This is a genomic window from Nonomuraea cavernae (genome assembly GCF_040655715.1).
GTDB lineage: Bacteria > Actinomycetota > Actinomycetes > Streptosporangiales > Streptosporangiaceae > Nonomuraea > Nonomuraea cavernae_A.
Window position 1 is genome coordinate 228,379 of sequence record NZ_JBFAKL010000006.1, and the last position, 109,686, is coordinate 338,064.

Annotated in this window: 127 protein-coding genes (2 of these 127 cut by a window edge); 40 read left to right on the forward strand and 87 right to left on the reverse strand. The window is 69.0% G+C overall.

Features of this window, described 5'->3' with window-relative positions; translation table 11 throughout:
- A protein-coding gene (locus AB0I38_RS11375) for a pyridoxal phosphate-dependent decarboxylase family protein (protein WP_358465747.1) crosses the window boundary here: on the reverse strand, positions 1-1,493 show its 5' portion. 16 nt of this gene lie to the left of the window's left edge; the window shows 1,493 of its 1,509 coding nt (coding positions 1-1,493); its start codon is at positions 1,491-1,493; the stop codon falls past the left edge of the window.
- 259 nt (positions 1,494-1,752) lie between these two features.
- Between AB0I38_RS11375 and AB0I38_RS11380 the strand changes: the two genes are divergently transcribed.
- On the forward strand, positions 1,753-2,580 hold the full coding sequence (locus AB0I38_RS11380; protein ID WP_358465749.1) for a CPBP family intramembrane glutamic endopeptidase: 828 nt from the start codon (positions 1,753-1,755) through the stop codon (positions 2,578-2,580).
- 43 nt (positions 2,581-2,623) lie between these two features.
- On the opposite strand, the gene AB0I38_RS11385 is transcribed toward AB0I38_RS11380, so the two are convergent.
- From AB0I38_RS11385 to AB0I38_RS11395, 3 genes are all read right to left on the reverse strand, one after another.
- Positions 2,624-2,758, reverse strand: a complete 135-nt coding sequence (locus AB0I38_RS11385) for a hypothetical protein (RefSeq protein WP_358465751.1) — start codon at positions 2,756-2,758, stop codon at positions 2,624-2,626.
- Between the two features lie 22 nt (positions 2,759-2,780).
- Entirely contained in the window at positions 2,781-3,377 is a 597-nt protein-coding gene (locus AB0I38_RS11390) for a hypothetical protein (RefSeq protein WP_358465753.1), read from the reverse strand.
- Between the two features lie 80 nt (positions 3,378-3,457).
- Positions 3,458-3,796 (reverse strand): hypothetical protein, encoded by a 339-nt coding sequence (locus AB0I38_RS11395; protein WP_358465755.1) that lies wholly within the window; start codon positions 3,794-3,796, stop codon positions 3,458-3,460.
- Between the two features lie 80 nt (positions 3,797-3,876).
- On the opposite strand from AB0I38_RS11395, the gene AB0I38_RS11400 reads away from it, so the two are divergent.
- Positions 3,877-4,011 carry a hypothetical protein gene (locus AB0I38_RS11400; protein ID WP_358465757.1) on the forward strand — a complete coding sequence of 45 codons (135 nt, stop codon included), beginning with the start codon at positions 3,877-3,879 and terminating at the stop codon, positions 4,009-4,011.
- Between the two features lie 295 nt (positions 4,012-4,306).
- On the opposite strand, the gene AB0I38_RS11405 is transcribed toward AB0I38_RS11400, so the two are convergent.
- Together AB0I38_RS11405 and AB0I38_RS11410 are read right to left on the reverse strand one after the other, a co-directional pair.
- Positions 4,307-4,735, reverse strand: coding sequence for an ATP-binding protein (locus tag AB0I38_RS11405; RefSeq protein ID WP_358465759.1), 429 nt, complete (start codon positions 4,733-4,735; stop codon positions 4,307-4,309).
- Positions 4,732-4,854, reverse strand: coding sequence for a hypothetical protein (locus AB0I38_RS11410; protein ID WP_358465761.1), 123 nt, complete (start codon positions 4,852-4,854; stop codon positions 4,732-4,734). Before AB0I38_RS11410 ends, AB0I38_RS11405 begins: the two co-directional genes overlap by 4 nt.
- A gap of 387 nt (positions 4,855-5,241) precedes the next feature.
- Here AB0I38_RS11410 and AB0I38_RS11415 point away from each other — a divergent pair, with 387 nt between their 5' ends.
- Entirely contained in the window at positions 5,242-6,099 is an 858-nt protein-coding gene (locus AB0I38_RS11415; RefSeq protein WP_358465763.1) for a helix-turn-helix domain-containing protein, read from the forward strand.
- Positions 6,092-6,295 carry a DUF397 domain-containing protein gene (locus AB0I38_RS11420; RefSeq protein ID WP_358465765.1) on the forward strand — a complete coding sequence of 68 codons (204 nt, stop codon included), beginning with the start codon at positions 6,092-6,094 and terminating at the stop codon, positions 6,293-6,295. Before AB0I38_RS11415 ends, AB0I38_RS11420 begins: the two co-directional genes overlap by 8 nt.
- A gap of 68 nt (positions 6,296-6,363) precedes the next feature.
- Here AB0I38_RS11420 and AB0I38_RS11425 read toward each other — a convergent pair whose 3' ends face one another.
- Together AB0I38_RS11425 and AB0I38_RS11430 are read right to left on the reverse strand one after the other, a co-directional pair.
- The gene (locus AB0I38_RS11425; protein ID WP_358465767.1) at positions 6,364-6,720 is read right to left on the reverse strand and encodes an N-6 DNA methylase; all 357 of its coding nucleotides are present in this window, start codon (positions 6,718-6,720) and stop codon (positions 6,364-6,366) included.
- A complete protein-coding gene (locus tag AB0I38_RS11430) occupies positions 6,717-7,145 on the reverse strand; it encodes an ATP-binding protein (protein ID WP_358465769.1) in 429 nt (142 codons plus the stop codon). The genes AB0I38_RS11425 and AB0I38_RS11430 overlap by 4 nt, the downstream gene beginning before the upstream one ends.
- A gap of 560 nt (positions 7,146-7,705) precedes the next feature.
- On the opposite strand from AB0I38_RS11430, the gene AB0I38_RS11435 reads away from it, so the two are divergent.
- Both AB0I38_RS11435 and AB0I38_RS11440 read left to right on the forward strand, forming a co-directional pair.
- On the forward strand, positions 7,706-8,563 hold the full coding sequence (locus tag AB0I38_RS11435) for a helix-turn-helix domain-containing protein (protein WP_358465771.1): 858 nt from the start codon (positions 7,706-7,708) through the stop codon (positions 8,561-8,563).
- Entirely contained in the window at positions 8,560-8,841 is a 282-nt protein-coding gene (locus AB0I38_RS11440) for a DUF397 domain-containing protein (RefSeq protein ID WP_358465773.1), read from the forward strand. The genes AB0I38_RS11435 and AB0I38_RS11440 overlap by 4 nt, the downstream gene beginning before the upstream one ends.
- 75 nt (positions 8,842-8,916) lie before the next feature.
- Here the strand turns inward: AB0I38_RS11440 and AB0I38_RS11445 are convergent, their stop codons facing one another.
- The 3 genes from AB0I38_RS11445 to AB0I38_RS11455 all read right to left on the reverse strand — a co-directional run bounded on the left by AB0I38_RS11445 (position 8,917) and on the right by AB0I38_RS11455 (position 9,958).
- Positions 8,917-9,075 carry a hypothetical protein gene (locus tag AB0I38_RS11445; protein ID WP_358465775.1) on the reverse strand — a complete coding sequence of 53 codons (159 nt, stop codon included), beginning with the start codon at positions 9,073-9,075 and terminating at the stop codon, positions 8,917-8,919.
- A gap of 275 nt (positions 9,076-9,350) precedes the next feature.
- Positions 9,351-9,533, reverse strand: coding sequence for a zinc ribbon domain-containing protein (locus tag AB0I38_RS11450; protein WP_358465777.1), 183 nt, complete (start codon positions 9,531-9,533; stop codon positions 9,351-9,353).
- 41 nt (positions 9,534-9,574) lie between these two features.
- Positions 9,575-9,958: a hypothetical protein gene (locus AB0I38_RS11455; RefSeq protein WP_358465779.1), complete on the reverse strand. Its 384-nt coding sequence runs from the start codon at positions 9,956-9,958 to the stop codon at positions 9,575-9,577.
- Positions 9,959-10,350: 392 nt separating this feature from the next.
- Here AB0I38_RS11455 and AB0I38_RS11460 point away from each other — a divergent pair, with 392 nt between their 5' ends.
- Positions 10,351-11,532 (forward strand): DUF418 domain-containing protein, encoded by a 1,182-nt coding sequence (locus AB0I38_RS11460; protein ID WP_358465781.1) that lies wholly within the window; start codon positions 10,351-10,353, stop codon positions 11,530-11,532.
- 58 nt (positions 11,533-11,590) lie between these two features.
- A complete protein-coding gene (locus AB0I38_RS11465; protein WP_358465783.1) occupies positions 11,591-13,705 on the forward strand; it encodes a hypothetical protein in 2,115 nt (704 codons plus the stop codon).
- A 182-nt stretch (positions 13,706-13,887) separates the two neighbouring features.
- On the opposite strand, the gene AB0I38_RS11470 is transcribed toward AB0I38_RS11465, so the two are convergent.
- From AB0I38_RS11470 to AB0I38_RS11505, 8 genes are all read right to left on the reverse strand, one after another.
- Positions 13,888-14,652, reverse strand: a complete 765-nt coding sequence (locus AB0I38_RS11470) for a transposase (protein ID WP_358465959.1) — start codon at positions 14,650-14,652, stop codon at positions 13,888-13,890.
- The gene (locus AB0I38_RS11475) at positions 14,582-14,926 is read right to left on the reverse strand and encodes an IS110 family transposase (protein ID WP_358465785.1); all 345 of its coding nucleotides are present in this window, start codon (positions 14,924-14,926) and stop codon (positions 14,582-14,584) included. The genes AB0I38_RS11470 and AB0I38_RS11475 overlap by 71 nt, the downstream gene beginning before the upstream one ends.
- Positions 14,927-15,269: 343 nt before the next feature.
- Complete coding sequence (locus AB0I38_RS11480) at positions 15,270-15,722, reverse strand: DUF6941 family protein (protein ID WP_358465787.1); 453 nt, start codon at positions 15,720-15,722, stop codon at positions 15,270-15,272.
- The gene (locus tag AB0I38_RS11485) at positions 15,722-16,126 is read right to left on the reverse strand and encodes a hypothetical protein (RefSeq protein WP_358465789.1); all 405 of its coding nucleotides are present in this window, start codon (positions 16,124-16,126) and stop codon (positions 15,722-15,724) included. The genes AB0I38_RS11480 and AB0I38_RS11485 overlap by 1 nt, the downstream gene beginning before the upstream one ends.
- 33 nt (positions 16,127-16,159) lie before the next feature.
- Entirely contained in the window at positions 16,160-16,444 is a 285-nt protein-coding gene (locus tag AB0I38_RS11490; protein ID WP_358465791.1) for a hypothetical protein, read from the reverse strand.
- Between the two features lie 85 nt (positions 16,445-16,529).
- Entirely contained in the window at positions 16,530-18,077 is a 1,548-nt protein-coding gene (gene guaA / locus AB0I38_RS11495) for a glutamine-hydrolyzing GMP synthase (protein WP_358465793.1), read from the reverse strand.
- A gap of 73 nt (positions 18,078-18,150) precedes the next feature.
- Entirely contained in the window at positions 18,151-18,981 is an 831-nt protein-coding gene (locus AB0I38_RS11500) for an SDR family NAD(P)-dependent oxidoreductase (RefSeq protein WP_358465795.1), read from the reverse strand.
- Between the two features lie 77 nt (positions 18,982-19,058).
- Positions 19,059-20,417: a pyridoxal phosphate-dependent decarboxylase family protein gene (locus tag AB0I38_RS11505; protein ID WP_358465797.1), complete on the reverse strand. Its 1,359-nt coding sequence runs from the start codon at positions 20,415-20,417 to the stop codon at positions 19,059-19,061.
- A 61-nt stretch (positions 20,418-20,478) separates the two neighbouring features.
- On the opposite strand from AB0I38_RS11505, the gene AB0I38_RS11510 reads away from it, so the two are divergent.
- From AB0I38_RS11510 to AB0I38_RS11520, 3 genes are read left to right on the forward strand one after another with little or no spacing between them, the layout of a single operon-like run.
- Positions 20,479-20,955 carry an Lrp/AsnC family transcriptional regulator gene (locus AB0I38_RS11510; protein ID WP_358465799.1) on the forward strand — a complete coding sequence of 159 codons (477 nt, stop codon included), beginning with the start codon at positions 20,479-20,481 and terminating at the stop codon, positions 20,953-20,955.
- Positions 20,956-20,966: 11 nt separating this feature from the next.
- Positions 20,967-21,710, forward strand: coding sequence for an N-acetyltransferase (locus AB0I38_RS11515; RefSeq protein WP_358465801.1), 744 nt, complete (start codon positions 20,967-20,969; stop codon positions 21,708-21,710).
- A gap of 50 nt (positions 21,711-21,760) precedes the next feature.
- Positions 21,761-22,624 (forward strand): SDR family oxidoreductase, encoded by an 864-nt coding sequence (locus AB0I38_RS11520; protein ID WP_358465803.1) that lies wholly within the window; start codon positions 21,761-21,763, stop codon positions 22,622-22,624.
- 16 nt (positions 22,625-22,640) lie between these two features.
- On the opposite strand, the gene AB0I38_RS11525 is transcribed toward AB0I38_RS11520, so the two are convergent.
- Entirely contained in the window at positions 22,641-23,651 is a 1,011-nt protein-coding gene (locus AB0I38_RS11525) for a PLP-dependent cysteine synthase family protein (RefSeq protein ID WP_358465805.1), read from the reverse strand.
- 1,084 nt (positions 23,652-24,735) lie between these two features.
- Here AB0I38_RS11525 and tgmC (AB0I38_RS11530) point away from each other — a divergent pair.
- Positions 24,736-25,881 carry an ATP-grasp peptide maturase system methyltransferase gene (gene tgmC / locus AB0I38_RS11530; protein ID WP_358465807.1) on the forward strand — a complete coding sequence of 382 codons (1,146 nt, stop codon included), beginning with the start codon at positions 24,736-24,738 and terminating at the stop codon, positions 25,879-25,881.
- Positions 25,882-26,000: 119 nt separating this feature from the next.
- Here the strand turns inward: tgmC (AB0I38_RS11530) and AB0I38_RS11535 are convergent, their stop codons facing one another.
- Positions 26,001-27,680, reverse strand: coding sequence for a GMC family oxidoreductase (locus tag AB0I38_RS11535; RefSeq protein WP_358465809.1), 1,680 nt, complete (start codon positions 27,678-27,680; stop codon positions 26,001-26,003).
- Complete coding sequence (locus AB0I38_RS11540; RefSeq protein WP_358465811.1) at positions 27,677-29,182, reverse strand: succinic semialdehyde dehydrogenase; 1,506 nt, start codon at positions 29,180-29,182, stop codon at positions 27,677-27,679. The genes AB0I38_RS11535 and AB0I38_RS11540 overlap by 4 nt, the downstream gene beginning before the upstream one ends.
- 73 nt (positions 29,183-29,255) lie before the next feature.
- On the opposite strand from AB0I38_RS11540, the gene AB0I38_RS11545 reads away from it, so the two are divergent.
- From AB0I38_RS11545 to AB0I38_RS11560, 4 genes are all read left to right on the forward strand, one after another.
- Positions 29,256-31,439 carry a serine/threonine protein kinase gene (locus AB0I38_RS11545; RefSeq protein ID WP_358465813.1) on the forward strand — a complete coding sequence of 728 codons (2,184 nt, stop codon included), beginning with the start codon at positions 29,256-29,258 and terminating at the stop codon, positions 31,437-31,439.
- Between the two features lie 32 nt (positions 31,440-31,471).
- On the forward strand, positions 31,472-33,445 hold the full coding sequence (locus AB0I38_RS11550; RefSeq protein WP_358465815.1) for a beta-propeller domain-containing protein: 1,974 nt from the start codon (positions 31,472-31,474) through the stop codon (positions 33,443-33,445).
- A gap of 119 nt (positions 33,446-33,564) precedes the next feature.
- The gene (locus AB0I38_RS11555) at positions 33,565-34,746 is read left to right on the forward strand and encodes a helix-turn-helix transcriptional regulator (RefSeq protein ID WP_358465817.1); all 1,182 of its coding nucleotides are present in this window, start codon (positions 33,565-33,567) and stop codon (positions 34,744-34,746) included.
- 95 nt (positions 34,747-34,841) lie between these two features.
- On the forward strand, positions 34,842-36,644 hold the full coding sequence (locus AB0I38_RS11560) for a S8 family serine peptidase (protein WP_358465819.1): 1,803 nt from the start codon (positions 34,842-34,844) through the stop codon (positions 36,642-36,644).
- A 155-nt stretch (positions 36,645-36,799) separates the two neighbouring features.
- Here the strand turns inward: AB0I38_RS11560 and AB0I38_RS11565 are convergent, their stop codons facing one another.
- The 3 genes from AB0I38_RS11565 to AB0I38_RS11575 all read right to left on the reverse strand — a co-directional run bounded on the left by AB0I38_RS11565 (position 36,800) and on the right by AB0I38_RS11575 (position 40,253).
- Positions 36,800-37,513 carry a hypothetical protein gene (locus AB0I38_RS11565; RefSeq protein ID WP_358465821.1) on the reverse strand — a complete coding sequence of 238 codons (714 nt, stop codon included), beginning with the start codon at positions 37,511-37,513 and terminating at the stop codon, positions 36,800-36,802.
- A 125-nt stretch (positions 37,514-37,638) separates the two neighbouring features.
- Positions 37,639-39,375, reverse strand: a complete 1,737-nt coding sequence (locus tag AB0I38_RS11570; RefSeq protein ID WP_358465823.1) for a glycerol-3-phosphate dehydrogenase/oxidase — start codon at positions 39,373-39,375, stop codon at positions 37,639-37,641.
- Positions 39,376-39,482: 107 nt separating this feature from the next.
- Entirely contained in the window at positions 39,483-40,253 is a 771-nt protein-coding gene (locus AB0I38_RS11575) for a DeoR/GlpR family DNA-binding transcription regulator (RefSeq protein ID WP_358465825.1), read from the reverse strand.
- Positions 40,254-40,375: 122 nt separating this feature from the next.
- Here AB0I38_RS11575 and AB0I38_RS11580 point away from each other — a divergent pair, with 122 nt between their 5' ends.
- The 10 genes from AB0I38_RS11580 (at position 40,376) to tgmC (AB0I38_RS11625) (ending at position 48,462) form a co-directional block, all read left to right on the forward strand.
- Positions 40,376-41,251 carry an SIS domain-containing protein gene (locus AB0I38_RS11580; protein WP_436838735.1) on the forward strand — a complete coding sequence of 292 codons (876 nt, stop codon included), beginning with the start codon at positions 40,376-40,378 and terminating at the stop codon, positions 41,249-41,251.
- Complete coding sequence (gene nagA / locus AB0I38_RS11585) at positions 41,248-42,390, forward strand: N-acetylglucosamine-6-phosphate deacetylase (RefSeq protein WP_358465827.1); 1,143 nt, start codon at positions 41,248-41,250, stop codon at positions 42,388-42,390. Before AB0I38_RS11580 ends, nagA begins: the two co-directional genes overlap by 4 nt.
- The gene (locus AB0I38_RS11590) at positions 42,387-43,307 is read left to right on the forward strand and encodes a 1-phosphofructokinase family hexose kinase (RefSeq protein WP_358465829.1); all 921 of its coding nucleotides are present in this window, start codon (positions 42,387-42,389) and stop codon (positions 43,305-43,307) included. The genes nagA and AB0I38_RS11590 overlap by 4 nt, the downstream gene beginning before the upstream one ends.
- An 11-nt stretch (positions 43,308-43,318) precedes the next feature.
- A complete protein-coding gene (locus AB0I38_RS11595) occupies positions 43,319-44,143 on the forward strand; it encodes a class II fructose-bisphosphate aldolase (protein WP_358465831.1) in 825 nt (274 codons plus the stop codon).
- 127 nt (positions 44,144-44,270) lie between these two features.
- Complete coding sequence (locus tag AB0I38_RS11600) at positions 44,271-44,402, forward strand: hypothetical protein (RefSeq protein ID WP_358465833.1); 132 nt, start codon at positions 44,271-44,273, stop codon at positions 44,400-44,402.
- Positions 44,403-44,560: 158 nt separating this feature from the next.
- Positions 44,561-45,742 carry a helix-turn-helix transcriptional regulator gene (locus tag AB0I38_RS11605; protein ID WP_358465835.1) on the forward strand — a complete coding sequence of 394 codons (1,182 nt, stop codon included), beginning with the start codon at positions 44,561-44,563 and terminating at the stop codon, positions 45,740-45,742.
- 64 nt (positions 45,743-45,806) lie between these two features.
- A complete protein-coding gene (locus AB0I38_RS11610; RefSeq protein ID WP_358465837.1) occupies positions 45,807-46,121 on the forward strand; it encodes a hypothetical protein in 315 nt (104 codons plus the stop codon).
- The gene (gene tgmA / locus AB0I38_RS11615; protein WP_358465839.1) at positions 46,118-46,363 is read left to right on the forward strand and encodes a putative ATP-grasp-modified RiPP; all 246 of its coding nucleotides are present in this window, start codon (positions 46,118-46,120) and stop codon (positions 46,361-46,363) included. The genes AB0I38_RS11610 and tgmA overlap by 4 nt, the downstream gene beginning before the upstream one ends.
- A 27-nt stretch (positions 46,364-46,390) precedes the next feature.
- Complete coding sequence (tgmB, locus tag AB0I38_RS11620; RefSeq protein ID WP_358465841.1) at positions 46,391-47,332, forward strand: ATP-grasp ribosomal peptide maturase; 942 nt, start codon at positions 46,391-46,393, stop codon at positions 47,330-47,332.
- Between the two features lie 5 nt (positions 47,333-47,337).
- Positions 47,338-48,462: an ATP-grasp peptide maturase system methyltransferase gene (gene tgmC / locus AB0I38_RS11625; protein ID WP_358465843.1), complete on the forward strand. Its 1,125-nt coding sequence runs from the start codon at positions 47,338-47,340 to the stop codon at positions 48,460-48,462.
- A gap of 17 nt (positions 48,463-48,479) precedes the next feature.
- Here the strand turns inward: tgmC (AB0I38_RS11625) and AB0I38_RS11630 are convergent, their stop codons facing one another.
- The 4 genes from AB0I38_RS11630 to guaB form a co-directional block, all read right to left on the reverse strand.
- Positions 48,480-48,665, reverse strand: a complete 186-nt coding sequence (locus AB0I38_RS11630) for a GntR family transcriptional regulator (protein ID WP_358465845.1) — start codon at positions 48,663-48,665, stop codon at positions 48,480-48,482.
- 210 nt (positions 48,666-48,875) lie between these two features.
- Positions 48,876-49,310: a GNAT family N-acetyltransferase gene (locus tag AB0I38_RS11635; RefSeq protein ID WP_358465847.1), complete on the reverse strand. Its 435-nt coding sequence runs from the start codon at positions 49,308-49,310 to the stop codon at positions 48,876-48,878.
- A gap of 403 nt (positions 49,311-49,713) precedes the next feature.
- Positions 49,714-50,832: a GuaB3 family IMP dehydrogenase-related protein gene (locus AB0I38_RS11640; protein ID WP_358465850.1), complete on the reverse strand. Its 1,119-nt coding sequence runs from the start codon at positions 50,830-50,832 to the stop codon at positions 49,714-49,716.
- A 3-nt stretch (positions 50,833-50,835) separates the two neighbouring features.
- Positions 50,836-52,317 (reverse strand): IMP dehydrogenase, encoded by a 1,482-nt coding sequence (gene guaB / locus AB0I38_RS11645; RefSeq protein WP_358465852.1) that lies wholly within the window; start codon positions 52,315-52,317, stop codon positions 50,836-50,838.
- A 423-nt stretch (positions 52,318-52,740) separates the two neighbouring features.
- On the opposite strand from guaB, the gene AB0I38_RS11650 reads away from it, so the two are divergent.
- Together AB0I38_RS11650 and AB0I38_RS11655 are read left to right on the forward strand one after the other, a co-directional pair.
- Positions 52,741-53,754 (forward strand): helix-turn-helix transcriptional regulator, encoded by a 1,014-nt coding sequence (locus tag AB0I38_RS11650; protein WP_358465854.1) that lies wholly within the window; start codon positions 52,741-52,743, stop codon positions 53,752-53,754.
- Positions 53,755-53,790: 36 nt separating this feature from the next.
- Positions 53,791-54,168 (forward strand): DUF5319 domain-containing protein, encoded by a 378-nt coding sequence (locus tag AB0I38_RS11655; RefSeq protein WP_358465856.1) that lies wholly within the window; start codon positions 53,791-53,793, stop codon positions 54,166-54,168.
- Here AB0I38_RS11655 and AB0I38_RS11660 read toward each other — a convergent pair.
- The 4 genes from AB0I38_RS11660 to groES form a co-directional block, all read right to left on the reverse strand.
- Positions 54,129-54,308 carry a hypothetical protein gene (locus tag AB0I38_RS11660; RefSeq protein ID WP_358465858.1) on the reverse strand — a complete coding sequence of 60 codons (180 nt, stop codon included), beginning with the start codon at positions 54,306-54,308 and terminating at the stop codon, positions 54,129-54,131. The two genes, AB0I38_RS11655 and AB0I38_RS11660, sit on opposite strands and share 40 nt — an antisense overlap.
- Positions 54,305-54,940: a sigma-70 family RNA polymerase sigma factor gene (locus AB0I38_RS11665; protein ID WP_358465860.1), complete on the reverse strand. Its 636-nt coding sequence runs from the start codon at positions 54,938-54,940 to the stop codon at positions 54,305-54,307. Before AB0I38_RS11665 ends, AB0I38_RS11660 begins: the two co-directional genes overlap by 4 nt.
- Positions 54,941-55,314: 374 nt before the next feature.
- Positions 55,315-56,934 (reverse strand): chaperonin GroEL, encoded by a 1,620-nt coding sequence (gene groL / locus AB0I38_RS11670; protein ID WP_358465862.1) that lies wholly within the window; start codon positions 56,932-56,934, stop codon positions 55,315-55,317.
- A gap of 87 nt (positions 56,935-57,021) precedes the next feature.
- Complete coding sequence (groES, locus tag AB0I38_RS11675; protein WP_043623565.1) at positions 57,022-57,333, reverse strand: co-chaperone GroES; 312 nt, start codon at positions 57,331-57,333, stop codon at positions 57,022-57,024.
- A 280-nt stretch (positions 57,334-57,613) separates the two neighbouring features.
- Here groES and AB0I38_RS11680 point away from each other — a divergent pair, with 280 nt between their 5' ends.
- Positions 57,614-58,879, forward strand: a complete 1,266-nt coding sequence (locus AB0I38_RS11680; RefSeq protein WP_358465864.1) for a class I SAM-dependent methyltransferase — start codon at positions 57,614-57,616, stop codon at positions 58,877-58,879.
- A gap of 192 nt (positions 58,880-59,071) precedes the next feature.
- Positions 59,072-61,168 (forward strand): hypothetical protein, encoded by a 2,097-nt coding sequence (locus tag AB0I38_RS11685; RefSeq protein ID WP_358465866.1) that lies wholly within the window; start codon positions 59,072-59,074, stop codon positions 61,166-61,168.
- 52 nt (positions 61,169-61,220) lie between these two features.
- Here AB0I38_RS11685 and tsaD read toward each other — a convergent pair whose 3' ends face one another.
- The 12 genes from tsaD to AB0I38_RS11745 form a co-directional block, all read right to left on the reverse strand.
- Positions 61,221-62,252, reverse strand: a complete 1,032-nt coding sequence (tsaD, locus tag AB0I38_RS11690) for a tRNA (adenosine(37)-N6)-threonylcarbamoyltransferase complex transferase subunit TsaD (RefSeq protein WP_358465868.1) — start codon at positions 62,250-62,252, stop codon at positions 61,221-61,223.
- A complete protein-coding gene (rimI, locus tag AB0I38_RS11695; RefSeq protein WP_358465870.1) occupies positions 62,245-62,676 on the reverse strand; it encodes a ribosomal protein S18-alanine N-acetyltransferase in 432 nt (143 codons plus the stop codon). Before rimI ends, tsaD begins: the two co-directional genes overlap by 8 nt.
- An 11-nt stretch (positions 62,677-62,687) precedes the next feature.
- Positions 62,688-63,332: a tRNA (adenosine(37)-N6)-threonylcarbamoyltransferase complex dimerization subunit type 1 TsaB gene (gene tsaB, locus AB0I38_RS11700; protein WP_358465872.1), complete on the reverse strand. Its 645-nt coding sequence runs from the start codon at positions 63,330-63,332 to the stop codon at positions 62,688-62,690.
- Positions 63,333-63,359: 27 nt separating this feature from the next.
- Positions 63,360-64,289 carry an aminoglycoside phosphotransferase family protein gene (locus AB0I38_RS11705; protein WP_358465874.1) on the reverse strand — a complete coding sequence of 310 codons (930 nt, stop codon included), beginning with the start codon at positions 64,287-64,289 and terminating at the stop codon, positions 63,360-63,362.
- Between the two features lie 33 nt (positions 64,290-64,322).
- Complete coding sequence (locus AB0I38_RS11710; RefSeq protein WP_358465876.1) at positions 64,323-64,859, reverse strand: class F sortase; 537 nt, start codon at positions 64,857-64,859, stop codon at positions 64,323-64,325.
- 2 nt (positions 64,860-64,861) lie between these two features.
- Positions 64,862-65,506 carry a hypothetical protein gene (locus AB0I38_RS11715; RefSeq protein WP_358465878.1) on the reverse strand — a complete coding sequence of 215 codons (645 nt, stop codon included), beginning with the start codon at positions 65,504-65,506 and terminating at the stop codon, positions 64,862-64,864.
- A 166-nt stretch (positions 65,507-65,672) separates the two neighbouring features.
- On the reverse strand, positions 65,673-66,140 hold the full coding sequence (gene tsaE / locus AB0I38_RS11720; RefSeq protein ID WP_358465880.1) for a tRNA (adenosine(37)-N6)-threonylcarbamoyltransferase complex ATPase subunit type 1 TsaE: 468 nt from the start codon (positions 66,138-66,140) through the stop codon (positions 65,673-65,675).
- 85 nt (positions 66,141-66,225) lie between these two features.
- Positions 66,226-67,275: an alpha/beta fold hydrolase gene (locus AB0I38_RS11725; protein ID WP_358465882.1), complete on the reverse strand. Its 1,050-nt coding sequence runs from the start codon at positions 67,273-67,275 to the stop codon at positions 66,226-66,228.
- On the reverse strand, positions 67,272-68,402 hold the full coding sequence (gene alr, locus AB0I38_RS11730) for an alanine racemase (protein WP_358465963.1): 1,131 nt from the start codon (positions 68,400-68,402) through the stop codon (positions 67,272-67,274). The genes AB0I38_RS11725 and alr overlap by 4 nt, the downstream gene beginning before the upstream one ends.
- A 36-nt stretch (positions 68,403-68,438) precedes the next feature.
- Complete coding sequence (locus AB0I38_RS11735) at positions 68,439-69,908, reverse strand: NAD(P)H-hydrate dehydratase (RefSeq protein ID WP_358465884.1); 1,470 nt, start codon at positions 69,906-69,908, stop codon at positions 68,439-68,441.
- Between the two features lie 9 nt (positions 69,909-69,917).
- Positions 69,918-70,268, reverse strand: coding sequence for a holo-ACP synthase (locus AB0I38_RS11740; RefSeq protein ID WP_358465886.1), 351 nt, complete (start codon positions 70,266-70,268; stop codon positions 69,918-69,920).
- Between the two features lie 19 nt (positions 70,269-70,287).
- Positions 70,288-71,706: a PhoX family protein gene (locus AB0I38_RS11745; RefSeq protein ID WP_358465888.1), complete on the reverse strand. Its 1,419-nt coding sequence runs from the start codon at positions 71,704-71,706 to the stop codon at positions 70,288-70,290.
- Between the two features lie 184 nt (positions 71,707-71,890).
- On the opposite strand from AB0I38_RS11745, the gene coaA reads away from it, so the two are divergent.
- The 6 genes from coaA to AB0I38_RS11775 all read left to right on the forward strand — a co-directional run bounded on the left by coaA (position 71,891) and on the right by AB0I38_RS11775 (position 77,484).
- Positions 71,891-72,808, forward strand: a complete 918-nt coding sequence (gene coaA / locus AB0I38_RS11750; protein ID WP_358465890.1) for a type I pantothenate kinase — start codon at positions 71,891-71,893, stop codon at positions 72,806-72,808.
- 168 nt (positions 72,809-72,976) lie between these two features.
- On the forward strand, positions 72,977-73,933 hold the full coding sequence (locus AB0I38_RS11755) for a DUF389 domain-containing protein (RefSeq protein ID WP_358465892.1): 957 nt from the start codon (positions 72,977-72,979) through the stop codon (positions 73,931-73,933).
- A gap of 11 nt (positions 73,934-73,944) precedes the next feature.
- A complete protein-coding gene (locus AB0I38_RS11760; RefSeq protein WP_358465894.1) occupies positions 73,945-74,853 on the forward strand; it encodes an ABC transporter ATP-binding protein in 909 nt (302 codons plus the stop codon).
- Positions 74,846-75,700 (forward strand): ABC transporter permease, encoded by an 855-nt coding sequence (locus tag AB0I38_RS11765; RefSeq protein ID WP_358465896.1) that lies wholly within the window; start codon positions 74,846-74,848, stop codon positions 75,698-75,700. The genes AB0I38_RS11760 and AB0I38_RS11765 overlap by 8 nt, the downstream gene beginning before the upstream one ends.
- Positions 75,697-76,611 (forward strand): ABC transporter ATP-binding protein, encoded by a 915-nt coding sequence (locus tag AB0I38_RS11770; RefSeq protein WP_358465898.1) that lies wholly within the window; start codon positions 75,697-75,699, stop codon positions 76,609-76,611. The genes AB0I38_RS11765 and AB0I38_RS11770 overlap by 4 nt, the downstream gene beginning before the upstream one ends.
- A gap of 156 nt (positions 76,612-76,767) precedes the next feature.
- On the forward strand, positions 76,768-77,484 hold the full coding sequence (locus tag AB0I38_RS11775; RefSeq protein WP_358465900.1) for an ABC transporter permease: 717 nt from the start codon (positions 76,768-76,770) through the stop codon (positions 77,482-77,484).
- 17 nt (positions 77,485-77,501) lie between these two features.
- On the opposite strand, the gene AB0I38_RS11780 is transcribed toward AB0I38_RS11775, so the two are convergent.
- Together AB0I38_RS11780 and AB0I38_RS11785 are read right to left on the reverse strand one after the other, a co-directional pair.
- Complete coding sequence (locus AB0I38_RS11780; RefSeq protein ID WP_358465902.1) at positions 77,502-78,020, reverse strand: pyridoxamine 5'-phosphate oxidase family protein; 519 nt, start codon at positions 78,018-78,020, stop codon at positions 77,502-77,504.
- A gap of 33 nt (positions 78,021-78,053) precedes the next feature.
- Positions 78,054-78,701 (reverse strand): DUF899 domain-containing protein, encoded by a 648-nt coding sequence (locus AB0I38_RS11785; RefSeq protein WP_358465904.1) that lies wholly within the window; start codon positions 78,699-78,701, stop codon positions 78,054-78,056.
- Positions 78,702-78,793: 92 nt separating this feature from the next.
- Here AB0I38_RS11785 and AB0I38_RS11790 point away from each other — a divergent pair, with 92 nt between their 5' ends.
- Positions 78,794-79,255: a winged helix-turn-helix transcriptional regulator gene (locus AB0I38_RS11790; RefSeq protein WP_358465906.1), complete on the forward strand. Its 462-nt coding sequence runs from the start codon at positions 78,794-78,796 to the stop codon at positions 79,253-79,255.
- A 105-nt stretch (positions 79,256-79,360) separates the two neighbouring features.
- On the opposite strand, the gene glmM is transcribed toward AB0I38_RS11790, so the two are convergent.
- From glmM to rplM, 3 genes are read right to left on the reverse strand one after another with little or no spacing between them, the layout of a single operon-like run.
- Positions 79,361-80,707: a phosphoglucosamine mutase gene (glmM, locus tag AB0I38_RS11795; RefSeq protein ID WP_358465908.1), complete on the reverse strand. Its 1,347-nt coding sequence runs from the start codon at positions 80,705-80,707 to the stop codon at positions 79,361-79,363.
- A 1-nt stretch (position 80,708) separates the two neighbouring features.
- The gene (gene rpsI, locus AB0I38_RS11800) at positions 80,709-81,230 is read right to left on the reverse strand and encodes a 30S ribosomal protein S9 (protein WP_358465910.1); all 522 of its coding nucleotides are present in this window, start codon (positions 81,228-81,230) and stop codon (positions 80,709-80,711) included.
- Positions 81,231-81,256: 26 nt separating this feature from the next.
- Positions 81,257-81,700 carry a 50S ribosomal protein L13 gene (gene rplM, locus AB0I38_RS11805; RefSeq protein WP_358465912.1) on the reverse strand — a complete coding sequence of 148 codons (444 nt, stop codon included), beginning with the start codon at positions 81,698-81,700 and terminating at the stop codon, positions 81,257-81,259.
- A gap of 372 nt (positions 81,701-82,072) precedes the next feature.
- Between rplM and AB0I38_RS11810 the strand changes: the two genes are divergently transcribed.
- The 3 genes from AB0I38_RS11810 (at position 82,073) to AB0I38_RS11820 (ending at position 86,855) form a co-directional block, all read left to right on the forward strand.
- A complete protein-coding gene (locus AB0I38_RS11810; protein ID WP_358465914.1) occupies positions 82,073-82,753 on the forward strand; it encodes a CAP domain-containing protein in 681 nt (226 codons plus the stop codon).
- A gap of 24 nt (positions 82,754-82,777) precedes the next feature.
- Positions 82,778-83,698: a hypothetical protein gene (locus AB0I38_RS11815; protein WP_358465916.1), complete on the forward strand. Its 921-nt coding sequence runs from the start codon at positions 82,778-82,780 to the stop codon at positions 83,696-83,698.
- 733 nt (positions 83,699-84,431) lie between these two features.
- Positions 84,432-86,855, forward strand: coding sequence for a hypothetical protein (locus AB0I38_RS11820; RefSeq protein WP_358465918.1), 2,424 nt, complete (start codon positions 84,432-84,434; stop codon positions 86,853-86,855).
- Here the strand turns inward: AB0I38_RS11820 and truA are convergent.
- The 37 genes from truA to rpsG form a co-directional block, all read right to left on the reverse strand.
- On the reverse strand, positions 86,820-87,698 hold the full coding sequence (truA, locus tag AB0I38_RS11825; protein WP_358465920.1) for a tRNA pseudouridine(38-40) synthase TruA: 879 nt from the start codon (positions 87,696-87,698) through the stop codon (positions 86,820-86,822). The two genes, AB0I38_RS11820 and truA, sit on opposite strands and share 36 nt — an antisense overlap.
- A gap of 93 nt (positions 87,699-87,791) precedes the next feature.
- Positions 87,792-88,331, reverse strand: coding sequence for a 50S ribosomal protein L17 (gene rplQ, locus AB0I38_RS11830; protein WP_358465922.1), 540 nt, complete (start codon positions 88,329-88,331; stop codon positions 87,792-87,794).
- A gap of 150 nt (positions 88,332-88,481) precedes the next feature.
- The gene (locus AB0I38_RS11835) at positions 88,482-89,498 is read right to left on the reverse strand and encodes a DNA-directed RNA polymerase subunit alpha (protein ID WP_189126373.1); all 1,017 of its coding nucleotides are present in this window, start codon (positions 89,496-89,498) and stop codon (positions 88,482-88,484) included.
- A gap of 105 nt (positions 89,499-89,603) precedes the next feature.
- Positions 89,604-90,230, reverse strand: a complete 627-nt coding sequence (gene rpsD, locus AB0I38_RS11840) for a 30S ribosomal protein S4 (protein WP_189126374.1) — start codon at positions 90,228-90,230, stop codon at positions 89,604-89,606.
- A 19-nt stretch (positions 90,231-90,249) separates the two neighbouring features.
- Entirely contained in the window at positions 90,250-90,654 is a 405-nt protein-coding gene (gene rpsK, locus AB0I38_RS11845) for a 30S ribosomal protein S11 (RefSeq protein ID WP_020542285.1), read from the reverse strand.
- 48 nt (positions 90,655-90,702) lie between these two features.
- Complete coding sequence (gene rpsM, locus AB0I38_RS11850) at positions 90,703-91,083, reverse strand: 30S ribosomal protein S13 (protein ID WP_125644650.1); 381 nt, start codon at positions 91,081-91,083, stop codon at positions 90,703-90,705.
- Positions 91,084-91,294: 211 nt separating this feature from the next.
- Complete coding sequence (gene rpmJ, locus AB0I38_RS11855) at positions 91,295-91,408, reverse strand: 50S ribosomal protein L36 (RefSeq protein WP_003956441.1); 114 nt, start codon at positions 91,406-91,408, stop codon at positions 91,295-91,297.
- Positions 91,409-91,433: 25 nt separating this feature from the next.
- Positions 91,434-91,655, reverse strand: a complete 222-nt coding sequence (gene infA / locus AB0I38_RS11860) for a translation initiation factor IF-1 (RefSeq protein WP_012887858.1) — start codon at positions 91,653-91,655, stop codon at positions 91,434-91,436.
- Positions 91,656-91,986: 331 nt separating this feature from the next.
- The gene (locus AB0I38_RS11865) at positions 91,987-92,400 is read right to left on the reverse strand and encodes a hypothetical protein (RefSeq protein ID WP_358465924.1); all 414 of its coding nucleotides are present in this window, start codon (positions 92,398-92,400) and stop codon (positions 91,987-91,989) included.
- Positions 92,401-92,501: 101 nt separating this feature from the next.
- Complete coding sequence (locus AB0I38_RS11870; RefSeq protein WP_358465926.1) at positions 92,502-92,936, reverse strand: DUF1707 SHOCT-like domain-containing protein; 435 nt, start codon at positions 92,934-92,936, stop codon at positions 92,502-92,504.
- A gap of 14 nt (positions 92,937-92,950) precedes the next feature.
- The gene (map, locus tag AB0I38_RS11875) at positions 92,951-93,760 is read right to left on the reverse strand and encodes a type I methionyl aminopeptidase (protein WP_358465928.1); all 810 of its coding nucleotides are present in this window, start codon (positions 93,758-93,760) and stop codon (positions 92,951-92,953) included.
- Between the two features lie 110 nt (positions 93,761-93,870).
- Positions 93,871-94,521 (reverse strand): adenylate kinase, encoded by a 651-nt coding sequence (locus AB0I38_RS11880; RefSeq protein WP_358465930.1) that lies wholly within the window; start codon positions 94,519-94,521, stop codon positions 93,871-93,873.
- On the reverse strand, positions 94,521-95,831 hold the full coding sequence (gene secY / locus AB0I38_RS11885) for a preprotein translocase subunit SecY (RefSeq protein ID WP_358465932.1): 1,311 nt from the start codon (positions 95,829-95,831) through the stop codon (positions 94,521-94,523). Before secY ends, AB0I38_RS11880 begins: the two co-directional genes overlap by 1 nt.
- 165 nt (positions 95,832-95,996) lie before the next feature.
- Positions 95,997-96,452, reverse strand: a complete 456-nt coding sequence (rplO, locus tag AB0I38_RS11890; RefSeq protein ID WP_358465934.1) for a 50S ribosomal protein L15 — start codon at positions 96,450-96,452, stop codon at positions 95,997-95,999.
- Positions 96,453-96,454: 2 nt separating this feature from the next.
- Positions 96,455-96,637: a 50S ribosomal protein L30 gene (gene rpmD / locus AB0I38_RS11895; protein WP_080043226.1), complete on the reverse strand. Its 183-nt coding sequence runs from the start codon at positions 96,635-96,637 to the stop codon at positions 96,455-96,457.
- 2 nt (positions 96,638-96,639) lie between these two features.
- Positions 96,640-97,269 (reverse strand): 30S ribosomal protein S5, encoded by a 630-nt coding sequence (rpsE, locus tag AB0I38_RS11900; protein ID WP_189126381.1) that lies wholly within the window; start codon positions 97,267-97,269, stop codon positions 96,640-96,642.
- Positions 97,270-97,318: 49 nt separating this feature from the next.
- Positions 97,319-97,702 (reverse strand): 50S ribosomal protein L18, encoded by a 384-nt coding sequence (gene rplR, locus AB0I38_RS11905; protein ID WP_357681671.1) that lies wholly within the window; start codon positions 97,700-97,702, stop codon positions 97,319-97,321.
- Between the two features lie 2 nt (positions 97,703-97,704).
- Positions 97,705-98,247 (reverse strand): 50S ribosomal protein L6, encoded by a 543-nt coding sequence (rplF, locus tag AB0I38_RS11910; RefSeq protein ID WP_358465936.1) that lies wholly within the window; start codon positions 98,245-98,247, stop codon positions 97,705-97,707.
- Positions 98,248-98,263: 16 nt separating this feature from the next.
- On the reverse strand, positions 98,264-98,662 hold the full coding sequence (rpsH, locus tag AB0I38_RS11915) for a 30S ribosomal protein S8 (protein WP_106253393.1): 399 nt from the start codon (positions 98,660-98,662) through the stop codon (positions 98,264-98,266).
- A 180-nt stretch (positions 98,663-98,842) separates the two neighbouring features.
- Positions 98,843-99,028 carry a type Z 30S ribosomal protein S14 gene (locus AB0I38_RS11920; protein ID WP_189126384.1) on the reverse strand — a complete coding sequence of 62 codons (186 nt, stop codon included), beginning with the start codon at positions 99,026-99,028 and terminating at the stop codon, positions 98,843-98,845.
- Between the two features lie 2 nt (positions 99,029-99,030).
- A complete protein-coding gene (gene rplE / locus AB0I38_RS11925; RefSeq protein WP_189126385.1) occupies positions 99,031-99,606 on the reverse strand; it encodes a 50S ribosomal protein L5 in 576 nt (191 codons plus the stop codon).
- Positions 99,606-99,914 (reverse strand): 50S ribosomal protein L24, encoded by a 309-nt coding sequence (gene rplX, locus AB0I38_RS11930; protein ID WP_436838736.1) that lies wholly within the window; start codon positions 99,912-99,914, stop codon positions 99,606-99,608. Before rplX ends, rplE begins: the two co-directional genes overlap by 1 nt.
- Positions 99,914-100,285 carry a 50S ribosomal protein L14 gene (rplN, locus tag AB0I38_RS11935; RefSeq protein WP_106253399.1) on the reverse strand — a complete coding sequence of 124 codons (372 nt, stop codon included), beginning with the start codon at positions 100,283-100,285 and terminating at the stop codon, positions 99,914-99,916. The genes rplX and rplN overlap by 1 nt, the downstream gene beginning before the upstream one ends.
- Positions 100,286-100,475: 190 nt before the next feature.
- Positions 100,476-100,769, reverse strand: coding sequence for a 30S ribosomal protein S17 (rpsQ, locus tag AB0I38_RS11940; protein WP_358465939.1), 294 nt, complete (start codon positions 100,767-100,769; stop codon positions 100,476-100,478).
- Positions 100,762-100,998: a 50S ribosomal protein L29 gene (rpmC, locus tag AB0I38_RS11945; protein WP_189126388.1), complete on the reverse strand. Its 237-nt coding sequence runs from the start codon at positions 100,996-100,998 to the stop codon at positions 100,762-100,764. Before rpmC ends, rpsQ begins: the two co-directional genes overlap by 8 nt.
- 82 nt (positions 100,999-101,080) lie before the next feature.
- The gene (gene rplP / locus AB0I38_RS11950) at positions 101,081-101,500 is read right to left on the reverse strand and encodes a 50S ribosomal protein L16 (RefSeq protein WP_189126389.1); all 420 of its coding nucleotides are present in this window, start codon (positions 101,498-101,500) and stop codon (positions 101,081-101,083) included.
- A gap of 3 nt (positions 101,501-101,503) precedes the next feature.
- Positions 101,504-102,352, reverse strand: a complete 849-nt coding sequence (gene rpsC, locus AB0I38_RS11955) for a 30S ribosomal protein S3 (RefSeq protein WP_189126390.1) — start codon at positions 102,350-102,352, stop codon at positions 101,504-101,506.
- Positions 102,352-102,705, reverse strand: coding sequence for a 50S ribosomal protein L22 (gene rplV, locus AB0I38_RS11960; protein ID WP_189126391.1), 354 nt, complete (start codon positions 102,703-102,705; stop codon positions 102,352-102,354). The genes rpsC and rplV overlap by 1 nt, the downstream gene beginning before the upstream one ends.
- Positions 102,706-102,734: 29 nt before the next feature.
- Positions 102,735-103,013, reverse strand: coding sequence for a 30S ribosomal protein S19 (gene rpsS / locus AB0I38_RS11965; protein WP_189126392.1), 279 nt, complete (start codon positions 103,011-103,013; stop codon positions 102,735-102,737).
- An 11-nt stretch (positions 103,014-103,024) separates the two neighbouring features.
- Positions 103,025-103,861 (reverse strand): 50S ribosomal protein L2, encoded by an 837-nt coding sequence (gene rplB / locus AB0I38_RS11970; protein WP_189126393.1) that lies wholly within the window; start codon positions 103,859-103,861, stop codon positions 103,025-103,027.
- A gap of 104 nt (positions 103,862-103,965) precedes the next feature.
- Positions 103,966-104,268, reverse strand: coding sequence for a 50S ribosomal protein L23 (gene rplW, locus AB0I38_RS11975; RefSeq protein WP_358465943.1), 303 nt, complete (start codon positions 104,266-104,268; stop codon positions 103,966-103,968).
- Entirely contained in the window at positions 104,268-104,918 is a 651-nt protein-coding gene (gene rplD, locus AB0I38_RS11980) for a 50S ribosomal protein L4 (RefSeq protein ID WP_358465945.1), read from the reverse strand. Before rplD ends, rplW begins: the two co-directional genes overlap by 1 nt.
- Positions 104,915-105,568, reverse strand: a complete 654-nt coding sequence (rplC, locus tag AB0I38_RS11985; RefSeq protein ID WP_189126395.1) for a 50S ribosomal protein L3 — start codon at positions 105,566-105,568, stop codon at positions 104,915-104,917. Before rplC ends, rplD begins: the two co-directional genes overlap by 4 nt.
- Before the next feature lie 13 nt (positions 105,569-105,581).
- Entirely contained in the window at positions 105,582-105,890 is a 309-nt protein-coding gene (gene rpsJ / locus AB0I38_RS11990; protein ID WP_012887830.1) for a 30S ribosomal protein S10, read from the reverse strand.
- Between the two features lie 273 nt (positions 105,891-106,163).
- Positions 106,164-107,357 carry an elongation factor Tu gene (gene tuf / locus AB0I38_RS11995; protein ID WP_358465947.1) on the reverse strand — a complete coding sequence of 398 codons (1,194 nt, stop codon included), beginning with the start codon at positions 107,355-107,357 and terminating at the stop codon, positions 106,164-106,166.
- A 165-nt stretch (positions 107,358-107,522) separates the two neighbouring features.
- Positions 107,523-109,571: an elongation factor G gene (fusA, locus tag AB0I38_RS12000; RefSeq protein WP_436838738.1), complete on the reverse strand. Its 2,049-nt coding sequence runs from the start codon at positions 109,569-109,571 to the stop codon at positions 107,523-107,525.
- Positions 109,572-109,661: 90 nt separating this feature from the next.
- Positions 109,662-109,686, reverse strand: partial view of a 30S ribosomal protein S7 gene (gene rpsG, locus AB0I38_RS12005; RefSeq protein ID WP_189126398.1) — the end only. Its footprint extends 446 nt past the window's final position; only the last 25 of its 471 coding nucleotides appear in the window; its start codon lies beyond the right edge, outside the window; it ends in the stop codon at positions 109,662-109,664.

Consider the following 109,686-nt stretch of genomic DNA (forward strand, 5'->3'; position numbering starts at 1 on the left):
TCATTGGGAGAGGTCATGGCGGTCCGCGCCGTGTTGAGGGCGGCCACCACCAATTCGATGTCCCGGGCGGTCGTGCGATGGCTGGTCACGCAGAGCCGCACGGCGGCGCGGCCGTCGAGAAGTACCGGACTGACCCAAGCCAGCCCGCTTCGCACGACATGGTCGGCTACCGCGGTGTGCCACGCCCTGCTGGCTTCCTGTCCCGAGGCATCCGCTTCGCGGTCCACGACACAGACCACGGGTAGCGGGGTGTCGTTGATCCGATGCCAGCCGTTCTCGTCGAGTCGCCGCGCAAGCAGAACTCCCAGTGCGACATCGCGTTCCAGTTGCTCGGCGAACGCCGGTTGCCCCGCGGCGGCCAGGGCCAGGAAGACCTTCAAGCCGATGTGTCGGCGAGACCATTGCACGCTCGTGGTGTACGGGTCGGCAACTCCTTCCGCGCCGGCGGGCATGTACGCGGTGGCCACCCGGAAGCTGGCCACCAAGGCTTCCACGTGAGGGGTGAGGAACATGCCGGCCCCCATCGGCGCGGACAACCATTTGTGCGCGTCAACAGTGACACTGTCAGCGGCATGCACCCCGGCCAGTAGCGGGCGCAGCCGATCCGACAGCGCGATCGCACCGCCCCACGCCGCGTCCACATGGAAATGCAAGCCCCGCTCCGATGCCAAGTCGGCCAGTTCCGCCAGCGGATCCAGCGCGCCACCGCCCGTCGTGCCGGCCGTACCGACCACGAGGAAGGGCACCTTGCCCGCAGCCAGATCCGTGTCGTGTAACCGGCAGAACTGGTCGAGGTCCATCCGATGCGACGCATCGACCGGGACCAACCGGACCGCTTGCCGTCCGAGACCGGCCAGGTGCGCGATCTTCAGCCACGCCAGGTGGCTTTCCGCCGAGGCATAGAACACCGGTCGGCCAGGTAGCCCGACGAGGCCAGTGTCCGGATAGGACGTGAAGCGGCGGGTCAACGCGACGATCACCGCGGTCAGGTTCGCCTCCGCGCCACCTACGGTGAAGCTTCCCTCCGCGGTCACCGGCATCCCGAGCCGGGCACCAAGGAAGCGCAACACGTGCCGCTCCATCTCCACGGCGGCCGGAGCGTGGCTGTGCGCCGCGAGTTGCGGGTTGACGCCGGCGGCGAGGAGTTCACCGGCCACTCCCCACCAAGTGGGGGTTGGGTTGAACAGGCCGAAGTAGCGCGGATGCGTGGTGTGCACCGTCCAGTTCCGCAGCCCGGCCATCACCTCGGACAGCACTTCGGCAGCCGGCCGCGCAGTTCGGAAGTCGTACCCGGCCAACCAGTCGCGGATATGTCCATCGGCGGGCTCTCGCGGAGCCACCGGCCCGTCAACGACCTTCTCGGCGTGCTCGACAAGCAGACTGGACGCCGCGGCGAGCAGCCGGGCCCCCTCCTCGGCACCCACATCCAATGGGCCACGCCGATCCAACCTGGACAAGGCGGATCCATCCGCCTGAAACGCGACGTCGGGCATAGGGCATCTCATTCATCGTTCGACGGTCAACCGCGGGACGGAGCCAGCATCGACGCGTGGGTGACGCCCAGCCAGTGGCGGTAACGCCAAGATGCGCTAACTTTGCGCCACTCTCCATCTCCATCGTGATCACGGCCGACGACGCCCGTGATCACGGTGACAGCCAGAACGACAGCAGCCCCGTCCGAACCTGATCACTTATCGCTTATGGTACTTGGGATATCATGTCTCAAGCGGGCAAGGGCGTGAACCTGTGAAGATGTCGGCGGCCAACCCGGCAACACGCGGCCACACCGGCCACCCGGTGCAATTCTTGGTCCTCGTCACCGTGTTGTCGGTGCCGTTCTACGTTCTGGGGGCGGTGTCGCCCACCATCCGCATCGGCGCCATCGTTCTGCCCGCGAGCGCGACCATGTTCGTGCTGCCGGTGCTGGCCGCCGTGGTCCTGGCCTACCGCGACGGCGGCCGGGCCGCCGTCATGGCCCTGCTGGCTCGCGTCATCGATCGGCCCGCGGCACGGGCCCGCTGGTATGTCACTGCGGTGTTGCTGCCCGTCGTTGTCGGCGCTCTCGCGTGGACCTTCGGTTGGCTCGCCGGCGAAGTCGGCTCCGTGCTTCCGACACCGCCGGCGGTCTTGCCGTTACTGTTCGCCGCGGCGGTGGCGGGCGCCGCGTGCGAAGAGCTGGGCTGGACCGGCTACGCCACCGACCCGCTACAACGCCGTTTCGGCACGGTTCGGGCCGGACTGCTCCTCGGGACCTTCTGGGGCGTGTGGCATCTGATCCCCCTCCTGCAGGCCGGTCATGGCCCGGCCTGGCTCAGCGGCTGGTTCCTGGGCACGGTCGCGGCCCGACTGATCCTCGTCGGCTTGCGCAATGCCACTGGAGGGGTGTCGGCGGCGATCCTCATGCATGCCATGATCAACGTCACCGCCGCCTACATTCCGGACTACGACGAAGCCATTGCCCCAGTCTTGTCCGCCGTGCTCACTGTCGGAGCCGCTGTGGGCATCATACGGCTCAGATCATGTCGAGCCGCCGCTGGTCCGGCGTCACCCCTGAGCAGGGAACATCTCAGCCCGCAGTGACGGAGACGGGCGGCGTACGGCGTGGCGGATCGCCGCGGCACCATCAAGATGGCCGTCCCGCACCAGCGGGTGATCCCGGAAGCGAGCCGAGCTGCGTCCCGGCGGCGTACAGGTCCAGGGAGGCGTGCAGCAGTTCCCTGCGCAGCGCCCGCTCTCCGAACAAGCCGACGCCGCTCACGCGAAAGCGCTGAAGGTCGTCCTCACCCGCTGATCGGGAAACGCACGAGCCTCAGCCCGACGAGCACGAGCCACAGGGCGAACATCGCCTGGATGATCGAGGTCAGCAGTGGGCCGACGAGCCACGGGAAGGAACCGGCGAGCTGAGCCGCCCCCACGATGACTCCGAGGACGGCGACCGCACGGCCGAAAGCCCCTTGTCTCATCGAGAGGCCGAGCATGACAAGCGCGGCGCCCAGGAGCAGGGCGACCTCGTGCATGCCGCCGTAGTAGAGGGAAACGACCAGCGCGACGGTGGCCGGTTCGTCAAGGTCAATGCCGTAAACGGGGTACACGAGCCGTCCGTGAATGAAGACCAGCGCCAGGACGATCGCCACGGCCAGCGCGAGGATGCCGCAGCCGAACCCGACCCACGACCGGCCAGACCCGTCCATGCTGCGGTAGAGCGCGAAGATCACGGGGATGAGCAGGACCACCGCGAAGAAGAGCACCTCGTTCGTCAGCGACAACGGCAGTTGATGCGAAGCTATCCAGGATGGTAGCTGCGTGCTCTCGGACGGCGGGTCTCCCACGAGAAGGTCCAGGACCGACTTGAGAAGGAAGAGGACGCCGCTCGCCACGGACGAGATCCCTCCCAGCTTGAACCGGGGACCAAGGGCCTGCGCTCGCGGCGCGGAGGCGTCCATCGCGGTTCCTCGATTCATGCCGCGGTGAGATCGCGGCGGGTGACGGCCACCAGGCCCGCCAGAATGGCGACGCCTGAGACGGCGAGCAGGACGCCGAGCGCGCGAACGTCAGTGCCGGAGGCTGCGAAATCAGGCATATTCCGGAAGATACCAAGATCCCGGACAGCGCGGGGAATACCGAGCAACTGGCCCAGCAGCGTGAACACTCCGCTGACGGCCAGCGGCATCCCGGGTCCCATTGTTCTGGCCTGGGTAGACGCGCGGATCGACTGCACGGAGCGGAACGATCTGCAGAGTAAGTTTTCGCAGGCCAACTGGGTCGCGGTGGACACGCGCGAGTAGACGATCCGCACCAGGAGCTCCTCGACTAAGGGACGGAACCCCCTCTACCTGTCGGAAAGTCCTGTCGTCGATCTGTCTCGCGCTGCTCCAGGTGCTGGAGACCAAAGACCCGTGGCTGTTCGTGGCCGTGGCCGTGGCGTGCCTGAGGCTCACCGCGCTGCTCCTGAGCACCCGTTCGGCGCGGGTCGCGCTCCGGGCGCTGCGTAACCGCTTCACCCTGCGATAGCGGACCGTCGATAATCGGGCCTCGCCGGTGAGGAGCCTCTCCCACAGCTTTTCGACCTCACCGTACGGGCCTGGATGGCTCTCCTTGACAGTTGAACCGGAGGCGAGCCGATCTGCCCTGCGCACCCACGCCAGCCCGCCGGCCGCGCAGAACTCGTAGACGCGCGCCCTGCACTCGCAGGTGTGCCGCAGGACCCGGACCCGGTCGAAGCGCGGCACCGGGTCACACCACTCGACTTGTTCGGCATCGGCGCGGCGGACGCCCAGGTGAGGGCCGTGGAAGTCGGGCAGCCCGGTCATGATGTCGCACCCGCGCCGAGGGCTTCCAGTGTGGACACCTCGGCCCACACCAGGTTCCACCTCAGGGGAGCGTTCCGGGTCCCCCACCTGATCGAACTCTGCTGGACCACCCACAGCCCACGCCCGCCGCACTCGTCGTCGTCCGACCGGCGCGGATGGGGACTCGCCTTCGCGCCCTCGTCGATCACCTCAATCCTGGCCACCGCGTCAGCGACCTCCGAGACCCGCACCATGACCAGGCCACCTGGCCGGCCCGAACCGGTGTGCAGCACGGCGTTCCCCACCAGCTCACTGGTGACGAGCCGGGCACCGTCCATATCGCGATGCCCCGCGGCCATGAGGGCATCCGAGACCCAACGCCGGGCCAGCGGCACCCAGGCCGCCACACCCGGAAACGTCAGCTCGACCAGAACCTGATCACTCACTGCGCCACCTCCCACACCCGCTCGTACGCGCACTCGTCAAGGGCGTCCACCCGCCGATCCCGCCCCCGCCCCCACGTGAACACCCACCGCTCGCCACGCAGCGAAGCCCGTACAACCAACGGCCCCGACACTCGCTGAACCGAGACGCACGGCTCATCACGCCGCGGCAACTGCACCGAAACAGCCAGACCGCGCCTCCTCAAGGCCCACGCAAGCTGGGACAAATAGAGAAACTGCACCTGTTCGGGAGTCGGCGGCGTCGGACCCGTCCCCGTCGCGTCGTTCTGCTTCCGCGTACGTCGCATCGCTGGAACCGCCTTTCGGTGCCGGAACAGCAGACTCCGGGCGATCAGGGAGAGCCACTTGTACGCCCGTGAGGGTCTCGCGCCTGCTTCTCTACGCAAGCATGTGGCTACGTTAAGTTATCTGTCAATGCACAGTGCACGCTAGGCATGACTTTGCGTAATGGCCATCTACATCACTCAGTGAACTGCCATAGTTACTTCATGCAATCGAGTTACAGTCCAACTGTGAGACTGCGTCGTCTCGCTCGTGAGCTACGCACCATGCGCGAGGAGAAGGGACTGACTCCCGAAACTGCCGCCGCTCAGCTCGGATGGCACCGCAGCAAGATCAGCCGAATCGAAACGGGCCGCACCAAAGCAAGCCTCTCGGATGTCGCCGCAGTCTGCGATCTGTACGGGGCCAGGTCGGACGTTCGCGCCATACTGCTTCAGTTGGCGAAGGAGGTTCGCAAGCGGGGTTGGTGGACGGCGTACGCCGACGTGTTCACCGGCTCCTACGTGGGCTTGGAGGACGAAGCATCGCGGATTTGCCAGTGGCAGGTGCAACTCGTTCCGGGGCTCTTGCAGACCGAGGACTATGCGCGCGTAGTGATCAGCACCGGAAGACCTGGACCGCATGATCCCGAGGACATCCAGCGCCGCGTGATGGCACGCATGGCACGGCGGACACTGCTCAGCCGTCCAGGCGCGCCAGAGCTGCATGCCGTGATGGACGAGAGTGTTCTACATCGCCCCATCGCCGGTCGCGAGATGATGCGAGATCAGCTGGACGCCATCCTGGTCGCCGCTCGTCGGCCCAACATAACCATCCGCGTCCTCCCCTACAGCGTCGGCGCGCACGCGGGGCTCGAAGGGGCGTTCACAGTCCTGTCCTTCGCCGAAGCTGTGGACCCAGATGTTGCCTATGTCGAAGGCACGGCCGGTGACATATATGTGGAGAGCTCGGAGCAGGTAGATCGCTATAAAATCGCATTTGGGCGCATATGGGATGTTGCTCTGTCACCAGAGGAATCCCGGAAGCGCATCATCGACGTCAAGGAGCAGCTGACTCATGACTGACCTGTCCAACGCCGCGTGGCGTAAAAGCAGCCTGAGTGGAAGCGGGAACGACTGCGTCGAAGTGGCTGACAACCTTCCCGACATCGTGGCCGTACGCGACAGCAAGGACCCTCACGGGCCGACGTTGGTCTTCAATCCGAGCGAGTGGAAAGCATTCGTGGCCGGAGTCAAGGGCGGCGAGTTCGACCTGGCCTGACTACCCGGTTCACCGCGTCCCCTTACGGCTCGCCGATCTGATCGGCGAGCCGCCTGCTTGGCGAGGAATTACGACCCGGAAGTCTTCGTTCGAGACTGTTGCAGCGCCTCAGCGATCGCGGCGAACTCGCTCTCGCGGCGAAGCGGGTTCTGCTTGAGCGTGAAGTGCTGGCCGATGCGGAAGTCGTAGACCCAGAGCGTCTCCGTCCACGGCCTACCGGGCCGAGCTTCCTTCTTGTCGAAGAACAGCACGTTGGCCTTGACACCGCCTGCGTAGAAGATGCCAGTAGGCAGGCGCAGCAACGTGTGCACGTCGAACTGCTTGAGCAAGCGGCGACGTACGGTTTCGCCAGCCCCACCCTCGAACAGGACGTTGTCAGGGAGGACGACCGCGGCTCTGCCGTGGAAGTCGGGCAGCCCGGTCATGGGGTCGCGCCCGCGCTGAGGGCTTCCAGCGTGGACATCTCGGCCCACACCAGGTTCCACCTCAGGGGCGCGTTCCGGGTCCCCCAGCTGATCGAGCTCTGCTGGACCACCCACAGCCCACGCCCGCCGCACTCGTCGTCGTCCGACCGGCGCGGATGGGGACTCGCCTTCGCGCCCTCGTCGATCACCTCGATCCTGGCCACCGCGTCAGCGACCTCCGAGACCCGCACCATGATCAGGCCACCTGGCCGGCCCGAACCGGTGTGCAGCACGGCGTTCCCCACCAGCTCGCTGGTGACGAGGCGGGCACCGTCCATGTCGCGATGCCCCGCGGCCACCAGGGCATCCGCCACCCAACGCCGGGCCAGCGGCACCCAGGCCGCCACACCCGGAAACGTCAGCTCGACCAGGACTTGATCGCTCATTGCGCCACCTCCCACACCCGCTCGTACGCGCACTCGTCGAGGGCGTCCACCCGCCGGTCCCTCCCGCGCCCTCACGTGAACACCCACCGCTCGCCACGCAGCGAAGCCCGTACGAGCAACGGCCCCGACGCCCGCTGGACCGAGACGCACGGCTCATCACGCCGCGGCAACTGCACCGAAACAGCCAGACCGCGCCTCTTCAGAGCCCAGGCGAGTTGAGACAAGTAGAGAAACTGCACCTGTTCGGGAGTCGGCGAGGTCGGCCCCTGTTGCCGGTCGCCTTGCCGTCGCGTGCGTCGCATCGATCCAGCCACCCTTCACGTGCGGAGACGATCAGCAGGCCAGGAGGCTGCACAAACGCACACTGCACGTGGTGCGGATCAAAATCCGTCTGCACCCTTCGCAGCACGCTGAGCTGGCCAGAGAAAGCTATGCCGGTTCAAGCATTACCCCTCACAGAGTGTGCTTTGATGACTACTCTTAGTGCAAGCAAGTTCACAGAATGCACCTGGTTCAGTTCTGCATCCAAGATCCATCAGCATCCCCGCACCGGAGGCGACATGACAGCTCAGCGCAGCCCCTCAGCACGCCAGCGCCGCCTGGCCGCCATCTTGCGCAGCCTGCGCAAAGAGAAGGGCATGTCCCGCGACGCGGTCGCCGAGCGGCTGGGATGTTCGGCACCGACCATCACCCGCATCGAGGCGGCTCTGGTCGGCGCCCGCATCTCCGACGTGACCATGCTGCTGGAGATCTACGAGGTGCCGGCCCACACCAGGGAAATCCTGCTCCAACTGGCCCGCGACGCACGGAAACGCGGCTGGTGGGACAAGATGTCCGACACGATCCCCGAGTACTTCCAGAGCTACGTGGGTCTCGAAGAGGACGCCTCGTCCATCTGCGGCTACGAGACCGAGTACGTGCCTGGCCTCTTTCAGACGGAGGAGTACGCCCGAGCCGTCATGGGCGCGGAGCCGACTCTCGCTCCGGATGAGGAACTCACCCAGAGCCTCTCGATTCGCATGAAGCGCCAAGAGCTGCTGACGTCAGCAACGCCACCCGAGATGTGGATGGTTCTGAACGAAGCGGTCATTCGACGCGAAGTGGGAGGAAAAGACGTCATGCAGCGTCAATTGCGCCACCTTCTTCACCTGTCGCAACAGAACCCCATCAACATCCAAGTCCTCGTCTTCGACAGCGGTGCCCATCCGGCCATGAACGGCGGGTTCAGCATCCTGAAGTTCCCCAAGCCGTCCGATCCAGATGTCGTGTACGTCGAGTATTGGAGGGGAAGTATCTACCTGGAAGCCCCTAATGACGTAAATGCCTACAATCGGCTATTCGATCACCTACGGGCACGAGCACTGGGACCTGATGCGACCCGAAGCCTGATCGAACAGGCAGCAGGAGGTACATCGTGAACAGCGGGCAAGATGAGAACCGCGAGCGGATCGATCATGTGGCATGGCGGAAGTCCAGCCTCTCCAACGGAACGGGTGGAAATTGTGTCGAGGTGGCCCTGCTGGACGGCGACCTCGACGCTTGGGCAGCGGGAGCCGCTCACAAGGCCGATGATGGGCCGTTGATCGCTCTACGTGATTCCAAAGACCCCGATGGCCCCAGGCTCTACTTCACTCGTAGTGAGTTCGCGGCTTTTCGACACGGGCTTGTCGCAGGAGAGTTCGACGACCTCGTATAAGGATGAATGATCAGATCTGCAGGTCAGCGCATAGATTGAGATCGACGCCTTTCCGACAGACGACCGGGAACGGTCTCAGTCCTGCTCGACCGCTGTACCGATCTGCGATAGAGGTGGCATAGGACCGGCGGCGGGATGGAAAGGCTGCACGAGGTCGAAAAGCAGATCGAGGTCCGGCGGTTCGGTGCCTGGCGGGACCGTCCAGCCCCACTCGCGCTCGGCGACGATCCACACGTCCTGCAGACTTGGATAGAGACTGGAAAGACCGAGCTCGGCTGGAGAAGCGGGCAGCTTCGCCGCAAGTCGTGGTTCCGGTTCCAGTACACGTCCATCGTGAACACGTTGTAGCCACCTGGGCGTTTCCCAGCTCCAGGCAGCGACCCGAGTACGGTTACGCTGCCCGCTCTTGGCGTAGTCGTCGGGGCCTTACCACGACCGTCAGCTTCTCAGCCCTGAAGGGCTGAGCTTGCAGCTCCTCGCCGTCGGTGGCTTCGACGGTCTGGTCCGCGTCAGGCAGCGTGACTTACTGCCCAGCTCGTAACACCGCGCGCGGCGATGTTACGAGCTGCGTTGACGTCAACGTGCTCAGCGAAGCCGCACGACGTACAGGCGAAGCGTGCCTGGCCGGGCCGGTTTTCTTGTCCACATGCCCGCAAGCCGAGCAGGCTTGCGAGGTGCAGGCCGGGTCCCACGGGGTTGCTGGGACGGTTCGCGCCTCCGAGTGCCGGCCCTGCTACCCGTTGCAGTAGACGCCGCTGGGTGCCTTGGCCTTCTGGCTGGTCTGGACGACTCCGCCGACGGTGACCTTCAGGCGTAGCTTCGCGCCTCTGACGCCTTCACCGACCGCCACGATGGCGCAGGTGCCGCGCTTGACCTTGAAGGTCTTGCTGTAGGGCAGACGGACCGTGACGACCTTGGTCGCGCGCTCCACCTTCGCGCCGTTGTCCAGATCTTTGACCTTGACCACGGCTTGGCCGGTGAAGATCTTGCCCACTTTGGGCCCCGACAGGCGCGTGAGGGAGAAGACAGCCTTTTTTTCCGCCTGGTGGGTGGCGGCGCTCGCCGGCACCGCCGTGACCATCACGGCTGCGGCCAGCAACATGGGGATGAGTTTCATGTGGGGAAATCTAGGGCTACCAGGTTGCGTGAGCCGTATAACACGCCGTATATGGCTCTTTATCAGGCTTTCTTCCCCGAAGTGGACATGGGCTTTCGTATCCTCAGCCCACTACGTAGATGCACGAGGCCAGCGAAAAGATGAGGGAATACGGCCGGTGGCCCCCTCGCCGCTCATTCCAGCGCGGGCGCGGCGACCCTGTGTCTAGGTACACCCCGGTGTGCAGTTGAGCGCATTCCGGGCGTGGTATCTCGTCCGTAGCGTTCGAAGTCCACGTTCCCTCCCGTCGATCAGGGGCGCCCCAGCGCACGGGAGGTGACGAAGGAGGAGGGACGCATGACACGTTTCGGCAGCCGCTCTTCGCAGGGGTCGCGTCTTCGGAGGGATGAGCCTTGAGCGCGCCGATCCAGGCGCCTTCGCCGGTCGGCCCGCCGGGCACCGCCACGCGGGCGCTCGCCCCGGACCTCGCTCGGGGCGGGATGCTGCTGGCCATCGCGTTCGCGCACGCGCCGCTGTTCGTGGTCGCCGTCGACCGGGGCCCGGCCTGGGCCAACGAGGTCGCCGGTTTCTTCCACCTGCTCTTCGTCAACAACCATGCGCGGCCGATGTTCGCCTTCCTGTTCGGCTACGCGCTGGTGCAGTTGCTGCACCGGCAGACGCAGCGGGGCGGCGACTGGCCGGCCGTCCGCAAGCTGCTGCGCCGACGGGGATGGTGGCTGGTGGTGATCGGCTTCGCGCACGTGGCGGTGCTGGTCCCCATCGATGTTCTCGCCGTGTACGGGCTCAGCGCCGTCCTGCTCGTCGGTCTGCTGCGGGCCAAGGACTCGACGCTGCTGTGGACGGCGGGGCTGACTCTGGTGCCCGCCACCCTGCTGGTGGGGTCGGGGATGTGGTACCCGCTGTCGCAGGGCATCTCGACGTACGCCGCGGGCGGCATCGCCGCTGGGACGAGCGGTCTGTGGGAGATGTTCGTCGGCCGGGTGGCGTTCTGGCCCTTCAGCCTGGTCGCGGGCGTCATCATGGTCGTTCCGGGGGTGATCTTCGGCATGTGGGCGGCGCGGCGGCGCGTCCTGGACGAGCCCGAGCGGCATCGGACGTTCCTGGTGCGCGCCACGGCGATCACCATGGTCGTGTCGCTCGCCGGCGCCCTTCCCGCCGGACTCATCCAGGCAGGAGTGTGGGCCGAGCCGTCGCAGGCCGCGCTGTGGATGGCGGCCCTCGCCCAGCCGCTCACCGGATACCTCGGCGGCATCGGGATGGCCGGGGCCATCGGGTTGATCGCCCTCGTGGCCGCGCGGCGGCGCGGTCGCCTGACCGTCGCCGTCGAAGCGCTCGGTCAGCGCTCGATGAGCCTTTATCTGTTCCAGTCGGTCGTGTTCGTCGTGGTCTTCGGCCCGTACGGATTCGGGCTGCAGGACGATCTCGGACTCGCGGGCGCCACGGGGGTGGCAGCGGCGACCTGGCTGTCGTCACTGGTGATCGCCGATCTGATGCGGCGCGCCGGTCACCGGGGCCCGGCGGAGATCCTGCTGCGCCGCCTCGCCTACCGCCACTTTCCTTCCGGCGGAACATGATGATCAAGTGCCGGAAAACCCACAGCATACCGGGCTGTTCCCCTTATAAGGTGCGCTCGTGGACAATCTGGAGAGCCTCGTCATCGCCCGCCGGTTACGCGTTCCCATCGGCGGCGCCCCTGCCGGCTCCACGCCGGGTTGGGGAGAGGTGGCCGCTCGCCAACTCGACGCGGCGCTGTTGAGCGTCGGGTTCACCTGCTCACAGGCTTTGCTCGAACGCCTGTCGCGGCTACACGGCGAGACCGTGGTGGATCTCGGCATCCGGATCCTGGCCGCCGTCCGCGCTCTGGTCGGCGACCATGTCGAGCACAACGCCTACTTCATCGACTTTCCCAAGAACGTCCCCGACACCATGGAATTCTGGGCGGGGCTGGTGCGTGAGACCCTGCTCGACCCCGTCACAGCCGACCGTGTCCAGCCTGCGACGCTCAATCTGCTGACGCTGCCGGGCTATGGCCGTTATCAGCACACCTTCGCCGACCTGCTGGCCGCGCACGCCGAGTTGGTTCCGCTGGCCGGAGACCAGGTGAGCGTGCTGGCGCTGGGTGGGAGCCTGGAGTCGGAGACACGTGAGCTCTACTTCTCGCTGGCGGGCTCAGAAGTGCCGCTGGCTGAGGAGGATCTGGCCGCCTTGCGCATCCTGGCATCGTTCTGCGCCGATGAACCGGAGCGCATCCCGGTACGCGAGAACCGCGCTGTCGTCAATGAAGTACGGCTGGCCGCCGGCCGGCCGCTGCTCGTGGACACGGTGACCGACGTGTTGCGGCTGGCCTGTGGCCTGTCCGGCGGCGACGTCACGCTGGCCACGCCGTCCAGGTTCCGCTCGTTCCGCCGTCCCGAGCGCCGCGCCCTCCTCCAGGCTCTGGACGAGGTCGCCACCCCGGCCAAGCTCGGCGACGTTCCGCGCCACCGGGAGCGGTGGAAGCGCCTCGGCGAGCGACTGCATCCCCACGAGTACCCGAGCTTCCCGCGTGCCGCCGAGGTTTTCGAGGTGGCAAGAGGCGCGCGCGCGACTGCCGGTTTCGACAGCCGTGTCGAGGCCGCTCTCGCCTCGGGCCGTACGGCCGATGCGGTCGCGCTGCTGGAGAACGCGCCGGGCGCCCTGCTGCGACGCCTCGACCACCTGCTGCGGACCGGGACGTCCGTGCCGGTGGTGCTGGACGCCGCGGAGAAAGCCGCGGCGAGAGCCTCCGGTCGTGTCCTGCTGTCGCTGCGCGAGCACCTGCAGAACCGGCTTGCCCCCGTCGCCGGCCGCGTCTTCACCAACCGGTACGGCCGGGCATGGGCGAGCCCCGACTCCCGCCCCCCGCTTGGCGCGGAGACTCTGTCGCTGACGATGGCCATCCTGGACGAGGAGATCACCCGCCGCCTGCCCGATCCCGGCAAGCTGATCGTCGATCCTGACATGCTCGACGTCGCCCTGCCTCTGTCGGGCAAGGCCGTCGTGCCTGGGCTCGGCATGCTGCCCCGGGGGTCGCTGTCACCTGTGAACGGCGAGTTGCTGCGGTTCGTGGTCTACTGGCGTCAGGCTGAACGGAGCACCGACTACGACCTGTCCGCGCTCATGCTGGACGCTTCCTACGGCGACCCTGAGCAGATCTCGTGGACGAACTACGGCAACGACTTCGCCGAATACTCCGGCGATCTCACCGACGCCACCAACGGCGCGTCGGAGTTCATCAACATCCGGCTCGCGGACGCCACCCGGCCGATCATCATCCCGCAAGTCAACATCTACGCCGGGGAGTCATTCAACGAGGCCGCCGAAGCGTTCTTCGGCTACATGACCAGGGACACCGAGCAGAAGGGCCGGCCGTTCGAGCCGCGCACGGTGCGCATGAAGTCCGACCTGCGCGGATCTGGCCGGATCGCTCTGCCGCTGGTCTTCCTGCGCGGCGACGACGGCACCTGGCGGGCGAAATGGCTGCATCTCTACTTGAAGGGGTATCCATCCTTCAACCGGGTCGAAGGTAACCACGTCACCGCTTCCCTGCTGGTGCGCTCGATCGTCGAACGCGACCACCTGCGCGTCGGCTACCTGGCGGACCTGCTCCGCGCGAAGGGCTCGTCGGCTGAGCACACCACCTACATCGGGCTGCAGCCGGCCACCGACCTGCCGCCGGGATCACGGATCTACACGCCCGGAACACTGCACGAGCTGATCCCCGCCTGATACGCTGAAGATCACGAGGCCATGGGAGGGCTTCCTTCTCCCTCTTTGGAAAAGATACTAGCCTTCCCGCTTTCCTCGTTCTCTGGTCGTGAGGCCATTCGGGAGCTTCCTTCTCACCTGGTTCGAATCCAGGGAGGCTCCCATGGGGCCTACTGGCCTATCCAGCTCCCGAGCCTTCCTCACTACCAAGGCGACCCACGAAGTCGGCCCTCGGTGACCGTTGGACGATACCTCCTTGGACCGGCCGTCTTGGGTGCGTCGCTGCATGTAGGCGCGGGTGCGGGGTCCCAGCGCAGGCGGCAGAGGACAACCCGGTAGAGGGCGGCGTTGGCCTGGCGGTCACCGCCGCGGTTGAGACGGTGGCCGTTGGTTCTGCCGGAGGAGGCCGGGATGGGGGCGACGCCGCAGAGCATGGCGAAGGCGGCCTCGGAGCGGAGCCGGTCGTGGTTCTCGCCGGCGGTGATCAGCAGCTGGGCGGCCACCTCGGTGCCGACCCCGAAAGCGGCGGCCAGGCGGGGGTTGATGGCCTCCACCAAGGGCTGCAGCAGCTCGTTCAGGTCGGCGATTTCGGCGGACAGGTGCTGATGGCGGCGGGCCAGGGAGCGCAGCGCGAGCCGGGTGGCGGTGGCGGGTGTGGCGGCGTCGTCGCGGTCGCAACGTAGGTCGGCACAGGCGGCGATCAGTTTCGGAGCGGTCAGCCCACGCAGGCGTTCACGCAGGTCATCGGGGGCGGTAACGAGCAGCGCCTTGATCTGGCGCTGCACATCGGCGCGCTGATCGACCGCCGAGCGGCGGGCCAGGCGCAGGTTGCGCAGCGCCTCGATACGGCCATCACGCTGCTTGGGGACGCCGGTCCGGTGGCCGGCCAAGGCCGTCTTAGCGGCGGCGATGGCGTCGATCGGGTCGGACTTGCCCTGGAAGCGGCGGGTCTTGCGGTCGGGGCCGATCCACCTCTGCCACGCAGACGTCCCGCTCGCGCAGCAGCCGGGCCAGGCCCGCACCGTACGCGCCGGTGCCCTCCACGCCGACCCGCACCAACTGCCCGAAACCCCGCATCCACGCCAGCAGCGCGACATATCCGGCTGCGGTGGCCGGGAACCGCTCGCTGCCCAGCACCCGCCCGACCATGTCGATGACGGCTGCGGTGTGCGTGTCTCGGTGAGTGTCGACGCCACCGGCGATCTCCATGATCTCCAGCCGGTGCGGTGCAATGGAGGGCATCGTCGTCCTGTTCGTCGTGACCGGGCAGGGCGGCACGCACCAGCCCGGCGACGGACAAGACAGTGATGGGGCCTCTGGCCAGGCTCCTATGAAGTCACCACGCCACGTCCAGTGAGTGCACAAGAGCGTCTCCCGCCGAGGCCGACAGATCCCGTTCAGGACTCAAGGTCAGTCAGAGGCTGGGTCAACCCCCGGCCGGAGGCGCTCTCCTACATCATCACTGTCAGAGGCCGCCACCCTGGAGGTCCGGACCTCGTGCTGCGGGTGGGGTGCCGTTGGCTGTGCCGTACAGGATGAACAGTCAGCCCCAGCAGCTATTGAAACGGCCTTGCGATGTCCGCGCTCAGACCTCCACCGACGATCGCGGAGTTTCCCTGACAGCAAAGGCTACGGAGGACAAAAGATCGCCGTTCGTTCTGACTTCCCAGACGTAACGTCGGCCATGTTCCAGCGGGAACTGCGGCACCGTGACAGCGAAGCTGTTATGCACATCGACAAGTTTGGTGACTGCGTCTATGTCGACTGCGGACTCGTTGAGCTGAACGGTACCGCCATACTCGACCGGGCGTTCCTCCCCTGGTTGTCCCACGTGAATCGGGGTGCCCATGTCGTCCACGAGACGCAGCGTGAAGGAGCGTCCTTCGGCGGCCTCCTCCCAGCTCAGGCGGATGAACAAAGCTACTGCGGTCTGCGTCGGCCTGGCATCCTTGACCGACCAGTCACCACCGAGGATGTTGATCTTCCCGCTTGTGGTGTCATGTTGAGCCGCGTCGCACAGCACAATGAAGGCTTCCATCACGCGCTCGTCCGCCGCGAGATGCGTCCGAAGCCAAGACATGGTTTCTGCCGTTGAGTGCCACCGACGGTCACCTTTAGCAGGCCGGACGCATGGCCGCTGATCGAAAGCAGACCGGGCAGTGCCGTGGCCGTCGTTTCTGGGAGCCGGTATACACTCGCGCGAATCAGCACCTCGGGATCGATCCAGCCGTTCAGGCGATCATCCACTAGTCGCTCGGCGTCAGAGAGACTTTGTCCTTGCTCTCGTAGGCGCCGTAGCTGCGGGGATGTGGCAGTCCAGCTTCCGTCGACGTTCTCACGGTAGGCAATCTCGACCGTGCGCTGGGGCCGCACCGGACGCTGCGCTGTTCCTCGCTGAGCCAAGCGGTCAGCAGCCTGCTCGTATGTCAGTTCGTCACCCACGTCTGTCATCATGCCCAGATTCCCTTCCAACGCCTATGACTTAACGTAGGCAGTACGAAGGACGAAGGTACCCTCATCGGGATCATTCGGGTTCAGCGGATCCAGGTATGCCACGAACGGCCGGCCAGACCCGAACACAGCTTTCGCCTCAACGCGTTCACCGTGTTCATCATCGTCGACCCACTCCGCTACAACGTCCATCCCATAGATCAGGGCCTCACGCACATCGTCGCCGGTACAATCGTGTTTCTTACGGATCTTCTCCTCCTTTTCCGGAGGGATGATGATCTCGGCGAAGTAGACCCGTGCCACGGTCACGGAGTCTCCCAGATGGGGAACACGCTCGTCCGCCCAACGGCCCACCAGCTACCCAAACGGTTTGTCTCGCCCTACCTGCGGAGTCCTACTCCCACTCGATGGTGCCCGGGGGCTTGCTGGTGACGTCGAGGACGACGCGGTTGACGTCGCGGACCTCGTTGGTGATGCGGGTGGAGATGCGGGAGAGCACGTCGTACGGCACGCGCGACCAGTCGGCCGTCATGGCGTCCTCGGACGACACCGGGCGCAGCACCACCGGGTGGCCGTAGGTGCGGCCGTCGCCCTGGACGCCGACAGAACGCACGTCGGCCAGAAGCACCACCGGGCACTGCCAGATCTCGCGGTCGAGCCCGGCCCGCGACAGCTCCTCACGGGCGATGGCGTCGGCCTCGCGCAGCAGGTCGAGCCGCTCACGGGTGACCTCGCCGATGATGCGGATGCCGAGACCGGGGCCGGGAAACGGCTGGCGCCAGACCATGGCGCTCGGCAGGCCCAACTCCTCGCCGGCCCGCCGGACCTCGTCCTTGAACAGCGTGCGCAGCGGCTCGACCAGGGTGAACTGGAGGTCGTCGGGCAGGCCGCCGACGTTGTGGTGGGACTTGATGTTGGCGGTGCCGGTGCCGCCGCCCGACTCGACCACGTCGGGGTAGAGGGTGCCCTGGACGAGGAAGTCGACCGGGCCGTCGGCCATGATCGCGCGCTGCTCGTCCTCGAAGACGCGGATGAACTCGCGTCCGATGATCTTGCGCTTCTCCTCCGGGTCGGTCACGCCGTCGAGCGCCTTCAGGAAGCGGTCGGCGGCGTCGACGACCCGGAGCTTGACGCCGGTGGCGGCCACGAAGTCGCGTTCGACCTGCTCGGCCTCGCCCTTGCGCAGCAGCCCGTGGTCGACGAAGACGCAGGTCAGCCGGTCGCCGATGGCGCGCTGCACGATCGCGGCGGCCACGGCGGAGTCGACGCCGCCGGACAGCGCGCAGATCGCCCGGCCGTCGCCGACCTGGCGGCGGACCGCCTCGACGGACTCTTCGACGATGTTGAGCATGGTCCAGGTGGGGCGGCAGCCCGCCGCGTCGAGGAAGTGCCTGAGCACCGCCTGGCCGTGCTCGGAGTGGAGCACCTCGGGGTGGAACTGCACGCCGTAGAGGCCGCGCCGGGGGTGCTCGAAGGCGGCGACCGGCGTCTCGCGGGTCGAGGCGGTCACCGCGAACCCCTCGGGGGCGGCGGCGACGCTGTCGCCGTGGGACATCCAGACCTTCTGTGCCGTGGGCAGCCCGGCGAAGATCACGCCTTCCTGGAGCACGTCGAGCTCGGTGCCGCCGTATTCGGCGACGCCCGTGCGGGCCACCTCGCCGCCCAGCGCCTGGGCCATCGCCTGGAAGCCGTAGCAGATGCCGAACGTGGGCACCCCGGTCTCGAACAGGCCGGCCGGGACGGCGGGGGCGTTGTCGGCGTAGACCGAGGAGGGGCCGCCGGACAGGATGATCGCCTTGGGCCGCTTGGCCAGCATCTCCTCGACCGGCATCGTGGAGGGCACGATCTCGGAGTAGACGTGGCACTCGCGCACCCGCCTGGCGATCAACTGCGCGTACTGCGCGCCGAAGTCGACCACGAGCACTGTGTCGAAATCAGACACCGAGAGATACCCCCATAAAGGCGAATGCGGTGTCTCCAGTGTATCGGCAGCACCCGTCCCACCTGGCCAGGTGTCATTCGTAGTCGGGCAGCGGGGGGATCCCGCCCGTGAGCAGGGCGTCGGTCTGTCTGCGCAGCCCTGTGCCGTAGTCGGGGTGGGTCAGCAGCAGGAAGCGTTCCTCGTGGATGGCCTCGACGACCAGGCCGGCGACCCGCTCAGGTTCGATGCCGCGCTCGACCAGGGAGTCGAGCCGATCCTGCGTCTCCAGGCCGTCGGAGCCGCGCGCGATGGACAGGGCCGCTGGGCGAACCTGTTCGGAGTGGTTGATCCTGGTCCGCACCCCACCCGGGCACAGGGCGGTGACGCGCAGCCTGGACCCGACGGCGGCCAGATCCTGGGCGAGCGACTGCGTGGCCGCGAACGCCGCGTACTTGCTGACCGCGTATCCACCCGCCGACGGGGCGCCGAGCAGGCCGGCCACGGACACGGTGTTGACGATGTGGCCCTCGGTGTCCTGCTCGATCATCCGCGGGACGAATGCCTGGATGCCGTGCAGCACCCCCCACAGGTTGACGCCCAGCAGCCAGCTGAAGTCCTCGGGGGTGCGGGTCCACAGGTGCCCGCTCTGGAAGACGCCCGCGTTGTTGCAGAGCACGTGGACCGCGCCGAGCTCGCCGAAGGCCCGGTCGGCCAGGTGGTGCACGGACGCCTCGTCGGACACGTCGGTGATCTGGGTGAGCGCCTTGCCGTTGCCCGCCAGCTCGGCGGTCTCGGCCAGCCCACCCGGATCGACGTCGGCGAGCATCAGCGACATGCCCTCGGCGGCGAGGCGCACGGCCAACGCCCTCCCGATGCCGCTCGCCGCCCCCGTCACCACCGCGACCTTGCTGGACAGTTCTCGCACCGGAACCCTCCCCTACCCGCTCGTCTCGAACGTACAGGATCGGGCAGATCCGTCCATAAGGTCGGCAAAATCCGGATTCAGTACGTCGCCACGGCGGCGATCTCGTCGAGCAGGGCCTCCAGGGTCTTGTCGTCCGTCGCGGGGGCCATGACCGTGACGCGCAGGTGGCGGGTGCCGTTCAGTTCGGTGGAGGTGAGGTGGAAGGTGCCGTCGAGCAGGAGGCGCTCGCGGATCGCGGCCTGGTCCACGTCGCCGTACCTGAAGCAGACGATGTTGCTCTCGGGCTCGTACGGCAGATCGAAGCCGGGTCGCTGGGCGGCGAGCTCCCAGAAGCGGTGGGCCGTGGCGTACTGGCGGGCCACGTAGTCGCCGAGGCCGCGCTCGCCGCGCCAGGCGAGGTTCAGGAAGATCTTGAGACCCAGCTCGGCCTTGGTGCACTCGACGGCGCGGCCGATCAGGTCGAAGCCTTGGTCGCCGTAGAAGAGGTAGCTGGCCGCCTGGCGGAAGGCGGCGTCCAGGTCGCCCTCCTCGCGCACGAGCACGGCGGCGGCGAGGGAGGAGGTGCGGAGCATCTTGTGGGCGTCCCAGATGACCGAGTCGGCCTGGCCGATGCCGTCGAGCAGGTGCCGGTGCCGGTCGCTGAGCAGGGCCGAGGCGCCGTGCGCGCCGTCCACGTGGAACCAGACGCCGCGCTCGCGGCACCACGCGCCGAGGGTGCGCAGGTCGTCGTGGAGCCCGGTGCCCGTGGCGCAGGCGGACGCGACCAGCGCCATCACCCTTTTCCCCGAAATCTCGGGCAGGCGGCTGACGTCGATCCGGCCGAGCGCGTCCGTCTCCAGCGGCACCAGCGAGCGCTGTCCCAGCCCCAGGATCGACGCCGCGCGTGACACCGAGTAGTGCGCCGAGGGCGGCGCGAGGATCACCAGGTCGCCCGGCACGCCGTTCTCCCACGCGTCGGGTGCCACCCGCGCCCGCGCGGCCAGCAGCGCCGTCAGGTTCGCCAGCGACCCGCCGTGCGTCAGCACGCCGCCGCCGGCCGGGAGGCCCACCTTGGCCAGCATCCACCTGAGCACCTCGAACTCGACCGTGGCCGCCGACGCGCCCATCTCGTAGATGGCCATCGGGTTGTTCGTGGCGCCGTGGATGAAATCGGCCAGTGCCGCCGGGAAGTCCGGCGACGCGCTCTGGTGTCCCAGGTAGGCGGGATGGTGGAGCCTGGTGCCCTCCGCGAGGAACGTCCGTAGAAACTCCTGGTACGTCCCGGGGGTCATCCCGCCGTCCCGGATCAGGTCCCGCAGCCCGAGCCGCTCGGCCAGCTCCCGGGGCGACTCGCGCCTGATCACGGGCACGGCGCCGCGCTGGCTTTCGTCGACGTACGCCGCCAGCTCGCGGACGGTGATGTCCGCCGCCTCGGTGAACTCCTCGATGTTCCACATACTCCGAAATAGTGGTCACTTCATCGAGGCAGGGCTAGCGTCACCGAAGGAAAGGGTGACAATGACGCATAACACCGAACTGGATTCGATCGACCTGGCCATTCTGGCGGAGCTGCAGAACGACGCCCGGCTGCCCAACAAGGATCTCGCCGACCGCCTCGGCGTGGCGCCCTCGACGGCCCTGGAACGCGTCCGCTCGCTGCGCCGCCGGGGCGTCATCACCGGGTTCCGCGCGTGGGTCGAGCCGGCCAAGCTCGGCCGGCCGTTGCAGGCGCTGCTCGCCCTGCGCGTACGCCCGCACACCAGCCGGCTCGTGGACCCGCTGCGGACGTTCGTGCTCGGCCTGCCGGAGACGATCACCCTGTTCCACGTCGCCGGCACCGAGGACTTCCTGGTGCACGTGGCCGTGACCGACGCCGACCACCTGCACCGGCTGGCGCTGGAGAAGTTCCTGATCCGGCCGGAGATCGTCCATCTGCAGACCACGCTGATCTTCAGAACCGAGCACCAGCCCGTCCAACGGCCATCCGAAATGTAACAATGATCCGCATGTCCCTCCGGATCACGACGCTCGCCGAACGTCCCGAACTCGCCGCCTCGCTCTGGACGATGGACAGCGCGTGGCCCGAGTTCATGCTCAAGGACCCCATCGCCGACCTCTTCTACGAGATCGCCGACTCGGCCTACGCCGGCTACGTGCTGGTGGCCGACGATGACGCCGAGCCGGGGCGGCTGGTGGCGCGCGCCTGCATGATCCCGTACGCGCCGAAGGGCTCCGAGCTGCCCGACGACGGCTGGGACGCGGTGATCCGCCGGGGCTGGCTGGCCCGCGAGACGGCCGCCGAGACCTCCGCCGTCTCCGCCCTGGAGATCACCGTCCGCCGCGACCTGCTGGGGTCGGGGGTGTCGCCTCGCATGCTGGGCGCGATGCGCGACCACGCGGCCGCGATGGGATTCGCCGAGCTGGTGGCGCCCGTCCGGCCCAACCAGAAGCACCTCGAACCGCACACCCCCATGACCGAGTACGCCTTCCGCACGCGTACGGACGGGCTGCCGTCCGACGCCTGGCTGCGGGTGCACGTACGGGCCGGCGGGAAGATCGTCAAGGTGGCGCCCCGGTCGATGGTGGTCGCGGGCACACTCGACGAGTGGCGCGCGTGGACCGGCCTGCCGTTCGACCGCACCGGCACGATCGAGGTGCCCGGAGCGCTCGGCCCGGTGCACTGCGACGTGGCCCACGATCACGCGGTCTATGTCGAGCCGAACGTCTGGGTCAGCCACCCGCTGCGCTGACCGGACACGCGTCACGTTAGGCATGCGGACCTGCGGGCAAGCGCCCCTGTATGCCAGAAACACCGAACACCACACCGCCAGGACAGAGCCAGCCATATCCGGGACGCAGCGGCGAGATGGCGCCAGAGCCACGCGACGAGATGCGTGACTACGAGGGCAGGGGCCTGCTGGGCGGCAAGCGGGCGTTGATCACCGGCGGTGACTCCGGCATCGGCCGGGCGGTCGCCGTCGCCTTCGCCAAGGAGGGGGCCGACGTCGCGATCGCCTACCTCAGCGAGCACGAGGACGCCAACCACACCAAGAAGCTCGTGGAGCAGGCCGGGCGGAGCTGTGTGCTGCTCCCCGGCGACCTGGCCGACCGCGACCACTGCGCGTCGGTCGTCGAGCAGGCGGTCGGCGAGCTGGGCGGCCTCGACGTCGTGGTGAACAACGTGGCCTACCAGGCGCCGGTCGACTCCCTGGAGGAGCTGACCGACGAGCAGTGGGAGCACACGTTCGCGGTGAACATCCACAGCTACTACCGGGTCACCAAGGCCGCCCTGCCGCACCTGCGTGAGGGCAGCGCGATCATCAACACCTCGTCCGTGAACGGGCTGCGCGGCAACAAGACGCTGCTCGACTACTCCGCCACCAAGGGGGCGATCAACGCCTTCACCTACGCGATGGCACAGAACCTCGTCGAAAAGGGCATCCGGGTCAACGCGGTGGCCCCCGGACCGGTCTGGACGCCGTTGATCCCGGCGACGTTCCCCGAGGAGAAGGTCGAGAAGTTCGGCGAGCAGGTGCCGATGAAGCGGGCCGCCGACCCCGACGAGATCGCGCCGTCCTACGTCTTCTTCGCCGCCGAGCGGCTGTCGTCGTACTACACCGGCGAGGTCCTCGCCCCCATCGGCGGCGAAACCCTCCCGGGCTGAACGTCGCTCCGGCTGATCAGCTCGTACGGCGGAGCAGCTCCTGCTCGTGGGCCCGCACATCGAGCCCCTTCGCGGCAGCCCACGCGTCATCGTGATAAGTCGCCAGATGTCGTGGATGCGCGTCGCCGAGCACGGACACCACCGTGCCGTGCCGACCCTCGGCGCGCATCCGTTCGACCAGCTCCAGCGCGGCCCAGAGCGCGCTGCCCGACGAGCCGCCCACGGGCAGCCCGGTGACCTCGCGAACGCGCCGGGCGGCGGCGACGGAGGCCGCGTCGGGCACCGGTATCACCAGGTCGACCAGGTCTGGGCGGAAGCCGGGCTCCACGCGCGGCCTGCCGATCCCCTCGATGCGTGACGGCATGCCCGTGGCGTAGTCGGCCACGTCCAGCGTCCACCCAGGGAAGTACGCCGAGTTCTCGGGATCGGCCACCGCCACCCGCGTCCGGTCCACGCTTCCTGGCTCTGAACCCGCGCCCAGAGGGGCGACGAGGGCACGGGCCCGGCGGCCGAGGGTCGCCGAGGTGGCTCCGGTGCCGGCCCCCACCACCACCCAGTCCGGGCGTACCTGGGCGAACAGCTCGTCAGCCAGGTCGTGCTCGACCGCTCGCCCGAACTGGTCGAGGAAGTGCCCTTCGATCTTCCGCGCCGCGTCATAGATCGCCAGTGGCGGGGTCACGAACCGGCACTCGCCGCCCAACTCCTCCACCGGCCGCGCCCGCTCCTCACCGCGCGCACCAGGCATGACCACGATGTACGGCAGGCCGAGCCGTCTGGCGAACCACGCCTGCGCCACGGCGGCGTTGCCACCGGTGGCCTCCACCACGGTCGTCCCCTCGGTCACCAGCCCGTCGAGGACGGCCCGCCGGAACAACGCCCTGGCATGCCGGTGCCGCAGGCTCCCGGTCGGATGCGCGGACTCGTCCTTGAGCAGCAGCCTGACGCCGGGCGCCGCCACGGGAAACTCGACCAGAGGCGTCGGCGCCCCCGCGTCTAGCAGGTCCAGCGCGTGCACGTCCCAGCCCATCCGATCACCCTTTCACGCCCTTGAGGTGCCCGCGCTCGGCGAGGCCAGAAGCACTGATGGTGGATGTGCGTACTTTTGCTGGAAAAGGCCGTCATGAGTGTGCATTTGTCAGCAGAGCAGAACAACCTTCTGGTCAACCATGGAGACGTCGGCCGATGACAACAACGTCCTCGTCACCCGTGAGAGCGGGGGTGCGATCCGGGTGTCCGACTCGGTGACGATCGTCCCGGGAGACGGTTGCCTGCCGGTCGCCGGTGATCCCACCACGATCCGGTGCTGGCCGGGGCAGGGACACCGTGTCGGGTGACGCCGGCAACGACGTGATCGACGTCCAGGACGGCCAGGCCGAGAACTCCGTCCGCTGCGACGGCGGCACCGCCGACAGGGCGATCGCCGACCGAGTCGCCGTGGATACGGTCAACGCCGACTCGAGACCATCACCCGCGCCGCCTGAGCGCGTACCAGCGGTGAACCCGGTTGAACGGGGCCCGACCGGACACACCCAGGGGCCGGCCTATTCATGGCCGGCCCCTTTCAACGCAAGCCCGGCAAGTCACCATCTCGCCTTCCGATTCCCCGGCGGCCACGTCAACCGGTGGGCCATCCTGTCCGTCAACCGAAGAAAGAAGGAAACACCAGGCCATCGAGTTCGGCGTGCGGGACTTCCGCGCGAGCGGACGGGGTGAATGCGGTCCTGGTGATCAGCAGGGTGCGCTCTCGCCAACCTCGCTGGGGAAAGGACGTTCTTGACATCCTCCCGGCTCTGAAGAACCGGGATTCCAACCGTCGCCGGTTGGGCTTCCTGCTTCACCGCCGGTCGCCCGCCCGAGAGAGGACTCTCGTTGAGGTCTTACACCGGCTCCACAGGCGTTTCACCTCTCCGCAAGCCCTGCGGCGAGGATGCTTCTGATCATTCGTCCGATGGCTTGGTCATCGCCACCGTCGAACACACTACCGAACCGTACGGTGTCGTGCGGCGTTTCGACGGCGGTCCGCCTGGCGGCGGATCGCCTGCCCCTGCCCTGCTCCGCAGGGGTCCGATTCCTCCCCCCTCCTGAAGGCGGGGTCTCCTCGGAGGTTCCCGATGACCGACCGGAGGGCTGGACTGGCCGAGCGACTCGTCTCGGGTGGTCACCTGCACAATCCGCAATGGCGGGCCGCGGTCGAGCACGTGTCCCGCGAGATCTTCCTCGGCGACGCGATCTTCCGGCGGCTGAACGGTCCGAACGGCACGCGGTGGGAGCCGGTGCGTCGCCACGAAGTGGGCGACGAGGAGTGGCTGCGGATGGCCGACTCCGACGAATCCTGGGTCACCCAGGTGGACGGTGTCATGGCCGAGGCCGCGACCGAAACAATGGGCGGGAGCCCGACGTGCTCCTCCACGCTGCCCAGCCTCGTCGTGCGGATGCTGGAGGTCGCCGGAGTCGGCGACACCGACTCGGTGCTGGAGATCGGCACGGGGACGGGCTACTCCACCGCTCTCCTGTGCCACCGGCTCGGCGAGGTTCGCGTGACCTCGGTCGAGTACGACCGGGCCGTGGCGGCCGGCGCGCGGGCCGCCCTCGCGCGACAGGGATACTCCCCCACCCTCGTGGTGGGTGACGGTCTCGGCGGTCATCCGGAGAACGCCGAGTACGACCATCTGATCGCCACCTGCTCAGTGCGTTACATCCCCGCGCCCTGGCTGTGGCAGGTGCGTGACGGCGGCACCATCACCGCTCCGCTGACGGGCTGGATGTACGGGTCGGCGTTCGCGCACCTCAGGCTCGGCGACGACGGCACCGCCTCCGGCCGGTTCCGCGCCGACGACCTCTCGTTCATGCCGGCCCGCCCGCATCAGCCTCCGCCGCGCTCGCCGTTCTACCTGACGGGCCTCGGGGAGGAGCGCGCGAGCCGGATCGATCCGAACCTGCTCGACGACTCGACCGGCGTGTTCGTCGCCCAGCTCGCCGCGCCTTCGGCCGAGAAGATCGGCGGCGAAGACGAGGTGTTCCTGGTGGACGTGGCCACCGGGTCCCAGGCCACCACGAAGCCGGCCCCGGACGGTGGCTGGAGTGTGCGCCAGCACGGGCCGCTCCGGCTGTGGGACGCCGTCGAGGACGCCATCCTGACCTGGCAGCGCGCGGGATCTCCCCACCAGTCGGCCTTCGGCCTCACCGTGACGCGCGACGGGCGGCAGCGGGTCTGGCTCGGCGAGCCTGACGGGCCGAGCTGGAATCTCCCTGTCTGACCGCTCCACGACGGCGTCCTGCGCGGGATCCGCCCCGGCGGGCGCGCGTACCCGGTCAGGTCTCGACGTCGTACCCGGTCAGGCCGGCGTCGTACGTTGTCAGGTCTCGTCGTACGCGGTCAGGTCGGCGTCGTACGTGGCGTGAGTGTCAGGCGGAGGGCTCCGGGAGCGGCGGCCGGTACCACCGGGTTGCGCGGGGCGACCGGCGAGAGCCGGTCGTAGGCCGAGCCGAGGGGCGGACGCGGATCCGTCTCCCCCACGTTCGGCCAGAAGGACATGGCCCGCTCGGCCTGGGCGGTGATGGTCAGCGACGGGTTGACGCCGAGGTTGGCCGAGACGGCCGAGCCGTCCACGACGTGCAGCCCCTCGTGGCCGTAGAGCCGGTGGTAGGGGTCGATCACGCCGCTGTCCGGAGAGTCGCCGATCGCGCAGCCGCCGAGGAAGTGCGCCGTCGCCGGGATGTCGAACAGGTCCAGCCACGACCCGCCCGGCAGCCCGCCGACCTCCTCGGCCGCGTGCCGTACAGCGTCGTGACCGGCCGGGATCCAGGTGGGGTTGGGCTCGCCGTGGCCGGGCGACGCGTGCAGGCCCCAGCGGGTGCCGCGCACCGTGATCGAGTTGTCCTTGGCCTGCATGACCAGCGCGATGATGGTCCGCTCCGACCAGCGCCGCAGGTTGAGCAGGCGCAGCGCCCGCAGCGGGTGCGCCGCCGCCTCGCGGGCGAAGGCGCGCCACCGCGCCTGGCCGCCGTCGATGAGCAGGGTGCGCAGCAGCCCCATCGCGTTGGAGCCGTCGCCGTAGCGGACCGGCTCGATGTGCGTCTGGGCGTCGGGGTGGATGGAGGAGGTGATGGCGACGCCGGAGTTGAGCTTCTCGCCGTCCACCGAGAGCCGTTCGAAGCCCAGCAGCGCCTCGGAGTTGGTCCTGGTCAGCGTGCCCAGCCGGGCGGAGACGCGGGGCAGCGTGCCGTCGGCGCGCAGCCGGTGCAGCAACCGCTGGGTGCCGTACGTGCCGGCCGCGAAGACGACCTGCTTGGCGGTGAACGTACGGCGCAGCCGCGCGGACCCCGTCTTACGGACGTGCACCCGGTAGCCGCCGGAGGGCAGCGGGCGTACCGAGGTGACGGTGCACTCGGCGTAGACCCGGGCGCCCGCCCGTTCGGCGAGGTAGAGGTAGTTCTTGGTGAGCATGTTCTTGGCGCCGTGGCGGCAGCCGGTCATGCATTCGCCGCACTGCGAGCAGCCGCGCCGCTCGGGGCCGGCGCCGCCGAAGTAGGGGTCGACGCCGTCCTCACCGAAGTAGACGCCGACGGGGGCCAGCCGGAAGGTGTCGGCCACGCCCATCCGGTCGGCGACCTTCCGCATGATCTCGTCGGCCCGGGTGACCGTGGGGTTGGTCACCACGCCCAGCATGCGTTTGGCCTGGTCGTAGTGGGGAGCCAGCTCGGCCTTCCAGTCGGTGATGGACCCCCACTGCGGGTCCTGGAAGAACGGGTCGAGCGGCTCGTACAGGGTGTTGGCGTAGTTGAGCGATCCGCCGCCCACCCCGGCCCCGGCCAGCACCATGACCTTGCTGCCGCGCTCGCCGCGCAGCACGTGGATGCGCTGGATGCCCTTCAGCCCGAGCCAGGGCGCCCACAGGAAGTCGCGCGCGTGCCAGGAGGTGGCGGGCAGCGTGGACTCGTCGAAGCGCCGGCCCGCCTCCAGTACGCCGACCTTGTACCCCTTCTCGGTCAGCCGGAGCGCCGAGACGCTGCCGCCGAACCCGGACCCGATGACGAGCACGTCGAAGTCGCTCATTTGAGGCGGAGCCTCCTCATCGTCTTGAGCGTGACGCTCAGGACGTCGGCCCACGTCTCGTACGACAGGTCGAACGGCGGCTCGAATCCCAGCCAGCTCGCCTGGGAGGCCACGGTCTGCGACTCGGTGTAGCGGAGCAGGCCCTCCGCGCCGTGCCTGCGGCCGATGCCGGACGCCTTCATGCCGCCCATCGGGGCGTCGTAGGAGGCGTAGGCGGAGCCGTACCCCTCGTTGATGTTGACCGTGCCGGCCTTGACGCGGGCGGCGAGCGCGCGGCCGCGGGCGAGGTCGGTGGTCCAGACGGAGGCGTTGAGCCCGTAGACGGTGTCGTTGGCCAGGGCGACGGCCTCGTCGTCGGTGCCGAACGGGTACAGCGCGACCACCGGGCCGAATGTCTCGTTGCGGCACAGCTCCATGTCCTCGGTGACGCCGGTGAGGACCGTGGGCTCGTAGAACAGCGGCCCGAGGTCGGGCCTGGCCTTGCCGCCGGTCAGCAGCGTGGCGCCCTTGTCCAGCGCGTCGTCGACGTGCGCGCTGACCGCGTCGAGCTGGCGCTGGGAGGTGAGCGAGCCCATCTGCACCGACCAGTCGTGGCCCGCGCCCAGCCGCAGGTTGCGCACCTGCCGGGTGAAGCGCTCGGCGAAGGCGTCGAACACGCTCGTGTGCACGTACAGGCGCTCGATCGACAGGCAGAGCTGGCCGGCGCTGGTGAAGCAGGCGCGGATGGCGCCCTGGACGGCGAGGTCCAGGTCGGCGTCGTCGAGGACCAGCATCGGGTTCTTGCCGCCGAGCTCCAGGGAGCAGCCGATGAGCCGCTTGGCCGCCTCCTCGGCGATCTTCCGGCCGCCGCGGGTGGAGCCGGTGAAGGCCACGTAGTCGGCCCCGTCGAGCAGCGCGTCGCCGATCTCGGCGGGCTCGCCCAGCACGACCTGCCAGATCTCGCGCGGCATGCCCAGCTCGGCCAGCAGGTCGATCGTCCACAGCGTGGACAGGGCGGTCTGCGTGTCGGGTTTGTGGACGATCGCGTTGCCGGCCAGGAGCGCGGGGACGGCGTCGGTCACTCCGAGGGAGAGCGGGTAGTTCCACGGCGAGATGAGCGCGACCACGCCCTTGGGCCGGTGCAGCTCGCTGACCCGGGTGGCCACCGGGAGGATGCCCTGGCGCCTGCGCGGGGCGAGCAGGCCGGGGGCGCGGCGGGCGTAGTAGAGGCCGCACCCGGCGACGTCCAGCACCTCCTCGAAGGCGTGCTTGCGGGCCTTGCCGGTCTCGTTCTGGACGATGTCGAGGATCTCGTCGCGCCGGTCGAGCAGCGCGTCGTGGAGGAGGAGGAACGGCCGCGCCCGTTCGGCGGCCGGCCGGGCGGCCCATTCCTCCTGCGCCGCCCTTGCCTTCCGGTAGGCCACGCTCACGTCGTCGGCGGTGGAGAGGGGCATCTGGGCGAGGGGTTCGCCGGTGAACGGCGTGGTGATCTGCTGGGTCACGCCGCTGGACGTCACGTGCATGGCAGAAGGATATTCCGGACGTGCTACTCACGGGTAGTTTTCACCGGGCACAGCATGGGGCGAGAATCCCCTCATGCCTTCCTTCGCGCCGCTCAGACCCGGAGATCCGCCACGCCTGGCCGGCCTCGATCTCCTCGGCAGGCTCGGCGAGGGCGGGCAGGGCGTCGTCTACCTGGCCGAAGACCCCTCCGGCGAGCACGTCGCCGTCAAGTGGCTGCGGGCCGACCAGGCGGCCGACGAAGTGAGCGTCGAGCGGTTCCTGCGCGAGGTGCAGGTGGCTCAGCGGGTGGCGCCGTTCTGCACGGCGGCCGTCCTCGGCACCGGCATCGAGCACCAGCGGCCCTACATCGTCAGTGAGTTCATCGAGGGCCCGTCGCTGCAGCAGGTCGTGCAGCGCGAGGGCCCGCGCACCGGCTCCTCGCTGCACCGTCTGGCCGTCGGCACGGCCACCGCGCTGGCCGCGATCCACCAGGCCGGCATCGTGCACCGCGACTTCAAGCCGGCCAACGTGATCCTCGGCACCGACGGGCCGCGGGTGATCGACTTCGGCATCGCCCGGGCGCTCGACGCCACCTCGACGATCAGCGGCATGCCGGTCGGCACCCCTTCGTACATGCCGCCCGAGCAGATCATGGGACACACCGTCGGGCCGGCCGCCGACCTGTTCTCGTGGGCCGGGACGATCGTGTTCGCCGCGTCCAGCCGGGCGCCGTTCGGCAGCGACACGATGCCCGCGGTGCTCAACCGGGTGCTCAACCAGGATCCCGACGTGGGCGTGCTCGACGGGCCGCTGCGCGACGTGGTGCTCGACTGCCTGGCCAAGGACCCCGCCCGGCGGCCGACGGCCGAGCAGGTGATCATGCGCTTACTGCAGCGCGCCGCGCCCAACCCGGGCATCCTCGCCCAGGCGGCCGCAGCCGCGGCCCCCTCGCCACCACCCCCGACGGCCTTCCCAGGCTCGCCTTCGCCGGACCCGGCAGGTTCACCCCGTCCATGGAGCGCACCGCACGCGGCGGCCTCCTCGCCTCCGATGCCTGCACCGCACCCGATGGCCTCGGCGCCGTCGATGCCGTCCCCGCCTGCGGGATTCCCGGCGCCCGCGAGGTCGCCGATGCCGCCCGGCGCGTTTCCCGGGTCTTCGGCGTCCTTTCCCACGCCCTACCAGCCGGGTTTCCCGCCACCCCGCAAAGGCAAGGGCCCGATCATCATCGGTGTGACGGTGGCCGTCGCGGTGCTCATGCTGGCGGCCGTGGCGGTGGCCGTCTCGCGGCAGCGGACCCCGGTCGCGAGCCTTTCGGCCACGCCGCGAACGACGACGACGCAGCCGCGCCAGACCCCCACTGCGGTGCCGTCCGACCCGGTCAAGCGCAAGCTGCCCGGTGGCGCGATCACGCTCTACGAGCACCCGGCTGACGCCATCGTCCTCACCTCGTACGAGATCTACGACAAGAAGTCCGAGGAGTGGCAGGACTACGCCAGGAAGTCGCTGCGCGGCACGTTCAGCAAGTACGCCGCCAACTGGGAGTCGCTCGTCTCGCCCGACGGCCACCGCCTGGCCAGCAGGGGCCGCACCTATACCTCCGACGACTACGACTCGGTCGTCATCACCGACCGGCGCTCGGGTGCCAGGTCCACCGTCAAGACCGTGCGCGACCCGCTGATCAGCAGCCTGCGTTCCTGGTCCAAGGACGGCTCGAAGCTCCTGCTCAACATCGAGCGGAAGAAGGGCGACGACTGGCTCTACCTGGGCTTCGTCATCGTCGACGTGGCCAAGGCGAAGGCCACCGTGGTCAACGTGGCCGACAGCGCGATCCGTGGTTCCTCCTTCGGCTGGGACGGCGACGAGGAGGGCGTGGTCAACGTCTACGGCAAGGACGAGGGGCTGCGCTTCTTCGACGCCGCGGGTAAGGCCGTCCGCGACGCGCCCGCGGTCGGCACGCCGGCCTCGGGCACGCAGGACCTCTTCTCCCCTTCCGGCAAGCTGTTCGTGACCGACTGCCCGAAGGGCGTCGACGGCCCGCACTGCCTGTGGGACTCCGCCACCGGCGAGCGGGTCCGGGCGTTCTCCTCCGACTGCGACAAGATCCTCGGCTGGTACGACGAGACCCACCTGTTCTGCTGGGAGCAGGACAACGCCACCAACGACGAGGTCCAGGTCGTGGGCTTCGACGGAAAGTTGGTGCGCAAGCTGCTGGAGATCCCCGACGAGCTGGAACTGAGCCCTGTCTTCACCGTCAACCCTGCCGGGGGCTCCTGAACCACCCGGCCGTGAGATCCGTCAATGTGGTCATGAAGCCGCCGATCCGTACGGCACTGGTCGCCACAGTCCTCGCGACCGCCGCCGCCTGCACCTCTTCTCCTCCGCCGCTCCCGAAGCAGCGGCTGGACGCCGTACGTCTCGTCTCCTACAGCGACTGCGACGAGTTGCTGGCCGGGCTGCGCGAGCGCGCCGCGGAGAACGTGGGCGCGTGGGGCTTCGGCGGGCCCCAGGTGAAGTATCTGGCGCGCGACACCGCGATGGCCGTGCCCGAGGCCAAGATCACCCTGGAGCACTCCACGACGAACGTGCACGAGGCGGGCGTGGACGAGCCCGACCTGGTCAAGACCGACGGAGACCGGGTCATCACGGCCGGCGGCGGCGTGCTGCGCGTCATCGACACGGCGACCAGGAAGGTCACCGCCTCGCTGGACCTGACCGGCGGCAAGGAGCCCGCCTACCAGCCCGCCGACCTGCTCGTCTCGGGTGACCGGGCGCTGGTGCTGATGCGGGGCGGCGGCATGGTGTTCGACGCCGTCGTTCCGATGGGCGAGACCAGATACCTGCTCGTGGACCTGTCCGGGAAGCCCAAGGTGCTCACCACGATCAAGCCGGACGGCGAGTACGTCGACGCCCGGATGGTCGGCTCGACCGTGCGGCTGGTCACCCGCAGCCAGCCTGCCATCACGTTCCCCCGGCCCGCCGACGCCACCTCGGAGGCCGAGCGCAAGAAGCTCAACCAGGCCGCGGTACGGCGGGCGCCGCTGGACGCGTGGCTGCCCGACGTCGAGATCACCGACGCGTCCGGCGCCACCAGGAAGGACTCGGTGCCCTGCGAGCGGGTCAGCCACCCGGCCGGCTACACCGGCACCTCGCTGCTCACCCTGCACACGATCGACCTGGCCCAGGGCGTCACGGCGGCCGGCACCGACCCGATCAGCCTGGCCGCCGACGGCGACATCGTCTACGGCACCGGCCAGAGCCTGTACGTGGCCAGCAACCCGCGCTGGTGGTGGCCCATCGAGCCGATGCCCGTGGATGACGCCCCGGTCACCGAGCCGACCCCGGCGGAGCCCAGCCCGCGGACCACGGCCACCGAGTCCGCACCCGCGGAGCCGTCCACGGCGGCCAAGGACAAGGTCAAGCCCACTCCGGCACCGACTCCCACGGAACCGCCGGAGGAGACCGAGGTGCACCGGTTCGACCTCGGCAAGCCCGGCGCCCCGGCCTACGTGGCCTCCGGCAAGGTGCCCGGCCGGCTGCTGAACCAGTACTCCCTGTCGGAGCACGACGGCCACCTCCGCATCGCCACCACCCTCAGCTCCACCGACCAGCGGACCAGCTCCAGCAGCGTCTACGTGCTGGAGGCGGCCGGCATGCGCACGGTGGGCGAGGTCGGCGGGCTCGGCAAGGGCGAGCGGATCTACTCGGTCCGCTTCATCGGCCCGGTCGGCTACTGCGTCACGTTCAAGCAGGTGGACCCGCTCTACACGATCGACCTGCGCGACCCGGCCGAACCCCGCGTGACGGGTGAGCTGAAGATCACCGGCTACTCCGCCTACCTGCATCCGGCGGGCGACGGGCGGCTGATCGGCATCGGCCAGGAGGCCAGCGAACAGGGCCGGACGCTCGGCACCCAGGTGTCACTGTTCGACGTGAGCGACCCGGCCGGGCCGCGCAGGCTGTCGCAGCTGTTCCAGAAGGACTCGGGTTCCGAGGCGGAGTGGAACCCGCACGCGTTCCTGTACTGGCCGAAGACGGGCCTGTCGGTCATTCCGCTCAGCGACCACACCGGCCGCCAGGGCGCCATGGCGCTGAAGATCGACGACTCCGCTGTCAGCAAGCTCGGCCTGATCGAACACCCCCTGGATCGGAAGAACGGCTACCAGCCCGGCATCGAGCGCTCGATGGTCATCGGCGACTCCATCTGGACCGTCTCCCAGAGCGGCGTCCAGGTCAACGACGCCACCTCGCTGGCCCGGCAGGCGTGGATCCCGCTGAGCTGACCCGCCTGCCGATCTGGAAGTGCGCCGTTCCCCAGGGGCGGCGCTCTTTCATATGGACACAGTCCCACAAATAATGAAAAATCCACTGACACTTTGTAGTTCGGGCCGGGCGGTGCGGCATGCCTTTCGTGGGACGGCAGCGCGAGCTGCGTCAGTTGACGGCGGCTCTCAGCCGTCCGCCCGTCGTCATCCTGATCGAGGGTGAGGCGGGCGTCGGCAAGACCCGTCTCCTGCACGAGCTGGCCGGACACCCCATGCTGATCGGCCGCTGCCACCCGATGCGCTTCCCGTACGGCCCGATCGTCGAGGCGCTGCGGGACACCTGCCCACCCCCCGACCTCAACCCGGTCACCGGCGCGTTACGCCCTTTCTTACCCGAGTTCGCCCAGCTGCTGCCGCCCGCCCCGCCTCCGCTCCCGGATCCGCAGGTCGAGCGGCATCGTCTGTTCAGGGCCGTGTTGTCGCTGCTCGGCTCGCTGCAGCCGATCACGCTCGTGGTCGAGGACGCGCACTGGGTGGACCCCGACACCAGGCAACTGCTCGCCTTCCTGGCGCGCTGCCTGCCCGAGGCGGTCAACCTGGTGGTCACCTACCGGGCCGAGGACCTGCGCCATCCGGTGGCCGAGCTGCTCGCCCACCTGCCGCCGCACATCGACCACGCCGAGATCGCGCTGGCCCCGCTCGACCCCTGCGAGACCGCGCTGCTGGCCAGGAATCTGCTCCCCGAGCCACATGACCTGTGGCCGCTCACCCGGGGCGTGCCGTTCGCGATCGAGGAACTGGCCCGGATGCTCGCCGAGGGCCGGGAGCCGGGCACGCCGCCCGCGCTGCGCGACGCCGTACTCCTCAAACTCGGCTCGCTGCCGCTCGCGGCCCGCCGGCTGGTGCAGGCGGCGGCCGTGCTGCCGGAGCCGAGCGGTCAGCAGACGCTGACCGCCGTCGCCGGCGTGCCGCCCGAACAGGGCGAGCGCGGCCTGGCCGAAGCCGTCCGCCGCGGCCTGCTGTGGGAGTCGCCACCCGGCAGGTACGGCCTGCGCCAGCCGCTGACCCGCCAGGCCCTGTGCGACTCGATCACCCCGGCGGTGCGACGCAGGCTGAACCGCCGGATCGACCGCCCGGCCGAGCCGCAGGGCACCCTGTCGCCCCGGGAGGAGCAGGTCGTCAGGCTGGCCGCCGACGGGCTGACGAACCGCGAGATCGCCGAGGACCTGTTCCTGTCACCCAGGACGGTCGAGGTACACGTGGCCAACGCGCTGCGCAAACTCGGCCTGAACTCACGCAGGCAACTACGGACTACGTAGTCGCAATACGTGTGCCTTACGTATGGCCTGGAGCCTGATTTGGGCTCATGTTTCAGTGGTCCCCATCCGCCACCCCAGGAAGGGCTCACGCTGCCATGCGACGACGCACCCCCCTGCTCGCGTTACTCGTCAGCGCGCTGGCGTTACTCATGACGCCGACCCCGGTCCACGCCGCCACCTCCGCCTCCGCCTCCGCCTCCGCCTCGGCCGAGGAGGGCTCGTACATCGTCCAGCTCAACCCGGGCAAGCTGCGGGCGGCGCCACGAGCGACCGCCGAGGACCAGGTGAACCAGCTGGACGGCACCCTCGTCGGCGTCTACGAGCACGCCTTCAAGGGCTACACCGCCCGCCTGACCCCGGCCGCCGCCGAGGCGCTCCGGAAGAACCCGAACGTGCTCACCGTCGAGCCGGACGCCGAGGTCACGGCGTTCCCGCAGACCACGCCGACCGGCGTCAACCGGATCTTCGGCCCCAGCAATCCCAACCTGGACATCGACGGCGTGGACGACGTCCGCATCGACGTGGACGTGGCCGTCGTCGACACCGGGGTGGACTTCGACCACCCCGACCTGAACGTGGTCGCCAGGGCCAACTGCACGACCGGCTCGTGCGTGAACAACTCCGGTGACGACGACAACGGTCACGGCTCGCACGTCGCGGGCACCGTCGGCGCCATCGACAACACGATCGGCCCGGTGGGCGTCGCGCCCGGCGCGCGCATCCACGGCGTCAAGGTGCTCAACTCCGCCGGTTCCGGCACCCTCGCGGCCATCGCCGCCGGGATCGACTGGGTGGTCGCCCGCGCCTCGACCATCGAGGTCATCAACCTGAGCCTCGGCTGCAGCGGCTGCTCCAGCAGCGCGATCAGCACCGCCATCACGAACGCCGTCAACGCCGGCGTGGTCGTCGTCGTCGCGGCGGGCAACAGCAGCGCGAACGCGTCGTCGTTCTTCCCGGCCAACCACGCCGACGTGATCACCGTCTCGGCGATGACCGACAACGACGGCCTGCCCGGCGGCCAGGGCGGCAGCACGCTGTCGTGCCGCACCGAGACCGACCAGGACGACACGCTGGCGTTCTACTCCAACTACGGCACGACCGTGGAGATCACCGCCCCCGGCACCTGCATCTATTCCACCTGGATGAACGGCGGCTACAACACCATCAGCGGCACCTCGATGGCCAGCCCGCACGTCGCGGGCGCCGCGGGCATCCTCACCTCGGGCGCCAACAAGCCGACGACCAGGGCGGGCTCGCTGGCCGTACGGACCGAGCTGATCGCCACCGGCAACTCCAACTGGACCGACGACTCCACCGACGGCGTCAAGGAACCGCTGCTCGACGTGCACGACGCGACCAGGTTCCCGCCGACCACCGGCGGCAACCGGCCGCCGACGGCGTCGTTCACCTCGTCGTGCGCCCAGCTGGCCTGCTCGTTCAACGGCTCCGGCTCCACCGACCCTGACGGCACGATCGCCTCGTACGCCTGGAACTTCGGCGACGGCTCCACGGGCACCGGCGCCACGGCGACCCACACGTACGGCACGGCGGGCACCTACACGGTCACCCTCACCGTGACCGACAACGCGGGCGCCACCGCCTCCACCACCAGGCAGGTCACGGCGGGCACCCCGGCCAACCAGCCGCCGGTGGCCAACTTCACGCAGACCTGCCAGGCGATCCTCTTCTGGCGCTACTGCAACTTCAACGGCTCGTCCTCATCGGACGCCGACGGCACGATCGCGTCGTACGCCTGGAACTTCGGCGACGGCTCGACCGGCACCGGCGCGACCAACCAGCACTTCTACAGCTCGGCCGGCGCGAAGACCGTCACCCTCACCGTGACGGACAACCTGGGCGCCACCGGCACGATCACCAAGACCGTGACGGTTCCCTGACCTTCGCGGATCGGGCGGCCCGTGCCATCGGCGCGGGCCGCCCGTCAGGAGTGTTCGGGGATCGCGACCGGCACGATCTCAGGGGCACCGAACCTGGCGCGCTCGTCATGATGGTGTGATGCCGCTCCCGCCGCAGACGATGGTGTGGCGGGATCTCACTCATCGGCAGGCCGCAGGTCGACGACCACGGAGATGGAGAAGTCCAGCCCGTCGGCCCGCAGCCCGTAACAGCCGGGTTCTCGTACCCACGTGCTGCCTGGCCAGTGCCGGTAGCCGTCGCTGACGTTGACGCCGGGCCCGGGCGGGATCTGCACGGCCAGGGAGTCCGGGCTTTCGCCGAAGGCCACGTCGCCCGGGGCGTCCAGCCGCATCCCGCGCAGCAGCACCGGTCCCTGGTAGGAAGGGTCGGCGAACCACACCGACTTCTTGCCGCGCCACCCGTCGCGCAGCGCGTCGAGTTCGGTCCTCGCCTTCTGCTCCGCGCCCACCAGCACCAGGCGGACCGGGCCGTCGCCGAACGCCGTCCCGCCGAACGGAAGGCCGGCGGGGAGGCGCTTGCCGACGGTGGCCGGGCACCTGCCGCCGGGCTTGGGAAAGCGCATGGACCGCCACAGCTCCGCGGGCACCGCGCCGTCCTGGACCCGGCAGATCTGCGCCTGCCGCCGGCAGGACTGCGCGTAGTCGCGCGGTGTGGCCAGCCCCGTGGGCGCCGGCGACGAGGCGTCGGCCGAACCGGACGTCGAGTCCTTGCCCGGAGTGGGCGAGGAGGCGAGCGGGCTCGCCGTTCGCGGTTCCCCGGCCGCCGTGCAGGCGGCGCCGAACAGCGCGAGCGCCGACGTCAGCGCGGCCCTAGTGGTCCATATCCTCAATAAGGCTCCTGATCGGCGCGCAGATGGCCCACTGCCTACGACATGAAAAGGGATAAAGGCATCGAAATTCGTTCACCAGGTGAGGGGTGCAGGATTCCCAGCATGACCACCATCGGCGGGCCGCCTCAGGAGTGTTCGGGGATCGCGACCGGCACGATCTCGGGGGCGCCGAGCCTGATCGCGTCGGCGTCCTGGTCGGAGTCCTGCTCCTGGGAGAGCCGCTCGGCCTCCACCCGCTTGGTGAAGTACTCGACCTCCCGCTTGACCTGCTCGGTGTCCCAGTCGAGCGGCTCGGCCATCAGCTCGGCCGCCTCCTGCGCCACGGCCAGGCCGCGATGGAAGGTCTCGATCGAGATGTGCGTACGGCGGGTCAGCACGTCGTTGAGATGCCGGGCGCCCTCGTGGGTGGCGGCGTAGACCACCTCGGCGCGCAGGTAGTCGTCGGCCCCGCTGAGCGGCCTGGCCAGCGACGGATCACGGTCGATCAGCTCCAGCACCTCGTCGATCATCGAGCCGTATCTCTGCAGCAGGTGCTCGATCCGGGCGACGTGCAGCCCGGAGGTGTGCGCGAGGCGGTATCTGGAGTTCCACAACGCCTGGTAGCCCTCGGCGCCCACCAGCGGGATCCGGTCGGTGCACGAGCGCGGCACCCGCTGGTCGAGCCCGTGAGCCACGGCGTCGACCGCGTCCTTGGCCATGACCCGGTAGGTCGTGTACTTTCCGCCCGCGATCATGACCAGCCCCGGCACCGGATGCGCCACCACGTGCTCGCGCGACAGCTTCGACGTCTCGTCGGACTCCCCCGACAGCAACGGCCGCAGCCCCGCGTAGACGCCTTCGACGTCGTCACGCGTCAGCGGCACCGACAGCACGGCGTTGACGTGGTCGAGCAGGTAGTCGATGTCGGCCCGGGAGGCGGCGGGATGTGCCTTGTCGAGCGTCCACTCGGTGTCGGTGGTGCCGATGATCCAGTGCCGCCCCCACGGGATCACGAAAAGAACCGATTTTTCGGTACGAAGGATGATCCCCGTGAGTGAGTGGATCCGATCCCGGGGCACCAGCAGATGGATCCCCTTGGACGCCCGGACATGGATCTGGCCACGACCGCCCACGAGCTCCTGGATGTCGTCGGTCCACACCCCGGTGGCGTTGACCACCTGCTGCGCCCGCACCTCCTGCTCGCCGCCGCTCTCCAGGTCGCGCACGCGTACCCCGGTGACCCGCTCCCCTTCGCGCAGGAACCCCACGACCTGGGCCCGAGGCGCGATCGCCGCCCCGTAGGTGGCGGCGGTGCGCAGCATGGTCATCACATATCGGGCGTCGTCCACCTGGGCGTCCCAGTATTGGACGGCCCCGGTGAACGCCGACTTCTTCAGCGCCGGCGCCAGCCGCAGCGCCCGGCTCCGCGACAGGTGCCGATGCCCCGGCACCCCCCGCGCCACACCGGTCGCGAGCCCGAGCGTGTCATAGAGCGCCACTCCGGCCCCCACGTAGGGGCGCTCCCACCCAAAGTGGGTCATCGGAAACAGAAAAGGCACCGGCCGCACCAGATGGGGCGCGATCCGCTGCAGAAGCAGGGCCCGCTCCTGCAGCGCCTCCCGCACGAGCTCGAAGTTGAGCTGTTCGAGATAGCGCAGGCCGCCGTGGATCAGTTTCGACGACCGCGACGACGTGCCGGACGCGAAGTCACGCGCCTCGACCAGGCCCACGTCCAGCCCGCGCGTGGCGGCGTCGAGCGCGATGCCCGCGCCCACCACCCCGCCACCGACCACGACCACGTCCAGCTCCTGGGCGCCCATCCTGGTCATCGCCGCCGCCCGCTCGGCAGGCCCGAGCCGCGCCACGCCCCTTCCCGCCGTCATAAACGCCCCCTGATATACGACTATGTCGCCTTGCGCTCCATACCTACCCGCTCGGGTAGCGCGATGTAACGCTTGTCCGGAGTGGACCCGAGCACCATCGTGCCCCATCAGGCGCGGATCACCTTCACCCCCGCGTCGGTCAGGCCGCCGGCGAGCTCGTCGGAGAGCCGGGCGTCGGTGACCAACGTGTCGATCTCCCCGATCGGGCAGATCCGGGAGAACGCCCGTTTGCCGACCTTGGAGGCGTCGGCCACCACCACGACCTGCTTGGCCCGGCTGATCAGCAGGTGGTTGACGTCGGCCTCGCCCTCGTGGTGGGCGGAGGCCCCGAGTTCGATGTCGAGCCCGTCGACCCCGAGGAACGCCACGTCCAGCGTCACCTGCTCCAGCACGCCCGAGGCCAGCGGCCCGATCAGCTCGTAGGACTGCGGGCGGGCCACACCACCCGTCACGACGATCTTGACGTGCTGCCGGACCGTCAGCTCCGCGGCGATGTTGAGGGCGTTGGTGACGACCGTGAAGCCCGACTCCAGCGTCGAGCACGTGGCCAGGGCGCGGGCCAGCTCCGAGGTGGTGGTGCCGCCGTTGAGCCCGACGACCACGCCGGGAGTGAGCAGCTCCACCGCGGCGGCGGCGATGCGGTGCTTCTCGTCGGCGTGCCGGGCGGTCTTGTAGCGCAGCGGCAGGTCGTAGCTGACGCTCTGGGCGACCGCACCGCCTCGGGTGCGCATGAGCATCTGCTGCTGGGCGAGCTGGTCGAAGTCGCGGCGGATCGTCGCGGTGGAGACGTCGAGCGCCTGGGCGGCCTCCTCGACGGACAGGCGACCCTCTTGAGCGAGCAGCTCCAGAATCGCATTCCACCGGTCATATCGGGACACGAATGCCTCCTTGGCGATCCAACTCGTGCAAGCGTGGCACACGCCCCGGACCAGAGCCACCACTGCACAATCTTGCAGTTTCTTGATATAAACAGAGCAGAAACAATCATGCACTGGAGGTAATGGTGGCCACCCACACTGAGGCCGAGATCGCCTCTCAGCCGGACTGCTGGCGCCGCGCCGTCGCCGATGTGCCCGTCGACGCGCTGCCCCGCCCGGGTGAGCGGGTCGCCGTCGTCGGCTGTGGCACCTCGTGGTTCATCGCGATGGCCTACGCCGCCCTCCGCGAGCGGGCCGGGCTGGGCGAGACGGACGCGTTCGCCGCCTCGGAGGCTCCGGTGGGCCGGCGCTACGACCGCGTGCTGGCGCTCAGCCGTTCGGGCACCACGACCGAGGTGCTGAAGCTGCTCGCGGACACCGAGTCCGCCACCACGGCCATCACCGCCGACCCCGACGCCCCGATCATGAACGTCGCGGACGACGTGATCGTCCTCGACTACGCCGACGAGCGGTCGGTGGTGCAGACCAGGTTCGCCACCACCCAGCTGGCGATGCTGCGCGCCAGCCTCGGCGAGGACCTGACCCAGGCCATCGCCGACGCCGAGCGGGCCGTCTCGGCGCCGCTCGCCGACGGGCTGGTGGCGGCCGAGCAGTTCAGCTTCCTCGGTTCCGGCTGGTCCGTGGGCCTCGCCCAGGAGGCCGCGCTGAAGATGCGGGAGGCGTCGCGATCGTGGACCGAGGCCTACCCGGCGATGGAATACCGCCACGGCCCGATCAGCATCGCCGGCCCCGGCCGCGTCACCTGGATGCTCGGTGAGGCCCCCGAGGGTCTGCGCGAGCAGGTCGAGGCCACCGGTGGCACGTTCCTGCAGAGCGGGCTCGACCCGATGGCCGAGCTGATCACGGCCCAGCGGGTCGCGGTCGCCAGGGCGTTCGCCCGTGGCCTCAACCCCGACGAGCCCCTGCACCTCACCCGATCTGTGATTCTTTCATCATGAGCCTCACCCTCGCCGACGCCCGGATCGTGACTCCCGAGGGAGTTCACGACGGGTGGCTGACCATCGAAGACGGCCGCATCACGCACATCGGCCGCGGATCCGCCCCCCGCGCGGGCCACAGCCTGGGCGGCCGGCACGTGGTGCCGGGCTTCGTCGACCTGCACAACCACGGCGGAGCGGGCGGGTCCTTCCCGACCGGCGATCACGACGGGGCTCGTGACGCGGTGGCGCTGCACGAGCGCCATGGCACCACGACGATGGTGGCGAGCCTGGTGACGGGCCCGCTCGACGAGCTGACCAGGGCGGCGGCCTCGCTCGCCGACCTGTGCGACGAAGGGCTGTTCGCGGGCCTGCACTTCGAGGGCCCCTACATCGCCGCGGCCCGCTGCGGCGCCCACAACCCGGCACTGCTGCGTGAGCCGTCGCCGGGAGAGTTCGCGCGGCTGGTCAAGGCCGGGCGCGGGCACGTGCGCATGCTCACGCTGGCCCCCGAGCTGCCGGGCGCCCTCGACACGATCCGCGCGGCCACGGCCGAAGGCGTGATCGCCGCGCTCGGCCACACCAGCGCCACCTACGAGCAGACCCTGGCGGGCATCGAGGCCGGCGCCACGGTCGCCACCCACCTCTACAACGCGATGGTGCCGCTCGGCCACCGCGATCCCGGGCCGATCGCCGCGCTGCTGGAGGACGAGCGGGTCACGGTCGAGCTGATCAACGACGGCGTGCACGTGCACCCGGCGATGCTGCGCCTGGCCTACGACGTGGCGGGGCCCGGCCGCACCGCGCTGGTCACCGACGCGATGGCCGCCACCGGCATGGGCGACGGCGACTACGTGCTCGGCTCGATGCGGGTCAACGTGGCCGGCGGCGTCGCCCGGCTGGCCGAGGGCGGCTCGATCGCGGGCAGCACGCTCACCATGGACGTCGCCTTCCGGCGGGCCGTCCAGGAGGTGGGCCTGTCGCTGCCCGAGGCCGTGGAGATCGCCTCGCGCACACCCGCCCGCGTGCTGGGCATCGGCGACCGCGTCGGCTCGATCGCCGTGGGCAAGTTCGCCGACCTGGTGGTGCTCACCGACGAACTGGAGGTGGCCGGGGTGATGAAGCGGGGCGCCTGGGTTCGCTCGGCGGATCCCGCATGATCCTCACCGTGACGCTCAACGCCGCCCTCGACGTCACCTACCAGGTGCCCGACGTCGACTGGGACGGCGTCAACCGGGTCTCGGCCGTGCACCGGCGGGCCGGCGGCAAGGGCGTCAACGTGGCCCGCGTGCTCCAGGCCCTCGGCCAGGAGGTGCTGGTCACCGGCCTCGCGGGCGGGCCCACCGGCCAGGCCATCGAGGCCGACCTGCGCGCGGCCGGCCTGACCAGCGCGCTGGTCGAGGTCGCCGCCGACGCCCGCACGACACTCGTCGTCTCGGAGACCTCCAGCCAGTACGGCACGCGCCGCGCGGCCCTGTTCAACGAGCCCGGCCCCGAGGTCACGGAGCAAGAGCTCCGAAATTTCACCAAAAAGTACGAAACCCTGCTGGCCCAGGCCCGGGTGGTCGTGCTCTCCGGCAGCCTCCCCACTGGCCTGCCCAGCGACACCTACGCCACCCTGGCCGCCATCGCCGCCGAGCGCGGCGTGCCCGCGATCGTCGACGCCGACGGCGAGCCACTGCGCCACGCCCCCCGGGGCCGCCCCGCGATCGTCAAGCCCAACGCCGACGAGCTGGCCCGCGCGGTGCCGGGCGGCACCCCCGCCGAGGGTGCCGAGCGGCTGAGAGCCCAGGGCGCCGGGTCCGTGGTCGTCTCCCTGGGCGCCGAAGGACTGCTGGCGGTCACGCCCGAGGGAACGTTCCGGGCCCGCATGCCGTACCGGGTGGACGGCAACCCGACGGGCGCCGGTGACTCACTGGTGGCCGGGCTGGCACTGGGCCTGCTGGAGAGCACCGCGTGGCCCGACCGGCTGCGGCGGGCGGCGGCGCTGGGCGCGGCCGCCGTCGCCGCGCCGGTGGCCGGCGACTTCGACCGAGACGTCTACGCCGACACGCACGCCCAGATCGTCATCACCTGAGGAGTCCCGTCATGCCCCTTGCCGCCATCGGCGACATCGTCCACGCCTCCCCCGCGGGGGTGGGCGCGTTCAACGTGATCCAGTTGGAGCACGCCACCGCGATCGTGGCCGGCGCCGAGGCGCTGGGGCTGCCGGTCGTGCTGCAGATCAGCGAAAACTGCGTGCGCTACCACGGCGCGCTGGAGCCGATCGCGCTGGCCTCGCTCGCCGTCGCCCGGCGGGCCGCCGTGCCCGTCGCGGTCCACCTCGACCACGCCACCGACCGCGCGCTGGTCGAGGAGGCGGTGCTGCTGGGCCTCGGATCGGTGATGTTCGACGCGTCGGCGCTGCCCGACGAGGAGAACGTCGTCACCACCGCCGCCGTGGCCGCCTGGTGCCACGAGCGCGGCGTGTGGGTGGAGGCCGAGCTGGGCGAGGTCGGTGGCAAGGACGGCGTGCACGCCCCCGGCGCGCGCACCAAGCCGCACGAGGCCGTCGACTACGTGACGCGCACCGGGGTCGACGCCCTGGCCGTCGCCGTGGGCAGCTCGCACGCGATGACCACCAAGGACGCCGTGCTCGACCTGGAGCTGATCGCCGAGCTGCGCGCCGCCGTGCCGGTGCCACTGGTCCTGCACGGCTCCTCGGGGGTGCCCGACGACACCCTCCGCCACGCCGTACGGCACGGCATGAAGAAGATCAACATCGCCACCCACCTCAACAAGGCGTTCACCGGCGCCATCCGCGACTACCTGGGCGGCGACGAAAAGGTGGTCGACTCGCGCAAGTATCTGAGGGCGGGCCGCGACGCGGTGACCCGCGAGGTCACCCACCTCCTCAGCGTCCTCACGGCGTGAACTCCTGACGCGGACACTCCTCGCGCATGAGCTCCGGGCGATCGCGCGAGCCGGTCGGGCGGCAAGGGAGGGCGGCGACTACACGCTCGGCGAGATCGCCAGGATCCTCGACATCAAGAAGCAGAGCGTGAGTGAGCTGATGGCCAAGGGCCGCGCGCTGCTCGAAGCGCAGCGAGTCCGGCTCTGCGTCGTGTCGCTGCGGGAGCGGCGTCGCGAGCGCCTGGCCGCCGCCGGGATGCCGGACCGGCGGGCCAGCTAAGTAAGGATCATCCGCCCGGGTGGGCTTTTACTCCACCCGGGCGCGCGGCACCGGGCCGATTCGCCCGACCCCTCGCATGCGCGAGGCCCTGCGCCGTAGCCTGAGATTGCGACATCGCAGGAGGTGCAGGGCCTATGCCCGAGACTAGCACTGGCTACATGGTCAGGATTCAGCGCGAGCTGCGCGGTATGACAACCACAGGCCTGGCCACCCACGTCGGCTGTACGCCGCGACACATCGAGCTGATCGAACAGGGTAAGCGCACCCCTTCGCTGCCCATGCTTCGAGAGATCGCGAAGGTTCTCGGCGTGCGCAGCGCCGTCCTCCTCGGCGAAAGCCCTCGCGAGAGTCACAAGACCGGCCGTCCGCAGGTGGGCGATATAGAACGAGCCCTCTTCACCTACAAGACCCTCGCCCCTGACATCGAACCGCCCGACGCCGACCAGCTCGACGAGCGCATCAGCGCGGCCCGAGACGCCTGGTTCTCTTCGGCGAGCAGGTACACGATCCTGATGCGAGACCTGCCGCAGCTCATCAGCGACGCCGAAAGCCTGGTCCTAGAGACCAACAGCCGGCCAGACGATCGCCGGACCGCCTGCCGAGTGGCCGCCAACGCCTACATCCTCGCCCGTGGCATGCTCAAGCACCTCGGCCGGATCGACCTGGCGCACCTGGCCGCCGACCGCGCAATGCGCTACGCCGAAGAAACCGAGAACCCGCTGATGATCGCGGTGGCGCACTGGAATCTCGGCCAGTCCATGCTGTCGGACGACATGCACGAAGTGGCCTACGACGTCGCCCAGCGCGGCATGGAGCTGTTCGAGCCCTCGCTCGGCGACGGCGACGAGCGGCACCTGTCGGTGTTCGGCGCGTTGAACCTCGTGTCTGCGATCGCCCTCACCCGCTCCGGAGACGCCGAGCAGGCGCGCGAGATGCTCCGCGGCCGTGCCCGTTCGCTGGCCCAGAGCGTCAACGAGCGCAGTAATCACTTCGGTCTCGCGTTCGGCTTGACCAACGTGGCGATCCATATGGCGAGCGTGGAGGTTGAGGCCCGGCGGCCTGAGGCGGCGCTTCATGTGGCCGACGACATCGACCTGAGCCGGACACCCTCAGTCGAGCGCCGCGCCACCCATCTGACCCAGATCGCCCGCGCGTGTGAGGACGTCGGGGACGACGCCGCAAGCCTGGTGTATCTGCTCCGGGTGGAGCGGGAGTGTCCGGAGGAGCTCGACCACAAGCGGCTCCTGCGCGAGATGATCCGCACCCTGGCGCGGCGTGCCAGACCATCGTGGGCGCCGGAAGTCCGCTACCTCGCCGAGCGCCACCGCATCGCGGTCTGACGAACTTAGAGTTCGCGACGATCTGTTCGGAGCGGTGGGGTCCGCCGGTGGCAGTCTGCTGCCCATGACCGCAGCGCCCAGTGACGATGTCATCATCACGCGCCTGCTCCACGAGGCGGAACGCGAGTTCCCTGGCTGGGCGTTCACGCCCAGCGTCGCGGGATGGACCACCCGCCGGGGTCGCAGCCGCCTCGCCGCCACAAGCCTCGCCACCCTCTGGGCCGACTTGCGGCGGCTGCCGTCAACGACCGCCCGGCGGCACCCATGCGGCTGGGACACGGACGGCTTCTACGAGTGGACCGCCATCGACGACCACGGAGACGGCGCATGCGGTGTGACCGGCGAACGCCGCGCCACCCTACGAGGAGGAGACCCGTGACTATCACGTCCACACGCCCCTGGGGCATGACCCGCATGACGCCGCACCTGGAGGCAGTGCCCCTGCCCTGGGACACCACCGAGATCGAGGAGACCACCCAGCTCGCCGTCTACCGTGACGCGGGCGGCCACGCCGTCGACATCACCTGCGGGACCTACGCGACGGTCACAACGTCCCGGCCGCATGACGGCTCAGGGAACGCCGCCCAGGTAGCGGACGACTCGAACACCGACCAGCGCTGAGCCATGCGATCCTCTCCGGGCACAGTCATGGTGATCACATGCATGGACGACGTCACCGCCAACCCCGTCATCGCCGCGCTACACGAGCGCGGCGCGCGGGTGGCCCGGGTTGATCCGGCTGACATCGGCTCCGATCTGGCGTTCAACGCGCAGATCGGGGCCGGTGAGGCTGGATGGATGGGCACATTGCGGACCCTGACCCGCGACGTAGCGCTGCAGGACGTGCGGGCGATCTACTACCGCCGCCCGTCGCCGTGGCGCTTCCACGAGTTGCCGCCGCAGGAGCGCGAGTTCGCGAAGGCCGAGGCGCGGCACGGGCTCGACGGCACGCTCGCCGCCCTGCCGGACTGCCGGTACGTCAACCACCCGGCCGCCAACGAGCGGGCCGAGGTGAAACCAGCACAGCTCCAGGTAGCCGCACAGTTCGGCATGGAGGTGCCCGCCACCCTCATCACGAACGACGTCGACGCCGTTCGCGAGTTCGCCGCCAAGCACGGCCCCATCGTCTACAAGTCGTTCCGCGGCGTGCCCTCGGCGCCGGGCGGCGAGGTCGCGGCGATCTGGACGCAGCGCGTCGACCCGGCCGACGTTGACGAGTCACTCGCGCTCACAGCCCACCTGTTCCAAGCCGAGGTGCCCAAGACCAGCGACGCCAGAGTCACAGTGGTCGGTGATCACGTATTCGCCAGCGAGATCACCACCCCGGACGGCGTACTCGACTGGCGCCGCGACGACTGGGACCGCCTCGTACACAGCCCGATCGAGGTGCCCGCGCCGATCCAGGCCGCGATGCGCTCCTACCTCGACCGGTTCGGCCTCGTCTTCGGCTGCTTCGACTTCGCGCTGACCGGCTCGGTTCCCGAGCGCCAGTGGATGTTCTTGGAATGCAACCCCAACGGGCAGTGGGCCTGGCTGCCCGACGCGGACGCGATAGCCGCAGCTCTCGCCGACACCCTGCTGAGAGGATGACCCGCATGAACGACCTGGCTGCCAAACTCCGGCACGGACTCGCCGCCCAGATCGACTGCCCGCACTGGCGGGCCGCGCTTGAAGCGGTGCCGCGCGAACTCTTCGTCGGCGACCACGTGTTCGGCTACGACGCCGCCGATTGGGTGCCCATGCACCGCTCGCAGGTGAGTCCCGAGGATTGGATGGCCCTCGTCTACAGCGACAGGAGCCTGGTGACCCAGGTCGCCGGCGTCATGGCCGAGGACGCCACCGAGCCGATCGCCAACGCGTGGGCGACGTCGTCGTCCACGCTGCCCAGCCTCGTCGTGCGGATGCTGGGCACGGCCGGGATCGGCGAAGGTGACAAGGTGCTGGAGATCGGCACCGGCACCGGCTACTCCACGGCGCTGATGTGTCACCGGCTCGGCGCTGACGCCGTCACCTCGATCGAGTACGACCCGATGGTCGCCGCACGGGCGAAGGCGGCGCTCACAGCGGCAGGGTATGAGCCGACCCTCGTTCAGGGCGACGGGCTCGATGGGTGGGGCCGCGGCGCCCCGTATGACCGGATCATCGGCACCTGCGCGGTGCGGGCGATCCCTCCCCTGTGGTTGCGGCAGGTCCGCCCGGGCGGGACGATCACCACGCCCATGCTGGGCTGGATCGGCGGTGGCGCGTTGGCGCACCTGACGGTCGCCGACGACGGCACCGCGTGCGGGATCTTCCCAGAGCCGGTGTATTTCCAGCCCGCCCGGCCGCACGCGGCCCCGCCCATGGGCCTGATGAAGCTCGGCGTCGGCGACGTCAGCTACACCACCGTGGACCCGGCGCTGCTTACCGACCAGACGGGCCAGTTCGTGGCCCAGCTCGCCGCGCCGCAGGCGCAGCACGCCTGGATCGAGAACACCCTTGCCCTGCACGACGTGGAATCCGGCTCGCACGCCGACGTCGACCCCGCGGACTCGGCCGGCTGGATGGTCCACCAGTCCGGGCCGTACCGCCTGTGGGACGCGGTCGAGCGAGCCCTCACTACATGGCTGGACGCCGGGAAGGTGCCCCAGTCCGCGTTCGGGCTCACTGTGGCGCAGGACGAGCAACAGGTGTGGTTGGGCAGCCCTGACGGGCCCAGGTGGAGACTGCCTCGGTGCTGAAAGGCCGTCTGGCTGGATCAGTGGTCGACGACGTAGACGCCCATGCCGGTCACGGTCTCGACCAAGCCCTCGTCCTTGAGGACCTGCACCGCCTTGCGCAGCGTGTCCCGCGCGACGCCGAACTCCGCTTCGAGCTCGACCAGGCTCGGGATTCGGCGGCCTACGGGGATCTCGCGCCCCCTGGAGCGCCAACAGAGTGTCACTCTGCGGCAACCAGAGGTAACTATCAGTCGTCCCACCTCCCACCTCCCGGCTCGCCCATCCCCAGAAGAACGGCTCAACGATGCGTCCTGGCATCCTCGCCGCGGCAGTGCTCACGATCGCGACTCACCGGCTGCTCCACCGCCACCAGACCGTCGCGAAGCGGACAGTCGCGTGAGTTCGTGGCGCCTGAGCTCGTCGCGCGTGAGCTCCTATCGCATGAGCTCCTTGCGCATGAGCACGGCCGACCGGCCCTCGATCCCCTGGCGGCCGGTCACCGCGTAGCCCAGCGACTCGTACAGCGCGATGTTGGAGGCCATCTTCGCGTTGGTGTAGAGGCGCAGTGCGGGCAGCCCGAGCCGCCGCGCCTCCTCCTCCGCGAAGGCCAGCAGCCTCCGGCCGACGCCCCTGCCCTGCCGCTCGGGTGACACGGCGACGTTCTCGACCCGCAGCACGCCGTCCTCGGGCACCAGCACGATGAGCCCGTCGAGCGGGTCGGTCACGTGCACGCGACCGGCGGCGATGAGCGCGCCGTAGTCGGCCTCCATCGGCAGCGGACGCATGCCGACGATCTCCACCCACGGCTCGTAGGCGTCGCGCACCAGCTTCTCGACGGCCGCCAGGTCCGCGGCCACTGCCTGCCTCATGCGGACAATCTTCGCAGCATCCGCTTCCCCTGCCGCCCGAAGTTACCCGCTTTGTCGCTCACACCGACACTTCCTCCCCACGTCCCAGGGCCGGCGCGCAGCGTGAGCCGTCGGGTGGCCCCAAGCCGGAGCGCACCAGCTCCTACGGCCACCTGCGCCGTTCGACAACAGCGCCCTGGTCAACGCCTGCCACCGGAGCCGACCGTGGTCCGGAGCCGCCCAGATGGCCGGCAGGACGTCGTCACGGCGGCCGGCCACGTGCGGGTCAGCGGCCGTCTCCCTGGAGGCCCTCAACCGCGTGCGGCGGGTGGGGCCTCCTTGGCTGTGCCGTAACGGATGGTGATGATTTTGACTGTGCCGTAAGGGACGGTGATCACTGTGGCTGCGCCGTACAGGCTGGTGATCACTGGGTCGGGGCGACGACCACCTCGACGCGCTGGAACTCCTTGATGTCGGAGTAGCCGGTGGAGGCCATGGTGCGCTTGAGCGCGCCCATCAGGTTCATCGAGCCGTTGGCGACGCTCGACGGGCCGTGCAGGATCTGCGCCAGCGAGCCGACCGTGCCGAACTCGACGCGGCGGCCGCGCGGCAGGTCGGGGTGGTGGGCCTCGGAGCCCCAGTGGAAGCCGTGTCCCGGCGCCTCGGAGGCGCGGGCCAGCGGCGAGCCGACCATGACGGCGTCGGCCCCGCAGGCGATGGCCTTGGCGATGTCGCCGGAGGTGCCCATGCCGCCGTCGGCGATCACGTGCACGTAGCGGCCGCCGGACTCGTCCATGTAGTCGCGGCGGGCCGCGGCCACGTCGGAGATCGCGGTGGCCATCGGCACCGCCACGCCGAGGACGTTGCGCGTGGTGTGGGAGGCTCCGCCGCCGAAGCCGACCAGCACGCCGGCGGCGCCGGTGCGCATCAGGTGCAGCGCGGCCGTGTGGGTGGCGCAGCCGCCCACGATGACCGGCACGTCGAGCTCGTAGATGAACTGCTTGAGGTTGAGCGGCTCGGCCCGGCCCGACACGTGCTCGGCCGAGACCGTGGTGCCCCGGATGACGAAGATGTCGACGCCCGCGTCGATGACCGCCTTGTGGTACTGGACCGTACGCTGCGGCGACAGGCGGACCGCGGTGGTCACCCCGGAGGCGCGGATCTCCTCGATGCGGCGGCCGATCAGATCTTCCTTGATCGGCGCCGTGTAGATCTCCTGCAGCCTCCTGGTCGCGGCCTCGGCGTCGAGCGAGGCGCACTCCTCCAGCAGCGGCGAGGGGTCATCGTAACGGGTCCACAGCCCTTCGAGGTCGAGAGGGGCCAGCCCGCCGAGGCGGCCGATCTCGATCGCGGTGGCGGGCGACACGACGCTGTCCATGGGAGCGACCACCACGGGCAGCTCGAACCGGTAGGCGTCGATCTGCCAGGCGATCGAGACCTCTTCGGGGTCACGGGTGCGCCGAGAGGGCACGAGGCCGATCTCGTCGAGCGAGTAGGCACGCCGGCCCGTCTTGCCCCGGCCGATCTCCACCTGCTGAGTCATGAATTACCTTCTGTGATAGTTCGGAGCTTCCACGGTCATCTGGATGTCGTGGGGGTGGCTCTCCGTGAGGCCCGCCGACGTGATCGGCATCAGCTCGCAGTCGGAGTGCATCTGCGGGATCGTCCGGCAGCCGGAATACCACATGCCCTGGCGCAGCCCGCCGATCAGCTGGTGGGCGACCGCTGCCACCGGGCCTCGGTAGGGGACCTGCCCCTCGATGCCCTCGGGGATGAACTTGTCCTCGCCGCCGACGTCGCCCTGCGCGTAGCGGTCCTTGCTGAACGAGGTGCCGCCGCGCTCGCGGTTGCGCACCGCGCCGAGCGAGCCCATGCCCCGGTAGGACTTGAACTGCTTGCCGTTGATGAAGATCAGCTCGCCGGGCGACTCCTCGCAGCCCGCCAGCAACGAGCCGAGCATGACCGTGTCGGCGCCCGCGGCGATGGCCTTGACGATGTCGCCGGAATACTGCAGGCCGCCGTCGCCGATGACCGGCACTCCCGCGGGCCCGCACGCCAGCGACGCCTCGTAGATGGCGGTCACCTGCGGCGCGCCCACCCCGGCCACCACCCGGGTGGTGCAGATCGAGCCGGGGCCCACACCCACCTTGACCGCGTCGGCGCCCGCGTCGACCAGCATCTGGGCGCCGGCCCTGGTCGCGATGTTGCCGCCGATGACGTCGACCTTGCTGTTGGCCTTGACCTTGGCGATCATGTCGGCCAGCCCTCGGGAGTGACCGTGGGCCACGTCCACGACGACCACGTCGACGCCCGCCTCGATCAGCGCCTTGGCGCGCGCCTCGGCGTCGCCGCCGACGCCCACCGCGGCCCCCACCACCAGGCGGCCATCGGCGTCCTTGGTGGAAAGTGGATATTGCTCGCTCTTGGTGAAGTCTTTGACCGTGATCAGGCCGCGCAGCCTGCCGTCGGAGTCGACCAGCGGCAGCTTCTCGATCTTGCTCTTCCTGAGCAGCGTGAACGCGTCGTCACGCGAGACGCCGACCGGGGCGGTGACCAGCGGCATCGACGTCATGACCTCGCGCACCCGGCGCGACTGGTCGGTCTCGAAGCGCATGTCGCGGTTGGTCACGATGCCGACGAGGATGCCGTCGGCGTCGGTGACCGGGACCCCGGAGATCCGGTAGGTGGCGCACAGCCGCTCGACGTCGGCCAGCGTGTCGTCGGGGGTGCAGGTCACCGGGTTGGTGACCATGCCGGCCTCCGACCGCTTGACCAGGTCGACCTGCTGGGCCTGCTCCTCGATCGACAGGTTGCGGTGCAGCACGCCGATGCCGCCCTGCCGGGCCATCGCCACCGCCATGCGAGCCTCGGTGACCGTGTCCATCGCGGCGGAGACCAGCGGGATGGACAGGGTGATGCCGCGCGACAGGCGTGACCGCGTGTCGGCCTCACCCGGTTGCAGATCGGAGTAGGCGGGCACGAGCAACACGTCGTCGAAGGTCAGACCTGTATCGGTGAACTTGGACATGCTGCGGCCCCCTCCTGCCGTTGCGCGATGCTGCCAAGTCTAGGGCCTGGGACCAAACGACATGGTTGCCGGGAGGACGATGACCCCCACGGCCCGTCGTACTCCCGGCAAGCACAAAGAAGGGGGATGGGCCGGTCGGTGATCCGTCCCATCCCCCAGCTACCGGCACCCGGGCGGAGCGCGCATCGCGCCACCGGACCCCCCTCCGCGCCCTGATGACTGGCACCGCTAGCGCCCGGTGGGTTGCCGACTGTGGGTTAAGCCTGCGTCACTCATCGGCACATCGCAACGTGAAAACGTGCAATTGCACGAAGCTGCACACCTCAGGAGTAGCCGGGAGTAGTCGGCGCAAGAAGCGGACAGGGACCCAAGGCCGCGTTATCCTCGCGGCACGCCCGTGTCTCCCTTACGGAGCTCTCCGCCATGCGCAACGCTTCGCCCGCAGCGTCCGACCCGCTGGAGACGCTCGGGCTCGGCCCTGCTCAGTCCGCTCTCTACACCGCGGTGTTACGCCTGCACAGGGCCACGGTGACGGAGGTGGCCCAGGCCATGGACGGTCCGATCGACAAGGTGAGCAGGCAGCTCGACGATCTGGTCAGGCTGGGGGTGGTGGACGAACAGTCGGGCGAGTATCTCGCCCGGCACCCCGCCGGCGCGCTCGGGCGGCTGGTCGCCGAGCGCCTCGACCGCCTGGCCGAGGAGAGCCGGCGCATCGACTCGGCGCTCGGCTCGATCCGGGGGCTCATCCACGACTACGACGCCGGGCGCGACTACCAGAGCGGACCGTTCCCGGTCGAGCTGGTCAGCGGGGCCGACGTGCTCTACGAGAGCGTGGTCGGCATGGCCGTGCAGGCGCCGCCGATGGAGCTGCTGACCGCGATTCCCGACGAGCGGACCATGGCCGACTTCGTGCGCAAGTTCGCCGATCCGTGGATCGACGCGCAGGAGCGCGGCCTGCTGCGCGTGCACGCGATCATCCCGGTGTCCACGCTGTCGCTGCCCGGCGTACGCGAGCAGCTCACCCGGTTGCGCGAGGCCGGCGGCCAGGCCCGCACCCTCGACCGGGTGCCCAGCTGGTTCATGACCGCGGGGCCCGACGCCGCCGGGCTGCCCGCCCTGTGGGGCGGCAACCTGCCCGACCACGCGTACAACTTCTACCTGCTCCGCACGCCGATCGTGGTGGGCCTGCTGCGCTCGCTGTTCGAGGAGCTCTGGGCCAGGGCCGTGCCCCTGCCCTGGGGCGGCGGGATCGACGGCGTGGTGCAGGTGCTCAGGCTGGCGGCGCAGGGCATGTGCGACGACTCGATCGCCCGCCAGCTCGGCCTGTCGGTGCGCACGGTGCGCGCCAGGTTCGCCGACGCCATGAACGAGCTGGGAGCTCAATCACGCTTCCACGCAGGGGTGGAAGCCTCGCGCCGTGGATGGCTGGGCCAATAGCCACCGCTGAGGCCGCATCGGTCATATGGTGGGAAGGTGCTGGGAGACGTTCCCCGCGACCCGTTCGCGGACGACCCGAATGATCCTTCCGCTGCGCTGGGCGAGCTCGATGACGCGGAGCCACTGACCGCGACCGAGCGCGACGAGGCCATCACCGACCTCGCCGACGTGGAGGTCTTCCACTCCCTGCTCGAGCCGCAGGGGGTGCTCGGTCTCGTGCTCGACTGCCCCGAATGCGGGGAGCAGCATTTCTTCGACTGGGACCTGCTGCGCGGCAACCTTCGCCAGATGATCGACAAGGGCCGTCCTCAGGTGCACGAGCCCGCCTTCCACCCCGACCCCGCCGACTACGTCAGCTGGGAGTACGCCAGAGGCTACGTCGACGGCGTCATCGACACGGAGGAACGCCGCTGACCGAGCTCCGCTAACTCCGCGAGCTCGGTCACGTCCTCCAGCAGGACGGCGAGCAGCCGGGCGGCGGGGTCACCGCAGCCGGGTGGCTCACCGCGAGCGAGCGCGTCGAGTAGCGCGTCGCTCTCTTCCTCCGGCGTCAAGCCGACTCCAGCTCGGCCATCTGCCGCAACCTCGCCAGCGCCCGATGCTGGGCGACCCGGACCGCACCTGGTGACATGCCGAGTACATTACCGGTCTCCTCGGCGGACAGCCCGGACACCACCCGCATCAGCAGCAACTCGCGCTGCGTTTCGGGCAGCCGGGCGAGCAACCGGCGGGCGTGCTCGACCTCGATGTAGCGGACGACGGTCTCCTCCGGCCCCGGCCCGTCGTCGGGCCCGTCGGGCAGATCCTGGGTCGGCACGGCGGAGCGGACCGAGCTCCGCAACGCATCGGCCACCTTGTGCGAGGCGATCCCGAAGACGAATGAGGCGAACGGCCGGCCCATGTCGCGGTATCGGGGCAGCGCGGACAGGACCGCGATGCACACCTCCTGGGCGACATCGTCGGCAATGTGATACTGCCCTGTCACCCTGCCCAACCTGGCGCGGCAATAGCGCACCACTCTCGGACGCAACTCGCCGAGCAGGGATTCGATCGCACCGCGATCTCCCTGTACGGCGAGGCTCGTCAGTTCCCTTAGGTCGGAGTCATCCGTCCGTGCCGGAAGTCTCGACGCGAGCCTTACCCCAATTTTGGCGTCGGCGACGCTTCCCTCGCTCACGTTAGGCATGATGCCCGTACTGATCGGGCCTGTCGTCATCGCGAACGGCTACGGATTGGTCACATTGAAGAGACGATAACCGTTAGTAATCGATTGGCGACACTAAGCCTTTCGGGGTGGCGGAATATTTCACCTCATTACCCGAAATGCGCGACATTTGTCAGACGCCCTAGACGCTTTGCTCCCATGTTGGGTTTACTCGAATAAGTCACCTTTCCACATCACCCGACCAAACCACCATCTCTCCGGCGTTTCATCAGGTACTACGTCACACGCCATATATACGCCATCCCATGATCCTTGGAAACATGGCGCGGGCGCGAAAACACAGACGGCCCGCGCCCCGCGATGCGGGGAGCGGGCCGGGTGCGTTCGGGAAGGGGTCAGTGACCGTGGCCGTGGCCGTGGCCCTGACCGGCCGCAGCGGCCTCTTCCTCGGGCTTGTCCACCACGAGGACCTCAGTCGTGAGGAGCATGCCCGCGATCGAAGCCGCGTTCTGCACCGCCGAGCGGGTGACCTTGACCGGGTCGATGACGCCCTGCGCGAGCAGGTCGGCGTACTCGCCCGTCGCGGCGTTGAAGCCGTGACCGGCCGGCAGCTCGGCGACCTTGTGGGTGACCACGTAGCCTTCGAGACCGGCGTTCTCGGCGATCCAGCGGGCCGGCTCGACCAGCGCGCGGCGCACGACGCCGACGCCCGTGGCCTCGTCGCCCGTCAAACCCAGGTCGTCGAGCTCGCCGGCGACGTGGATGAGCGCGGAGCCACCGCCGGAGACGATGCCCTCCTCGATCGCGGCCCGCGTAGCGGAGATCGCGTCCTCGAGGCGGTGCTTCTTCTCCTTGAGCTCCACCTCGGTGGCGGCGCCGACGCGCAGCACGCACACACCGCCCGCGAGCTTGGCCAGACGCTCCTGCAGCTTCTCGCGGTCCCAGTCGGAGTCGGACTGCTCGATGGCAATCTTGATCTCCTTGACGCGGTCCTCGATGGCCTGCGCGTCACCGGCGCCGTCGACGACGGTCGTGGCGTCCTTGGTGACCACGATGCGGCGAGCCTGGCCGAGCACCTCAAGGCCGACGTTCTCGAGCTTGAGGCCGACCTCCTCGCTGACGACCTGGCCGCCGGTGAGGATGGCCATGTCCTGCAGCATCGCCTTGCGACGGTCACCGAAGCCGGGCGCCTTGACGGCGACCGAGGTGAACGTGCCACGGATCTTGTTGGTGACGAGCACCGCCAGGGCCTCGCCCTCGACGTCCTCGGCGACCACGAGCAGCGGCTTCTTGGTCTGCGCGACCTTCTCGAGCAGCGGCAGGAAGTCGGCGATCGAGGCGATCTTGCCCTGCGTGAGCAGAATGTAGGCGTCCTCCAGGACGGCCTCCATCCGCTCGGGGTCGGTCACCATGTAGGCCGAAAGGTAGCCCTTGTCGAACTGCAGGCCCTCGGTGAACTCGAGCTCCATGCCCATGGCGTTGGACTCTTCGACGGTGAGCACACCGTCCTTGCCCACCTTGTCGAACGCCTCGGCGATCAGGTCGCCGATCTTGGCGTCCTGAGCGGAGATCGTCGCCACATTGGCGATCTCCTTCTTGTCCTCGACCGGACGGGCGCTGGCGAGCAGCTTGTCGCTGATCTCCTTGGCCGCCTTGTCGATGCCGCGCTTGAGCGACAGCGGCGAGGCGCCGGCCGCCACGTTGCGCAGGCCCTCACGGACCATGGCCTGGGCCAGAACGGTCGCGGTGGTGGTGCCGTCACCAGCGATGTCGTTGGTCTTGGTGGCCACCTCCTTGGCGAGCTGGGCGCCGAGGTTCTCGTAGCGCTCCTCCAGCTCGATCTCACGAGCGATGGTCACGCCGTCGTTCGTGATCGTCGGAGCACCGAACTTCTTGTCGATGACAACGTTGCGGCCACGCGGGCCGAGGGTAACCTTCACGGCATCCGCGAGGGCGTTCACGCCGCGCTCGAGCGCGCGCCGGGCGTCCTCGTCGAACTCCAGGATCTTCGCCATTTTGCTGAAAGTCCTCTCCTGGTGCCGAAGGCCCCGGCCGCCTCGCGTCAGATCGACGACGTGCGCCCGGGGCCCGACACGACCGGCTTACTTCTCGATGATCGCGAGAACGTCGCGGGCGGAGAGCACGAGGTACTCCTCGCCGCCGTACTTGACCTCGGTGCCGCCGTACTTGCTGTAGAGGACGATGTCGCCCTCGCTGACGTCAAGCGGAATCCGCTTGTCGCCGTCCTCATCCCAGTTGCCCGGGCCCACCGCGAGGACCTTGCCCTCCTGCGGCTTCTCCTTGGCGGTGTCAGGGATGACCAGGCCGGAAGCGGTGGTCTGCTCGGCCTCAAGCGGCTGCACCACAATGCGGTCGCCGAGCGGCTTAACGGGAACCTTGGTGGCGGTCGTCACGATCGGACCTCCCCTTCAGATTTGAATGATCTAGAAGAGGCGACCAGCGGGGCCTGCCGTCGCGGGTGTCAGACCTGCCTCGTCGCACATTGGCACTCTCAAGGGGAGAGTGCCAATGGGAAACATATGCAAGAGGGGCTTGACAGTCAACACGAACGCGTCTGCTCAGAGCGATCAGGCGCAAACCTTGACGTCCGCGTCTCCCACCCTGCCACCTGTCGCGCACCGCACGGCACCGCACCGTCCCGGCTCCGGTGGCGACGCGCTAACGTCGTCATACGTGGACCTCGACGCCTTCAACGAGCTGCTGACACCTCGCGGCATCCGCGCGCTGGCCGAGGCTGAGGCGCTTCGGACGGCCGGCCCGGTGGCCGCGGCGACCAGGCTGCGCAGGTCCTACGACGCGGCGCTCACCTCGGCCGCGCTCACCCAGGCAGAGCTGCGGGAGCGGGCCCAGGAGAAGTTCGGCCCCGATGCCGAAGTCATGTATTTCACACCGCACGGCCTGGAGCAGTCCACCCGAGGCCAGGTCGCCCGCCACCGCGCCCGCCGCCTCACCGCGTGCGAGCCGCACCGGCCGCGGGTGCTCGACGTCTGCTGCGGCATCGGTGGCGACACCATCGCGCTGGCCCGCGCCGGCTGCTTCGTGGACGCGGTGGACACCGATCCCCTGACCGTCGCCGTGGCGAGGGCCAACGTCGAGGCGCTCGGGCTCGGCGAGCGGGTGACCGTCAGGACGGCCGACGCCGCCACGGTGTCGCCGGAGGGCTACGACGTGCTGTTCGCCGACCCGGCCCGCCGCACCTCCCGTGGCCGCACGTTCGACCCCATGGCCTACTCCCCTCCGTGGCCGGTCGTGCTCGACCTCGTCTCCAGGGCTCCGCGGGCCTGCCTCAAGGTCGCCCCCGGCATCCCCTACTCGTTCATCCCGGCCGACGCCGAGGCCGAGTGGGTGTCGTACAAGGGCGAGGTGAAGGAGGTCTCGCTCTGGACGGGCGCCCACTGGCCCGACGCCGAGGACGAGCAGGCGGGGCCGCCGGCCGCCCCGGCGGGCGGCCTGGTGGAAGGGCCGGCGGACGAGTCGGCCGAGGGTCCGCGCGTGCGGCGGGCCACGCTGCTGCCCGGCGGGCAGAGCATGACCGCCACCGGCGCGCGCGCCCTCACCGGCCCCGTCGGCCGCTACCTCTACGAGCCCGACGGCGCGGCGATCCGCGCGCACCTCGTCGGCGAGGTGGCCGAGTTGGTCGCCGGGCGGCTGCCCGACCCGATGATCGCCTACATCACGGGTGACGTGCCGATCGACACCCCGTGGGCGGCGAGGTACGAGGTCCAGGACGTGCTGGCGTTCTCCCTGAAACGCCTCCGTTCCACCCTTCGCGAGCGGCAGGTCGGAAATGTCACCATCAAAAAGCGCGCCTCGGCCATCGACATCGAACGTCTTCGAGCGGATTTGCGCCTTTCGGGAGACAAGTCAGCGGTAATCATCCTGACCCGAATCATGGATAAGCCGTCGGTCCTGATTTGCCACCCATCGCCACCTGCCTAAATGACGAACCAGGGCGTTCTACCGATAACCACGACGTTTTACTTCGCTCCTGACGGACCTTGATCGAAAGACTAAGGTGGGCGGGCGGGAGTTCTCCCCCTGTAGCGGTTTACCGCGTTCTCCTTCTTTCATCTGCAAACCGGACCTACCGACCGCTGCGCGGCAGACCGTCGGCGAGCGAAGGAGCTTTCGGTGGATCATTCCAACCACACCACCCTTCTGCAGGCAGGCGGCCATACCCCCATCTCCGACAGGATGCGGGACCTGCTGGCGCGCGCCGCCCAGGATCACGTGTACGAACAGCGCACCCAGGGGGCGGTGCTCGACGAGATCCGCCAGCGGCTCGAAGGCATGGAGTGGCTGCTGCGCGAGGTGCGCGAGCGGGAGCTCGGCGGGTTGAGCGGCACCCTGGAGACCGTCAGCGGGCGGCTCGACGACATCACCGCCAAGCCGCCGATGTGGGCCGAGGGCCTCGCCCAGCACGTCGAGGCGGTGCGTGACCACGTCGACGCGGTGGGCGAGCAGGTGGGGTCGGTCGACGCCCGGGTCGAGTCGGTGAGCCGGCACGTCGCCCCGGTGGGCGACCTGCCCGGCCTCTGGGCCGACCTCGGCACCATCGGCATCGGGGTCGAGGAGGCGCTCAAGCGGCTCCAGTCGGTGCTCGACCGGGGCGACGGCATCGTCAGCCGGATGGGCGACTTCGCGGGCAAGCTGAGCCAGCTCAACTCCAGCATGGAGATCGCCGCCAACCGCTTCACGCGGCTCGACAAGTCGCTCGCCGAGCTGACCGCGCGCACCGACCGCATCGAGGGCGCGGTGACCGGCCTGCCCGAGCGCCTCGACGACAAGCTCGCCGCCGTCGCCGATCCCCTCGCCGCCCAGGTCGACGTCGTCGCCGGCCGCCTGGCCGCCTCCGAGCAGCACCTGACCAGCCGCCTGGCGGCGGCCGAGGAGCACGTCACCGGCCTTCTCGAAGACACCGAGCAACAGCTCGCGACCCGCCTCGACGCCTGCGAGCAGCACCTGTCCGTACGCCTCGACGGCGTCGACGAGCGGCTCGGCGCGACCGGCGAGCGGCTGGCCTCGGTCGACGGCCGGTTGGGCCGGCACGACGGCCGCTTCGACGCCCTCACCGGCCTGGTCACCACGCTCGACGGCCGGGTCGCCGCCGTCGACCAGCACCTGAGCGACACCGCGACGCGCAACGAGGGCCGCTTCAACCACGTCGACAACCACCTGGAGTCCCTCGACGAGCGCCTCAACGAGTTCGAGGAGCACGTGACGACCCGCTTCGACGGCGTCGACAGCGCCGTCGCCGGCCGCTTCAACACGGTCGACGCCAAGCTGGCCGCCGGGTTCGAGTGCGTCACCAGTCGTTTCGAGAACGTCGACAGCACGGTGACGGCCCGCTTCGAGGCCGTCGACACCGGCCTGGCCGCCCGCATCGACACCGTCGACTCCACCATCGCGGCCCGGCTCGACATGGTCGACACCAAGCTGGCCGCCCGGCTCGACACGGTCGACTCCGATCTGGCCGCCCGCATCGACACCGTGGCCAACCGGCTCAACAGGGTCGACACCAACCTCGCGGCCCGGCTCGACACCGCCGACACCAACCTGGCGGCCGGCATCGACACCGTGACCGCCCAGCTCGACACGGTCGACGCCAGGCTGACCGCGCGCCTCGACACCGCCGACGCCGACCTCGCGGCCCGCCTCGACACGATCGACACCAAGGTGGCCGCGCGCCTAGCCACGGTGGACACCCACCTGGCCAGCCGCATCGACTCCGTCGACAGCAGCGTCGCGGCCCGTTTCGACACTGCTGACGGCAACCTGGCGGCCCGGCTCAACAAGGTCGACACCCACCTCGCGACCCGGCTCGACTCCGTCGACACCCGGCTGCACACGCGCTTCGACGGCGTCGACGTCCACCTGACCGACCTCGCCGCCCGAGCCGAGCAGGCCGGAGAGCAGCTCGAGACCGTCGACGACCGCGTGGAGGCCGTCAACCAGCGGGTGCAGCGGCTGCCCGGCGTGTCCGACATCGGTGACCGGATCAGCCAGTTGCTCGCCACCGAGGCGACCGCCCAGGTCGAGCGCCTCGCCGTGGCGGCGGCGACGCTCACCGAGATCGTCCAGACCCGTCCCGACCGTGACGAGCTCGCTCAGACCGTCACCGGCATCGTCGAGCCGGCCACCACCGATCTCACCAAGCGCCTCGGCGCTCTGGAGGAGACCATGCTGGCGCTCGCCGAGGCTCTGCTCCGGCCGACTCGCAAGGAGTGACCGCGCGTGGGGTCCCGCGCCGCACAGCGGGACCTCACCCCCCGTCAGGGGCTCACACGTGGACGGTCGTGATGGGCATCGAGGAGTCGGCCGGGATGTCCAGCGTGGACGGTGTGACCCCGGCCGCCACCAGGTCGGAGCCCAGGGCTGCGACCATGGCGCCGTTGTCGGTGCACAGCCCCGGCCGGGGCACCCGCAGTCGCACGCCCGCGGCTTCACATCGTTCGCGGGCCAGGGCGCGCAGCCGCGAATTGGCCGCCACGCCGCCACCGATCAGCAGGTCGTGCACGTCGTATTTACGGCACGCCTGTAGTGCCTTGCGAGTCAGCACGTCGACCACGGCCTCCTGGAACGAGGCGGCCACGTCGGGCACGTGGATGGTCTCGCCGGCCGCCTGGCGCGCCTCCACCCAGCGGGCCACGGCGGTCTTGAGCCCGGAGAAGGAGAAGTCGAGCGTGCCGTCGTCGAGCTTGCCCCTGGGAAAGGCGACGGCGGTGCCGGAGCCCGAGGTGGCGGCCCGGTCGATGTGGGGACCGCCGGGGAACGGCAGCCCGAGCACCCGCGCGACCTTGTCGAAGGCCTCGCCGGCGGCGTCATCGACCGTGGAGCCGAGCGAGATCACGTCCTGGGCCACGTCGGGCACCAGCAGCAGCGAGGAGTGGCCGCCCGACACCAGCATCGCGATGCACGGCTTGGGCAGCGGGCCGTGTTCGAGCTGGTCGACGGCGACGTGCGCGGCCAGGTGGTTGACGCCGTAGAGCGGCACTCCGAGCCCGAGCGCATAGGCCTTGGCCGCGGCCACGCCGACGAGCAGCGCCCCGGCGAGCCCCGGACCGGCGGTCACGGCGATCGCGTCGATGTCGGAGAAGGCGACCCCCGCCTTCGCCAGCGCCGCCTCGACGGTCGGCGTCATCGCCTCCAGGTGGGCCCGGGAGGCCACCTCCGGCACCACGCCGCCGAAGCGGGCGTGCTCGTCCATGCTGGAGGCGATCGTGTCGGCCAGCAGGGTATGGCCTCTGACGAGGCCGATGCCGGTCTCGTCGCAGGAGGTCTCGATGCCGAGGACCAGGGGTGCGTCAGCCATCCAGCTTCCTTCTCATCATGATCGCGTCGGTGCCGTCGTCGTAGTAGCGGCGACGCAGGCCGATCTCCTCGAACCCGAAGTGCTCGTACACGCCGCGTGCCTGCGGGTTGTCGGAGCGGACCTCCAGGAAGATCTCGCGTGCTCCCCGCCTGCGGGCCTCGGCCACCAGCTCGGCCAGCATGGCGCCACCGACGCCGGTGCCCTGATGGGACTCCAGCACCGCGATGGTCTGCACGTCGGCCTGGTCGGCCGCGGCGGCCAGGCCCGCGTAGCCGATGATCGCCTCGTCGACCACGGCCACCACGTAGTGGCGAGTGCGCGGCTGGTCACCCAGCTCGCCCCGCATCATGCCCTCGCTCCACGCGTCGAGCGGGAACGTGGCCCGTTCGATCGCCATGACCGTCGGCAGGTCGGCCTCGGTCATCTGCCGGAGTTTCACGCGGTCACCCGCTTGGGCGCCCCCGGCGCCACCGCGTCGGGTCGCCGCAGGTAGATCGGGCGCGGCGGGTCGAGTGGCACGCCCGCCTCGATGCGTTCGGCCGCCAGCGCGGCCAGCGCGCCGGCGTAGGGGTAGGTCGGGCCGCTGGACCCTCCCAGCACGTCCGGGTAGAGGTCGGCGCCGGCCCCCACCACCGGCAGGCCCGCCACGGGGACGTCGGCGGGCCGGTCGACGAACGGGCCGTCGGCCCTCGTACGCAGGTCGGAGTAGCGGGCCCAGAACACCTCCTTGCGCCGGGCGTCGGTGGCGACCAGGAACGGCCCGGTCAGCCCGCTGCCGTAGGCGACGGCGTCCAGGGTGCAGACGCCGTACGCCGGGACTCCCGCCGTGACGGCCAGCCCCTGGGCGGTCATCAGCCCGACGCGCAGGCCCGTGTAGGGGCCGGGACCGCTGCCCGCGACGATGGCCGTGACGTCGCCGAGCGAGGCCCCGGCCTCGCGCAGGACGATCTCGATGGTGGGCGCGAGCAACTCGCCGTGGCGCCGAGCGTCGATCGTCGTCGACTCGGCGAGCACCTGACGGCCGTCGTGGAGCGCGGCGGTGACGGCGGGAGTCGCGGTATCAAAAGCCAGGACCAGCACGACTGTTTAGCCTACCCGCCGGGCGGGTCAGACCCAGCCGGTGCGCTGTTTCAGCCATTCGACCGCCACCACGCCCTGAGCCCGCTGGAACGCCCTGACCGTCGGCAGCCCCGGCGGATCGGGCAGGCGGCCGTGGCGGACCATGAAGCCGGCGATCGCGGCGACCACGGCGGTGACGGCGGGATCGGGGTCGGGCAGCAGCTCGTGCGGCTGCGGGCCGCCCTGCATGCCGACCGAGGGCAGCATGGCCGCCCGGTCGAACCAGGCAGCGCCGACGCACGCCCATGGCCAGTCGACGACGTAGACGCGGTCGGCGGTGAGCAGCAGGTTGTCGGCCCGCAGGTCGGTGTGGATCAGGGTGTCGCCGGCCGCCGCCTCCGGCCAGCCCGACTCCAGGTCGGCCAGGGCGGCGAGGTGACGCAGCGCCCACGGGTCGAGCCCGGTGGTGTCCTCGGTGAGCAGGTCGCGCCAGCCGCGGAAGGCAACGGCGTACCGTTCGCCTATGGGCGGCGCGACGATCGGAGCCGGGGTGAGCGCGGCCGACATCCGCTCCACGGCGCCGAGCACCAGGTCCAGCTCGTCGCGCCGCCACGGCAGGGCCGGGTGGCGGCCGTCGATGTCCTCGAAGACCAGGGTCACCCAACCGTCGAGGTCGAAGCTCGTCAGCAGTCGCGGGGCCGGCACGGAGGCGGGCAGGGCGGCGGCGATCTCGGCCTCGGAGCGGTAGATGCGGACGCTGTCGGGGTTGGGCTCGGGGCCGACGGCCTTGACGAAGGCGCGCCGGCCGCCGGTGGTGCGCACCCGCACCGCCGCGGCGGGCGAGAAGCCGCCCGTCTGGGTGACCGCCTCGGCCACGGGTCCGCCGAGGAACTCCTCTACCGCCTCACGGACGGCCGGATGGATCTCTGACCAGGGCACCCGCACGCCGGACGCGGGTGGCTGGGAGTCGACGCTCATGCCCTCCATCCTGCGGGTGACCGCAACCGGATTTCAGGTTTTGGACGCGTAGACGATCACGTTGTCGAGGTATTCGCCCGCGGCGTGGTCGAACGTGCCGCCGCAGGTGACCAGTTTGAGGCCATCGTCGACGTACACCCGTTTGAGCGGGAAGTTGTCCTTGTGCACCTGCTGGACCGAGTCGACCTTGTACGTGGCCACCTTGCCGTCGCTGCGCTTGACCTTGACGATCTCGCCCTTGCGCACCCGCTTGAGCTTGTAGAAGACGGCGGGGGCGGTCTTGGTGTCGACGTGGCCGACGATCACCGAGGCGCCCTTCTCGCCGGGCACCACGCTGCCGGTGAACCATCCGGCCATCGCGGGCTTCTCGTACGGAGGCAGCTCGACCTCGCCGTCCTTGCTCACCCCGAGCTTCATCAGCGGCGCCTCGACGTCGATCGAGGGGATGTCGATGCTCTCGGGCACCACGCTCGCGGCGGGCTGGGTGCCGATCTGGAGGTCCTTGCCGAACATGACGAGCAACAGCCCGGTGGCGGCCCCGGCGAGGACCGCCCCTCCCTTGCGGGCCATGGTCAGGCCCGGCTGCGGCGCTTGATCGCTATCCCCGCGCCCACGGCCAGGACGAGCGCCATCCCCGCGCCGATCGGCGCGAGCGGCAGCGTCGAGTCGTCCTCGACCTCCTTGCCGAACATGCCTCCACCGCCCGCCCGGGGCGCCTTGGTGGGCACGCCGGTGGGCACGTCGGCCCTGACCACCCGGAGCGTGGCCTTGCCGGTGTCGTTGGTGCCGTCGCACTTGACGTCGACCGTGTAGGAGCCGCGCTTGACGGTGCCGGAGACCTGCGCCTCACCGCGCACCCACGGCCCGGTCGCCTGCTTGCCGGTCGCGGCGGGTGTGGCCAGCGCGTCGGTGGCGGGGTTGAGCGTGACCCCGTTGACGAACGCCTTGGAGGTGGCGGTGCCGGTGTGGGCGGGGCCGCCGGTGGGGACGGGGCAGTTGGCCAGGATCCACACCTTCGAGGTCTCTCCCGCGGTGACCCTGTCGGGGTTGACCTGCACGTTGATGGCCGGTCTGGTGACCGTGGCGGTGGGAGTCGCGCTGACCGTGGTCGTCGGGGTGGGACTGGGGGTCGGTGTCGTCTGCGCCTCCGCCGAACATCCCATCGCGCCGATCACGAGGATGGCACCCGCGTACGCGACCCGCCTTGCCCTGAGCACCAGCGCACCCCACTTCGCCGTCCTGCACCAAGCATCCACCAAAAATGCGGATGCTACCCCTCCTGATACCCAGAATTTCTGGGCGAATCCATGACCAATGATCATGATTGATGGCATTGGCCGAATACGTCAAGGGTGACACCATTGCCCGGCGTGGGCGCGGGTTTTACTCTTCGGGGCGATCAGACGGCGTGTCGCCCCAGCGGGGGCCGATGCCGCGCAGCGTCACGGTGCGGGCCTCGTCGCCGGTCTCGCGGTCGATGTGGATCTCCAGGCGGTCGTCGGAGAGGCCCTCGACCAGCCCCTCGCCCCATTCGACGACGGTCACCGAATCCTCCAGCGAGGCGTCGAGGTCGAGGTCGTCGACCTCGAGGTCGCCGCCGAGCCGGTAGGCGTCGACATGGACCAGCGGCGGGCCCTGGCGCAGCGACGGGTGCACCCTGGCGATCACGAACGTGGGCGAGGTGATCGGGCCGCGCACCTTGAGGCCCTCGGCGATGCCCTGCACGAGCGTGGTCTTGCCGGCGCCGAGCGGCCCCGACAGGACGACCAGGTCGCCGGGACGCAGCCGGGCGGCCAGGCGCGCGCCGTACGAGCGCATGTCCTCGGCGGTCGCGAGCCGCTCCGCATTCACCGCGCGACCCCCACCATTCACCGCGCGACCCCCACCAGGCGAGATGTCCGAACTGTTTGCCGCGCCGGCCGGTGCTGCCCGTCCACTACAGCTCCACCCGCTTGATCAGCTCGCGCAGCGCGTCGTTGACCGGGCCCGGACGCTCCAGCTGGATCAGGTGGGAGGTGCCGGACACCTCGGTCAGCCGAGCCTTGGGCAACGCGGCCGCGATGGCCCGGCTGTGCTCGGGCGGGGTCAGCCAGTCTTTGTCGCCGACCACGATCGCGGTGGGCACCGGGTCGAGGACGTGCAGCGCCGACAGCTTGTCGTGGTTCATCAGCGCGGGGTAGAAGTCGGCGACCACCTCGGTCGGCGTCGCCCTGATCATCGTCTCGGCGAAGTCGACCAGGGTCGGGCTGACGTTGCGCGAGTCACCGAAGCCCATGTGACGGGTGACGAGGAAGGCGATGTCGCTGCCCGCGTGCCGGGTGCGGTCGACCAGCGAGCCTCTCTTGCCGAGCAGGGAGACCGTCGTCGGCGCGACCTTGTGGACGGCCTTGGACACCAGGGCCGGCAGGCCCAGCGTGATCTCGGCCAGCTTGCCCGCCGAGGTCGCGATCAGTGCCACGCCGCGGATCCGGTCGCCGAACAGCTCAGGGTGGCGGTCGGCCAGCGCCATGATCGTCATGCCGCCCATGGAGTGGCCGACCAGCACGCACGGGCCGGGCACGAACTCCTTGATCACCTCGGCCAGGTCGTCGCCCAGCCGGTCGATGGTGCTGTCGTCGGCCCTCCCGCGCTGGGAGCGGCCGTGGGAGCGCTGGTCCCACAGCACCATGCGGTGCGAGCCGCGCAGGTCGCGGCGCTGGTAGTGCCACGACTCGAGATTGAGGCAGTAGCCGTGGCAGAACACGATCGTCAGCGGCGCGTCGTCGGGCCCGTCGACCTCGACGTGCAGCGCCATGCCGTCGGAGGTGGTGAGCGTGTGCTCCCTGCCGCGCAACTCGCCGAACGGCTCGCCGGCCTCCAGATCGGGCCGCAGCCTGATCCGGCCCACCGCGAGGCGTTTGGCCAGCGCCGCCGCAGCGACACCCGCCGATGCGGCGCCGACGATCGCACCCGCGACCCCGACCCTGCGCCGTGTTGTCGTCGTCATGTCCCCGACTCCTTGTACACCCGCGGCACCCGCGCACCGATCCTGGTCACGATCTCATGCGTGATCGTGCCGAGGGTATCCGCCCACTCCTGAGCGGTGGGCTCCCCCTTCTCACCAGGACCGAACAGGATGACCTCGTCCCCCGCCTCCAGCGGATCGTCGCCCATGTCGATCATGAACTGGTCCATGCAGACCCGTCCGGTCACCGTCCTGCGCCGCCCTCCTGCCAGCACCTCGGCTCGTCCGGTGGCATGCCGGAGGATACCGTCGGCGTAGCCGAGCGGGACCAGGCCGAGCGTGGTCTCGCGCTCCGTGACGTGGAGGTGTCCGTAGGACACTCCGGCCCCCTCCGGCACCCGCTTGGCCAGCGCGATCCGCGCCACCAGCGTCATCGCCTGCCGGAGGCCGAAGTCGCCCAGCTCGGGGATCGGGCTGAGCCCGTACATCGCGATGCCGGACCTGACCATGTCGTAGCGGGCCCGCGGCAATGCCACGATCGCGGCGGAGTTGGCCATGTGCCTGATGACGTGGGACCCGCCGGCGCCCGCCTGGTCGGCCAGCTTGAGCGCCGTCTCGAACGCGTCGATCTGCAGGTCGATGGAGGGATGGCCGGGAACGTCGGAGCAGGCGAAGTGGGTCCACAGCCCGACGATCTCGATGACGCCCTCGGCCCGCAGCGCCAGCGCGCGGTGCAGCAGCCCCGGCCAGGCCGCCAGCGGCGAGCCGCCCCTGCTCATGCCGGTGTCGGCCTCCAGATGCATCCGGGCCGTGACCCCGGTGCGCCGGGCGGCGGCGGCGATCTCGTCGAGCAACGGCTCGTCGGAGGCGGACAGCTCGATGCCGGCCCGCAGCGCGTCGTCGACCGGCTCACCCGGAGTGATGATCCACGACAGCAGCGGCGCGGTGACGCCGGCCTCGCGCAGGGCGAGCGCCTCCCGGATGAAGGCGGTGCCGAGCCGGTCCACGCCGGCCCGCAGAGCGGCCTCGGACGTGGGCACCAGCCCGTGCCCGTAGGCGTCGGCCTTGACGGCGGCCATCAGCTCCGCGCCGCCCGCGTGATCCTTGAGCAACGCCACGTTGTGCCTGATCGCGGCCAGGTCGACCCGCGCCTCCGCGGGCGTCGCCATCGGGTGGTACACCATCTCTCCAGTCTGGCAGCTCCCTCACGTGGTCGAGCGCGGTTCGTCCCTCACGCTACGGATCGCCGAGGGGATCGCCGCCGCCACGTCCGCCGCGGTCAGCGGCGCCCCGCGGGCCGCGATCCGGCCGGCCAGCCCGTGCAGGTGGGCGCCGCACGAACCGGCCTCGTAGCAGCCGAGCCCCTGGGCGAGCAGCGCCCCCGCCACGCCGGACAGCACATCGCCCGTGCCTCCCGTGGCCAGCCACGAGGTGCCGGTGCGGTTGACGCGGGCCGGCCGGTGCTGCTCGGCGACGACCGTGGTGGACCCCTTGAGCAGCACGGTCACGCCCAGCTCCGTCGCGGCCCGGCGGGCGTGCTCCAGCCGGGCGGCCTCGATCTGGTCGCGGTCGGCCCGCGTCAGCCGCGCCAGCTCGCCCGCGTGCGGGGTGATCAGCACCGGCGCCGTACGGCGAAGCAGGCTCCGGTCCCTGGCGACCAGGGTCAGCGCGTCGGCGTCGATCAGCACGGGCACGTCGCTGGCGAGCACGCTCCTGGCCAGTTCGTGAGCCCAGTCGTCGGTGCCCAGACCGGGCCCGAGGACCCAGGCCTGGACCCTGCCGACCTCGCCGATCGAGGGCCGGTCGAGCTCCGTGATCACGGCCTCGGGCCAGTGCGCGCGGACCTGCTCCACCGGCGCGCCCGGCCCGACATAGCGCACCATGCCCGCGCCCGCCCGCAGCGCCCCGCCGACGGCCAGCACGGCGGCTCCTGTGTACTGGACGCTGCCCGCGGCGACGCCGAGCACGCCCCGGCGGTATTTGTCGGACTCGTTCGACAGGCGAGGCAGCAGGTCCTCCACGTCCTCGTGGGTGAGCACCACCACGTCGGGGTCGGGCAGGTAGGGGCCGAGCCCGATGTCGACCAGCTCGACCACCCCGGCGTGGGCCGCGCCGGGATCGACGAGCAGCCCCGCCTTGTAGGCGCCCATCGTCACGGTCACCTGGGCCTCGACGGCCGCGCCCTGCACCCGGCCGGTGCTCGCGTCGACCCCGCTGGGCACGTCGACCGCCACCACGGGGACGGGCGCGGCGTTGACGGCCTGGACCAGGCCGGCGTAGGGCTCGCGCAGCGCGCCCGCGACCCCGATGCCGACGAGCCCGTCGAGGACCAGGTCGACGGAGTCGGCGCGGTCCGCCGCCTCGGGGCCGACGACCCGGCCACCGGCCTGCCGGAACGCCTCCAGCCCCGCCTCGTGGGTCCTGGTGCCGGCCAGGATCGCCTCCACCCTGGCCCCGCGCCTGGCCAGCAGCATCCCCGCGTAGAGGGCGTCGCCGCCGTTGTCGCCGCTTCCGACGAGGAGCAGCACGCGAGCGCCGTACACCTTGGGGAGCAGAGCGGCGCTGACGGTGGCGAGCCCGGAGGCGGCGCGCCGCATGAGCGAGCCCTCGGGCAGCCGCGCCATCAGCACGTGTTCGGCGGCTCTGATCTGGTCGGCGGTGTAGGCGGTGCGCATGATCCGAAGTTATCCCTCGGCGATCACGTAGGCCACGGCCACGCCCGCGTCGTGGCTCAGCGAAATGTGCCACCGTTTGATGCCGAGGCCCTGGGCGACGTCGGCGGCCTTGCCCGTGACCCTGACCTCCGGCTTCCCGGAGTCGCCGGAGCGCACCTCGGCCTCCAGATGGCTGATCCCCCGGGGCGCGCCGAGTGCCTTGGCCACGGCCTCCTTGGCGGCGAACCTGGCGGCCAGCGAGTGCACGGGGAGCGGCCGCTCCGCCTCGGTGAACACCCGCTCGCGCAGCCGGGGGGTGCGCTCCAGCGCCGCCTCGAACCGTGCGATGTCGACGATGTCCACTCCGATGCCCAGGATCATCTTCCCAGGCTAGCCTCGCTCAGAACGCGCCCCGCTGCCACGGACCCCAGATCGCGAACGACATGCCCTGACGGGACTGGATGTTGGCGTAGAGGGTGTTGCCCCCCGGGCCGAAGGTCGAACCGGCGAACTCCGCGCCGGGGTCGTCGGCGATGGGCGCGAGCCGGCAGAAGTCGAAGATCTCGCCCTGCCGGGTCAGCCCGCGCAGGTAGTTGTCGCCGTCGCCGTCCTCGCAGAGCACGAGCGTGCCCCGCGGGCTGACCGTCACGTTGTCGGGCAGGTCGAGCATCGACGCGCGCGGCGACTCGTAGACGAGCCTGAGCCGGCCGCTCCCCGTCTCGTAGGCCCACACCTGGCCGTGGCCCCTGCCGAACCCGTCGGGCTCCGGGGCGTCGGGCACGGGGGCGCCGCCCTGCGTGGAGACGAAGTAGACGGTGCCCTGGTGGTGGATCGCCCCCTCCAGCCGGGAGAAGATCGCGGCCCCCTTGGCCCGCCCCTGTCTGCCCACCGCCTGGACGGCCGCCTCGTTGGACGGCTTGCCGGTGAAGGTGGGGTCGGGGTCGTCGATGTCGACCCAGGTGGTCGGGTAGACGGCTCCCGGTCGCTGCCCTGCGGACAGGTCCTGGCGCGGCGAGCCCTTCACGGCGAGCATCTGCAGCCTGCCGCCGTCGAGGAGGCGCCCGGCCTTGACCGGGTTCGCCGGAGGCAGGTAGCGGTAGAAGCCCGAGGCGAACCCGAAACAGTCCTCGGTCAGGTAGAGCGCCCCCGAGGTGGGGTCGAAGGCGGCCGACTCGTGGGCGAAGCGGCCCGCCGACCTGATCGGCTTGGCCGTCGCGGCGCCGAGCACCGGCACCTCGAAGATGTAGCCGTGCCTGCGGGTCAGCCGGGAGTTGTCGCCGCCGGAGTGGTCGTCGCCCACGTCTGGCCCGTTGACCGTCTCCTCGCAGGTCACCCAGGCCTTCCACGGCATGGGGCCGCCGGAGCAGTTCATCATGGTGCCGGTGAGCGACGGGCCGCTGCGCATCACCTCGCCGTAGCGGGTGACCCGCAGCGTCGAGGTGCCGCCCCCGGCCATCCTGTCGTAGGCCTTGCCCTTGTCGCCGAACGCCCCGACGGGGCCGTTGACCTCGTGGTTGCGTACGAGGTAGGCGGTGCCACGCGGGGCGGCGAACGCGGCCATCCCGTCGTGCCTGCCGGGCACGGCCGAGCCGTCGGAGAACTTCTGGCCCGCCGCGCTGAACGACCGGTAGGCGAACCCGTCGGGCAGGTGCAGCCTGACCTTGCCGTCACGCAGGTCGGCCACGGGGCGCAACGGCCCGTAACCGCGCACCGGCTTGGCCTCGCCCCGCTCGCCCGCGCAGGCGACACCGGCGAACGGCCCGGCGATGCCCGCGGCCATCGTCATGCCGGCTCTGAGGAGAAAGCGACGGCGGTCCATGGCAGCCTCCAACGGTGCTTGTCAAGAACAGTAACGCCACAGAACTCGCCGCCTGACCGGTTCCACTAGATCACAGCGCACCGGTTTCCCGAACAGATTCTCGGTTTACCCACAAGTTCGTCCACAGCCTGTGGACAACGACCCGGCCGAGAGGCGACGCGAGGCCCGTCGCTACGCTGCCAAGGTGAACAACGGCTACGTTGAACTGAGCAGGGAGCGGTGGAGCGAGCTCCGCAAGAACACGCCCTTGACTCTCACCGCGGAAGAGCTCGAAGAGCTGCGCGGCGTCGACGATCCCATCGACCTCACCGAGGTCACCGACATCTATCTCCCACTGACGAGGCTGCTCAACCTGCACTTCACCGGGTCCAAGCAGCGCAGCAGCGTGCTGAGCGCCTTCCTGGGGCACCATGAGCAGCGCGTCCCGTACATCCTGGGCATCGCCGGCAGCGTCGCGGTCGGCAAGTCGACCACGGCGCGGTTGCTGCACACGCTGCTGGCGCGCTGGCCCGAGCACCCGCACGTGGAGCTGGTCACCACCGACAGCTTCCTGTTCCCCAACGCGGTGCTGGAGGCCAAGGGCATCATGCAGCGCAAGGGCTTCCCCGAGAGCTACGACCGCAGGGCCCTGGTCAGGTTCGTGGCCGAGGTGAAGGCCGGGGTACCCGAGGTCAGGACACCGGTCTACAGCCACCTTGAGTACGACATCGTGCCCGGCGCACACCAGGTCGTGAAAAATCCGGATATCTTGATCATCGAAGGGCTCAACGTCCTCCAGCCCGCCCCACCCACCTCCCTCGCCGTCAACGACTACTTCGACTTCTCCATCTACGTCGACGCCAAGGTGGAGGAGATCCGCGACTGGTACGTCGAACGCTTCCACAAGCTGCGCCGCACCGCCTTCGAGGACCCCAAGTCCTACTTCCGCTACATCGCCGAGCTCTCCTACGAGGAGGCCACGGACTTCGCGGTCAAGGTCTGGCGCGACATCAACGAGCGCAACCTGATCGAGAACATCGCCCCCACCCGCGGGCGTGCCGACCTGGTGCTGCAGAAGGGCCCCGACCACGGGGTCAAGCGGGTACGGCTTCGCCGGACCTGAAGACCTCCTCGTACACGTAGGCCGCGAACCTGCCCGCGCATCCCAGGTCGTCGATGTCGGCGAACCAGCAGTCCGCATCGTGAAGATGGCACCAGAATGTCCTCATTCCGGCAGGTTCGCGGATCCACGTCAATGGAACGTCAACGTTCGATCGACGACAATGGCCCGATGCTCCATCTGCGACTGATCACCCCCGCCGCACGCACCGGCGAGGTGACGGCGGTGCTCGAGCAGTGCGCGGGCACCACCAACCTGGTCGTCCTCCCCGGTGCGGCCCGCCTGCCCGAGGGCGACCTGATCTTCTGCGACGTGGCCCGCGAGTCGGCCAACGAGGTGATCGACCGGCTCGAATGGCTCAAGGAGGAGGGGTCGATCGCGGTCGAGCAAGTGGACCTCGCGCTCTCCAGGGTGGCCGACGAGGCCGTCGAGGAGGCGCCCGGCGAGCCCGAGGACGCGGTGGTCTGGGCGGAGCTGGCCCAGAAGATGGCGGACGACTCCCGCATCACCTGGGCCTACCTCGTGTTCCTGGTGATCGCCACCATGCTGGCCGCCGTCGGCGTGCTGCAGAACTCCCTGATCCTGATCGTCGGCGCGATGGTCCTCGGACCGGAGTTCGGCGCGATCGCGGCCGTCTGCTTCGGCCTGCTGGGCCGCAGGTGGCAACTGATCGCCGGTTCTCTGCGGACCCTGATCATCGGGTTCGCGATCGCGATCGCGTTGACGTTCGCCTGCGCGCTCGCCATGCGGGGGCTCGGCTGGATCGGCCCCCACAACCTACGGGTCAACGAGGAGGTCCAGTTCATCGTCAAACCCGACCGCTGGTCGTTCATCGTGGCCCTGCTCGCCGGCGTGGCCGGGGTGCTGTCGATCACCGCGGGCAAGTCGTCGGCCCTGATCGGCGTGTTCATCTCGGTCACCACGGTCCCGGCGGCCGGATTCGCCGCCGTGGCGCTCGCCCTCGGCGACTGGCCCGAGGTCGCGGGCTCGGTCTCGCAGCTCGCGCTGAACGTCGCCGGCATGGTCATCGCGGGCACCGGCACGCTCATGGTCCAGCGAGGATTCTGGCCTCAAGTAGGACGCGGCTCATCCGTTCGACCGATGCGGGAGCGCGAAGCCGGCGGGTAGGGTCCGAACCTATGCACATCCTCGCCACCGAGGGGCTGACCAAACGCTTCCCGACCGTCACGGCGCTCGACCAGCTGACGGTCACGGCCGGGCCCGGCGTCACCGGTCTGGTGGGGGCCAACGGCGCGGGCAAGTCGACGTTGATCAAGATCATGCTGGGGCTGCTCCCGCCCACCGGCGGCAGCGCTCGGGTGCTCGACCTCGACGTCACCACCCAGGGCGCGCAGATCCGCGGGCTGGTCGGATACATGCCCGAGCACGACTGCCTCCCGCCCGACGTCTCCGCCACCGAGCTGGTCGTCCACCTCGCCCAGATGTCCGGGCTGCCGCGCACGGCCGCCCGCGAGCGCGCCGCCGACGTGCTGCGCCACGTCGGCCTGGCCGAGGAGCGCTACCGAGCCGTCGGCGGCTACTCCACCGGCATGAAGCAGCGCGTCAAGCTCGCCCAAGCCCTGGCACACGACCCCAAGCTGATCTTCCTCGACGAGCCCACCAACGGGCTCGACCCGCGCGGCCGCGACGAGATGCTGACCCTGATCAGGCGCATCGGCGCCGAGTTCGGCATCAGCGTGCTGGTCACGTCCCACCTGCTGGGCGAGCTCGAACGCATCTGCGACCACGTGATCGTCATCGACGGCGGCCGGCTGCTGCGGTCCTCCGCGATCGCCGAGTTCACCCAGGCGACGCAGAGCGTCACGGTCGAGGTCGAGGATGGCGCGACCCCGCTCGCCGCACGACTGGCCGAGCTCGGCCACACCGTCACCCCGCACGGCCGCCTGCTGCTGGTCGAAGTGACCGGTCCCGAGACGTTCGACGCGATCCGTGACACCGCCGTCGACCTCGATCTCTGCCTGATCCGGCTGGAGCAGGGCCGCCACCGCATCGAGGACGTCTTCCGAGAGGAGGTCGCCGGTGTCTGAGATCTACGACATCGGTTACCGCCACTACGACGGGCCCAGGCTCGGCCGCGCCCACTCGACCCGCGCGCTCGCCGTCCACAGCCTGCGCGCCGTCTTCGGCCTCGGCCGCACCGCGCGCAGCAAGATCATGCCGTTCGCGCTGGCCGTCATCATGCTGCTGCCCGCCGTCGTGTCGATCGCGATCATGGCCCTGATCGGGCAGCGGGGCATGGGCTACAGCGCCTACGCGGTCATCATGCAGGCGGTGCTGGCCACCTTCCTGGCCTCACAGGGTCCCGCGATCATCGCTCCCGACCTGCGGTTCCGCGTGCTGCCGCTGTACCTGTCCCGGCCCGTGTCGATCGTCGACTACGTGGGCGCCAAGGTCACCGCGATGACCGCCGCGCTCTTCCTGATGGTCGCGGTGCCGCTGACGCTGATCTATCTGGGCGAGCTGCTCATCGACCTCGAAGGGCCGCCACAGACCAAGGAATATCTCGGCGCCCTCACGATGGCCCTGGTCCTGGCGGTGCTGCTGTCCGCCTTCGGCCTGGCCATCGCCTCGCTCACACCCCGGCGCGGGCTAGGGGTCGCCTCGGTCATCGCCGTCTACCTGCTGGCCTCGGCCTCGGTCCCCATCTTCTACGGCACCCTGACCTCCACGGGCAACGACGCGGTGGCCAGATGGGCGTGGCTGATCAACCCGTTCTGGCTGGTCGACGCCGTGCAGGTGTGGCTGTTCGGCACCACCCCCAACTCCGAAGGCGGCTACCCACCGGGGCCCGCCTCGGCCGTCATCGTGGTCGTGCTGATCGCCGTCGCCGTCTCGGTCCTCGCGCTCCGCTACCGGAAGGCGGCCTCTCGATGAAGGTCGAGCTCTCCCAGGTCTCGCGCTGGTACGGCAACGTCGTCGCGGTCAACGACGTGACCATGACGATCGGGCCCGGGGTCACCGGCCTGCTCGGCCCCAACGGTGCGGGCAAGTCGACGCTGCTGCACATGATGGCCGGCTTCCTGGCTCCGTCGGGCGGCTCGGTCACGCTGGACGGTGCACAGATCTGGAAAAACCACCATATTTACCGAAGCATCGGGCTCGTTCCTGAGCGAGAGGGTGTGTACGGCTTCCTGACCGGCTGGCAGTTCGTCCTGTCGGCCGCCAGGCTGCACGGCCTGTCCGACCCCGTCCAGGCCGCCCGCAAGGCCCTGGCCACGGTCGAGATGGAGGAGCCCAAGGACCGCCGCGTCGAGACCTACTCCAAGGGCATGCGCCAGCGCGTCAAGGTCGCCGCCGCGCTCGTCCACGATCCGCCGGTGCTCCTGCTCGACGAGCCGTTCAACGGCATGGACCCGCGCCAGCGGCTGCACCTGATGGACCTGATCCGGTCGATGGGCGTGGCGGGCAAGACCATCCTGTTCAGCTCCCACATCCTGGAGGAGGTCGAGCGGGTCGCCCAGCACATCGAGGTGCTGGTCTCCGGCCGGCACGCCGCCTCGGGCGACTTCCGCGAGATCCGCCGGCTGATGACCGACCGGCCCCACCTGTTCCGGATCCGCTCCAGCGACGACCGCAGGCTGGCCGCCGCCCTCATGCTCGACACCTCGGCCGGCGGCGTGACCCTCGGCCCCGACGGCCTGGAGGTGCAGGCCATCGAGTTCCGCAGGTTCGCCCGGCTCCTCCCGCGGGTCGCCCGCGCCGAGGGCATCCGCCTGCACCAGGTCTCCCCCGCCGACGAGGACCTGGAAAGCGTCTTCTCCTACCTGATCAACCGGAGCACCTGATGACCCCGCACGGAGCGAACCCGCCGAACGGAGTGAGGCCATGAACCCGCGAGGGAGCGCCGGGCTCTGGACTGAGGAGTGGCGGGAGCGCAGCGACCAGAGCGACGAGGGAAGAGACCGGTCGCCAGCGACCGAGCCGCCGAACGGAGTGAGGCCATGAACACAGTGGTCGCGGGCATCACCTACCGGGCGCTCCTGGGAAGGCGCAGGATCATCCTGCTGGCCCTGCTCCCCGTTGCCCTGATCGGCCTGGCCGTGCTGCTGCTCCTGGTCGACAGCGGCGACCAGCGCTCGGCCATGCTGCTGATGGAGAAGTTCGCCATCGGCACCATGCTCCCGCTGCTCGGCCTCATCGCCGGCACCGGCGTCATCGCCCCGGAGATCGACGACGGCACGATCATCCACCTGATGTCCAAGCCGATCTCCCGCCCCGTCATCGCGCAGACCAAGTTCCTGGTGGCCGCGTCGCTGATCGCGCTGTTCGCCGCGATCCCGACCTATGTCTCGGCCTGGCTCCTGGTCGGCCACGAGGACGGCATCGCCCTCGGCTTCGCAGTGGGGGCGCTGGTTGCGGGCATCGCGTACGCCGCGATCTTCCTGCTGCTCGGCGTCGTCACCCGCCACGCGGTGACGATCGGCATCATCTACGCCCTGGTCTGGGAGAGCCTGATCGGCGGTTTCGTCCAGGGAGCCCGGAAGTTCTCGGTGCAGCAGTGGGCCGAGTCGATCGCGGACCAGATCTCCACCTCGCCGTTCCTGACGGCCGACGTGACGCTGGGCTTCGCCGTACCCGCTCTGATCATCGTCACGGTGGTCGGCGTCTTCTGGACGAGCCGCAGACTGCGGGTCTTCTCCCTGACGGGCGACGAATAACCGGGCGGACGACCCGGTCAGAAGCGCCAGCGGGTCGCGGTCAGGCCGTCCGCGCCGTACCCGAAGGCGCGCAGGGGTGTGACCCGGTAGAAGGCGTACTCCGGTGAGCCGGGAAGGCTGTCGTCGTAGACGGAGCCGTCGTGCAGGGCGAACCTCCACTGATATTTCGCCAGGAAGGCATCGGCCACCTCCCGCTGCTGCGCCGGGTCACGAACGAGGACGGCCATTCCTTCGAGCACGAGGTCGAGCTCCGGGCCGGTGACGGTGAGGACACAGTTGCCGTTGTCGGCGAGGTTCCTGCCCTTGCGCGACGCCGGGCGGGTGGCGAAACACGGTGCCTCATCGGCCCAGACCGGCATCACCGGCATGGTGTGCGGGCGTCCGTCGGGTCGCACCGTCGACAGCCATGCTTTCGGCGCCGTTCGCAGGCACGCACGTGCCTCGCTCCAGGGTTTCACGGTCGTCGGGTCGGTGCTCATCGGTGTCGCGTCGGCCTCGCCGAACAGAAGCTCGGCGCGGGGCGTCGAATGGGTCATGTCGGGTGTTCCTTTCGGCGGATCTAGGACCGGTCAGTACTCGTCGTGCAGACGCCACCAGCGGTAGGGCGCGCTCTGCGGCCATCCGTCGGGTGAGTCTTCCCAGGTCTCCTGCCTCCCGTACGGGGTCAGGTCGAGAAATGTCCAGTTGCTGCCAAGCCGTTCGACACCTCGTCCGCTGGTGACATAGGTGCGATAGACGTCCTCGCCGTCACGCAGGAAGACGTTCAGCGCGAAGCCGTCGCCCGCTCCCTGGTCGTGGTTGAACTCCCCGTCCGGCGCGGAGTACCACGGGATGGTCCAGCCCATGCGCTGCTTGTACGGCATGAGCTCGGCCAGCGGTCCGGTGGAGACCAGCGCCAGAGAGACGTCGCGCGCGTGCAGGTGAGCCAGGTGGCCGATGTTGTCGGTGAACATCGAGCACCCCGAGCAGAACTCCTCGGCGCCATGCCACATGAAGGAGTAGACGATGAGCTGGCCGCGCCCCTGGAAGAGGTCTCCCAGGCTTCTCGTCCCGTCCGGGCCGGCGAACCGGTAGTCCTTGTCCACCCGGACCATCGGCATCCGACGGCGTTCGGCGGCCAGGTCGTCCAGCGCGCGGGTGAGCTGCTTCTCCTTGACCAGCAACGCGTCTCGGGCACTGCGCCACTCCTGCTCCGAGACGATCGGGGGTCGCGTCATAAGGCACTCCATGACTTTCTTGAAGAAAGGGACTGCGTCACAACCTAGCCAACTTACTTTCTTAAGGGAAGTGGCTCGGCTAGGCTGACCGTATGCAGCGCACCCGGTTCGGCGACATGGCCTGCTCCATCGCTCGCACCCTGGACATCATCGGAGAGCCCTGGTCGCCCCTGATCCTGCGTGACGTCTACGCCGGCATCACCCGCTTCGAGCACCTCCAGCGCGACCTGGGCATCTCCAGCAAGGTGCTCAGCGAACGGCTGAAGTGGCTGGTCGACAACGGCGTGCTGGACCGCCGGGAGTACTCTCAGCGCCCCTCGCGCCACGAGTACACACTCACCGAGAAGGGCCGGGAGCTGTGTGACCTGCTGCTGGTGATGGTGCGTTGGGGCGACCGGTGGACAGCCGACGCGTCAGGACCGCCCGTGCTCTACCGGCACCAGGCCTGCGGCCAGATCAGCCAGGTCGAATTGCACTGCTCAGTATGCGATCGCCCGATGCGCGCCACGGACATCGACATGCTGCCCGGCCCAGGGGCCTCAGCGCCCGCCTAGGGCCCACCGGCGCCCTGGCCGGCCTGGGCCGGCATCTCTCCGGCTGCCGGATCCGGACATGACGAAGGGGTACGGCGACAGCGTGCCGTACCCCTTCGGACAGCGTCAGACGCAGGCGACCCGCACCACGTCGGCGAGCCGGTCGGCGACCTTGGTGGCGTGCTCCTCCGAGGAGGCCTCCACCATCACCCGGATCATCGGCTCGGTGCCGCTCGGCCTGATCAGCACCCTGCCCGACTCTCCCAGCTCCGCCTCGGCCTCGGCCACGGCGGCGGTGAGCTCGGCCACCGCGGCCTTGCCCCGGTCGACGTCCTTGACGTTGATCAGGATCTGCGGCAGCGGCGTCATGATTGACGCCAGCTCCTTGAGCGGCCGGCCGGTGGCCGCCATCACCGACAGCAGGTGCAGCGAGGTCAGCAGCCCGTCTCCGGTGGTGGCGTGGTCGAGCATGATGACGTGGCCCGACTGCTCACCGCCGAGGTTGTAGCCGTCGGCCTTCATCCGCTCCAGCACGTAGCGGTCGCCCACCGCGGTCTCCACCACGTGGATGCCCGCGTCGCGCATGGCCAGCTTGAACCCCAGATTGGACATCACGGTCGCGACCACGGTGTCCTTGGCCAGCGCACCCTCGGTGTGCATGGCGTTCGCCAGGATCGCCATGATCTGGTCGCCGTCGACGATCGCGCCCGTGTGGTCGACCGCCAGGCAGCGGTCGGCGTCGCCGTCGTAGGCGATGCCGATGTCGGCGCCGCGCGAGATGACGATCTGCTGGAGCTTGTCCATGTGCGTGGAGCCGTGGCCGGCGTTGATGTTGAGGCCGTCGGGCCGCGCACCGATCGCCTCGACCGTGGCTCCGGCTCGCAGCAGCGCCTCGGGCGCGACCATGTGGGCGGCGCCGTGGGCACAGTCGACGACGACGTGCAGGCCGTCAAGCCTGCCCCGCGTCGTGGCCAGCACGTGGGTGATGTAGCGGTCGGCCTCGCCGTACGCGTCACGCACCCGGCCCACGGCGGAACCGACGGGAAAGCTCCAGTCTTCGCCCAGCCGCCGCTCGATCTCGTCCTCGACCGCGTCGGACAGCTTGAAGCCGCCACGGGCGAGGAACTTGATGCCGTTGTCGGGCGCCGCGTTGTGCGAGGCCGACAGCATGACGCCGAGATCGGCGCCGAGCGCGGCGGTGAGATGGGCGACGGCCGGGGTGGGCAGCACGCCGAGGCGCAGCACATCCACTCCGGAAGCCGCGAGGCCGGCGACCACAGCGGCCTCGAGAAACTCTCCCGAGGCACGCGGGTCCCGGCCTACGACCGCTATCGGACGACGTCCGGTAGCGGCGAACGCGCCTGCATCGCCGAGGACGTGAGCCGCCGCGACCGAAAGGTCCATGGCAAGCTCCGCCGTGAGGTCGCGTCCAGCGACCCCACGTACCCCGTCGGTGCCGAAAAGACGCGCCAACTCAGCGCTTGCTGTACTGCGGAGCCTTACGGGCCTTCTTGAGGCCGTACTTCTTCCGCTCCGTGGCGCGGGCGTCACGGGTGAGGAAGCCGGCCTTCTTCAGCGGCGCGCGGTTGGTCTCGACGTCCAGCGCCGTCAGCGCACGGGACAGGCCCATGCGGAGCGCGCCGGCCTGGCCGGTCACGCCGCCACCATCGATGCGCGCGATGACGTCGAACGCCTCTTCGGCACCGAGCACCACGAAGGGCTCGTTGACGATCTGCTGGTGGACCTTGTTGGGGAAGTAGACATCCAGCGAACGACCGTTGATCGTCCACTTGCCGGTGCCGGGGACGATGCGCACGCGGGCGATCGCCTCCTTGCGGCGGCCGGTGCCGTACGAGTTGCCCGTGGTGACGGGCTTACGCACGGGAGCGTCAGCGCTGGCGGTGGATTCGGTGGTGTACTCGGAAGGGAACTCCTCGCCGGAGAAGTCCTCCACCTCGGCCTCTACGACCGTCTCGACACCGGTGGGCTCAGCCACGGTTCTCCTCTAACTCTTTCGGACTTCTACTGGGCGATCTGGGTGATCTCGAACGGCACCGGCTGCTGGGCCTGGTGCGGGTGCTCGGTACCCGCGTAGACCTTCAGCTTCTTGGCCATCTTCCGGCCGAGGGAGTTCTTGGGCAGCATGCCCTTGACGGCCTTCTCGACGGCCTTGTCGGGCCGCTTCTCCATGAGCTCGCCATAGCTCACGGAACGCAGACCACCCGGGTAGCCCGAGTGGCGGTAGGCCTTCTTCTGCTCCAGCTTGTTGCCGGTGAGCACGATCTTGTCCGCGTTGATGACGATGACGAAGTCACCGGTGTCGACGTGGTTGGCGAAGATCGGCTTGTGCTTGCCGCGGAGCAGGATCGCGACGTGGCTGGCCAGCCGGCCCAGCACGACATCGGTCGCGTCGATGACGTACCACTGACGCTGGACGTCGGCGGGCTTCGGTGAGTACGTGCGCACGGTCGTAGCCTTCTTATGCTCGCGTCTTCGGCGCGCTGCCGGATGCGGCAGCGCTGGGGTCGGTCGGTGCGGGCACACGACGGCCCGGACCTTCCGTCTCCGCAAAGATGGGAGATGACGCCGGACGCGCCGCGCATCGGTCTCGCTGGACCTATGCACACAACGAACGTTCAGGTTACCCGCCCTCGCAGGCGCTGGTCAAAACACCGGTAACCTTCGCCGAGTCTACCCGACCACAGAACGGTTCTATTTCGGTTCCCGCCGTTCCCTTCATCACCAGTCCCTCACATCTCTATCGTTGACTGCGGTATGTGGCAGACCTCTCACACCCGGCACACCCAGCGAAGCGCACGGCGCCGGAGCCATCTGGGCGTGTTGGCCTGCCTCATGGCCGCCCTCTTCTTCATGGGCGTGCTGCTCGGGCGGGCGAGCGACGACGTCGAGCCGGCCGGCCACATCTACCTCCAGGAGACCGCGCCGTCCGCCGTCGCCACGGTCACGCCGTCGCCCAAGGTGGCGCAGCCCTACGCGGGCCGCATCCCCCGGCAGACGACCGCGGCCGTGCCGCACAGCCGGACCAAGCCCAAGCCGACCCCCTCGTCCAGCGACCTGATCGACGGCTACACCGCCGACGACCCCACCCGCGTGCTGGGCGAGGAGACGTTCCAGGCGTCGCCGTCCCTGGCGGCCCGGGTCGTCTCCCTCACCAACACCGCCCGCGCCAAGCACGGATGCGGCCGGCTCAGGGTCGACGCCAGGCTGACCCGCGCCGCCCGGGTCCACTCGCTGGAGATGGCCAGGAGCGGGAAGTTCGCCCACGACTCCCCCGACGGCAGTTCCCCGTGGGACCGCATGGAGCGCGCCGGATACCCCGCGGGCGCCGCCGAGAACATCGGCCGCGGCTACTCCAGCGCCGAAGAGGCGGTCCGCGGCTGGCTCGACAGCCGTGACCACCGGCAGAACATCCTCAACTGCCGGATCACGGCCATCGGCGTCGGCGTGGTCGCCGGTCCCGGCGGCCCCTGGTGGACCCAAGACTTCGGATATTCCTGACACCTTCGCGATAGTCTCGCCCGCATGGTTTTCCCCGAGGACCGTGAGAGCAGCACGGAGAGCACCCCCCGCCGGTTCCGGAAGAAGCGCGAGGACGAGACCGAGAACGTGTTCAGTCCCCGTAAGCAGCACGGTGACCGCGAGGAGGACACGAAGGGCCCCAAGACCGCCGACGGCGCCAAGACGGAGCAGTCCGCGGCGCGCGCCGAGACGTGGAGCCCCTACGCCGAGGGCAAGCGCTCGCGCGGGCCGCTGTGGTTCACCCTCGGTGGCGTCGGGGTGCTGGCCCTGCTCGCCGGCGGGCTTGTCGTGATGATGAAGGCCGGCCCGGCCGACCCCGCCGCCTCAGCAGATGGCAGGCGCACGTCCGCGCCGCTGCCGTCGGCGCCGCCCGGCAAGTACAGCTACGCGGCCGAACGCACCACGGACCCCGAGCCGTTGACGGTCAAGGAGCTCTTCCCCAAGAAGAAGTTCACCGTCTCGGGCCGCTCCTACGAGATGACGGTCACCAGCAAGCTCAAGAAGTGCGCCGACGGGGCCGTGGGCGACAAGCTGCTGAAGGCGCTCAAGAGCGGCAAGTGCACGCAGCTCGTCCGGGCCAGTTTCCGCGACAAGAGCGGCAAGGTGATCGGCACGGTCGGCGTGGCCAACCTCAAGTCGAGCAAGACCGCGACCAAGGCGGCCTCCGTCGGCAACGACGCCAACTACGTCAAGCCGCTCGCCGGCAAGGACGAGGTCACCAAGTTCGTCGGCTCGGGCAGCGGCGGCACCAAGGTGTGGATGCACGGCCACTACGCGGTCATGATCTGGTTCCAGAACAAGGACGGCGTCAAACCCGACTCCAAGGGCTCCAAGGTGATCTTCCAGGCGGCAACGGACATCACCAAGGCGACCGTCTTCAAAGCGCTCGACGCCCGGACGCTCACCGGGTTTCCGGCGACCTGAAATCGCCATTTCGGCTCGTTAAGATCACAAACCGGGCGTCCGATCCGGCCGGGAACGCCCATACCGGCATGACGATCTCGTGTCTCTCGCTAGGCTCGCCCTTATGCGTGGCCAGGAACCTGGGTCTGAGCACGATCGTAGGGAAGCCGACGGCTCGGCAGCGCCGGGGACGCCACCTCCGAGCTTCGGCCAGCCCTCAGAGCAGCCCCCGCCGCCACCTCCGGTGGCGGCGAGCGGGCCATCGCCTCACGCGCTCCCCCCGGACCCGACACCGTCCGCCCCGGAGTCCGGCGTGACCTCTCCCGGTCACCGGATCCCGCTCCCCCTTGAGCCCGGCGAAGGCATCTCCTGGACCCTTCCCATCCTGGGGTCCAGCGCCGCCCCCTCCTCTGATCCGGCGCCACCCACGCGGGAGCCCAGCCCGGACGCCTCCTGGACACCTCCCATCCTCGGCACCACCCCACACCCTCGGGCCGACCCCGCTCCATCCCCGCCGTCCTCCTGGGGACCACCACCCCCACCGCCCAACCCGAGCGCCGGCCCCTCACCCGTCCCCGGCCCTTCCACCAACACCCCCCCGACACCCACGCCGGACACCAGCTGGCCCCCACCCGCGCCGGCCCCCTCCGCGTCCCAGCCAGGCGCGATCCCTTCCCCCGGCGGGACACCCTCCGAGTCCAGTACGGGCCCCCACCAGGACGGACTTCTGTCCCCTTCCGTGCCACAACCAGGCGTGGGCCCTTCCCAGGGCCGGACACCGTCCGAGTCCGGGCAGGCGATCCCACCCCGCGACACCGAGACCACGGCCGAGGCACGGATTCCCCGCCCAGCCGTGCCGTTGCCCTCCCCCCGCGCGCCCGAGAGCCGCGAGCAGGACGAGAGCGACCTGCCCGTGCTAGCCGTCTTCCCCGGCGCGCAGCCCTGGGAAGTGCCCGAGAACGAGGCCGCCCCGTACGACTGGTTCGCGGGCGCCACCGATCCCGAGCACCGCGCCCGCGAGGCCGCCCCGGAGGACGTCACCTCCTGGACGGACGAGCCGCCGGTGCCCTACGCGACCGACGAGCAGGCACCGTGGGGAGCCGCCCCCGTGGTGCCGGGAGCGCCTTCCTGGGAGCCGCCGCCCGCCTTTACGGCGGCGGCGGCCGGTATGCGGGTGTGGCCCGCCCCCGTGGCAGACCCTCCCGTGATGCCCCCGTGGCCGGCCGCCACGGGAGAGCCCGTGCCCGGGCTGGACGAGGCGGAGGCCTCCGAGCCGGACCGCGCCGGACCAGGCCACCCGACCCCCGGCTTCACCGCCCCTCCCCCCTTCGACCCGAACGCGACCGCCCCAGACCCCGTCGGGCCCCCCGCCCCCACCGGCATCAGCACCCCCGGTCAACCTCGGGGCGGAAGCGACGCACCAGCCGCACAGTCCGCCCCGACAAGCGCCGGCACGCCCCCGGGACCACACCCCGCCGACAGCGCCACTCCAGCAGGCCCGCATCCCACCGCGAGCGGCGACCCTTCTGCCGGACAGCAACTCGCCGGCACCGGCACACCGCCCGCCCAGCCTCACGGCGGCAACCCACCCTCCGACCGACCGTCCCCCCCGAAGGACACATCGCCGTCCACCCCGACGGGCGCACCACCCTCCGCCCAGCCGTCCACCCCGACGGGCGCACCACCTTCCGCCCAGCCGTCCACCCCGGCGGGCGCACCACCCTCCGCCCCGAAGGCCACGGCCCCCAACCGGCCGCACCTGCCGGCGCCCGGCGACATCCCCGTCTGGCCGCCCGCCCCCCGCCCCACGCACCAGTCCGACACCGGACCGATGTCGGTGACCGACCTCCCGTCACCCGCATCGCCACCGGCCCAGACTCCCCCGGCGACCTCCCGATCCAAGACCTGGCCCCCTCGCCCCCAGTCCAAGGGCGAGCCCCCCACCTCACCGCAGACCCCACCGACCGGCACCGGCACGCCGGAAACCGCCACGCCCCGGCCCGACGCCCCGCCCGCGATCAGGAACACACCCGAGACGCCCGCCGCGGAAGGCGCCAAGCCCACGGCGCCGGAGGACCCGGGATCCGGCTCCCCCGCCTCCCCGTCCGGCAGCCGGCCGTCGGCGGCCCGTTCGGAGCTCCGTTCCGCCTCCCGCTCCAAGCCCCGGCCTCCCGGGCAACCGGAGGCGACAGGCCCCGACACGCAGCCGACCGTGCTGAGGTCCGACTCCTGGCCCCCCGCGCCGCAGACCGAGGAGCAACGTCAGGAGGAACAACTCCCCGAGCTCCCTTTCAGCCCCGAGGTGTGGGGCCAGAAGCCCGCCCCGGTTCGGGATGCGGTGCCCCTGCAGCCGGTCGCGTACGACCTGCCGACCCCGCCCCAGGGCGCCACCGCCTACCCGCCGGTCGCGTACAAGCAACCACCGGTCCAGCCGCCCGCCGCCAAGCAGCCGGGCAAGAGCAGGCAGGCGCTGTTCGCCACGCTGGGCGTGCTGGTTCTGGCAGGCGTCGCGACGGGCGGTTTCTTCGCCTACAAGTCGCTGAGCACGCCTCCGCCCCCGGTGGCGACGGCCACCCAGCCGCCGACGCCGACTGCGACGGTCACCTCTCCGCCGACCGCCACCGTGGAGCCCAGTGTCCCCGCGGCCGCCATACTCAACTCCGAGGACACCGACCCGCGCAAACTCTCGCTCTCCGAGGCGTTCCCGAAGAAGAAGGTGGGGGCCGGCGGCGCGCAGTTCGCCCGGGTCAAGACCCACCTGGAACCCAAGTGCGCGAAAGCCGCGTCGGGCCCGTTCGCGGAGGCGCTGAGCGATCAGAAGTGCAGCCGGGTGCTGCGCGCCACGTACGTCGACACCAAGCGCCGCTACGCGGTGACCACCGGCATCGCCGTGCTCCCCACGAGGGACGCCGCGCTGCGCGCCGACGAGACCAAGAACCTCTCCCGCAACCTGTGGTTCCGCGCGCTCCCCGGACCGGCGGGCACGGGCGGCGAGCGCGTGCACATCGCGGGCGGCTACGCGGCGGGCCTGGTCTGGGGCCGCTACATCGTGTTCAGCTACGCCACCTACGCCGACGGCCACACGCCCGCGGCGAAGGACAAGACGCTCGGCAAGGTGAGCGACGCCTTCCGCGACCAGATGTCACTCGTGCTCGAGCGGCGCATCGCCGGCGGCTGACGCGGTGCGCACCCGCCGCGTCGCGGCGGCGCGCGCCGCGAGCCGGTCATCCGGCGGGTACGTCACCTCTTCCAGGCACAACCCGTGCGCGGGCGCCACATGCACTCCGGAATCCCGTACGGCCCGCGTCAGCACCTGGCCCGGCCACTCCACCGGCCGGCGACCGTCACCGGCGGCCAGCAGCGAGCCCACGAGCGCCCGCACCATCGAGTGGCAGAACGCGTCGGCCACCACGGTGGCGACCAGCAGGCCGTCATCGCGGCGCACCCATTCGAGCCGCTGCAGCTCCCTGATCGTGGTGGCCCCCTCGCGCTTCTTGCAGAACGCCGCGAAGTCGTGCTCGCCCCGCAGGCGCACGGCCGCGGCGTTCATCGCGTCGACGTCGAGTGGCCGGTTGTGCCAGACGACCTCGTGGCGGCGCAGCGGATCGCCGCCGCCGGGCGCATCGCACACCCGGTACGCGTAGCGCCGGGACATAGCGGAGAAACGTGCGTCAAAGCCCCCAGGAGCCACCGAGACGCGATGAACCCGTACATCCTTGGCCAGAACCCCGGCCAGCCGTCGCACGAGCGCAGCGAGCCGCTCATCCACGGACGCGACCCCAGTCCGCCGGTCGAGCTCGGCCAGCGCCTCCACCGTAAGGTCCACGTGCGCCACCTGGCCCCGCGCGTGCACGCCGGCGTCCGTACGCCCGGCCACGGTCAGCGAGGGCGGCTCGGCCAGCCGCAGGATCCTGCCGAGCGCCTGCTCGATCTCGCCCTGCACGGTACGCCGGTTCGGCTGGCGGGCCCATCCGGAGAAGCCGGTGCCGTCATAACCGAGGTCGAGGCGGAGCCGTACCACGAACTTCCTCCAGAAACTGTGCGCGGCCGATCAACGAGAAACGGGCCCGGAACCCCGCGATGGGGTCCGGACCCGGTTCGGCTGCCTGACGGATCAGGCTTCGTCCTTCTTCGCCTCGGCGGGAGCCTCGGCAGGGGCCTCGGCCGTCTCGGCGGCGGGCTCCTCCTTGGCCTCCGCGGCCGGAGCCTCGGTCTCCTCGACCTCGGCGGCCGGGGCCGCGCTCTCCTCGGTCTTGGCCGCGGGAGCCTCGGCGTGCGAGACGCTGACCGTCTTCAGCGGCTCGGTCACCAGCTCGATGACGGCCATCGGGGCGTTGTCGCCCTTGCGCGCGCCAATCTTGGTGATGCGGGTGTAGCCGCCGGGACGCTCGGCGAACGTCGTCGCGATCTCGGTGAAAAGGTGGTGGACGACGCCCTTGTCCTTGACGACGGTGAGCACCTGGCGACGGTTGTGGATGTCGCCCTTCTTCGCCTTGGTGATCAGGCGCTCCGCCACCGGCCGAAGGCGCTTGGCCTTGGTGACCGTGGTGCGGATCCGGCCGTGGCGGAACAGGTCGGTGGCGAGGTTCGCCAGGATCAGCCGCTCGTGCGCCGGGCTGCCGCCGAGACGCGCGCCCTTGGCAGGCTTGGGCATTTCTCTCTCCTTGGAGTTAACCGCTCCGGCCGTACGAGGTACCGGAGTCGGGGACGGGGACCGCTCACACGGCCCCTGTCAGATCAACCAGTCCGCAGGGCCGGGCCCCGCGGAGCCCGCGAGGACCTGGGGCCCTCGCGGGTGAACCTTCTAGTACTGCTCCGTCTCGACGTACGCGCTGTCGTCGTCGTCGTAACCGGCACCGGCCACCGCGCTCGGGTCGAACCCGGGCGGGGAGTCCTTGAGCGCCAGCGACATCTCGTGCAGCTTCTGCTTGACCTCTTCGATGGACTTCGCACCGAAGTTACGAATGTCGAGAAGGTCCTGCTCGCTGCGGGCGACGAGCTCACCCACGGTGTGGATGCCCTCGCGCTTGAGGCAGTTGTACGACCGGACGGTGAGGTTGAGCTCCTCGATCGGCAGCGCCAGGTCGGCGGCCAGAGCGGCGTCGGTCGGCGACGGGCCGATGTCGATGCCCTCGGCCTCGACGTTGAGCTCGCGGGCCAGGCCGAACAGCTCGACGAGGGTCTTACCGGCGGAGGCCACCGCGTCGCGGGGCTTCATGGCCGGCTTGGTCTCGACGTCGAGGATGAGGCGGTCGAAGTCGGTGCGCTGCTCGACTCGGGTCGCCTCGACCTTGTACGTGACCTTCAGCACCGGGGAGTAGATCGAGTCGATCGGAATGCGACCGATCTCCTGGCCGGGCTGCTTGTTCTGGGCGGCGGAGACGTAGCCGCGACCGCGCTCGACGGTCAGCTCCATCTCCAGCTTCGCCTTGCCGTTGAGCGTGGCGATGCGCAGCTCGGGGTTGTGCACCTCGACACCGGCCGGAGGCGCGATGTCGGCGGCGGTGACCTCACCCGGGCCCTGCTTGCGGAGGTACATCACGACCGGCTCGTCGTGCTCGGACGAGACGACCAGCTCCTTGAGGTTGAGGATGATGTCGGTGACATCCTCCTTGACCCCGGGAACGGTCGAGAACTCGTGCAGCACGCCCTCGATCCGGATGCTCGTCACGGCCGCGCCCGGAATGGACGACAGCAGCGTGCGGCGGAGCGAGTTGCCGATGGTGTAGCCGAAGCCCGGCTCCAGCGGCTCGATGACGAACCGCGACCGGGTGTCGTCGATCGACTCTTCGAGAAGAGTCGGGCGCTGAGCGATCAGCATGTGTGGGATCTCCCCTTTTCGTGTGGCGCCCGCTATATGACGCCACTCCGATGAACAACCCTGGTCCGCGTACGGTCTCCCGCACGCGAACCAGCAGGCGAGTGACTACTTCGAGTAGTACTCGACGATGAGCTGCTCCTGGACCTGGGTGTCGATCTGCTGGCGAACCGGCAGCTGGTGCACCAGGACACGGAGCTTCTCGGGCACGACGCCGAGCCAGGCCGGGACCGTGCGGTCGCCGGCGGTGGCGCGGGCCACCTCGTAGGGCAGCAGGTTGCGCTTGGTCTCACGGACCTCGATGATGTCGTGCTCGCGCACGCGGTACGAGGGGATGTCGACCTTCTTGCCGTTCACGGTGATGTGACCGTGACGGACCTGCTGGCGAGCGGCGTCACGCGACTGGGCGAACCCGGCGCGGTAGACGACGTTGTCGAGGCGGCTCTCCAGGATCTGGAGGAGAACCTCACCCGACTTGCCGCTCTTGCCCGCGGCTTCCTCGTAGTAGTTGCGGAACTGCTTCTCGAGGACGCCGTAGATGCGGCGGGTCTTCTGCTTCTCGCGAAGCTGAAGCTGGTACTCGGACTCCTTGGGACGTCCGCGGCCGTGCTCACCCGGCGGGTAAGGACGGATCTCGATGGGGCACTTGGCGGACTCGCACTTGCTGCCCTTGAGGAAGAGCTTGGTCTTCTCGCGACGGCAGAGCTTGCAGTCCGCGCCCGTGTAACGAGCCATTTCTCAATATCTCCTGGAATCAGACGCGGCGGCGCTTCGGCGGACGGCAGCCGTTGTGCGGAACCGGCGTGACGTCCTGGATCGAACCGACCTCAAGGCCGGTGGCCTGGAGGGAGCGGATCGCGGTCTCACGGCCGGAGCCGGGGCCCTTGACGAAGACGTCGACCTTGCGCATGCCGTGCTCCATGGCCCGGCGGGCAGCGTTCTCGGCGGCCATCTGAGCGGCGAACGGGGTGGACTTGCGGGAGCCCTTGAAACCCACGTGGCCGGCGCTGGCCCAGGAGATCACGTTCCCGTTCGGGTCGGTGATCGAGACGATCGTGTTGTTGAACGTGCTCTTGATGTGGGCGTGCCCGTGAGCGACGTTCTTCTTTTCCTTGCGGCGCACCTTCTTGGGTGCACCCTGACGGCTCTTAGGAGGCATCCTTTGCCTTCACTCCTGAGGTCTTCGGTCCTGCGGCTGCTCGGACTACTACTTCTTACCGGGCTTCTTCTTGCCGGCCACGGTCTTCTTCTTGCCCTTGCGGGTGCGCGCGTTGGTCTGGGTGCGCTGGCCGTGGACGGGCAGGCCCTTGCGGTGCCGGATGCCCTGGTAGCAACCGATCTCGATCTTGCGGCGAATGTCGGCCTGGACCTCGCGGCGCAGGTCACCCTCGATCTTGAAGTTCGCCTCGATGTAGTCACGCATCGGGACGAGCTCGGTGTCGGAGAGCTGGTGCACGCGAAGGTCGCCGCTGACACCGGTGGCCTGGAGGATCTCCTGGGCGCGGGTGCGGCCGATTCCGTAAATGTAGGTGAGAGCGATCTCCAGCCGCTTTTCGCGGGGGAGGTCGACGCCAACCAGGCGAGCCATGGTCGGGCATTCTCCTTCGTTGTGGCGGAGGTCTTGCGCCTCACGACCCCTCCCCATGCCCGGGGTGAGGGCCCCGGCCTCCGACCGGGGGTCTTCTGAACGGTTCGGCTCGCACCGCCTGCTCAGATGTGACGCGCTATTGCTGACTCAGGCTCCTCATGCGTCGAGTCCGCTCCCGTCTGGGGCGGACTCGGAGAAGCCTTTGCGGCGACTAACCCTGACGCTGCTTGTGGCGCAGGTTGTCGCAGATCACCATGACGCGACCGTGCCGGCGAATCACCTTGCACTTGTCGCAGATCTTCTTAACGCTCGGCTTTACCTTCATTGTCCTTCGTGTTCCTCAGACGCTTTTACTTGTATCGGTAGACGATCCGCCCACGACTCAGGTCATAGGGGCTCAGTTCCACGACTACCCGGTCGTCAGGCAGGATCCGGATGTAGTGCATCCGCATCCGTCCGCTGATGTGGGCCAGGACCTTATGGCCGTTGTCGAGCTGCACCCGGAACATGGCGTTCGGGAGCGACTCAACCACAGTGCCCTCGATCTCGATGGCGCCGTCTTTCTTGGCCAAAATCCCTCGCGTTTCACTGATCGGTCGTCTGAGGCTCCGGTTCACTAAGCAGCCGCGACCTCACGCTTCGAAGAGAGCGGCGATCGGCAAAGACCGCCGACGCGTGATGAGTCATAGTGAGCCGACTAAGGAGTGTACGACACCTGAGCCAAGAACGCGAAACGCGTGCCAGGTGTCCTGACACAACCACGGATCAGTTTACCCCAAGGCTCCGCACTCGTAAGCCATTCGCCGGGTCTCCATACGGTCCGGACCCTCACGCCGAAGGCCCGCCGGCGAAACCGGCGGGCCTTCCTGAATCAACGACCTGATGGACACGGCCCTGGGAGATCTAGTAGATGCGGTGCGACGAACCGCAGTACTTGGAGGGGCTGCCCCAGCAGGTGTAGGTGTAGACCTTCTTGACGCCGCTGCGGGACCAGGTCTCGCTGTGCGACCCGTTCCACTTCCGGTAGAACTTGTGCCAGCTACCGTTCGAGTAGTACTTGAACCAGACGTAGCCGTGCTTGCTCGTCGACTCCTTGCCGTACCACTTCGTGTAGACCTTGCCCTTCGACTTCCAGGTGTAGCCGTAGTTGTAGGCCTTGTGGTTCGAGGAGTAGTACTTGCCCCACTTGTGCACCGGAGCCGGCTGCGCGGAGGCAGGGGCGGCGACGGTCGCCGTGGCGGCCTGGGCGGGAGCGGCGAGGGCCAGTCCGGTGGCGATCGAACCAGCGAGGGCTGCGGCCGCAAGAATCTTGCGCATGTGGTTCCTCCAGTGAGTCGGTGCTTCTCGACACCCCACACGTTAGGAAGATTCGCAGGTCCGATCTGTGGACGAATGCACACAATGCACTAGTGCACAGTTCAGTCCTTCCGCGCGCTCCCATGGCGCCCGAAAACGCTGCTCACCAGCAGCACGGCCCCCCACGGACCCATCACCCACAGCGGCCAGGGATAGATCAGATTCCCCGACGTGACGCTGACGATCAGCCAGATCACCCAGTTGATCGAGCTGGCCGTGGCCCACGCGGCCCAGGCCGCCTTCATCCCCGAGTGCATCTCCGACTTGGTCGCGGGACTGCTCGGCACCTTGGCCACCTGGCGATGGCGCATGTCCACGTCGGGGAGATCCGCGGTCAGACGGGCCAGCTCACCGTAGGTCTTGCTCTTGTAGAGCTGCTCCAGCCGCTCGTTGAACTCGTCCATCGTGATGCGGCCCTGAGCGGTGTGCTCACGGAGTACGGCCGCCACCCGGTCGCGGTCGACGTCGGAGGCACGCATCTCGGGGGTCTGTGCCATACCCACACTCCAGGCTAGGTTTGCAGCTGCGCCAAGCGCTCTTTGCCCCCATCGAGGGCGGTTAGCACCCAAGGACCATTATGTGTCACCGCGACGCTGTGTTCGAAGTGCGCGGACGGTTTCCCGTCCATCGTCACGACGGTCCAGTCGTCGGCCAGCACGCGGGTCCGGTCGGTGCCGAGGTTGACCATGGGCTCGATGGCCAGGCACATACCCGCCTCCAGCACCGGGCCCTTGCCGGGCTTGCCGTGGTTGGCGATCCACGGGTCCATGTGCATCTCGGTGCCGATGCCGTGGCCGCCGTACTCCTGCGGGATGCCGAACCGGCCCTGCGACCTGACGAACTTCTCGATCTCGTAGCCGACGTCCGAGAGCCGGCGGCCGACCTCCAGCGCCGCGATGCCCCGCCACATCGACTCCTCGGTGATCCGCATCAGCTCCGTGAGCTCGGGCTCGACCTCGCCGACGGCCACCGTGACGGCGGAGTCGCCGTGCCAGCCGTCGAGGATCGCGCCGCAGTCGATCGAGATGAGATCGCCTTCACGCAGCTTACGGACGTGGGTCGGGATGCCGTGGACCACCTCGTCGTTGACCGAGGCGCAGATCGTCGCCGGGAAACCCTGGTAGCCCTTGAAGGACGGAATCGCGCCCTCGTCCCTGATCGCCTTCTCGGCGATGACGTCGAGGTCGAGCGGCGTCATGCCCGGCTCGACCGAGCGCCTGAGCAGCTCCAGCGTGCGCCCGACGACAAGACCGGCCGCGCGCATCTTCTCCAGCTGCTCGACCGACTTGATCTGTATTCCATGTCTGTTTTTCTTGAACACGTTCGGCAAACCCCCAGGGTGTCAACGGGCAGAGGCGGGAGTCCAATTCCCCCACAATAGCCGCGAGGTGGCACGGAATTCCGTGCCACCTCCGCAGTAGGTCATCGGCGCTATCCCATGAACGGGCGGATCGCCTCCATGGCTCGCTGAGTGACCTCCTCGACCGGGCCCGTCGCGTCGACACCTACGAGGATGCCCTCGTCGGCGTAGTAGGCGATGAGCGGTGACGTCTGCTCCTGATAGACCTCCAGGCGGTGCCTGACGGTGTCTTCTTTGTCATCGTCACGCTGGAACAGGGTGCCGCCGCAGGCGTCACACCTGTCGTCCTGCTTGTCGTCGAACTCCACATGCCAGATGCGGCCACACTGGCTGCACGTGCGGCGCCCGGCCAGCCGCCGGACGACCTCTTCGTCGTCAACGACCAGCTCCAGGACCAGGTCGAGCGCCTGGCCCCAGTCCTTGAGCATGTCGCGCAGGATCTCGGCCTGTGCCACGTTGCGCGGAAAGCCGTCGAGCAGAAACCCGTCCTGCGCGTCGTCCTCCGAGAGGCGGTCACGGACCATGGCGATGGTGACCTTGTCGGGCACCAGGTCACCACGGTCCATGTAGGTCTTGGCGAGCTTGCCGAGATCCGTGCCGCCGGAGACGTTGGCACGGAAGATGTCACCTGTCGAGATCTTCGGGATGGACAGGTTAGATGCGATGTACTGGGCCTGCGTCCCTTTTCCCGCTCCGGGGGGCCCGACCAGAACGAGACGCACTACCGCAGGAAGCCTTCGTAGTTACGCTGCTGAAGCTGACTCTCGATCTGCTTGACCGTGTCCAGGCCGACACCAACCATGATGAGAATGCTCGTCCCTCCGAACGGGAAGTTCTGGCTAGCTCCGGCCACCGCGAGCGCAACGATCGGGACCATGGAGATCAGACCCAGATAGAGCGCGCCGGGCGCGGTCAGACGGTTGAGCACGAAGCCCAGGTATTCAGCCGTCGGCCGGCCCGGGCGGATGCCCGGAATGAACCCACCGTACTTCTTCATGTTGTCCGCGACTTCAGCGGGGTTGAAAGTGATGGACACGTAGAAGTAAGTGAAGAAGACGATCAAGAGGAAGAAGGTGGCCATGTAGATGGGGGTGTCGCCCGTGGCCAGGTTCGCCGAGATCCACTGCACGACCGCATTGGGGTTCTCGGCGTTGGCGAACAGCGAGGTCACCAGCTGCGGCAGGTAGAGCAGTGACGAGGCGAAGATGACCGGGATGATGCCGGCCTGGTTGACCTTCAGCGGGATGTACGTGGACGTGCCGCCGTACATCCGGCGCCCGACCATCCGCTTGGCGTACTGCACCGGAATGCGGCGCTGAGCCTGCTCGACGAAGACCACGGCGGCGATCATGAAGATACCGACCACCAGGACGATGGCGAAGGTGAACTTGTTCGCCTGGAAGATGTTGGCGAGCTCGGACGGGAAGATCGAAACGACAGAGGTGAAGATCAGGATGGACATGCCGTTGCCGACCCCGCGGTCGGTGATGAGCTCGCCCAGCCACATGATCACAGAGGTGCCCGCCGTCATGATGACGACCATCGTGACGACCGAGAAGATGTCGTCCGGCGCGAGCAGCACGCTCTGCTGGCAGTTGGGGAAGAGCTGGCCCGAACGCGCCAGCGCGATGAAAGCCGTCGACTGCAGGACACCGAGACCAATGGTCAGATAACGCGTGTACTGCGTGATCTTGGTCTGACCGGACTGCCCTTCCTTCTTGAGCGCCTCAAGACGGGGAATCACGACGACGAGTAGCTGGAGAATGATGCTCGCGGTGATGTACGGCATGATGCCGAGCGCGAACACGGAAAGCTTCAGGAGGGCGCCGCCGCTGAACAGCTGCACCATCCCGTAGATGTTGCCGGTGTCGCCAGTGCGGGCCTGATCGAAACAGGCCGCCAGATTCTCGACGTGAACGCCGGGAGTCGGCAGAACCGAGCCAAGACGGAACAGCGCGATGATGCCCAGGGTGAAGAGCAACTTCTTGCGCAGGTCCGGGGTCCGGAACGCCCGGGTAAACGCGGTCAGCACGGTCCCTCCTGCGCGCCTAAAAGGCGGTGTGAGTATGCGATGTGCGGGGATCTGCGATCTGAAGTCTCAGGTCAACGAGCCGAACAAAGCCAGTCGTCTCGCGAACTCTAACGCACTACGGGCGTGGGAGCCCATTGTCGCAACCCCCACGCCTCGTAATAGCTCTTACAGCTCGGTAACGGAGCCACCGGCCGCGGCGATCTTCTCCTTCGCGGCGGCCGAGAAGGCGTGAGCCTGCACGTTGACCGCGACGGAGATCTCACCCGTGCCGAGCACCTTCACCAGCTGGTTCTTGCGGACGGCACCCTTGGCCACCAGCGTCTCGACGGTGACCTCGCCACCCTCGGGGAAGAGCTCACCGAGCCTGTCCAGGTTTACGACCTGGTAGGTCGTCTTGAACAGGGCGTTGGAGAAGCCCTTGAGCTTGGGCAGACGCCTCTGCAGCGGCACCTGGCCACCCTCGAAGCCGAGGGGGACCGTGGTGCGTGCGCGGCTGCCCTTGGTGCCGCGACCGGCGGTCTTGCCCTTGGACGCCTCGCCACGGCCCTTGCGGACCTTGGCCTTGTTGGCGCCGGGAGCCGGACGCAGATCGTGAATCTTGAGCGGAGCCTTGTCAGTCATGACTAGTCGACCTCTTCCACCTCGACGAGGTGCGTCACCACGGAGACCATCCCGCGAATCTCGGGACGGTCCTCCTTGACGACGACGTCGCCGATTCGCTTCAGGCCAAGCGAACGCAGCGAGTCACGCTGGTTCTGCTTGCCACCGATCTTCGAGCGAACCTGAGTGATCTTCAGGCGTGCCATGACTAGCTCACCGCCTTCGCGGCTGCGGCCTCGGCCATGCCCTCGCGCTGAGCCTTGAGCATCCGTGCCGGAGCCACGTCCTCGATCGGCAGTCCACGGCGAGCCGCGATCTCCTCGGGCCGCGACAGGCCCTTCAGAGCCGCCACGGTGGCGTGCACGATGTTGATCGGGTTGTCGGAGCCGAGCGACTTCGACAGCACGTCGTGGATGCCGGCGCACTCCAGCACGGCGCGCACCGGACCACCGGCGATGACGCCGGTACCGGCGGAGGCCGGACGCAGGAAGACGACACCGGCCGCCTCCTCACCCTGCACGGTGTGCGGGATGGTGCCCTGGATCCGAGGCACCTTGAAGAAGTGCTTCTTCGCCTCTTCGACGCCCTTGGCGATGGCCGCGGGGACTTCCTTGGCCTTGCCGTAGCCGACGCCGACCAGGCCGTTGCCGTCACCCACGACGACCAGGGCGGTGAAGCTGAAGCGACGACCACCCTTCACGACCTTGGCCACTCGGTTGATCTTCACTACGCGCTCGATGTACGAGACGCCCTTGTCGGCGGCGCCACCGCGGCGATCGTCACGACGGTCCCGCCGCTCGCCACCGGTGCCGCCACCGCGACGCGGAGCTGCAGCCATCAGTGGTTCCTCATCTCAGTTGCCATCACTTGTGATCCCCGGGCCCGCATCAGAACTCGAGCCCGCTCTCACGGGCGCTGTCCGCCAGAGCCGCGATGCGGCCGGCGTAGCGGTTGCCACCGCGGTCGAAGACCACAGCGGTGATCCCGGCTTCCTTGGCCCGCTGAGCGAGGAGCTCGCCGACCTTCTTGGCCTTCTCGGTCTTGTCCGCCTCCAGCGTGCGCAGCGAGGCGTCCATGGTGGACGCGCTCACCAGCGTGTGGCCGACGCTGTCGTCCACGATCTGCACGAACAGGTGACGGGTCGAGCGGTTGACGACCAGGCGCGGACGCTGGGCCGTACCGACGACGTTCTTGCGGACGCGGCGGTGACGACGGGCCCGCGAGACGGTGCGGGCAGCCGTGTGCTTGCCGAACGCAGTCTTCGGAGCCATGCCTACTTACCAGCCTTTCCGACCTTGCGGCGGATCTGTTCGCCCTGGTAACGCACACCCTTGCCCTTGTACGGGTCAGGCTTGCGCAACTTGCGGATGTTGGCCGCGACCTCGCCGACCTTCTGCTTGTCGATCCCGTCCACGTGGAACAGGGTCGGCTTCTCGACGCGGAAGGTGACGCCGTCGGGGGCCTCGACGATGACCGGGTGACTGAAGCCCAGTGCGAACTCCAGCTGCGTCGGGCCCTTGGCCTGAACGCGGTAACCGACGCCGACGATCTCGAGGGTCTTGGAGTAACCCTGCGTGACGCCCTGCACCATGTTGGCGATCAACGTACGGGACAGGCCGTGCAGCGCGCGGACCTTGTTCTCGTCGTTGGGCCGGGTGACGGCGATCGCGCCGTCGTCATCGCGAGCCACGGTGATGGGCTCGGCGACCGTGTGAGAAAGCGTGCCCTTCGGGCCCTTGACCTGGACATCGCGGCCGTCGATCGAGATGTCTACGCCATTCGGCACAGGGATGGGCAGCCGTCCGATTCGTGACATGCTGTGTTCCTCCCCTCTACCAGACGTAGGCGAGGACTTCCCCGCCCACACCACGCTTGCCGGCCTGCTTGTCGGTCATGAGACCGGCCGAGGTCGAGATGATCGCGACGCCCAGCCCTCCCAGCACTCGAGGCAGGTTGTCCTTCTTCGCATAGACCCGCAGACCGGGCTTGGAGACCCGGCGCAGGCCCGCGAGCGACCGCTCACGGGTCGGCCCGAACTTGAGCTCCACCACGAGGTTCTTGCCAACCTTGGCGTCTTCGACGGTCCAAGCCTGGATGTAACCCTCCTGCTGGAGGATCTCGGCGATGTGCGCCTTGATCTTCGAGTACGGCATCGACACGCTTTCGTGGTACGCCGAATTCGCATTACGCAGACGCGTGAGCATGTCTGCGATGGGGTCGGTCATCGTCATGGCCAGTGGCCTTCCTCGCCGCGGTTTCCAGTCGGCCAAGCGCGATGCTCTGCCGGTGGACCTTCGGCGCGGTCATGGGCACTCTCGTCGAGAGCACCCGGAATCTGATTTCTGAATATGTACGGCTGGCGCACCATCGGGGACGGGCCCTGCGCGAACGCAGCCCGCCCCCAAGGGTAACTACCAGCTGGACTTGGTGATGCCAGGCAGCTCGCCCCGGTGCGCCATCTCGCGGAAGCACACGCGGCAAAGCCCGAACTTCCTGTAGACGGCGCGGGGCCGGCCACAGCGGGTGCACCGGGTGTAGGCCCGGACCTCGAACTTCGGCTTACGCTTCGCCTTGGCGATCAGCGACTTCTTCGCCATGATCAGGCCTCCTTGAAGGGGAACCCGAGGAGCTTCAGCAGCGCCCGGCCCTGTTCGTCGTTCTTCGCGGTGGTCACGACCGTGATGTCCATGCCCCGCGGCCGGTCGACCTTGTCCTGGTCGACCTCGTGGAACATGACCTGCTCGGTCAGTCCGAAGGTGTAGTTGCCGTTGCCGTCGAACTGCTTGGGCGACAGACCGCGGAAGTCCCTGATGCGGGGCAGAGCCAGCGACAGCAGCCTGTCGAGGAACTCCCACATCCGGTCGCCGCGAAGCGTGACGTGCGCGCCGATCGGCATGCCCTCGCGCAGCTTGAACTGGGCGATGGACTTGCGGGCCCGGACGACGGCCGGCTTCTGGCCGGTGATCACCGTGAGGTCACGAACAGCGCCCTCGATGAGCTTCGAGTCGCGAGCCGCCTCGCCGACACCCATGTTGACCTTGATCTTCACCAGGCCGGGGATCTGCATGACGTTCTCGATGCCGAAGTCCTCACGAAGCTGGGCCGCGATCTCCTCGCGGTACTTCGTCTTGAGGCGCGGCGTCGGACGCTCGGTCTCAGTGGTCGTGGCAGTCATCAGCTGTCCTCACCCGTCTCGTCGGCCTTGTCGGCCTTCTTGTCGGCGGGCTTGTCCGCGGGCTTGTCGTCCTTGAGCTTCTTCACATTGCTCACGTGGATAGGAGCCTCCATGGTCTGCACGCCGCCGGTCTTGGCGCCGCGCGGACCCTGGTGGGTCTCCTTGGTGTGCTTCTTGATCATGTTGATGCCCTCGACCACCACGCGGTCCTCGCGCGGGTGAGTCGCGATCACACGACCCTTGGCACCCTTGTCCTTACCGGCGATGACCTGGACGAGGTCACCCTTCTTCACATGCAGCTTCGGCATTACAGCACCTCCGGCGCGAGCGAGATGATGCGCATGAACTTCTTGTCGCGCAGCTCACGGCCGACCGGGCCGAAGATACGAGTGCCACGAGGGTCGCCGCTGTCCTTGATGATGACGGCGGCGTTCTCGTCGAAACGGATGTAGGAGCCGTCGGGCCGGCGGCGCTCCTTGACCGTGCGGACGATGACGGCCTTGACCACATCGCCCTTCTTGACGCCCGTGCTGCCGGGGAGGGCGTCCTTGACAGTGGCGACGATGATGTCACCGATACCGGCGTAGCGTCGGCCCGAGCCACCGAGAACACGGATGCAGAGAATCTCCTTCGCACCCGTGTTGTCGGCGACCTTGAGCCGCGACTCCTGCTGGATCACGTTCACTCCTGTTAGTCGCGCCGGTTCTCATCTCTGAGCCTGGCGGAACCTGCTGTTGTCTTGTTCCTCCGGCCACAACCCCGGGGGGCCGCACCGCAGGCGACGCGAGCCGTCGTGGCCTCGCGTCCTTGGACGCCGTCATGGGGGGTGTCTCCACCCCCCACGAGGCGCGGTATATATCCGAGAAGGCTTACTTGGCCTTCTCGAGGATCTCGACGACCCGCCACCGCTTGGTGGCGGAGAGCGGACGAGTCTCCATCAGGAGCACGCGGTCGCCCACGCCACAGGCGTTGGCCTCGTCGTGCGCCTTGTACTTGGTCGTACGGCGGATGACCTTGCCGTACAGACGGTGCTTGACGCGGTCCTCGACGGCGACGACGACGGTCTTGTCCATCTTGTCGCTCACGACCAGGCCCTCACGGACCTTGCGGAACTTCCGCGCGTCGTTCGTCTCGGTGCTCTCGGTGGTCTCGGTCTCAGCCATCGCTCGTCTCCTTCTCGACCGTGATGATGCCAAGCTCGCGCTCGCGCATCACGGTGTAGATACGGGCGATCTCGCGGCGGACGGCACGCAGCCGCCCGTGGCTCTCCAACTGTCCGGTCGCTGCCTGGAAGCGGAGGTTGAACAGCTCCTCCTTGGCTTCCTTGAGCTTCTGGACCAGGGTGTCCTGGTCCTCCACCCGCAGCTCGCCGGCGGTCAGGCTCTTAGCCATCACGCCTCACCCACTTCACGCTTAACGATCTTGCTGGTCTCATCGGCGCTGCATGGGGAGCTTGTGGTTCGCGCAGCGAACATCAGGCGTCACCAACTTCACGCTTAACGATCTTGCACTTCATGGGGAGCTTGTGGATGGCGCGAGTGAGTGCCTCACGGGCAATCGGCTCGGCGACACCAGAAAGCTCGAACATGACGCGCCCCGGCTTGACGTTGGCGATCCACCACTCGGGCGAACCCTTACCGGAGCCCATGCGGGTCTCGGCCGGCTTCTTGGTCAGCGGGCGGTCGGGGTAGATGTTGATCCACACCTTTCCACCACGCTTGATGTGACGGGTCATCGCAATACGAGCCGACTCGATCTGGCGGTTGGTCACGTAGGAGTGCTCAATCGCCTGAATGCCGAACTCGCCGAACACGACCCTGGTGCCGCCCTTGGCGGCGCCACTGCGGTCGGGCCGGTGCTGCTTGCGGTGCTTGACCCTGCGCGGGATCAGCATGAGTCAGCTCCCTTCAGCACCCGGCTGCGCAGCCGGGCCGGTCTCAGGGGCGGCCTGCGCGGCCGCCTCGGTCCTGGGGGCGCGCTCGGTGCGGCCACCGCCACGGCGAGCGCCACCGGCGCCACCACGACGGGGACGGTCGCCGCCGCCGCCACCCCTACGGTCGTCACGCTCGCGACGCTGGCCGGCACGAGCACCGGCGGCAGCCGCCTCGCGCTCGGCGCGGCTCGTCGGAGCCTCACCCTTGTAGATCCACACCTTCACGCCGATGCGGCCGAAGGTGGTGCGGGCCTCGTAGAAGCCGTAGTCGATGTCCGCGCGCAGCGTGTGCAGCGGCACACGACCCTCGCGGTAGAACTCCGACCTCGACATCTCAGCGCCGCCCAGACGACCCGAGCACTGGACCCGGATGCCCTTGGCGCCGCTCTTCATGGCCGACTGCATCGCCTTGCGCATGGCGCGGCGGAACGAGACACGGCTGGAGAGCTGCTCGGCGACACCCTGCGCGACGAGCTGGGCGTCGATCTCGGGGTTCTTCACCTCGAGGATGTTGAGCTGGACCTGCTTCTTGGTCAGCTTCTCCAGGTCGCCGCGGATGCGGTCGGCCTCGGCGCCGCGGCGGCCGATGACGATGCCCGGACGCGCGGTGTGGATGTCGACCTGGACGCGGTCGGTCGTACGCTCGATCTCCACCTTGGAGATGCCGGCCCGCTCCATGCCCTTCTGCAGCATGCGACGGATCGCCACGTCCTCAGCGACGTACGACTTGTACAGCTTGTCGGCGTACCACCGGCTCTTGAAGTCGGTCGTGATGCCGAGGCGGAACCCGTGCGGGTTAACCTTCTGGCCCACTATCGGGTCCTTCCCTTCGGCTCGCGGGACTCCACGATCACGGTGATGTGGCTTGTCCGCTTGTTGATCCGATAGGCACGACCCTGGGCACGCGGACGGAACCGCTTCAGCGTCGGGCCCTCGTCGACCCACGCGCGGCTCACGACGAGCGACTGCGGGTCGAGATCGAAATTGTGCTCTGCGTTCGCCATGGCGCTCGAGAGCACCTTGAAGATCGGCTCGCTCGCCGACTGGGGAGCGAACTGCAGCACGGCCTGCGCCTCCGAAGCGGGCAGCCCGCGAATAAGGTCCACCACACGGCGGGCCTTCTGGGGCGTGACGCGGACGAACCGCGCCTGAGCCCTGGCTTCCATCGCTTACTCCTCTTACTTCTGAAGGCTGTTCATCGCCGGCTGCGGCGGTCATCCTTGACGTGGCTGCGGAAGGTGCGCGTGGGCGCGAACTCTCCCAGCTTGTGGCCGATCATCGACTCGGTGACGAACACCGGGACGTGCTTGCGGCCATCGTGTACGGCGATCGTGTGCCCGAGCATGTCCGGCACGATCATGGAGCGCCGCGACCACGTCTTGATGACGTTCTTGGTGCCCTTCTCGTTCTGGGCGTCCACCTTCTTGGCGAGGTGGTCGTCCACGAAGGGACCCTTCTTAAGGCTACGTGGCATTTCGGCTGCTCCTACCGCTTCTTCCTCTTGCTACGACGACGGATGATCAGCCGGTCGCTGGACTTGTTCGCCTGGCGGGTGCGGCCCTCGGGCTTGCCCTTCGGGTTCACCGGGTGGCGACCACCGGAGGTCTTGCCCTCGCCACCACCGTGCGGGTGGTCGACGGGGTTCATCGCGACACCGCGGACGGTCGGGCGCTTGCCCTTCCACCTCATGCGACCGGCCTTGCCCCAGTTGATGTTGGCCTGCTCGGCGTTGCCGACCTGGCCGACCGAGGCCCGGCAGCGCACGTCTACCATGCGCATTTCGCCGGACGGCATACGCAGCGTGGCGTACTGGCCTTCCTTCGCGAGCAACTGGATCTGGGCGCCCGCGGAACGGCCGAGCTTGGCGCCGCCGCCCGGACGGAGCTCCACCGCGTGGATGAAGGTACCGGTCGGGATGTTGCGCAGCGGCAGGCAGTTGCCCGGCTTGATGTCGGCCGCGGGGCCGTTCTCGATGCGGTCGCCCTGCTTGAGGCCCGTCGGCGCGATGATGTAGCGCTTCTCGCCGTCGGCGTAGTGGAGCAGAGCGATGTTGGCAGTGCGGTTGGGGTCGTACTCGATGTGAGCGACCTTCGCCGGAATGCCGTCCTTGTCATGCCTCCGGAAGTCAATGATCCGGTAGGCGCGCTTGTGACCGCCGCCCTGGTGGCGTGCGGTGACCCGGCCGTGTACGTTGCGGCCGCCCTTGCCGTGAAGGGGCGCAAGCAACGACTTCTCGGGCGTGCTGCGGGTGATCTCGGAGAAGTCCGAGACACTCGACCCGCGGCGACCCGGGGTCGTCGGCTTGTACTTACGGATGCCCATCTTTTTCGTTCATCCTTCGTCGGTTACATGGGTGAGCCCGCCGCACCGAAATGCGGCGGTCTCCGCCCTTACGGACCGTACGGCCCGCTCAACTTCTATGGCTGCTAGCCGATCTGACCGAAGATGTCGATCCGATCGTCCCCACCCAGGCTCACGATCGCGCGCTTGGTGTCGGGTCGCTTGCCGAAACCGGTGCGGGTGCGCTTGCGCTTACCCGTCCGGTTGATCGTGTTCACGCTGGTGACCTTGACCCCGAAGATCTGCTCGACCGCGATCTTGATCTGGGTCTTGTTCGCGGTCTTCCTCACCAGGAACGTGTACTTGTTGTTCTCATCGATCAGGCCGTAGCTCTTCTCGGAGACCACGGGCTTGATGATGATGTCGCGCGGGTCGGCGATCTTCTCCATCAGGCGTCTTCCTTCCCGCCCTGGCTCAGCCGCGCCACGACCTGGTCGTACGCCTCCTGGGTGAAGACCACGTCGTCGTGGCAGAGCACGTCGTAGGTGTTGAGCTGCCCGGCGTCCAGCAGGTGGACTTCGGGAGCGTTGCGCAGGCTCATCCAGGTCAGCTCGTCGGCCTCGTCGACCACGACGAGAACGGTCCTGGACTGGGTGATCTTGCGGAGGGCCTGCAGCGCCGACTTGGTCTTCGGCGTCTCGCTCATGACCAGACCGCTCACCACGTGCACGCGACCGCCGGCCGCCCTGTCGGACAGGGCGCCACGCAGAGCGGCGACCTTCATCTTCTTGGGCGTCCGCTGCGAGTAGTCACGCGGAACCGGACCGTGGACCACGCCACCGCCGGCGAACTGCGGCGCACGGGTCGAGCCCTGACGGGCCCGGCCGGTGCCCTTCTGGCGGTACGGCTTCTTGCCGCCGCCCCTGACCTCACCACGGGTCTTGACCTTGTGGGTGCCCTGCCGGCGAGCGGCGAGCTGGGCCACGACCACCTGGTGGATCAGCGGCACGTTGACCTTGGCGCCGAAGATGTCTTCGGGCAGGTCGATGGTGCCGGCCTTGGCGCCGCTGGCGTCGAGGACGTCAATACTGCTGGTCACTTGGCAGCCCCCTTCTTGGCAGCGGTGCGGACGAGGACCAGGCTGCCGTTGGCGCCGGGGATCGCACCCTTGATCAGGATGAGGCCCTTCTCGGCGTCGACGGCGTGAACCTTCAGGCTCTGCACGGTGGTGCGGACGTTACCCATCCGACCAGCCATGCGAAGCCCCTTGAATACGCGGCCCGGGGTGGCGCAGCCACCGATGGAACCCGGCGAGCGGTGCTTGCGCTGCGTACCGTGCGACGCGCTCAGGCCCTTGAAGCCGTGACGCTTCATGACACCGGCGAAGCCCTTGCCCTTGCTCTTGCCCGTCACGTCGACGAACTGGCCGGCCTCGAAGGTGTCGGCCAGCAGCTCCTGGCCCAGGGTGTAGTCGCTCGCGTCGTCGGTGCGGATCTCCGCGAAGTAACGGCGCGGGGTGATGTCGTGCTTACGCAGGTAGTCGCCGAGCGGCTTGTTGACCTTCCGGGGGTCGACCTGCCCGAAGCCGAGCTGGACGGCGGAGTAGCCGTCCTTGTCGGCGGTGCGGACCCGGGTCACCACACACGGACCGGCCTCGACCACGGTGACCGGAACCATCCGGTTGTCCGCGTCGAAGACCTGGGTCATGCCGAGCTTCTTGCCCAGGACGCCCTTGATCGTCTTAGCCATGTCAGTGTGTCCCTCAGAGCTTGATCGAAATGTCGACGCCCGCGGGAAGGTCGAGCCGCATGAGCGAGTCAACCGTCTTGGGCGTCGGGTCGATGATGTCAATCAGCCGCTTGTGCGTGCGCATCTCGAAGTGCTCGCGGCTGTCCTTGTACTTGTGCGGCGAGCGGATGACGCAGTACACGTTCTTCTCGGTCGGCAGCGGCACCGGGCCCGCGACCTTCGCGCCAGTCCGCGTCACCGTCTCGACGATCTTCTTGGCCGAGCTATCGATGACCTCGTGGTCATAGGCCTTAAGCCGGATGCGGATCTTCTGTCCCGCCATAATGGCCTCGGTGTCCTTCGCTGTCGTCTGAAAAAGTATCGTGCGGCCTGTTGCCGCTGTTCATGCGGGTCGGTGCCCGCACGACCCCACGTGACAGACATTCTGAATCTGTCGTGTCTTCCGTGATCCGGCAGTCACTTCGGCAGCTGCCGAAGCCACTGCGAGATCACGGCTTTCATGTGGAGCCGGGTGGCGGGAGCCGTGCCGGCTCCTGCCCTTCGTGGTGTGGCGGTCGGTCCCGATGCCGGAGCCGACCGCCACTCCGCGATCGAACTACTTGATGATCTTGACGACCCGGCCGGCGCCGACGGTGCGGCCACCCTCACGGATCGCGAACTTCAGGCCTTCCTCCATGGCGATGGGCTGGATCAGCTCAACGCGCATCTCGGTGTTGTCGCCCGGCATGACCATCTCGGTGCCCTCGGGGAGGTTCACCACACCGGTCACGTCAGTCGTACGGAAGTAGAACTGAGGACGGTAGTTGTTGAAGAACGGCGTGTGACGGCCGCCCTCGTCCTTGGACAGGATGTAGACCTGACCCTCGAACTCGGTGTGCGGGGTGGTCGTGCCCGGCTTGATGATGCACTGGCCACGCTCGACCTGCTCGCGCTTGATGCCGCGGAGCAGCAGGGCGGCGTTGTCGCCGGCCTGACCCTCGTCGAGCATCTTGTTGAACATCTCGATGCTGGTGACGGTGGTGGTCGTCTTCTCCGGCTGGATGCCGATGATGTCGACCTGCTCGTTGACCTTGACGATGCCACGCTCGATACGGCCGGTGACGACCGTGCCGCGACCGGTGATCGAGAAGACGTCCTCGACCGGCATGAGGAACGGCTTCTCCACCTCACGGGGCGGCTCGGGCACGTTCTCGTCGACGGCGTCCATCAGCTCGATGATGCTGTCGGCCCACTTCTGGTCGCCCTCGAGCGCCTTGAGCGCCGAGACGCGGATGACCGGCAGGTCGTCGCCGGGGAACTCCTGAGCGGACAGGAGCTCACGGACCTCGAGCTCGACGAGCTCCAGGATCTCCTCGTCGTCGACCATGTCGGACTTGTTGAGGGCCACGACGATGTAAGGGACGCCGACCTGGCGGGCCAGGAGGACGTGCTCCTTCGTCTGCGGCATCGGGCCGTCGGTGGCGGCGACCACGAGGATCGCGCCGTCCATCTGAGCGGCACCGGTGATCATGTTCTTCACGTAGTCGGCGTGACCGGGGCAGTCCACGTGAGCGTAGTGGCGCTTCTCGGTCTGGTACTCGACGTGCGCGATGGAGATCGTAATACCGCGAGCCTTCTCCTCCGGCGCCTTGTCGATCTTGTCGAAAGGCGTAGCCGCGTTCAGGTCGGGGTAACGGTCGTGGAGCACCTTGGTGATCGCCGCGGTCAGCGTGGTCTTACCGTGGTCGATATGCCCAATGGTGCCGATGTTCATGTGCGGCTTGTTCCGCTCGAACTTGGCCTTGCCCACTGGTTCTCTCCTTGAGATTCTGACTGACTTTCGTCTGCACACTCGGGCCCGGGTGTTCCCGAACCCCTCGGCGGCGGGGCGACCGTGTGTCGCCCTGCCAGGGGCCGAGGCCCCTTTGACGGGCGGGCGCCGATCGCTCGGCGCCCCTCCGTTGGGGTCCCGGGACTATTCGCCCCGGGCCTTCGCGACGATCTCCTTGGCGATGCCCGGAGGCACCTCCGCGTAGGAGTCGAACTGCATGCTGTAGCTCGCGCGCCCCTGCGTCTTGCTACGCAGGTCACCCACGTAGCCGAACATCTCAGACAGCGGCACGAGCGCCTCGACGACTCGGGCTCCGGCCCGCTCGTCCATCGCCTGGATCTGCCCGCGGCGACCGTTGAGGTCACCGATGACGTCACCCATGTAATCCTCGGGCGTGGTGACCTCGACGGCCATCATCGGCTCGAGAAGAACAGCGTCAGCCTTGCGCGCGGCCTCCTTGAAGGCCATCGAGCCGGCGATCTTGAAGGCCATTTCCGAGGAGTCGACGTCGTGCGCGGCGCCGTCGGTCAGCGTCACCTTCACGCCCACCATCGGGTAGCCGGCCAGCACGCCGAACTCGGCGGCCTCCTGGGCGCCCGCGTCGACCGAGGGGATGTACTCCCTCGGGACACGACCACCCGTGACCTTGTTCTCGAACTCGTAGCCGTCGTTGCCTTCGCCCAGAGGTTCGAGGTTGATGATCACCCGCGCGAACTGACCGGAACCACCGGTCTGCTTCTTGTGGGTGTAGTCGATCTTCTCCACCTTGCGGCGGATGGTCTCACGGTACGCGACCTGGGGACGGCCGACGTTGGCCTCGACCTTGAACTCGCGACGCATGCGGTCGACGAGGATCTCAAGGTGAAGCTCGCCCATGCCCCAGATGACCGTCTGGCCGGTCTCCTCGTCACGACGGACCTGGAAGGACGGGTCCTCCTCGGCCAGCCGCTGGATCGCGATCGACAGCTTCTCCTGGTCGCCCTTGGTCTTGGGCTCGATGGCGACGTTGATGACCGGAGCCGGGAACGTCATCGACTCGAGCACGACCTGGTTGGCCGGGTCGGACAGGGTGTCACCGGTGGTGGTGTCCTTCAGACCCATGACAGCCACGATCTGGCCGGCGATCGCCGACGGGCGCTCTTCGCGCTTGTTGGCGTGCATCTGGTAGATCTTGCCGATCCGCTCCTTCTTACCCTTCACAGAGTTGATGACCTGTGAACCGGTCTCGAGCGTGCCCGAGTAGATGCGGATGTAGGTGAGCTTGCCCAGGTGCGGGTCGCTGGCAATCTTGAACGCCAGCGCCGAGAAGGGCTCGGCCGGGTCCGCGTGACGCTCGATCACCTTCTCCTCGTTGCCGACCGCGTAGCCCTTGAAGGCCGCGAGGTCGGTCGGCGCGGGGAGGTAGGCGACGATCGCGTCGAGCAGGGGCTGCACGCCCTTGTTCTTGAACGCGGTCCCGCACAGCACCGGGTTGATGGCGCTGGACAGCGTCGCGCGGCGGATCGCCGCGACCAGCTGCTCCTCGGTGGGCTCAGCGCCCTCGAGGAAGAGCTCCATCAACTCGTCGTCGTTCTCGGCGACGGTCTCGATGAGGCGGTCACGCCACTCGCGAGCGGCCTCGGCGTGGTCGGCCGGGAGGTCGACGACGTCGTACATCTCGCCCTTGGCCGCCTCGGCGCTCCACAGGAGGCCCTTCATCGTGATGAGGTCGATGACGCCCTTGAAGTCCGCCTCGACGCCCCACGGGAGCTGAATGACCGCCGGAGCGGCGCCCAACCGGCTGATCATCATGTCGACGCAGCGGTGGAACTCCGCGCCGACGCGGTCCATCTTGTTGACGAAGCAGATCCGGGGGACCTCATAGCGGTCAGCCTGGCGCCACACCGTCTCTGACTGCGGCTCGACACCCGCGACGCCGTCGAACACGGCGACGGCACCGTCGAGGACACGGAGCGAACGCTCCACCTCGATGGTGAAGTCGACGTGCCCAGGGGTGTCGATGATGTTGATGGTGTGACCGTTCCACTCACAGGTCGTCGCGGCAGACGTGATCGTGATGCCGCGCTCCTGCTCCTGCTCCATCCAGTCCATCGTGGCTGCGCCCTCGTGGACTTCACCGATCTTGTAGTTGATGCCGGTGTAGAACAGGATGCGCTCGGTCGTGGTGGTCTTGCCCGCGTCGATATGGGCCATGATCCCGATGTTTCGGACCTTGGCCAGGTCAAGAGCGGTCGTGGTGGCCACTTCTCTCGCGTCCTCGTCGTCTCGTCGAACCCGCCGGGATTACCAGCGGTAGTGGGCGAAGGCC

Bases quoted from the DNA above. Each gene is read 5' to 3' on its own strand.
- AB0I38_RS11380 (WP_358465749.1), top strand. From the start codon at position 1,753: ATGTCGGCGGCCAACCCGGCAACACGCGGCCACACCGGCCACCCGGTG.
- AB0I38_RS11415 (WP_358465763.1), top strand. From the start codon at position 5,242: ATGCAATCGAGTTACAGTCCAACTGTGAGACTGCGTCGTCTCGCTCGT.
- AB0I38_RS11420 (WP_358465765.1), top strand. From the start codon at position 6,092: ATGACTGACCTGTCCAACGCCGCGTGGCGTAAAAGCAGCCTGAGTGGA.
- AB0I38_RS11425 (WP_358465767.1), bottom strand. From the start codon at position 6,720: ATGACCGGGCTGCCCGACTTCCACGGCAGAGCCGCGGTCGTCCTCCCT.
- AB0I38_RS11430 (WP_358465769.1), bottom strand. From the start codon at position 7,145: ATGAGCGATCAAGTCCTGGTCGAGCTGACGTTTCCGGGTGTGGCGGCC.
- AB0I38_RS11435 (WP_358465771.1), top strand. From the start codon at position 7,706: ATGACAGCTCAGCGCAGCCCCTCAGCACGCCAGCGCCGCCTGGCCGCC.
- AB0I38_RS11455 (WP_358465779.1), bottom strand. From the start codon at position 9,958: ATGAAACTCATCCCCATGTTGCTGGCCGCAGCCGTGATGGTCACGGCG.
- AB0I38_RS11475 (WP_358465785.1), bottom strand. From the start codon at position 14,926: ATGCCCTCCATTGCACCGCACCGGCTGGAGATCATGGAGATCGCCGGT.
- AB0I38_RS11480 (WP_358465787.1), bottom strand. From the start codon at position 15,722: ATGGAAGCCTTCATTGTGCTGTGCGACGCGGCTCAACATGACACCACA.
- AB0I38_RS11505 (WP_358465797.1), bottom strand. From the start codon at position 20,417: ATGTGGAACATCGAGGAGTTCACCGAGGCGGCGGACATCACCGTCCGC.
- AB0I38_RS11510 (WP_358465799.1), top strand. From the start codon at position 20,479: ATGACGCATAACACCGAACTGGATTCGATCGACCTGGCCATTCTGGCG.
- AB0I38_RS11515 (WP_358465801.1), top strand. From the start codon at position 20,967: ATGTCCCTCCGGATCACGACGCTCGCCGAACGTCCCGAACTCGCCGCC.
- AB0I38_RS11520 (WP_358465803.1), top strand. From the start codon at position 21,761: ATGCCAGAAACACCGAACACCACACCGCCAGGACAGAGCCAGCCATAT.
- AB0I38_RS11525 (WP_358465805.1), bottom strand. From the start codon at position 23,651: ATGGGCTGGGACGTGCACGCGCTGGACCTGCTAGACGCGGGGGCGCCG.
- tgmC (WP_358465807.1), top strand. From the start codon at position 24,736: ATGACCGACCGGAGGGCTGGACTGGCCGAGCGACTCGTCTCGGGTGGT.
- AB0I38_RS11535 (WP_358465809.1), bottom strand. From the start codon at position 27,680: ATGAGCGACTTCGACGTGCTCGTCATCGGGTCCGGGTTCGGCGGCAGC.
- AB0I38_RS11540 (WP_358465811.1), bottom strand. From the start codon at position 29,182: ATGCACGTGACGTCCAGCGGCGTGACCCAGCAGATCACCACGCCGTTC.
- AB0I38_RS11545 (WP_358465813.1), top strand. From the start codon at position 29,256: ATGCCTTCCTTCGCGCCGCTCAGACCCGGAGATCCGCCACGCCTGGCC.
- AB0I38_RS11550 (WP_358465815.1), top strand. From the start codon at position 31,472: ATGAAGCCGCCGATCCGTACGGCACTGGTCGCCACAGTCCTCGCGACC.
- AB0I38_RS11555 (WP_358465817.1), top strand. From the start codon at position 33,565: ATGCCTTTCGTGGGACGGCAGCGCGAGCTGCGTCAGTTGACGGCGGCT.
- AB0I38_RS11560 (WP_358465819.1), top strand. From the start codon at position 34,842: ATGCGACGACGCACCCCCCTGCTCGCGTTACTCGTCAGCGCGCTGGCG.
- AB0I38_RS11570 (WP_358465823.1), bottom strand. From the start codon at position 39,375: ATGACGGCGGGAAGGGGCGTGGCGCGGCTCGGGCCTGCCGAGCGGGCG.
- AB0I38_RS11580 (WP_436838735.1), top strand. From the start codon at position 40,376: ATGGTGGCCACCCACACTGAGGCCGAGATCGCCTCTCAGCCGGACTGC.
- nagA (WP_358465827.1), top strand. From the start codon at position 41,248: ATGAGCCTCACCCTCGCCGACGCCCGGATCGTGACTCCCGAGGGAGTT.
- AB0I38_RS11590 (WP_358465829.1), top strand. From the start codon at position 42,387: ATGATCCTCACCGTGACGCTCAACGCCGCCCTCGACGTCACCTACCAG.
- AB0I38_RS11595 (WP_358465831.1), top strand. From the start codon at position 43,319: ATGCCCCTTGCCGCCATCGGCGACATCGTCCACGCCTCCCCCGCGGGG.
- AB0I38_RS11605 (WP_358465835.1), top strand. From the start codon at position 44,561: ATGGTCAGGATTCAGCGCGAGCTGCGCGGTATGACAACCACAGGCCTG.
- AB0I38_RS11610 (WP_358465837.1), top strand. From the start codon at position 45,807: ATGACCGCAGCGCCCAGTGACGATGTCATCATCACGCGCCTGCTCCAC.
- tgmB (WP_358465841.1), top strand. From the start codon at position 46,391: ATGGTGATCACATGCATGGACGACGTCACCGCCAACCCCGTCATCGCC.
- tgmC (WP_358465843.1), top strand. From the start codon at position 47,338: ATGAACGACCTGGCTGCCAAACTCCGGCACGGACTCGCCGCCCAGATC.
- AB0I38_RS11635 (WP_358465847.1), bottom strand. From the start codon at position 49,310: ATGAGGCAGGCAGTGGCCGCGGACCTGGCGGCCGTCGAGAAGCTGGTG.
- AB0I38_RS11640 (WP_358465850.1), bottom strand. From the start codon at position 50,832: ATGACTCAGCAGGTGGAGATCGGCCGGGGCAAGACGGGCCGGCGTGCC.
- guaB (WP_358465852.1), bottom strand. From the start codon at position 52,317: ATGTCCAAGTTCACCGATACAGGTCTGACCTTCGACGACGTGTTGCTC.
- AB0I38_RS11650 (WP_358465854.1), top strand. From the start codon at position 52,741: ATGCGCAACGCTTCGCCCGCAGCGTCCGACCCGCTGGAGACGCTCGGG.
- AB0I38_RS11665 (WP_358465860.1), bottom strand. From the start codon at position 54,940: ATGCCTAACGTGAGCGAGGGAAGCGTCGCCGACGCCAAAATTGGGGTA.
- groL (WP_358465862.1), bottom strand. From the start codon at position 56,934: ATGGCGAAGATCCTGGAGTTCGACGAGGACGCCCGGCGCGCGCTCGAG.
- tsaD (WP_358465868.1), bottom strand. From the start codon at position 62,252: ATGGCTGACGCACCCCTGGTCCTCGGCATCGAGACCTCCTGCGACGAG.
- rimI (WP_358465870.1), bottom strand. From the start codon at position 62,676: ATGACCGAGGCCGACCTGCCGACGGTCATGGCGATCGAACGGGCCACG.
- AB0I38_RS11705 (WP_358465874.1), bottom strand. From the start codon at position 64,289: ATGAGCGTCGACTCCCAGCCACCCGCGTCCGGCGTGCGGGTGCCCTGG.
- AB0I38_RS11710 (WP_358465876.1), bottom strand. From the start codon at position 64,859: ATGGCCCGCAAGGGAGGGGCGGTCCTCGCCGGGGCCGCCACCGGGCTG.
- AB0I38_RS11725 (WP_358465882.1), bottom strand. From the start codon at position 67,275: ATGACGACGACAACACGGCGCAGGGTCGGGGTCGCGGGTGCGATCGTC.
- alr (WP_358465963.1), bottom strand. From the start codon at position 68,402: ATGGCGACGCCCGCGGAGGCGCGGGTCGACCTGGCCGCGATCAGGCAC.
- AB0I38_RS11735 (WP_358465884.1), bottom strand. From the start codon at position 69,908: ATGCGCACCGCCTACACCGCCGACCAGATCAGAGCCGCCGAACACGTG.
- AB0I38_RS11740 (WP_358465886.1), bottom strand. From the start codon at position 70,268: ATGATCCTGGGCATCGGAGTGGACATCGTCGACATCGCACGGTTCGAG.
- AB0I38_RS11745 (WP_358465888.1), bottom strand. From the start codon at position 71,706: ATGGACCGCCGTCGCTTTCTCCTCAGAGCCGGCATGACGATGGCCGCG.
- AB0I38_RS11755 (WP_358465892.1), top strand. From the start codon at position 72,977: ATGCTCCATCTGCGACTGATCACCCCCGCCGCACGCACCGGCGAGGTG.
- AB0I38_RS11760 (WP_358465894.1), top strand. From the start codon at position 73,945: ATGCACATCCTCGCCACCGAGGGGCTGACCAAACGCTTCCCGACCGTC.
- AB0I38_RS11770 (WP_358465898.1), top strand. From the start codon at position 75,697: ATGAAGGTCGAGCTCTCCCAGGTCTCGCGCTGGTACGGCAACGTCGTC.
- AB0I38_RS11775 (WP_358465900.1), top strand. From the start codon at position 76,768: ATGAACACAGTGGTCGCGGGCATCACCTACCGGGCGCTCCTGGGAAGG.
- AB0I38_RS11780 (WP_358465902.1), bottom strand. From the start codon at position 78,020: ATGACCCATTCGACGCCCCGCGCCGAGCTTCTGTTCGGCGAGGCCGAC.
- AB0I38_RS11785 (WP_358465904.1), bottom strand. From the start codon at position 78,701: ATGACGCGACCCCCGATCGTCTCGGAGCAGGAGTGGCGCAGTGCCCGA.
- AB0I38_RS11790 (WP_358465906.1), top strand. From the start codon at position 78,794: ATGCAGCGCACCCGGTTCGGCGACATGGCCTGCTCCATCGCTCGCACC.
- AB0I38_RS11815 (WP_358465916.1), top strand. From the start codon at position 82,778: ATGGTTTTCCCCGAGGACCGTGAGAGCAGCACGGAGAGCACCCCCCGC.
- rplQ (WP_358465922.1), bottom strand. From the start codon at position 88,331: ATGCCCAAGCCTGCCAAGGGCGCGCGTCTCGGCGGCAGCCCGGCGCAC.
- AB0I38_RS11835 (WP_189126373.1), bottom strand. From the start codon at position 89,498: ATGCTGATCGCTCAGCGCCCGACTCTTCTCGAAGAGTCGATCGACGAC.
- rpsD (WP_189126374.1), bottom strand. From the start codon at position 90,230: ATGGCTCGTTACACGGGCGCGGACTGCAAGCTCTGCCGTCGCGAGAAG.
- rpsK (WP_020542285.1), bottom strand. From the start codon at position 90,654: ATGCCTCCTAAGAGCCGTCAGGGTGCACCCAAGAAGGTGCGCCGCAAG.
- rpsM (WP_125644650.1), bottom strand. From the start codon at position 91,083: ATGGCTCGCCTGGTTGGCGTCGACCTCCCCCGCGAAAAGCGGCTGGAG.
- rpmJ (WP_003956441.1), bottom strand. From the start codon at position 91,408: ATGAAGGTAAAGCCGAGCGTTAAGAAGATCTGCGACAAGTGCAAGGTG.
- AB0I38_RS11865 (WP_358465924.1), bottom strand. From the start codon at position 92,400: ATGCGCAAGATTCTTGCGGCCGCAGCCCTCGCTGGTTCGATCGCCACC.
- AB0I38_RS11870 (WP_358465926.1), bottom strand. From the start codon at position 92,936: ATGGCACAGACCCCCGAGATGCGTGCCTCCGACGTCGACCGCGACCGG.
- rplO (WP_358465934.1), bottom strand. From the start codon at position 96,452: ATGACTGACAAGGCTCCGCTCAAGATTCACGATCTGCGTCCGGCTCCC.
- rpmD (WP_080043226.1), bottom strand. From the start codon at position 96,637: ATGGCACGCCTGAAGATCACTCAGGTTCGCTCGAAGATCGGTGGCAAG.
- rpsE (WP_189126381.1), bottom strand. From the start codon at position 97,269: ATGGCTGCAGCTCCGCGTCGCGGTGGCGGCACCGGTGGCGAGCGGCGG.
- rplR (WP_357681671.1), bottom strand. From the start codon at position 97,702: ATGGCTCCGAAGACTGCGTTCGGCAAGCACACGGCTGCCCGCACCGTC.
- rplF (WP_358465936.1), bottom strand. From the start codon at position 98,247: ATGTCACGAATCGGACGGCTGCCCATCCCTGTGCCGAATGGCGTAGAC.
- rpsH (WP_106253393.1), bottom strand. From the start codon at position 98,662: ATGACGATGACCGACCCCATCGCAGACATGCTCACGCGTCTGCGTAAT.
- AB0I38_RS11920 (WP_189126384.1), bottom strand. From the start codon at position 99,028: ATGGCGAAGAAGTCGCTGATCGCCAAGGCGAAGCGTAAGCCGAAGTTC.
- rplE (WP_189126385.1), bottom strand. From the start codon at position 99,606: ATGACTGCCACGACCACTGAGACCGAGCGTCCGACGCCGCGCCTCAAG.
- rplX (WP_436838736.1), bottom strand. From the start codon at position 99,914: ATGCCGAAGCTGCATGTGAAGAAGGGTGACCTCGTCCAGGTCATCGCC.
- rpsQ (WP_358465939.1), bottom strand. From the start codon at position 100,769: ATGGCTGAGACCGAGACCACCGAGAGCACCGAGACGAACGACGCGCGG.
- rpmC (WP_189126388.1), bottom strand. From the start codon at position 100,998: ATGGCTAAGAGCCTGACCGCCGGCGAGCTGCGGGTGGAGGACCAGGAC.
- rplP (WP_189126389.1), bottom strand. From the start codon at position 101,500: ATGCTGATCCCGCGCAGGGTCAAGCACCGCAAGCAGCACCGGCCCGAC.
- rplV (WP_189126391.1), bottom strand. From the start codon at position 102,705: ATGGAAGCCAGGGCTCAGGCGCGGTTCGTCCGCGTCACGCCCCAGAAG.
- rpsS (WP_189126392.1), bottom strand. From the start codon at position 103,013: ATGCCACGTAGCCTTAAGAAGGGTCCCTTCGTGGACGACCACCTCGCC.
- rplB (WP_189126393.1), bottom strand. From the start codon at position 103,861: ATGGGCATCCGTAAGTACAAGCCGACGACCCCGGGTCGCCGCGGGTCG.
- rplW (WP_358465943.1), bottom strand. From the start codon at position 104,268: ATGGAGAAGATCGCCGACCCGCGCGACATCATCATCAAGCCCGTGGTC.
- rplC (WP_189126395.1), bottom strand. From the start codon at position 105,568: ATGGCTAAGACGATCAAGGGCGTCCTGGGCAAGAAGCTCGGCATGACC.
- rpsJ (WP_012887830.1), bottom strand. From the start codon at position 105,890: ATGGCGGGACAGAAGATCCGCATCCGGCTTAAGGCCTATGACCACGAG.
- fusA (WP_436838738.1), bottom strand. From the start codon at position 109,571: ATGGCCCATATCGACGCGGGCAAGACCACCACGACCGAGCGCATCCTG.